127 protein-coding genes, 2 tRNA genes and 1 other annotated feature (2 of these 130 cut by a window edge) are annotated in these 115,343 nt (G+C 31.3%); of the genes, 118 read left to right on the top strand and 11 right to left on the bottom strand.

Features of this window, described 5'->3' with window-relative positions; genetic code table 11:
* The 7 genes from HNR33_RS00950 to HNR33_RS00920 form a co-directional block, all read left to right on the top strand.
* A protein-coding gene (locus tag HNR33_RS00950; protein ID WP_429079197.1) for a DUF4349 domain-containing protein crosses the window boundary here: on the top strand, nt 1-586 show its 3' portion. 512 nt of this gene lie to the left of the window's left edge; only the last 586 of its 1,098 coding nucleotides appear in the window; its start codon lies off the left edge, out of view; the stop codon is at nt 584-586.
* Nucleotides 587-761: 175 nt separating this feature from the next.
* On the top strand, nt 762-3,455 hold the full coding sequence (polA, locus tag HNR33_RS00945) for a DNA polymerase I (RefSeq protein WP_429079196.1): 2,694 nt from the start codon (nt 762-764) through the stop codon (nt 3,453-3,455).
* A complete protein-coding gene (coaE, locus tag HNR33_RS00940; protein WP_429079195.1) occupies nt 3,442-4,056 on the top strand; it encodes a dephospho-CoA kinase in 615 nt (204 codons plus the stop codon). Before polA ends, coaE begins: the two co-directional genes overlap by 14 nt.
* Nucleotides 4,057-4,085: 29 nt before the next feature.
* Complete coding sequence (locus HNR33_RS00935; RefSeq protein ID WP_429079548.1) at nt 4,086-4,658, top strand: lytic transglycosylase domain-containing protein; 573 nt, start codon at nt 4,086-4,088, stop codon at nt 4,656-4,658.
* Between the two features lie 84 nt (nt 4,659-4,742).
* Nucleotides 4,743-5,780: a nicotinate phosphoribosyltransferase gene (locus HNR33_RS00930; protein ID WP_429079194.1), complete on the top strand. Its 1,038-nt coding sequence runs from the start codon at nt 4,743-4,745 to the stop codon at nt 5,778-5,780.
* 22 nt (nt 5,781-5,802) lie between these two features.
* Nucleotides 5,803-7,539: an ABC transporter substrate-binding protein gene (locus HNR33_RS00925; RefSeq protein WP_429079193.1), complete on the top strand. Its 1,737-nt coding sequence runs from the start codon at nt 5,803-5,805 to the stop codon at nt 7,537-7,539.
* Between the two features lie 62 nt (nt 7,540-7,601).
* Nucleotides 7,602-7,686, top strand: a tRNA-Leu gene (locus HNR33_RS00920).
* A 334-nt stretch (nt 7,687-8,020) separates the two neighbouring features.
* On the opposite strand, the gene HNR33_RS00915 is transcribed toward HNR33_RS00920, so the two are convergent.
* The 3 genes from HNR33_RS00915 to HNR33_RS00905 all read right to left on the bottom strand — a co-directional run bounded on the left by HNR33_RS00915 (nt 8,021) and on the right by HNR33_RS00905 (nt 9,710).
* A complete protein-coding gene (locus HNR33_RS00915) occupies nt 8,021-8,869 on the bottom strand; it encodes a helix-turn-helix domain-containing protein (RefSeq protein ID WP_429079192.1) in 849 nt (282 codons plus the stop codon).
* Between the two features lie 330 nt (nt 8,870-9,199).
* Nucleotides 9,200-9,514, bottom strand: coding sequence for a YbjQ family protein (locus HNR33_RS00910; RefSeq protein WP_429079191.1), 315 nt, complete (start codon nt 9,512-9,514; stop codon nt 9,200-9,202).
* Nucleotides 9,495-9,710: a hypothetical protein gene (locus HNR33_RS00905; protein WP_429079190.1), complete on the bottom strand. Its 216-nt coding sequence runs from the start codon at nt 9,708-9,710 to the stop codon at nt 9,495-9,497. The genes HNR33_RS00910 and HNR33_RS00905 overlap by 20 nt, the downstream gene beginning before the upstream one ends.
* 371 nt (nt 9,711-10,081) lie before the next feature.
* Between HNR33_RS00905 and HNR33_RS00900 the strand changes: the two genes are divergently transcribed.
* The 45 genes from HNR33_RS00900 to HNR33_RS00680 all read left to right on the top strand — a co-directional run bounded on the left by HNR33_RS00900 (nt 10,082) and on the right by HNR33_RS00680 (nt 45,949).
* On the top strand, nt 10,082-11,782 hold the full coding sequence (locus HNR33_RS00900; protein ID WP_429079189.1) for a sensor domain-containing diguanylate cyclase: 1,701 nt from the start codon (nt 10,082-10,084) through the stop codon (nt 11,780-11,782).
* 110 nt (nt 11,783-11,892) lie between these two features.
* On the top strand, nt 11,893-12,795 hold the full coding sequence (locus HNR33_RS00895; RefSeq protein ID WP_429079188.1) for an SPOR domain-containing protein: 903 nt from the start codon (nt 11,893-11,895) through the stop codon (nt 12,793-12,795).
* 9 nt (nt 12,796-12,804) lie between these two features.
* On the top strand, nt 12,805-13,167 hold the full coding sequence (locus HNR33_RS00890) for a DRTGG domain-containing protein (RefSeq protein WP_429079187.1): 363 nt from the start codon (nt 12,805-12,807) through the stop codon (nt 13,165-13,167).
* Nucleotides 13,168-13,608, top strand: a complete 441-nt coding sequence (locus tag HNR33_RS00885) for an ATP-binding protein (protein WP_429079186.1) — start codon at nt 13,168-13,170, stop codon at nt 13,606-13,608.
* Between the two features lie 17 nt (nt 13,609-13,625).
* On the top strand, nt 13,626-14,897 hold the full coding sequence (locus tag HNR33_RS00880) for a [Fe-Fe] hydrogenase large subunit C-terminal domain-containing protein (RefSeq protein WP_429079185.1): 1,272 nt from the start codon (nt 13,626-13,628) through the stop codon (nt 14,895-14,897).
* Nucleotides 14,898-14,912: 15 nt separating this feature from the next.
* Complete coding sequence (locus HNR33_RS00875) at nt 14,913-15,245, top strand: DRTGG domain-containing protein (RefSeq protein ID WP_429079184.1); 333 nt, start codon at nt 14,913-14,915, stop codon at nt 15,243-15,245.
* 2 nt (nt 15,246-15,247) lie between these two features.
* Nucleotides 15,248-15,964, top strand: coding sequence for a PHP domain-containing protein (locus HNR33_RS00870; protein WP_429079183.1), 717 nt, complete (start codon nt 15,248-15,250; stop codon nt 15,962-15,964).
* A gap of 3 nt (nt 15,965-15,967) precedes the next feature.
* A complete protein-coding gene (locus HNR33_RS00865; protein WP_429079182.1) occupies nt 15,968-16,525 on the top strand; it encodes an ATP-binding protein in 558 nt (185 codons plus the stop codon).
* Nucleotides 16,526-16,770: 245 nt separating this feature from the next.
* The gene (gene rsxC / locus HNR33_RS00860) at nt 16,771-18,102 is read left to right on the top strand and encodes an electron transport complex subunit RsxC (RefSeq protein ID WP_429079181.1); all 1,332 of its coding nucleotides are present in this window, start codon (nt 16,771-16,773) and stop codon (nt 18,100-18,102) included.
* A 14-nt stretch (nt 18,103-18,116) separates the two neighbouring features.
* Entirely contained in the window at nt 18,117-19,061 is a 945-nt protein-coding gene (locus tag HNR33_RS00855) for an RnfABCDGE type electron transport complex subunit D (RefSeq protein WP_429079180.1), read from the top strand.
* On the top strand, nt 19,054-19,635 hold the full coding sequence (locus HNR33_RS00850; protein ID WP_429079179.1) for an RnfABCDGE type electron transport complex subunit G: 582 nt from the start codon (nt 19,054-19,056) through the stop codon (nt 19,633-19,635). The genes HNR33_RS00855 and HNR33_RS00850 overlap by 8 nt, the downstream gene beginning before the upstream one ends.
* Before the next feature lie 27 nt (nt 19,636-19,662).
* On the top strand, nt 19,663-20,262 hold the full coding sequence (rsxE, locus tag HNR33_RS00845; RefSeq protein ID WP_429079178.1) for an electron transport complex subunit RsxE: 600 nt from the start codon (nt 19,663-19,665) through the stop codon (nt 20,260-20,262).
* Between the two features lie 11 nt (nt 20,263-20,273).
* On the top strand, nt 20,274-20,846 hold the full coding sequence (gene rsxA, locus HNR33_RS00840) for an electron transport complex subunit RsxA (protein WP_429079177.1): 573 nt from the start codon (nt 20,274-20,276) through the stop codon (nt 20,844-20,846).
* Between the two features lie 15 nt (nt 20,847-20,861).
* A complete protein-coding gene (gene rnfB / locus HNR33_RS00835) occupies nt 20,862-21,836 on the top strand; it encodes an RnfABCDGE type electron transport complex subunit B (RefSeq protein ID WP_429079176.1) in 975 nt (324 codons plus the stop codon).
* A gap of 196 nt (nt 21,837-22,032) precedes the next feature.
* Nucleotides 22,033-22,416, top strand: coding sequence for a NusG domain II-containing protein (locus tag HNR33_RS00830; RefSeq protein ID WP_429079175.1), 384 nt, complete (start codon nt 22,033-22,035; stop codon nt 22,414-22,416).
* A gap of 14 nt (nt 22,417-22,430) precedes the next feature.
* Nucleotides 22,431-22,946 carry a Gx transporter family protein gene (locus HNR33_RS00825; RefSeq protein ID WP_429079174.1) on the top strand — a complete coding sequence of 172 codons (516 nt, stop codon included), beginning with the start codon at nt 22,431-22,433 and terminating at the stop codon, nt 22,944-22,946.
* An 18-nt stretch (nt 22,947-22,964) separates the two neighbouring features.
* Entirely contained in the window at nt 22,965-23,216 is a 252-nt protein-coding gene (locus tag HNR33_RS00820; RefSeq protein WP_429079173.1) for a DUF4321 domain-containing protein, read from the top strand.
* Between the two features lie 8 nt (nt 23,217-23,224).
* Nucleotides 23,225-23,803 carry a nucleoside triphosphate pyrophosphatase gene (locus HNR33_RS00815; RefSeq protein ID WP_429079172.1) on the top strand — a complete coding sequence of 193 codons (579 nt, stop codon included), beginning with the start codon at nt 23,225-23,227 and terminating at the stop codon, nt 23,801-23,803.
* Between the two features lie 23 nt (nt 23,804-23,826).
* A complete protein-coding gene (gene radC / locus HNR33_RS00810) occupies nt 23,827-24,522 on the top strand; it encodes a RadC family protein (RefSeq protein ID WP_429079171.1) in 696 nt (231 codons plus the stop codon).
* Nucleotides 24,523-24,549: 27 nt separating this feature from the next.
* Nucleotides 24,550-25,581, top strand: coding sequence for a rod shape-determining protein (locus HNR33_RS00805; protein WP_429079170.1), 1,032 nt, complete (start codon nt 24,550-24,552; stop codon nt 25,579-25,581).
* 13 nt (nt 25,582-25,594) lie between these two features.
* A complete protein-coding gene (mreC, locus tag HNR33_RS00800) occupies nt 25,595-26,434 on the top strand; it encodes a rod shape-determining protein MreC (protein WP_429079169.1) in 840 nt (279 codons plus the stop codon).
* 18 nt (nt 26,435-26,452) lie between these two features.
* Complete coding sequence (gene mreD, locus HNR33_RS00795; protein WP_429079168.1) at nt 26,453-26,962, top strand: rod shape-determining protein MreD; 510 nt, start codon at nt 26,453-26,455, stop codon at nt 26,960-26,962.
* 6 nt (nt 26,963-26,968) lie between these two features.
* Complete coding sequence (locus HNR33_RS00790; RefSeq protein WP_429079167.1) at nt 26,969-30,328, top strand: penicillin-binding transpeptidase domain-containing protein; 3,360 nt, start codon at nt 26,969-26,971, stop codon at nt 30,326-30,328.
* Between the two features lie 97 nt (nt 30,329-30,425).
* Entirely contained in the window at nt 30,426-31,070 is a 645-nt protein-coding gene (gene minC / locus HNR33_RS00785; protein WP_429079166.1) for a septum site-determining protein MinC, read from the top strand.
* Nucleotides 31,071-31,094: 24 nt separating this feature from the next.
* Nucleotides 31,095-31,889: a septum site-determining protein MinD gene (gene minD / locus HNR33_RS00780; protein ID WP_429079165.1), complete on the top strand. Its 795-nt coding sequence runs from the start codon at nt 31,095-31,097 to the stop codon at nt 31,887-31,889.
* Nucleotides 31,890-31,908: 19 nt separating this feature from the next.
* On the top strand, nt 31,909-32,193 hold the full coding sequence (minE, locus tag HNR33_RS00775) for a cell division topological specificity factor MinE (protein ID WP_429079164.1): 285 nt from the start codon (nt 31,909-31,911) through the stop codon (nt 32,191-32,193).
* Nucleotides 32,194-32,332: 139 nt separating this feature from the next.
* Nucleotides 32,333-32,746: a methylglyoxal synthase gene (gene mgsA, locus HNR33_RS00770; protein ID WP_429079163.1), complete on the top strand. Its 414-nt coding sequence runs from the start codon at nt 32,333-32,335 to the stop codon at nt 32,744-32,746.
* A 119-nt stretch (nt 32,747-32,865) separates the two neighbouring features.
* Nucleotides 32,866-33,219: a hypothetical protein gene (locus tag HNR33_RS00765; protein ID WP_429079162.1), complete on the top strand. Its 354-nt coding sequence runs from the start codon at nt 32,866-32,868 to the stop codon at nt 33,217-33,219.
* Between the two features lie 13 nt (nt 33,220-33,232).
* Nucleotides 33,233-34,117, top strand: coding sequence for a M50 family metallopeptidase (locus tag HNR33_RS00760; protein WP_429079161.1), 885 nt, complete (start codon nt 33,233-33,235; stop codon nt 34,115-34,117).
* Nucleotides 34,118-34,185: 68 nt separating this feature from the next.
* Nucleotides 34,186-36,027, top strand: a complete 1,842-nt coding sequence (locus tag HNR33_RS00755; RefSeq protein ID WP_429079160.1) for a TIGR03960 family B12-binding radical SAM protein — start codon at nt 34,186-34,188, stop codon at nt 36,025-36,027.
* Entirely contained in the window at nt 36,027-36,728 is a 702-nt protein-coding gene (locus tag HNR33_RS00750; RefSeq protein WP_429079159.1) for a TIGR03936 family radical SAM-associated protein, read from the top strand. The genes HNR33_RS00755 and HNR33_RS00750 overlap by 1 nt, the downstream gene beginning before the upstream one ends.
* A gap of 28 nt (nt 36,729-36,756) precedes the next feature.
* A complete protein-coding gene (locus tag HNR33_RS00745) occupies nt 36,757-38,253 on the top strand; it encodes an Rne/Rng family ribonuclease (protein ID WP_429079158.1) in 1,497 nt (498 codons plus the stop codon).
* Between the two features lie 135 nt (nt 38,254-38,388).
* Complete coding sequence (gene rplU / locus HNR33_RS00740; RefSeq protein WP_429079157.1) at nt 38,389-38,700, top strand: 50S ribosomal protein L21; 312 nt, start codon at nt 38,389-38,391, stop codon at nt 38,698-38,700.
* An 8-nt stretch (nt 38,701-38,708) separates the two neighbouring features.
* Nucleotides 38,709-39,056, top strand: coding sequence for a ribosomal-processing cysteine protease Prp (locus HNR33_RS00735; protein ID WP_429079156.1), 348 nt, complete (start codon nt 38,709-38,711; stop codon nt 39,054-39,056).
* A 5-nt stretch (nt 39,057-39,061) separates the two neighbouring features.
* A complete protein-coding gene (rpmA, locus tag HNR33_RS00730) occupies nt 39,062-39,358 on the top strand; it encodes a 50S ribosomal protein L27 (protein WP_429079155.1) in 297 nt (98 codons plus the stop codon).
* A 190-nt stretch (nt 39,359-39,548) separates the two neighbouring features.
* A complete protein-coding gene (locus tag HNR33_RS00725) occupies nt 39,549-40,280 on the top strand; it encodes a Spo0B domain-containing protein (protein WP_429079154.1) in 732 nt (243 codons plus the stop codon).
* Nucleotides 40,281-40,381: 101 nt separating this feature from the next.
* Nucleotides 40,382-41,662, top strand: a complete 1,281-nt coding sequence (gene obgE, locus HNR33_RS00720) for a GTPase ObgE (RefSeq protein WP_429079153.1) — start codon at nt 40,382-40,384, stop codon at nt 41,660-41,662.
* A 20-nt stretch (nt 41,663-41,682) separates the two neighbouring features.
* Complete coding sequence (locus tag HNR33_RS00715) at nt 41,683-41,865, top strand: hypothetical protein (RefSeq protein ID WP_429079152.1); 183 nt, start codon at nt 41,683-41,685, stop codon at nt 41,863-41,865.
* An 11-nt stretch (nt 41,866-41,876) separates the two neighbouring features.
* Complete coding sequence (gene yhbY, locus HNR33_RS00710; protein ID WP_429079151.1) at nt 41,877-42,176, top strand: ribosome assembly RNA-binding protein YhbY; 300 nt, start codon at nt 41,877-41,879, stop codon at nt 42,174-42,176.
* Nucleotides 42,177-42,353: 177 nt separating this feature from the next.
* Complete coding sequence (locus HNR33_RS00705; RefSeq protein ID WP_429079150.1) at nt 42,354-42,554, top strand: hypothetical protein; 201 nt, start codon at nt 42,354-42,356, stop codon at nt 42,552-42,554.
* Between the two features lie 129 nt (nt 42,555-42,683).
* Nucleotides 42,684-43,325, top strand: a complete 642-nt coding sequence (gene nadD, locus HNR33_RS00700) for a nicotinate-nucleotide adenylyltransferase (RefSeq protein WP_429079149.1) — start codon at nt 42,684-42,686, stop codon at nt 43,323-43,325.
* 14 nt (nt 43,326-43,339) lie between these two features.
* Nucleotides 43,340-43,909, top strand: coding sequence for a bis(5'-nucleosyl)-tetraphosphatase (symmetrical) YqeK (gene yqeK, locus HNR33_RS00695; RefSeq protein WP_429079148.1), 570 nt, complete (start codon nt 43,340-43,342; stop codon nt 43,907-43,909).
* Between the two features lie 18 nt (nt 43,910-43,927).
* Nucleotides 43,928-44,863, top strand: coding sequence for an LCP family protein (locus tag HNR33_RS00690; protein ID WP_429079147.1), 936 nt, complete (start codon nt 43,928-43,930; stop codon nt 44,861-44,863).
* Between the two features lie 34 nt (nt 44,864-44,897).
* Nucleotides 44,898-45,251 carry a ribosome silencing factor gene (rsfS, locus tag HNR33_RS00685; RefSeq protein WP_429079146.1) on the top strand — a complete coding sequence of 118 codons (354 nt, stop codon included), beginning with the start codon at nt 44,898-44,900 and terminating at the stop codon, nt 45,249-45,251.
* A gap of 59 nt (nt 45,252-45,310) precedes the next feature.
* Complete coding sequence (locus HNR33_RS00680) at nt 45,311-45,949, top strand: helix-turn-helix transcriptional regulator (protein WP_429079145.1); 639 nt, start codon at nt 45,311-45,313, stop codon at nt 45,947-45,949.
* A gap of 35 nt (nt 45,950-45,984) precedes the next feature.
* Here HNR33_RS00680 and HNR33_RS00675 read toward each other — a convergent pair whose 3' ends face one another.
* Nucleotides 45,985-47,268: a D-alanyl-D-alanine carboxypeptidase family protein gene (locus HNR33_RS00675; protein ID WP_429079144.1), complete on the bottom strand. Its 1,284-nt coding sequence runs from the start codon at nt 47,266-47,268 to the stop codon at nt 45,985-45,987.
* A gap of 214 nt (nt 47,269-47,482) precedes the next feature.
* On the opposite strand from HNR33_RS00675, the gene HNR33_RS00670 reads away from it, so the two are divergent.
* The 8 genes from HNR33_RS00670 (at nt 47,483) to HNR33_RS00635 (ending at nt 55,908) form a co-directional block, all read left to right on the top strand.
* Complete coding sequence (locus HNR33_RS00670; RefSeq protein ID WP_429079143.1) at nt 47,483-48,124, top strand: helix-hairpin-helix domain-containing protein; 642 nt, start codon at nt 47,483-47,485, stop codon at nt 48,122-48,124.
* A 16-nt stretch (nt 48,125-48,140) separates the two neighbouring features.
* A complete protein-coding gene (selD, locus tag HNR33_RS00665) occupies nt 48,141-49,181 on the top strand; it encodes a selenide, water dikinase SelD (RefSeq protein WP_429079142.1) in 1,041 nt (346 codons plus the stop codon).
* A 45-nt stretch (nt 49,182-49,226) separates the two neighbouring features.
* Nucleotides 49,227-50,639, top strand: coding sequence for an L-seryl-tRNA(Sec) selenium transferase (gene selA / locus HNR33_RS00660; RefSeq protein ID WP_429079141.1), 1,413 nt, complete (start codon nt 49,227-49,229; stop codon nt 50,637-50,639).
* A 14-nt stretch (nt 50,640-50,653) separates the two neighbouring features.
* On the top strand, nt 50,654-52,561 hold the full coding sequence (selB, locus tag HNR33_RS00655; protein WP_429079140.1) for a selenocysteine-specific translation elongation factor: 1,908 nt from the start codon (nt 50,654-50,656) through the stop codon (nt 52,559-52,561).
* A 126-nt stretch (nt 52,562-52,687) separates the two neighbouring features.
* Complete coding sequence (locus HNR33_RS00650; protein ID WP_429079139.1) at nt 52,688-53,380, top strand: response regulator transcription factor; 693 nt, start codon at nt 52,688-52,690, stop codon at nt 53,378-53,380.
* A gap of 160 nt (nt 53,381-53,540) precedes the next feature.
* Nucleotides 53,541-54,797, top strand: a complete 1,257-nt coding sequence (locus HNR33_RS00645) for a sensor histidine kinase (RefSeq protein WP_429079138.1) — start codon at nt 53,541-53,543, stop codon at nt 54,795-54,797.
* A gap of 28 nt (nt 54,798-54,825) precedes the next feature.
* Nucleotides 54,826-55,695 (top strand): GerMN domain-containing protein, encoded by an 870-nt coding sequence (locus tag HNR33_RS00640; protein ID WP_429079137.1) that lies wholly within the window; start codon nt 54,826-54,828, stop codon nt 55,693-55,695.
* Nucleotides 55,696-55,811: 116 nt separating this feature from the next.
* Nucleotides 55,812-55,908, top strand: a tRNA-Sec gene (locus HNR33_RS00635).
* Between the two features lie 134 nt (nt 55,909-56,042).
* Here HNR33_RS00635 and HNR33_RS00630 read toward each other — a convergent pair.
* Together HNR33_RS00630 and HNR33_RS00625 are read right to left on the bottom strand one after the other, a co-directional pair.
* Nucleotides 56,043-56,489: an ImmA/IrrE family metallo-endopeptidase gene (locus HNR33_RS00630; RefSeq protein ID WP_429079136.1), complete on the bottom strand. Its 447-nt coding sequence runs from the start codon at nt 56,487-56,489 to the stop codon at nt 56,043-56,045.
* 30 nt (nt 56,490-56,519) lie between these two features.
* Complete coding sequence (locus tag HNR33_RS00625) at nt 56,520-56,960, bottom strand: helix-turn-helix domain-containing protein (protein ID WP_429079135.1); 441 nt, start codon at nt 56,958-56,960, stop codon at nt 56,520-56,522.
* 289 nt (nt 56,961-57,249) lie between these two features.
* Here HNR33_RS00625 and HNR33_RS00620 point away from each other — a divergent pair, with 289 nt between their 5' ends.
* The 22 genes from HNR33_RS00620 to HNR33_RS00515 all read left to right on the top strand — a co-directional run bounded on the left by HNR33_RS00620 (nt 57,250) and on the right by HNR33_RS00515 (nt 81,542).
* On the top strand, nt 57,250-57,642 hold the full coding sequence (locus HNR33_RS00620; RefSeq protein ID WP_429079134.1) for a hypothetical protein: 393 nt from the start codon (nt 57,250-57,252) through the stop codon (nt 57,640-57,642).
* Complete coding sequence (locus HNR33_RS00615) at nt 57,575-57,823, top strand: sigma-70 family RNA polymerase sigma factor (protein ID WP_429079133.1); 249 nt, start codon at nt 57,575-57,577, stop codon at nt 57,821-57,823. Before HNR33_RS00620 ends, HNR33_RS00615 begins: the two co-directional genes overlap by 68 nt.
* A 120-nt stretch (nt 57,824-57,943) precedes the next feature.
* The gene (locus HNR33_RS00610) at nt 57,944-58,138 is read left to right on the top strand and encodes a hypothetical protein (protein WP_429079132.1); all 195 of its coding nucleotides are present in this window, start codon (nt 57,944-57,946) and stop codon (nt 58,136-58,138) included.
* A 102-nt stretch (nt 58,139-58,240) separates the two neighbouring features.
* Nucleotides 58,241-58,777, top strand: coding sequence for a hypothetical protein (locus HNR33_RS00605; RefSeq protein ID WP_429079131.1), 537 nt, complete (start codon nt 58,241-58,243; stop codon nt 58,775-58,777).
* A 45-nt stretch (nt 58,778-58,822) separates the two neighbouring features.
* Nucleotides 58,823-59,179 (top strand): hypothetical protein, encoded by a 357-nt coding sequence (locus HNR33_RS00600; RefSeq protein WP_429079130.1) that lies wholly within the window; start codon nt 58,823-58,825, stop codon nt 59,177-59,179.
* 53 nt (nt 59,180-59,232) lie between these two features.
* Nucleotides 59,233-59,481, top strand: a complete 249-nt coding sequence (locus HNR33_RS00595) for a hypothetical protein (RefSeq protein WP_429079129.1) — start codon at nt 59,233-59,235, stop codon at nt 59,479-59,481.
* A gap of 31 nt (nt 59,482-59,512) precedes the next feature.
* Entirely contained in the window at nt 59,513-61,276 is a 1,764-nt protein-coding gene (locus tag HNR33_RS00590) for a phage tail protein (protein WP_429079128.1), read from the top strand.
* 1 nt (nt 61,277) lies between these two features.
* Nucleotides 61,278-62,150, top strand: a complete 873-nt coding sequence (locus HNR33_RS00585; protein WP_429079127.1) for a phage tail family protein — start codon at nt 61,278-61,280, stop codon at nt 62,148-62,150.
* 5 nt (nt 62,151-62,155) lie between these two features.
* Nucleotides 62,156-63,493 carry a tail fiber protein gene (locus HNR33_RS00580; protein WP_429079126.1) on the top strand — a complete coding sequence of 446 codons (1,338 nt, stop codon included), beginning with the start codon at nt 62,156-62,158 and terminating at the stop codon, nt 63,491-63,493.
* 22 nt (nt 63,494-63,515) lie between these two features.
* Entirely contained in the window at nt 63,516-63,863 is a 348-nt protein-coding gene (locus HNR33_RS00575; protein ID WP_429079125.1) for an XkdW family protein, read from the top strand.
* A 1-nt stretch (nt 63,864) separates the two neighbouring features.
* Nucleotides 63,865-64,002 carry an XkdX family protein gene (locus HNR33_RS00570; protein WP_429079124.1) on the top strand — a complete coding sequence of 46 codons (138 nt, stop codon included), beginning with the start codon at nt 63,865-63,867 and terminating at the stop codon, nt 64,000-64,002.
* Nucleotides 64,003-64,090: 88 nt separating this feature from the next.
* Nucleotides 64,091-65,191: a siphovirus ReqiPepy6 Gp37-like family protein gene (locus HNR33_RS00565; protein ID WP_429079123.1), complete on the top strand. Its 1,101-nt coding sequence runs from the start codon at nt 64,091-64,093 to the stop codon at nt 65,189-65,191.
* 195 nt (nt 65,192-65,386) lie between these two features.
* Nucleotides 65,387-65,752 (top strand): hypothetical protein, encoded by a 366-nt coding sequence (locus HNR33_RS00560; protein WP_429079122.1) that lies wholly within the window; start codon nt 65,387-65,389, stop codon nt 65,750-65,752.
* A 244-nt stretch (nt 65,753-65,996) separates the two neighbouring features.
* Complete coding sequence (locus tag HNR33_RS00555) at nt 65,997-66,515, top strand: DL-endopeptidase inhibitor IseA family protein (RefSeq protein ID WP_429079121.1); 519 nt, start codon at nt 65,997-65,999, stop codon at nt 66,513-66,515.
* 284 nt (nt 66,516-66,799) lie between these two features.
* Entirely contained in the window at nt 66,800-67,183 is a 384-nt protein-coding gene (locus tag HNR33_RS00550; RefSeq protein ID WP_429079120.1) for an adenine nucleotide alpha hydrolase family protein, read from the top strand.
* Between the two features lie 88 nt (nt 67,184-67,271).
* Entirely contained in the window at nt 67,272-67,748 is a 477-nt protein-coding gene (locus HNR33_RS00545) for a DsrE/DsrF/DrsH-like family protein (protein ID WP_429079119.1), read from the top strand.
* 118 nt (nt 67,749-67,866) lie between these two features.
* Nucleotides 67,867-69,279, top strand: a complete 1,413-nt coding sequence (locus HNR33_RS00540; protein ID WP_429079118.1) for a hypothetical protein — start codon at nt 67,867-67,869, stop codon at nt 69,277-69,279.
* 122 nt (nt 69,280-69,401) lie between these two features.
* Nucleotides 69,402-72,788: a helicase-exonuclease AddAB subunit AddB gene (gene addB / locus HNR33_RS00535; protein WP_429079117.1), complete on the top strand. Its 3,387-nt coding sequence runs from the start codon at nt 69,402-69,404 to the stop codon at nt 72,786-72,788.
* Nucleotides 72,789-76,379: a helicase-exonuclease AddAB subunit AddA gene (gene addA / locus HNR33_RS00530; RefSeq protein WP_429079116.1), complete on the top strand. Its 3,591-nt coding sequence runs from the start codon at nt 72,789-72,791 to the stop codon at nt 76,377-76,379.
* Complete coding sequence (locus tag HNR33_RS00525; protein WP_429079115.1) at nt 76,376-77,602, top strand: metallophosphoesterase family protein; 1,227 nt, start codon at nt 76,376-76,378, stop codon at nt 77,600-77,602. Before addA ends, HNR33_RS00525 begins: the two co-directional genes overlap by 4 nt.
* A complete protein-coding gene (locus HNR33_RS00520) occupies nt 77,583-81,119 on the top strand; it encodes an AAA family ATPase (protein ID WP_429079114.1) in 3,537 nt (1,178 codons plus the stop codon). The genes HNR33_RS00525 and HNR33_RS00520 overlap by 20 nt, the downstream gene beginning before the upstream one ends.
* Nucleotides 81,120-81,164: 45 nt before the next feature.
* Complete coding sequence (locus HNR33_RS00515) at nt 81,165-81,542, top strand: hypothetical protein (protein WP_429079113.1); 378 nt, start codon at nt 81,165-81,167, stop codon at nt 81,540-81,542.
* Nucleotides 81,543-81,912: 370 nt separating this feature from the next.
* On the opposite strand, the gene argS is transcribed toward HNR33_RS00515, so the two are convergent.
* Complete coding sequence (gene argS / locus HNR33_RS00510; RefSeq protein WP_429079112.1) at nt 81,913-83,676, bottom strand: arginine--tRNA ligase; 1,764 nt, start codon at nt 83,674-83,676, stop codon at nt 81,913-81,915.
* Nucleotides 83,677-83,731: 55 nt separating this feature from the next.
* Nucleotides 83,732-83,941, bottom strand: a binding site (T-box leader).
* Nucleotides 83,942-84,191: 250 nt separating this feature from the next.
* On the opposite strand from argS, the gene HNR33_RS00505 reads away from it, so the two are divergent.
* The 9 genes from HNR33_RS00505 to HNR33_RS00465 all read left to right on the top strand — a co-directional run bounded on the left by HNR33_RS00505 (nt 84,192) and on the right by HNR33_RS00465 (nt 92,106).
* Nucleotides 84,192-85,271, top strand: a complete 1,080-nt coding sequence (locus HNR33_RS00505) for a PRK06851 family protein (RefSeq protein ID WP_429079111.1) — start codon at nt 84,192-84,194, stop codon at nt 85,269-85,271.
* A gap of 526 nt (nt 85,272-85,797) precedes the next feature.
* Nucleotides 85,798-86,409, top strand: a complete 612-nt coding sequence (locus HNR33_RS00500) for a zinc dependent phospholipase C family protein (RefSeq protein ID WP_429079110.1) — start codon at nt 85,798-85,800, stop codon at nt 86,407-86,409.
* 330 nt (nt 86,410-86,739) lie between these two features.
* Entirely contained in the window at nt 86,740-87,315 is a 576-nt protein-coding gene (locus HNR33_RS00495; protein WP_429079109.1) for a hypothetical protein, read from the top strand.
* A 283-nt stretch (nt 87,316-87,598) separates the two neighbouring features.
* A complete protein-coding gene (locus HNR33_RS00490) occupies nt 87,599-88,264 on the top strand; it encodes a hypothetical protein (RefSeq protein ID WP_429079108.1) in 666 nt (221 codons plus the stop codon).
* A gap of 185 nt (nt 88,265-88,449) precedes the next feature.
* On the top strand, nt 88,450-88,968 hold the full coding sequence (locus HNR33_RS00485; protein WP_429079107.1) for a GNAT family N-acetyltransferase: 519 nt from the start codon (nt 88,450-88,452) through the stop codon (nt 88,966-88,968).
* Nucleotides 88,969-89,264: 296 nt separating this feature from the next.
* Nucleotides 89,265-90,215: a radical SAM protein gene (locus HNR33_RS00480; RefSeq protein ID WP_429079106.1), complete on the top strand. Its 951-nt coding sequence runs from the start codon at nt 89,265-89,267 to the stop codon at nt 90,213-90,215.
* 338 nt (nt 90,216-90,553) lie between these two features.
* Nucleotides 90,554-90,778 carry a hypothetical protein gene (locus tag HNR33_RS00475; RefSeq protein ID WP_429079105.1) on the top strand — a complete coding sequence of 75 codons (225 nt, stop codon included), beginning with the start codon at nt 90,554-90,556 and terminating at the stop codon, nt 90,776-90,778.
* A 197-nt stretch (nt 90,779-90,975) separates the two neighbouring features.
* Nucleotides 90,976-91,428: a hypothetical protein gene (locus HNR33_RS00470; protein ID WP_429079104.1), complete on the top strand. Its 453-nt coding sequence runs from the start codon at nt 90,976-90,978 to the stop codon at nt 91,426-91,428.
* A 126-nt stretch (nt 91,429-91,554) separates the two neighbouring features.
* On the top strand, nt 91,555-92,106 hold the full coding sequence (locus HNR33_RS00465) for a GNAT family N-acetyltransferase (protein ID WP_429079103.1): 552 nt from the start codon (nt 91,555-91,557) through the stop codon (nt 92,104-92,106).
* 58 nt (nt 92,107-92,164) lie between these two features.
* On the opposite strand, the gene HNR33_RS00460 is transcribed toward HNR33_RS00465, so the two are convergent.
* The 3 genes from HNR33_RS00460 to HNR33_RS00450 all read right to left on the bottom strand — a co-directional run bounded on the left by HNR33_RS00460 (nt 92,165) and on the right by HNR33_RS00450 (nt 92,671).
* Nucleotides 92,165-92,335, bottom strand: coding sequence for a hypothetical protein (locus tag HNR33_RS00460; protein ID WP_429079102.1), 171 nt, complete (start codon nt 92,333-92,335; stop codon nt 92,165-92,167).
* Entirely contained in the window at nt 92,314-92,448 is a 135-nt protein-coding gene (locus HNR33_RS00455) for a hypothetical protein (protein ID WP_429079101.1), read from the bottom strand. The genes HNR33_RS00460 and HNR33_RS00455 overlap by 22 nt, the downstream gene beginning before the upstream one ends.
* A 94-nt stretch (nt 92,449-92,542) precedes the next feature.
* Nucleotides 92,543-92,671 (bottom strand): hypothetical protein, encoded by a 129-nt coding sequence (locus HNR33_RS00450; protein ID WP_429079100.1) that lies wholly within the window; start codon nt 92,669-92,671, stop codon nt 92,543-92,545.
* An 868-nt stretch (nt 92,672-93,539) separates the two neighbouring features.
* Here HNR33_RS00450 and HNR33_RS00445 point away from each other — a divergent pair.
* The 20 genes from HNR33_RS00445 to HNR33_RS00350 all read left to right on the top strand — a co-directional run bounded on the left by HNR33_RS00445 (nt 93,540) and on the right by HNR33_RS00350 (nt 108,932).
* A complete protein-coding gene (locus HNR33_RS00445) occupies nt 93,540-94,280 on the top strand; it encodes a hypothetical protein (RefSeq protein WP_429079099.1) in 741 nt (246 codons plus the stop codon).
* Nucleotides 94,281-94,411: 131 nt separating this feature from the next.
* The gene (gene rpiA, locus HNR33_RS00440; protein WP_429079098.1) at nt 94,412-95,077 is read left to right on the top strand and encodes a ribose-5-phosphate isomerase RpiA; all 666 of its coding nucleotides are present in this window, start codon (nt 94,412-94,414) and stop codon (nt 95,075-95,077) included.
* Nucleotides 95,078-95,308: 231 nt separating this feature from the next.
* On the top strand, nt 95,309-96,220 hold the full coding sequence (locus HNR33_RS00435) for an alpha/beta fold hydrolase (RefSeq protein ID WP_429079097.1): 912 nt from the start codon (nt 95,309-95,311) through the stop codon (nt 96,218-96,220).
* 211 nt (nt 96,221-96,431) lie between these two features.
* Nucleotides 96,432-96,731, top strand: coding sequence for a polyprenyl diphosphate synthase (gene uppS / locus HNR33_RS00430; RefSeq protein WP_429079096.1), 300 nt, complete (start codon nt 96,432-96,434; stop codon nt 96,729-96,731).
* 340 nt (nt 96,732-97,071) lie between these two features.
* Nucleotides 97,072-97,647 (top strand): DUF4269 domain-containing protein, encoded by a 576-nt coding sequence (locus HNR33_RS00425; protein WP_429079095.1) that lies wholly within the window; start codon nt 97,072-97,074, stop codon nt 97,645-97,647.
* A gap of 224 nt (nt 97,648-97,871) precedes the next feature.
* Nucleotides 97,872-98,282: an NAD-dependent epimerase/dehydratase family protein gene (locus tag HNR33_RS00420; RefSeq protein WP_429079094.1), complete on the top strand. Its 411-nt coding sequence runs from the start codon at nt 97,872-97,874 to the stop codon at nt 98,280-98,282.
* 68 nt (nt 98,283-98,350) lie between these two features.
* Nucleotides 98,351-98,689: a Rossmann-fold NAD(P)-binding domain-containing protein gene (locus HNR33_RS00415; protein WP_429079093.1), complete on the top strand. Its 339-nt coding sequence runs from the start codon at nt 98,351-98,353 to the stop codon at nt 98,687-98,689.
* A 310-nt stretch (nt 98,690-98,999) separates the two neighbouring features.
* Nucleotides 99,000-99,422 carry a VOC family protein gene (locus HNR33_RS00410; RefSeq protein WP_429079092.1) on the top strand — a complete coding sequence of 141 codons (423 nt, stop codon included), beginning with the start codon at nt 99,000-99,002 and terminating at the stop codon, nt 99,420-99,422.
* 281 nt (nt 99,423-99,703) lie between these two features.
* A complete protein-coding gene (locus HNR33_RS00405; protein ID WP_429079091.1) occupies nt 99,704-100,363 on the top strand; it encodes a class I SAM-dependent methyltransferase in 660 nt (219 codons plus the stop codon).
* A 115-nt stretch (nt 100,364-100,478) separates the two neighbouring features.
* Complete coding sequence (locus tag HNR33_RS00400) at nt 100,479-100,916, top strand: GNAT family N-acetyltransferase (protein WP_429079090.1); 438 nt, start codon at nt 100,479-100,481, stop codon at nt 100,914-100,916.
* A gap of 166 nt (nt 100,917-101,082) precedes the next feature.
* Nucleotides 101,083-102,108: a serine hydrolase domain-containing protein gene (locus HNR33_RS00395; protein WP_429079089.1), complete on the top strand. Its 1,026-nt coding sequence runs from the start codon at nt 101,083-101,085 to the stop codon at nt 102,106-102,108.
* A 255-nt stretch (nt 102,109-102,363) separates the two neighbouring features.
* A complete protein-coding gene (locus HNR33_RS00390; protein ID WP_429079088.1) occupies nt 102,364-102,894 on the top strand; it encodes a hypothetical protein in 531 nt (176 codons plus the stop codon).
* A 618-nt stretch (nt 102,895-103,512) separates the two neighbouring features.
* Nucleotides 103,513-104,061 (top strand): GNAT family N-acetyltransferase, encoded by a 549-nt coding sequence (locus HNR33_RS00385; protein ID WP_429079087.1) that lies wholly within the window; start codon nt 103,513-103,515, stop codon nt 104,059-104,061.
* Between the two features lie 15 nt (nt 104,062-104,076).
* On the top strand, nt 104,077-104,727 hold the full coding sequence (locus tag HNR33_RS00380) for a hypothetical protein (RefSeq protein WP_429079086.1): 651 nt from the start codon (nt 104,077-104,079) through the stop codon (nt 104,725-104,727).
* A 24-nt stretch (nt 104,728-104,751) separates the two neighbouring features.
* Nucleotides 104,752-105,294 carry a class I SAM-dependent methyltransferase gene (locus HNR33_RS00375; protein WP_429079085.1) on the top strand — a complete coding sequence of 181 codons (543 nt, stop codon included), beginning with the start codon at nt 104,752-104,754 and terminating at the stop codon, nt 105,292-105,294.
* 35 nt (nt 105,295-105,329) lie between these two features.
* Nucleotides 105,330-105,641: a hypothetical protein gene (locus HNR33_RS00370; protein ID WP_429079084.1), complete on the top strand. Its 312-nt coding sequence runs from the start codon at nt 105,330-105,332 to the stop codon at nt 105,639-105,641.
* 57 nt (nt 105,642-105,698) lie between these two features.
* A complete protein-coding gene (locus tag HNR33_RS00365; protein ID WP_429079083.1) occupies nt 105,699-105,935 on the top strand; it encodes a DUF2164 domain-containing protein in 237 nt (78 codons plus the stop codon).
* A gap of 73 nt (nt 105,936-106,008) precedes the next feature.
* A complete protein-coding gene (locus tag HNR33_RS00360; protein ID WP_429079082.1) occupies nt 106,009-106,449 on the top strand; it encodes a J domain-containing protein in 441 nt (146 codons plus the stop codon).
* Between the two features lie 211 nt (nt 106,450-106,660).
* Nucleotides 106,661-107,128, top strand: a complete 468-nt coding sequence (locus tag HNR33_RS00355) for a metallophosphoesterase family protein (protein WP_429079081.1) — start codon at nt 106,661-106,663, stop codon at nt 107,126-107,128.
* 151 nt (nt 107,129-107,279) lie between these two features.
* Nucleotides 107,280-108,932, top strand: a complete 1,653-nt coding sequence (locus HNR33_RS00350; protein WP_429079080.1) for a glutamine--tRNA ligase/YqeY domain fusion protein — start codon at nt 107,280-107,282, stop codon at nt 108,930-108,932.
* 54 nt (nt 108,933-108,986) lie between these two features.
* Here HNR33_RS00350 and HNR33_RS00345 read toward each other — a convergent pair whose 3' ends face one another.
* Complete coding sequence (locus HNR33_RS00345) at nt 108,987-109,550, bottom strand: superoxide dismutase family protein (RefSeq protein ID WP_429079079.1); 564 nt, start codon at nt 109,548-109,550, stop codon at nt 108,987-108,989.
* Nucleotides 109,551-109,731: 181 nt separating this feature from the next.
* Between HNR33_RS00345 and HNR33_RS00340 the strand changes: the two genes are divergently transcribed.
* The 7 genes from HNR33_RS00340 to HNR33_RS00310 form a co-directional block, all read left to right on the top strand.
* Nucleotides 109,732-109,998, top strand: coding sequence for a hypothetical protein (locus HNR33_RS00340; protein ID WP_429079078.1), 267 nt, complete (start codon nt 109,732-109,734; stop codon nt 109,996-109,998).
* A 192-nt stretch (nt 109,999-110,190) separates the two neighbouring features.
* Entirely contained in the window at nt 110,191-111,849 is a 1,659-nt protein-coding gene (locus HNR33_RS00335) for an ABC transporter substrate-binding protein (protein ID WP_429079077.1), read from the top strand.
* Between the two features lie 2 nt (nt 111,850-111,851).
* Complete coding sequence (locus HNR33_RS00330; RefSeq protein ID WP_429079076.1) at nt 111,852-112,802, top strand: ABC transporter permease; 951 nt, start codon at nt 111,852-111,854, stop codon at nt 112,800-112,802.
* Nucleotide 112,803: 1 nt separating this feature from the next.
* Nucleotides 112,804-113,601, top strand: coding sequence for an ABC transporter permease (locus HNR33_RS00325; protein WP_429079075.1), 798 nt, complete (start codon nt 112,804-112,806; stop codon nt 113,599-113,601).
* A 10-nt stretch (nt 113,602-113,611) separates the two neighbouring features.
* On the top strand, nt 113,612-114,262 hold the full coding sequence (locus HNR33_RS00320) for an ATP-binding cassette domain-containing protein (RefSeq protein WP_429079074.1): 651 nt from the start codon (nt 113,612-113,614) through the stop codon (nt 114,260-114,262).
* Nucleotides 114,255-115,025 (top strand): ABC transporter ATP-binding protein, encoded by a 771-nt coding sequence (locus tag HNR33_RS00315; protein ID WP_429079073.1) that lies wholly within the window; start codon nt 114,255-114,257, stop codon nt 115,023-115,025. The genes HNR33_RS00320 and HNR33_RS00315 overlap by 8 nt, the downstream gene beginning before the upstream one ends.
* Before the next feature lies 1 nt (nt 115,026).
* On the top strand, nt 115,027-115,343 hold the beginning of the coding sequence (locus HNR33_RS00310) for an aldehyde ferredoxin oxidoreductase N-terminal domain-containing protein (RefSeq protein ID WP_429079072.1). 1,255 nt of this gene lie beyond the right edge of the window; only the first 317 of its 1,572 coding nucleotides appear in the window; it begins with the start codon at nt 115,027-115,029; the stop codon falls past the right edge of the window.

The raw sequence follows: 115,343 nt of genomic DNA, 5'->3' as shown, positions 1-115,343 counted from the left end.
TGATAACAATAACAAAGCAGTTGAATTCAAAGGTGGAAATGCTAATATTTATGGAATTCAGGCAACACGAGGTAATATTACAAACAGAAAAACGGTAAAGGAAGCACATATAGATATTGATACCGAAGAATTTGATGATGCTTCAAAGGAAATTATTGACTTTATTAATGCAAATAATGGCTTCATAGAAAGCGTGGAAATAGAAAACAATCAAGAGGATGATAGTGGCGAAGTTTTAACTAAACGCAAAATTATGAAAATTAGAGTTCCTCAAGACAAGTTTGAGCAGACTGTTAGTTTTATTAAGGATATAGGAATTTTAAGAAATGTGCGTTGTTCGATTAGTGATGTGACTGAGAAATATATTAATGTTGAGAGTAATTTAGCTAATCTTTATGATAGGGAGTTTATATTAGAAGAGGTACTTGATAAAGTTGAAGACGCTGAAGATATACAATTAATAGAAGATGAGATAAATAAAGTTAAAGACGAGGTAAATAATTATTCTGGTGTTTTACACAAAATTGATGATTCTGTAATGTTATCCACGATTAATACAACATTAAATGAAAGTGCTGATGAATAGGGGCTCTATATTTTTAGAGCCCCTTTTAAATTTAGGGTTTCCAGCTTTAAAAATCAATATAATAGACTTTTTTTATTTACTCAAAATATCTTTTCATATATACTTAAAGTTGAGGATTTACTTTAGTTATTAAGAGTATAATAGTTTTATAAACTGAATTAAGGAGTTGGTATGATTGCCAAATAAAAAATTAATGGTAATTGATGGCAATAGCTTATTACATAGAGCATTTCACGCATTACCTCCATTGATGAACAAAGAAGGAATATATACAAATGGTGTTTATGGGTTCTTGACCATGCTGTATAAGGTTCTTGACGAATATCAGCCTGATTATATCAGCGTGGTTTTTGATAAAAAAGGGCCAACCTTTAGACATCTTGAATTTGAAGAATATAAAGCAGGAAGAGTAAAAATGCCTAATGAGCTAGGTATGCAATTTCCAATACTAAAAGAAGCTCTTGATAAGCTTAATATAAATAGAGCAGAAATGGATGGATTCGAAGCTGATGATTTAGCAGGGACTATTGCAAAGTTTGGAGAGCAGAATGGCTTAGAAGTAATCGCAGTATCTGGTGACAAAGATTACCTGCAACTAGCTAGTGACAAAACAAAGATATTGCTTACTAGAAAGGGTATTTCTAACCTAGAAATATATGATAAAGATGCAGTTTTAGATCGATATGAACTTACTCCTGAACAATTTATTGATTTAAAAGGGTTGATGGGAGATAAATCAGACAATATACCAGGTGTACCAGGTATAGGTGAAAAGACGGGTATTAAGCTGTTAAAAGAGTATGGATCTATCGAAGGAATCTATCAAAACATTGATAATATATCTGGTGCTAAGTTAAAAGAAAAGCTTATTGAATATAGAACACAGGCTTTTATGAGTAGAAAATTATCTCAGATCATAACCGAGGTACCTATTAGTATTTCTTTAGAAGAGTTGCTACGTAAGGAGCCTGATTTTGATGAACTTTATGATCTCTATCAGAAGCTGGAGTTCCGTAGTCTGATAACCAAAATACAAAAAAATATAACAGAAAAAAATGTGGAGAGTGTAGGAACAAAAAGAGATATTAACTATACTGTAATAAGAAGTATAAATGAACTAAAGAAGCTTGCTAATGATATTTTATCAAATAGAGTTTTATATATTAAAATTGCTATTGACGGAGAACATCCTTTAATAGATGATTTAATTGGAATAGGTATAAAATCAGATGAAGATGAAGTATTTTATATAGATTTTGTTGAGAACAATATTACGGAACCACAATTTTTAGATGTTTTTAAAAAAATATTTGAAGATGAAAGCATAAAGAAAATTGGTCATGATGTTAAAAATGATATTTTAGCTTTAATGAACAAGGGTGTAAATGTAAATGGAATAGTATTTGACAGCATTATTGGACAGTATTTAATAAATCCATCTCAAAATGATTATAATCTTAAGAACTTATCTTCTGAATATCTCAGTTTAGATATAATGAGTGAAGATGAGTTGCTAGGTACTGGCAAAAACAAAAAGAAATTCAGCGATATTTTATTTGAGCAAAGAGCGGCGTTTGTATGTAATCAAGTTGACGTAATTTATAAAATTAGGCCTTATATTGAAGAATTAATTGAAAAACAAGAGATGAAGGATTTATTCTATAATGTGGAAATGCCACTTGTAGGTGTTTTAGCAGACATGGAGTATACAGGATTTTCAGTTGATACTGATAAGCTAAAAGAGTTAGGTGAAGATTTTGACACAAAAATTGAAATCTTAACTAAGGCTATTTATCATGAAGCTGATCAAGAATTTAATATAAATTCACCTAAACAACTGGGTGAGATACTATTTGATAAGCTGGGGCTTCCAGTTATTAAAAAAACAAAAACTGGATACTCAACTAATGCTGAGGTGCTTGAAAAGCTATATGATAAACACCCTATTATTGAGAAAATTTTAGAATACAGACAGATTACTAAGCTTAAATCAACTTATGTTGATGGTTTGATTGCTTTAATAGATAAGAATACTAATAAAGTACACTCTAGTTTTAATCAGACTATAACTACAACAGGTAGAATAAGTAGCACAGAACCAAATCTTCAAAATATACCAATCAAAACCGAAGAAGGGAGACAAATTAGAAAGGTCTTTGTGCCTAGGAGTGAAGAGTATATTTTAGTTGATGCTGACTATTCCCAAATTGAACTAAGAGTACTTGCTCATATATCTGATGATCCTAAACTCAAAGAAGCTTTCTTTACTGGAGAAGATATTCATCGAAAGACAGCCTCTGAAGTATTTGGAGTTTCTATCGAAGAAGTAACGCCGCTAATGAGAAGTAGGGCTAAGGCTGTTAATTTTGGCATAGTATATGGAATTAGTGATTATGGACTATCTAGAGATTTAAACATAACTAGAAAAGAAGCAAAGACATATATTGACAATTATTTATCGAAATATGTTAAAGTGCAAGAATATATGGATTCTATTATTAAGGATGGAAAGAAAAAAGGTTTTGTGTACACAATCTTAAATAGGAGAAGGTATTTACCTGAACTCTCATCTAAAAATTTTAACATAAGGTCATTTGGTGAGAGAATGGCAATGAACACTCCAATACAAGGAAGTGCTGCAGATATTATAAAACTTGCAATGGTAAGTGTGTATAATGAATTAAAAAAACGTGGTCTTAAATCTAAGCTTATATTGCAGGTACATGATGAGCTTATAATTGAAGCACTTAAAGAAGAAGTGGAAAAAATTAAAGAACTATTAAGCAATTTAATGGAAAATGCAATAAAGCTTAGTGTACCTCTAAAGGTTGACATGGAGACAGGTGATAGTTGGTATGATACAAAATAAGCCTAAGATAATTGGATTAACTGGAGGAATAGCAACTGGGAAAAGTACTGCTTCAAAGTTGTTGCAGGAAAAAGGATTACCAGTAATTGATGCTGATGTTTTAGCAAGACAAGTTGTTGAAGTTGGGAAACCTGCTTACAGAGATATTGTAACTAACTTTGGAGAGCACATTTTAAATGATGATGGAAACATTGATAGACAAAAATTAGGTACAATTATATTTGATAGTATGGAGCATAGGATTTTGTTAAACAAAATTGTTCATCCTAGGGTAATGGAAGAAATAAAGAAAAGGATAAAAGAGCTTTCAATAATTAGTAACGTAATTTTCCTAGATGTTCCACTTTTGATTGAAGAAAAGGATAATATTTCTTCTTATGGAATTGAAATTGATGAAATATGGTTAGTTTATACGAGTTATGATATTCAAATAGAAAGACTTATGAAAAGAGAAGGTATTGATTACCATAATGCTTTGAAAAGAATTAAATCTCAAATGTCTATTGATAAGAAAAAAAAATTTGCTGATATTGTAATTAACAATTCAAAGGATATTGAACATCTATCAAAAAGTATAGATTTATTAATTAGTGCCTTTTAATTATTTATGGAGGGATACAATTGCCGATTATGACTTTCAGGTATAGAAGATTTTTAATACTAGTTATTATCATTTTAGCAATATTTGTTGCAGCATCTAATTTTAAGTGGATTGGCAGGATTTTATATCCAGTAAATTATGGAGAATATATTATTGACTTTTCAGAGAAATACGATGTAGACCCTTTCTTAGTATCTGCCATAATTAGAGTTGAAAGCAAATACTATAAAGATGCTATATCTCATAAAGGAGCAAGAGGATTAATGCAAGTTGCTCCCATAACTGGCAAATGGGCGTGTCAAGAAATTGGTATAGACAACTATAGCGACGAGTTACTTTTTGATCCCAAAATAAATATAGAAATTGGATGTTGGTATCTAAGTAAGCTTTTCAAACAGTTCAATGACGATACTGAGTTGGTTATTGCTGCATATAACGGTGGGAGTGGAAATGTATCTAAATGGCTTAAGGACAAAAGATATAGTGTAGATGGAGAAAAGCTTGATAATATTCCATTTAAAGAAACTGAGTTATATGTAAAAAAAGTACTCAAGAGCTATGCTATATATAGTAGACTATATGAAATTGAGGATTTAAAATAATTACTTAATAAACTTAGATAAAACTGCTATAATTAACACTATACAGTCCACACTATTTGACAAAAACAAGAAAGGATGAGGGGAATGGATTACATAAAAAGTATTAGAGATGTGCAAAATTACGACATAAAGAAAGAAGAAAGACTTTTACATTCAGCACAGCATGAAGATATCTTGGCAGGTCTTACAACAGACATCTACTTTTTGACTACGTTAGACATCTTAGACCACATGAAAATTGCAGATAAAGAAGTTGTAGTTGAGATTTTTGCAAGAAAATCCGGAGTTTTTGTTGGTATAGAAGAAGTGAAAAATATACTTAAAGATAAAAATGTAGAGATGTGGGCGCTTGAGGAAGGTACTGAATTTGAACCAAAAGAAACTTTAGTGAGGATAAAGGGTGCATATAAGAACTTTGGTATATTTGAGTCAGTTATTCTAGGGTGCTTAGCGAGTCCAAGCGGATGGGCTACTGCGTCAAAAGAGATAAAAGAAGCTTGTGGCGATAAATCATTTGTATGCTTTGGTACGAGGCATGTTCATCCTTCAGTAGCTCCGGTAATGGAAAGGGCAGCTCGAATTGGGGGCGCAGGCTCAGTGAGTAATATATTAACTGCAAAGCAAATTGGAGAAAACCCTACAGGTACTCTACCGCATGCTGCATTTTTAGTAGCAGGAGACACGTTAGAGGTAGCGCAGGTTTATGATAAAATAATGCCTGAAAACTATAAAAGAATTGTTTTGGTAGATACATTTAAGGATGAGGTTGAAGAAACCCTAAGGTTAGCTAAAGAGATGGGTAAGAGCTTATATGGAATTAGATTGGATACTCCTAGTGAAAGAGGAGGAGTAACACCTGATTTAGTTAAAGAAATAAGAGCTAAACTTGACTTGAATGGCTATAACTGGGTTAAGATTTTTGTTTCTGGTGGTTTGAAGCCTGAAAAAATAAGAATACTATCTGAGGCAGGCGTAGATGCTTTTGGAGTTGGTAGCTATATATCAGGTGCACCTGCAATAGATATGACTATGGATATTAAACAGGTAGAAGGCAAACCAATAGCAAAACGAGGAAGGATACCTGGGCTTATTGAAAATCCTAGATTAGTCAAGATGCTCTAAGTACTAAGGAGGAATTGTTTTGATGTCTAAGAGAATAGTCTGCATATTACTGAGCTTAATAATACTACTATCGGTATCGGGATGCAATATTGAAGAAAAACTTAGAAATCCAAATGAGCTACAAGATAACGGTGAAGACGAAGAATTTGTGGAGACTCAGCCAAATTATGGGGGAGAGATTACAGTTCCTATTTTACACGTAAAGTCTCTTAATCCACTTTTATCTTCAGATAGAAGTCTTTACTATTTCAATAAATTTATATTTGAAGGACTATTCGACATAGATGAACAGATGAACATAAAAAATGTGTTAGCTGAAGAATATAATATTGAAGGTGATGGAAAGACAGTAAATATTAAACTTAGAGAAAATGTAATATGGCATGATGGAGAAAATTTTACATCGGATGATGTAAAATTTACTATAGATGTAATGAAATTTGCATATAATTCGCAATATGCTGGGGAATTATCAGGAGCCTATAAAATATCAGCAAGACTTCTACAGACAGCAGATGTAAAAATAACTGACAGATATAATTTAAAAATAACATCTAATTATGGTTCTAGTGATATTATTGAGAGTCTGATATTTCCAATATTACCCAAACATAAATTCTTAGGTAATAAACCATATGAAAATGCACTGTCTTCAAATGGGAATAATTTAGTAGGAACGGGTCCTTATAAGAAAACTGAATATAACAAATTAAAATCTGTAGTTTTACAGTCTAACGAAGACTACTGGAATGGTAAACCGTATATAGATAAAATCGCAGGTAGAGTCCTCAATGACGATGATCTATCTTTAATATCATTCGAGTCTGGACAAGTCGATGTAACAACTAGTCAGGGAGTGGATTGGGAAAAATATGCACAAAATAAAAATGTAAGAATTTATGAGTATGCTTCTCAGCAATATGAGTTTTTAGGATTCAATTTTAGAAAAGAGCTCTTTATGAGTGAAAGGGGCAGAGCCCTAAGAAAAGCTATTGCTTACGGCATAGATAGACAATCAATTATTCAGAAAGTCTATTTAGGACATGCTACACAAATTGATGTACCGGTCCATCCGGACTCATGGTTAGTATCAGATGATGCTAATTCATACGGATACAATGTTAATAAGGCAAAAGAAACTCTAGAAGCTGCTGGGTGGGCAGATAATAATGGAGATGGTATATACGAGGATGCTGAGGGCAACAAGCTTAGTATAAAGCTAACAACTAATTCATATAATGACTTAAGGCGAAAGACAGCAAATATAATAGCTCAGAACCTTAGAAACATTGGTATTGAGGTTATAAAAGATTACAATGAAAGTGAAACTGAAAATGTTACCGAAGAAATGAGTGATAAGCAGTGGCAAGAAGTGCAAAACAAACTAACATCAGGTAGCTTTGATGTTGTTCTATTAGGATGGGATTTATCATATAGTCCAGATTTATCGTTTGCTCTTCACTCTTCGCAAGTTGCAGGCGGAACAAACTTTATTGCTTACCAGAATCCTGAAATGGATGTATTGTTAAATGAAACCTCAAATACTGTTTCAAGAGAACAGAAAAAACAGGTATATGAAAAAATCCAAAAGAATATTATCGAAGAACTACCATATGTTAGCTTGTTTTTTGTAAACAATTCTATATTAGCTAATAAGAAAATTAAGGGTGAAATAACTCCATCAACTCTAAATATTTATAATAATATTGACAAATGGTATATACCAGAATCATATCAAGATACTAAAGAAAAAGAATGATGAGAAAAAATATATTGACATCACTCGTATTTATTGCTATAATTACTTCGTTAGTCTTAAATGCGGGTGTGCTGGAATCGGCAGACAGGCACGTTTGAGGGGCGTGTGTCAAATGATGTATGGGTTCAAGTCCCATCACCCGCACCAAATTAAAAACCATCTATTGACAAAGATAATTTTATCAATAGATGGTTTTAGTTTGTCTAGAGTTATCATCTAAGCTATTTTGTGACTTTGTATGATAGGCTTGTATTTACTGTGTTTTTGAATTCTGTTTTTTTACTTATACATATGACTTGATGATTAGCTTATTCACATAATCCGAAAATTCTGACTTTTATGCCAAACAAGGTGCTTATAATAATTTTCTTTTTGTAATAATTTTAATTTCTAAGTTTATGCTCATATTTTATACCACTTGAAGGATTACACAAAATCTAGGATATGCTTACTTTCTGCTATACTTGAGCCATATAGAATATTATTTTTTTTCGACAGGAATCCATATCTCTACTATAGAGCCAGTTTCACTACCGTAAAAGCGTTCATCGTAATATTCAACCACATATGGGTTACCATCAAGATATCTTTGTGAATAGCCTGCTCCGTTTGTGCTCAACCATTCTTCCATAGCGTTATTTTCACTCTCATAACCCTTGGATACGTATACATCAAATGATGCGTATTGTGAAGCGGGTAATGTTAAAGTAGTAAGCTTAGTATTTATGTTTTCATCTAAAACAGCGAAGCCCACATGAACTATGCAATCTGTTTCGCTGTAAATTCTAATTTCATAACCATTACTAGACAATTTATTAGGTATTTCAATGTCCATGCAAAGTTTTTCAAATTCTTGCCATATCTCACCTGTTTTATTACCATCTCCAGATATACCAGCTATTATAAGTTTGTTTTTTTTTATGATATTTGGATTCAATAATATACCTCCTTTTAATCTGTTTGTAAATTTTATGATCATTTCATCGACTGTTGTGACCGTCGGAGAAAAGCCTTGTTTACGATATTTACTGGGGGGTAACCCATAAGTATTTTTGAATGCACGTGAAAACGACTGCGCTGAATCATAACCACAATCCAAACAAATATCAAGTATAGGTCTATCTGTTGTTGACAGTTGCATGCAAGCGCGTTCTAATCTTCTGTCTCTGACGTAAACAGCTATGGTTTTGCCGACGATTACGGAAAAAATGCGATGAAAATAGTATGGAGAAAAATGAAACTTATCGGCTAACAGTTCAAAGCTAATAGGTTCTTCTAAGTGGTTGTCAATGTATTCAATAGCTTCTTTTATTTTTTGAAAATTATTCAATATCCTCCCTCCAATCTTACTTGTAGCGGCTACAAAGATATTATATCAAAGCAATCTGAATATCTCTTAACAATTCTTGCTTATTTCAAAGTGTAATTTTAAAGTTAAGTTTATTGCTGGTGTATTAATAGAATTAACTGTTCTCCCAGGAGACAAATCTGATCTTTTACTTTATTGCAAGCTGTTATGAAACAGTATTTACTTATTAGGTAAAAACATAGTAGAATTCTAGTTGCCACATGGTTGTGCTAATAATTACTATGCTCTCTGTATCTAAAATGTGGAATAACTATAAAAAAACCTATTGGATTCCCAATAGGTTTTTACTTTTTATTTTGTTTTAACAGCTGTACCGTATACTAGGATTTCTGCGGCTCCTTGCATTACAGCAGAAGTCGAGAATCTTATATTAATTACTGCGTCAGCACCTAATAACTCAGCTTCTTCAACCATTTTTGCTGTTGCTATTTTTCTAGCTTCTTCGATCATTTCACTATACTCTTTTAGTTCGCCGCCTACTAGTTGTCGAAAACCAGATACAATGTCCTTACCTATGTGCTTTGCTCTTATTGTACTTCCCTTTACAAGACCAAGGGATTGAACAATTTCTTTATCAGCTATGTTGCTAGTATTTACTAAGATCATCCTTTTCTTCCTCCTTATCTTTTATTCTTTCATATATCAATGTACATATTAAGCCTATTGCACTAACTCCTGCAACAGTTATAATAGTGACTATAAAAGCAGGTATCATATCTATTTTTAAAAGTGCTAGCAAAAACACGCCTGCAAAATATAAAGCAATGCACACAACTAAAATCCAGCTAAATATTTTTACCAATGCTATAACCTCCTTATCAATATTTTATTACCAGATAATTGAATTTGCAATAAAAAATTATTTTATATTTCAAAAAATTATTAGAGTCAAATATTTAAATTATACTATGTATTTTTTATAAAAATATTAAGAGAAAACAAATACAAAAATGTAAAAAATTTTTAATTCAAATTGAGAAAATAGAAGGAAAAATCGTTTTTATATCGAATAGACAAATTATAGAGAATCTTATGGTATTTTGTTGAGGCATAGACACTTTATGGGGGAAGGTCTATGCTAGTATAGAGCAAATTTGTACTAATAATCGTAGCTATATTTGAGATAAAGATCTTACTTTAGACTTGCTTTGTATTTTTATGGGGGTTGATGAAATGGCAAGTAGAAGAGAGAATATCTACTTTACTACAGTAGGTACTGTTGGATTATGCACGATATTAATTTTATCATTTGTTTTAAAAGGCGATGATATATCTAACATTTACTTATTTGTTCTTCTTACTATATTAGGGTTTATGCTAGAACGAATACATCTAAGTATAGGTGAATTTAACGTTTCCTTAGATACAGTTGTTTTATTCGGAGCATATCAGATACTCGGAATAAAGTCAGTTCTCTGGATTATAGTAATTACTCAATTGATTCATGAGGTAGCCTTTGAAAAGAAATCATTTTTAAAAATATATTCTAACATAGGTATGGTCATATTGATGTTTGTGATTCCTCATTTTATTTTTCAAGCTGCTGGTCTTAAGATATTTAATTTTATTGGGGCAGCAAATAAAATGACGTTTGTACTGTATGCACTTATTGTATTTCTAACGAACTGGACGTTAATATATGTTCAAATATATTTCACTCAAAGAAAAATCCCAAATAGTTTGAAAGAACCATTTATTTGGGATTTATATAGCAATATCATAGTAATACCGCTTTCGATATTGTTTGCAGAAATATATAATTATTATAGCTACTTAGGAATAATAGTTTTTTCTTTGATAATAATTTCTGCTAATTTACTTTTTAGACTTTTTAGGAATCTTGTATTTATAAATAATGAACTAAGAGTAGTGCAAGAAGTATCTGCGTCAATAAGCTCGAGATTAAATATCGAAGATACTACAGCTAGTATAATAGAAGGAATAAACGAGTTAGTTGATAGTGACTATTGCTCTATTATAAGGCTAGATAAAGGCAATCAGCAGTTTTCTACATTAGATTATATTGCAAATGAATCAATCAAAATTAACAACGACTTAATAGATGATTTTTTGACTCAAAATATGGAGATTATGCTTACTTATTATGATAGCTTCATAATAGATGATTTGAAAAACGATAAGTTATTTTCTAACATTGGATTACCAAAAGAAATAAAATCTCTTATATACGAGCCCATGTTGTTAGAAAATCAGATATCAGGATGTATAATCATAGGTAGCAAAGAACGTAAAAAGTTTTCAAAGCAACAACTTAATATTGTAGACATTCTAGCAAATCAAGCTGTAATAGCAATGGAGAATGCTAGGCTATATAACGAAGCTCAAAATAGAGCAATTAAAGATAGTTTGACAGGACTTTATAATCAAAGGTATTTTTTTGAAGCGTTAGACTTCATTACCAATAAATGTTCTTCTTGTAAAAGAACAAAGTGTATTTCCTGTAATAAAACAAGTCTTATTATATTTGATATAGATTTTTTTAAACAAGTCAATGATAAATATGGACATCAATCAGGTGACAAAATATTAAAAGATGTAGCAAAACATATAAAAGAAAATGTAAGGTGTAATGATATAGTATCTCGATATGGAGGAGAAGAATTTACAGTAATTCTTCCAAATACAGGTCAAGATAAGGCTTATCAAATAGCCGATAGAGTTCGGTTCACTATAGAACAGGCAGTGTTCACTTCATCTTATGGTGAAGAGATCAAGATAACTGTCAGTGGAGGTATCTCTGAATATCCGATTAGCGCAGATTCAGGGTCTACTCTTCTAGCTTATGCAGATAGAGCTATGTATATTGGTTCAAAGCAAAATGGAAGGAACAGAGTTAGTACTTATGCAAGTTAAAAGGGCAGTAGCCCTTTTTCTGCTATCAATAAAAATATTTTAAAAGTATTAATATTTTCGAAATATATTCATACTCTTAGAATAGATAGATTTTTTGGAGGTGAAAAAATATGCGGCAAACAATAAGAAGAAAAAGGCATAAGGTTAAGAAGGACAGGCTTTTTACAATTCTTGCTTTTTTTGTTGTGGCTCCAATAATATCTGTTTTACTTGGATTTGTGTTAGTAAAATATATGATATTGCCTAGGTTTCTGCCAGTTCAGAAAGAACCAACTTCTCAAATAATACAAGATGATATTAGTAATAGCGATGATACAAATTTTCAGCAGAATATGCAGGATGAAGATAATAGTGAACAGAGCACTCAAAATCAGAATATACAATTGAAACAGTCTAAACTCGAAGGAATAACCCTATATAATATACAAGCTGGCAACTTTAGTAGTGTAGAGAATGCAGAAAGTTTAGTTAAAGAGCTGGCAACTAATGGGATTACGGGATATATAGTAAAGCTTGATTCATATAAAGTTTTTACTGGAACTTATTTTAACAGAGAAGAAGCAGATAAATATTTGTCTAAGGTAAAGAATACTTATAGCGATTCATTTGTAAATACTTTTTCTATAATTGAAAGAGTGATATCATATAATGAGGATGAACTAAATTTTGCAAACAACCTTATAGATACAATATATGCCTTTGACGATGTATATAACGAAGAGTTGAGTTTATGGAGAAAAGCTGTTGAGACAAAGGAAACAAAGTTATTGGTGGATTCTGTTGCTAGTAATAGTGATAATCTAGAAAAAATGTTACAGAAAATAGACGTTGAATTAAAAAGTGAGCAGTTAATCCAAACAAGAGAAAAGCTTAAGAACCATATAGCACAAAGAAAAAAAATTATTGAGGATTTAAAGAATAATACTGAAGAATTCATAGATAAAAGCTACACTGATTTTTATAGTAATTATTTTGACTATGTCATCTTTACTAAATCAGAACTGGGGAATTGAGGTGGAATAATGAAGCTAAAGGAAATTAAGGAAACTTTAAATGCAAAAGTATTAGTTGGAGAAGAGTACTTAGACAAAGAAGTAAACTCAGCTTTTGGGTGTGACTTAATGAGCGATGTCTTAGCTTTTGTAAGTGATGGAACCGTTTTGTTGACAGGATTAACCAATTTACAAGTAATTAGAACAGCTGAAATGTTAGATTTATTTGCTATTATCTTTGTAAGAGGGAAAACACCTATACAGGAAATATTAGATATGGCTAATGAAAAAAACATAACAATAATGACAACTGAATATACTCTATATACTGCAAGCGGCAAGCTCTATGGAAAGGGGCTGGGTGGAATAAATATTGAGGGTGAAATGAGATAAATGAATAGGGAAACAAATTCAATAACTTTAGAATACGAGATAATGCAAAATGATTTTACAAGAGCTGGAGAAGCATCGAGCAACGTGAAGAAAGTGTTAACACAGTTAGGCATTGAATCAAAAATAATCAGAAAAGTCGCTATTGTAACATATGAAGCAGAAATGAATATTGTTATACACTCATATGGTGGTAAAATAATAGTTACAATATTTCCAGAAGAAATTGAGATATTAGCACTAGATATTGGACCTGGTATAAAAAATATTGACTTAGCTATGAAAGAAGGCTATTCTACAGCTCCAAATAGAGTTCGTGAGCTTGGATTTGGAGCTGGGATGGGATTGCCGAACATGAAAAAATGTTCTGATGTTTTTAAAATTTCTTCAAATGAAGGAAAACAAACTGAAGTATTTATGAAAATATTTAGTAAACATAATTAGAAGATGATTAGTAGGTGATGAATATGAATGAATATTTCCATTCTGTAGTGCTTGATAGTGATAAGTGCAATGGGTGCACAAACTGCATGAGAAGGTGTCCTACGGAAGCCATAAGAGTTAGAGATAAAAAGGCTGTTATAATAAAAGATAGATGTATAGATTGTGGCGAATGTATTAGGGTATGCCCGTACCATGCTCAAAATGCAATAACAGATGATTTATCTGTACTAAAGAAATTTAAATATAATATAGCAATTGCGCCAATGTCACTATATGGACAATTTAGTGTTGATACTGATATGGATAAGGTTTTCAATGGTATAAGATTATTGGGATTTGATTATGTTATCGATGAAGGTTGTGCGGCTGACGCACTTACTGTAGTAATTAAAGATATATTGGAGAATAAAAAATTAAACAAACCTGTTATTTCTTCTTTATGCCCAGCGATATTAAGGATAATACAGGTTAGATTTCCATCTTTAATAGATAACATTATTAACGTTGAATCACCTATGGAAGTAGCGGCTAGGATGGCAAAGACTAAAATTGAGAAAGAATATGGATTTAAGCCAGAAGAAATTGGTGTGTTCTATTTAACGCAGTGTCCTGCAAAAGTTACTAGCATATACCAGCCTATAGGAATAAAAGAATCTTATTTAAACGGAGCATTCTCAATAAAAAGCATTTACGGAGATATAGTAAAACATGCTAAGGGAACATCCGAGGAAGAAGAACATTTAAAAGCATCTTCATTGGGAATTGGATGGGCAAGGACAGGTGGACAAAGTTATGCAATAGGTGTTGAGAACTATATAGCTGTAGATGGGATAGAAAATGTAATAAATGTTCTCGAAGAGATTGAGCTAGGCAAGCTTAGTAATGTAGAATATTTTGAAGGGCTGGCATGCATTGGGGGATGCGTAGGAGGCCCGTTGAATGTAGAAAATCCTTTTATTGCAAAAAGTAGAATCAGAAGGTTATCAGAGATGAAAAATATTGAAAAGACTGTAGATTCAAAATATGTAAAAGAGTTACAATCTAATGGATTAATAGAATGGACAGAGAAAATATATCCTAAAGGAGTAATGGTACTTGATAAAGATATACAAAAGGCCATGAAGAAGATTGAACTGTTAAAGCAAATTAGTACAGAACTTCCTGGGCTTGATTGTGGTTCGTGTGGAGCGCCTAATTGTAGTGCTTTGGCAGAGGATATTGTCCGGGGAAAAGCTAAAATGGATGATTGCATTTTCAAACTTAAAGAAAAGCTTAAAAATAATGAATGATAGCGGGGGATATTAGTGGATTTAAGTAAAATAATTAGTGAGCTTGAATTAGAAGTTGTCGCAGGATTAAACGAGGACGATGTAGAAGTAAGTGGAGTTTATATAGGTGATTTATTAAGCTTAGTTATGTCAAGAGCAGGAGAAAAAAATATCTGGATAACTATACAGACGCACCTTAATATAGTTGCTGTAGCAACGTTAGTGGGTATGTCAGGCATAATTATAGCTGAAGGTATGGGTATAGATAATGATACTATAAAAAAAGCAAATCAAGTGAATGTGCCACTTTTAAAATCTTCTCTAAGTGCTTATGAACTTGCCTGCAAATTGAATAATCTAGGGATATAAAAATGAAAATAGCGTATGATTTGCATATTCATTCTGCGCTTTCACCCTGTGGAGACAATGATATGACTCCTAACAATATTGTTAACATGTCTTTTATAAAAGGATTGAAGTTGATATCTATTACTGATCATAATAGTATGTTAAATGTACTTCCTGCGATTCAAATAGCTAGAAAGTATGATATTCTTGTTATTCCAGGTATTGAGGTTACAACTAGAGAGGAAATTCACGTTCTTTGCTACTTTTCAAATTTATCTGAAGGTATGAGGTTTCAAGATTTAATTTATGAAAGTCTTCCTGACATAGACAATAGAGAAGATTTATTTGGAAGTCAATTAATATTTAATAATAATGATGAAGTAACAGGAAGGCTAAAAAAGTTGCTATTGAATAGCACTAATTATACAATTGAAGAAATATATGAACTTGTAGAAAGGTATAATGGAGTAATGATACCAGCACATATTGATAAGAGTTCTTACAGTATTATATCGTCGCTTGGATTTATACCTGACTCATTAAAAATACGTTCAATAGAAGTGTATAATAAAAGTAGATTTGAAAAGCTCAATAGTTTTATTAGCACAAATAAATATAAGATAATAAATAATTCTGATGCACATTATCTTACTGATATAAAAGAACCAGTATCATTCTTAAATATTGAGGCACTTACAACAGAAGCAGTAATAAGTTATTTAAATAGCATGGGGGAATAAATTTTGAAAGAATTGTCGCTTCATATATTAGATCTAGCTGAAAACTCAATAAAAGCAAGAGCAACTATTATAAGAATAACTATTATTGAGGATTTCTCCAAAGATATACTATCAATTGTCATTGAAGACAATGGCTCAGGCATGGATGAAGAATTTCTAAAAGTAGTAGCTGATCCTTTTATAACAACTAGAACGACTAGGAATGTTGGCTTAGGGGTGTCTTTGATGAAAGCCGCATCAGAAAGGTGCGATGGAAGCTTTAGCATTGACTCAACTAAAGGAAAAGGTACAAAAGTAACATCTACTTTTAAACATTCTCATATAGATAGAGCACCAATTGGTAATGTGGGACAAACAATTGTAGCTTTAATAAATCACAATGATGCAATTGAATATGTTTATACTCATAATATTGATGACCAAAGATTTATTTTTGATACAAGAGAAATAAAAAAGCTAATAGAAGGTGTGAGTATTAGAAAAAATGAAATATTATTATGGATTAGTGAGTATATAAATGATAACATAAATAATCTTTATGAACATATAAATCATTTATGAACTAAAGGGTGAAAAACTATACAACTTATTTAAAAAGTGCTATAATAATATTAAAATAAATAGGAACCCACTGGTTGTCGGGTTCCTAATTTTATGTATTAGTCTATTCTCACTTGTATACAATAGACAAGCTATACCTTGTTTTATCAGTAACATTATACAAAGGATTTCTTTTACAAGTGTAGAAGTATATAGTTTGTTTATTTTCATGTAAAATTAATTTAAACTGATGAGAGGTGAAATTTATGAAATTGAAAAGTTTTACCTTTAAGGGTGGGGTACATCCGCCACACTTTAAAGAACTCACTGAAAAGTGTAGTATTGAAAGAGCTAAGGAGCCAACTACTGTAGTTATACCGATGCAGCAGCATATTGGTGCTCCATGTGAACCAGTTGTTAATGTTGGAGATAGAGTGAAAGTTGGTCAAAAAATAGGCGAAGCAAAAGCATTTGTGTCTGCTCCAGTTCACTCAAGTATTTCAGGTACTGTTAAAAAGATAGCTCCTATGGACACTCCAACAGGAAGTAATGTAATATGCATTGTAATTGAATCAGATGGTTTAAATGAAGTGCATGAAAACGTTTCATCAAAAGGAGATATTGAAACGTTGTCAAAGGAAGAGCTTCTTAATATCATTAAAGAGGCTGGTATCACAGGTTTAGGTGGTGCAGGGTTTCCTACGCACGTCAAGCTTTCGCCGCCACCAGATAAAAAAATCGATACTATTATTTTAAATGGTGCGGAATGTGAACCTTATTTAACTGCTGATCATAGGCTTATGCTTGAATATCCTGACAAGGTTGTTTATGGTCTAAAAGCAATTATGAAGACTGTTGGAGTTAATAAAGGTTTTATAGGAATTGAAAATAATAAGCCTGATGCAATTGAAATTATGATAAAAGCTGTGGCAAATGAGACAAGCATTGAAGTTGTTTCTCTTGAGACTAAATATCCTCAAGGAGACGAAAAAAGATTAATTAATGCTACAACTGGTAGAGTAGTTCCATCTGGCGGCTTACCAATGGATGTTGGAGTAGTAGTAAATAATGTGGGAACCGCTGCAGCAATAGCAACAGCTATTCAAACTGGAATGCCAATTATTGAGCGAATTGTGACAATAACTGGTGGAGCTGTAAATAATCCTAAGAACCTAATTGTAAAGATAGGAACCCCATTTAATGAAGTGATCGAACAATGTGGAGGATATAAAGAAACTCCAGGTAAGATTGTAATGGGAGGACCAATGATGGGACTTGCCCAATATAAAGATGGGATACCAGTTATAAAAGGTACGTCAGGTATTTTAGTTTTAAATGAAAAAGAAGCAAGGATTCCTGAGCCTCAGCCGTGTATACGATGTGGTAAGTGTGTTGACATATGTCCTATTAATTTACAGCCTCTTTTCATAAGCCAACTTTCGTTAAAGAGAATGTACGATGAAACTCAGAAGTTTCATGTACTTGATTGTATAGAATGTGGATCATGTTCGTTTATTTGTCCTTCTAAAAGACCGCTTCTACACTCTATTAGGGTAGCAAAGAGAGAAGTCATAGCTAAAAGAAAAAAATCTAATTGATTGGAGGGGAAAAAATGGATAATAAATTGATTGCTTCATCTTCTCCACATATTAGGTCAGATGAAACAATTTCTAAAATAATGTTAGATGTTATTATTGCACTTTTACCAGCGACATTAGCCAGTATTTATTTTTTTAGATTTAATGCAATTAAGCTAATAGTTCTTGCTATCGCATCAGCGGTAGTTACAGAGGCAATATTTCAAAAAGCACTTAAGAAGCCAGTAACACTAAATGATTTAAGTGCAGTTGTTACAGGATTATTATTAGCATTTAATATACCTGCTACAGCACCTTGGTGGATACCAGTTATAGGTTCCGCATTTGCAATTGGGATTGTAAAGCAGCTTTTTGGAGGATTAGGACATAATTTTATGAATCCAGCATTGGCAGCTAGAGCAATGCTTTTAGCTTCTTGGCCAGTTATAATGACCAATTGGGTGACTCCTGGTGTTGACGCAGTTGCTACAGCTACACCATTAGCAATACTAAAAGGAGAAGCAACGGAAGCTGTAATGCCTTCTTTATCAAATCTTTTCTTTGGGAATATTGGAGGATGCTTAGGAGAAACATCTGCACTTCTTCTTATCATAGGTGGAATTTATCTGCTATATAGAGGTGTTATAAACTGGAGGATACCTTTCACTTATATAGGAACAGTAGCTATAATGATGCTATTATTTGGTGGTGGTTTCGAAAACATGTTATATCACATTTTGGCAGGAGGACTAATGTTAGGAGCCTTCTATATGGCTACAGATTATTCATCATCGCCAGTAACTGCTAAAGGTCAGATTATATTTGGTATAGGCGCAGGATTATTGACTGCTATTATAAGACTTAAAGGGGGATATCCAGAGGGAGTATCATACTCTATACTTCTTATGAATGTAGCAGCACCACTCATTGATAAATATACGAGCCCAAAGGTTTTTGGGGAGGTGAAGCAAAATGCGTGAGGTTATTAAACTTGGATTAGTTCTGCTTATAATTACTTCAATTGCAGCTGTAGTTCTTGCTTTTTCTAATGATTACACAAAAGATATTATTGCTGATGTTGAGGAAAAAGTAAACAATGATGCAAGAATGGAGGTTCTGCCTCAAGCTAAAGATTTTAAACCTTTAGATGAGCAACAATTCAAGAAACTACAGGATGAGAACAATAAGATCATAGAGATATACGTGGGATACAGTGAAAGTGAAAATATAGCAGGTTATACTATAAAGACTGCTACTCCAGGATATGGAGGCGATGTATTAGTCATCACAGGTATTTCCTCTGAGGGGAAATTAACAGGCATGAAGGTAGTAAGTCACCAAGAAACGCCTGGCCTTGGAGCTAACTCTACAAAGCCTGATTTTCAAGAACAATTCAAAGGTAAACTAGTAGATTCAGAAATTACTGTTGTGAAATCTAGCCCAAGTAGTGAAAATGAGATTCAAGCTATAACTGGGGCAACTATTACATCTAGGGCGGTAACAAGTGGTGTTAATATTGCTAGAGAAATATTTTATAGTGAGTTTTCTAAGTAGTGATATATATAACTTGGAGGTGAGAGAATGAGTTTTAAACATTTAAGAAATGGACTTATTGATGAAAATCCTACATTTGTACAGCTTCTTGGTATGTGTCCAACACTGGCTGTAACTACCACAGCACTAGATGGTATGGCTATGGGCTTAGCTACAACGTCAGTTCTGTTTGGTTCAAACTTTGTTGTATCTTTACTTAGAAAGGTTATACCTGATAAGATTCGTATTCCAGCGTTTGTTGTTATAATTGCTACATTTGTTACTATTATAGGTATGTTTATGCATGCTTTTGCACCAGCTCTTTATGGTTCTCTGGGGTTATTTATACCTCTAATCGTTGTAAATTGTATTATACTAGGTCGAGCAGAAGCATTTGCTTCAAAAAATCGCCCTATGAACTCAATAGCAGATGGTGTGGGTATGGGACTAGGCTTTACATGGGCATTAACTTTACTAGGAACAGTTAGAGAAATCTTAGGAGCAGGTAGTGTTTTTGGTTTCTCAATTTTTGGTGAAGCTTTTAAACCTGCTATAATTATGATATTGCCTCCTGGTGCTTTTCTTGCCTTAGGTATATTGATTGGAATTTACAATTGGCTTAAGAAAAAAAGAACTGCGAATAATTAGGAGGGATATATATGGAATTCATTACTATTTTAGTTAGTGCAATATTAGTTAATAACTTTGTTCTTTCAAAATTCTTAGGTATATGTCCGTTCTTAGGAGTTTCTAAACAAGTGGAAACTGCATTTGGAATGGGTGCTGCAGTAACATTTGTAATGACAATATCGTCTACTATAACATATTTTGTTCAGAAATTAATGCTTGAGAGATATGATTTAGAATATCTCCAGACCATAGCTTTTATTTTAGTAATTGCGGCTTTAGTTCAGTTCGTCGAAATGTTTGTTAAGAAAGCAAGTCCAACATTATATCAGGCACTTGGAGTTTACTTGCCTTTAATTACAACTAACTGTGCGGTTTTAGGACTAGCTATATTAAATATTCAGATGGATTTATCTTTAATGAAAACTATAATACATGCAGTTGGAGCTGCTATAGGTTTTACACTTGCTATAGTTTTATTTGCTGGTATAAGAGAAAGATTGGCTTTAGCCGATGTCCCGGAATCATTGCAAGGCTTTCCTATTGCACTTATTACAGCAGGGCTTATGGCTATAGCTTTTCTAGGCTTCACTGGACTTGTATAGGGGGTGAATGTAGATATGAATAGCATTGTAACTGCAGTAGTCAGTTTAGGAGGATTAGGATTAGTATTCGGAGCAGGGTTAGCGGTGGCATCTAAAGCATTCGCAGTTGAGGTTGATCCAAAAGTTGAACAGGTTAGGGCTGCACTCCCTGGTGCAAATTGCGGTGCATGTGGATTCCCAGGATGTGATGGATTTGCAAATGCTGTTGCTAGTGGAAAAGCTCCTGTAAATGGATGCCCAGTAGGCGGTTCTGCTAGTGCAGCTAAAATTGCTGAAGTAATGGGAGTAGCTGCAGAATCAGCTAACAAAAAAGTTGCTAGAGTAATCTGCCAAGGAACTAAATGCAACGCTAACGAAAAATTTGAATATACAGGAATTCAGGATTGTAAAGCAGCTTCATTAGTTTCAGGTGGGAGTAAATCATGCTCGTTTGGTTGCTTAGGATTAGGTACTTGTGTAAGTGCATGTAAATTTGATGCAATAGAAATTGTTGATGGCATAGCAAGTATTAATCCTGAGAAGTGTACTTCATGCGGAAAATGTATAGAAGTGTGTCCAAAATCCGTCATAAAAATGACGCCTTATGAGCAAAAGGTTGTGGTAGATTGCAACAGTAAAGAGTTTGGCAAAGACGTAAAGGTAAAATGTACGACAGGATGTATTGGTTGCCAAATATGTGTAAAGGCTTGTCCATTTGGAGCGATGGAGTTTGAAAACAATCTAGCTAGAATTAACTATGAAAAATGTACTAATTGTATGATTTGTGCTGAAAAATGTCCTACAAAGGCTATATGGGCTGACTTCGAGAACAGGAAAAAGGCAGAAATCGATGAAGAAAAATGTATTGGATGTACAATATGTAAAAAGCAATGTCCTGTTGATGCTATCGAAGGTGAGGTAAAACAAAAGCATAAAGTATTTGAAGAAAAATGTATAGGTTGTGGTGCATGTGCTGAAAAGTGTCCTAAGGATGCTATTACTTTAAAATAAAACAAAATCCTACTAAAGGAACTTTAGTAGGATTTTGTTTTTTGTAATAATTAAGCAAAAATTACAACTTGTAAATGAAATATGGAAATGGTAAACTTAGATTGTGATAATGTGTGTTTTTTGATATTGCATGGCAAGAATCTTGCTTAGATGATTACATTAAAATGACTAATTATATTTAAAAAGGATGTTTTTAATGACAAAATGGGACAAGTTCCTTATAGTTTTTATCTTAATTGCTAGTCTGTTGGGCTTATACTATGTAAAAGTATACGTCTCAGATAGTGGAAGTAAATATATAAGTATACAAGTTGACGGAGATGAATATAAGAAAATATCCTTTGGTGACAATATGGAAGGTAAAACTATAGACATTAATACAGAATTTGGTTATAACAAATTAGAAATTGGAAAAGATAGAGTTAGAATAATTGAGGCTGATTGTCCTGATAAACTAGATGTTAAACAAGGATGGATATCTAATCCTGGCGAAATAATAGTATGCTTACCCAATAGGCTTATTATAGAAATCAAGTCAGATTTAAAGACTGATGATGACATTGACTATATTAGTTACTAGAAAGAGTGAATACCATGAAAAGATTGAGAAAGCTTGTTTTTTTATCATTATTAGTATCGTTAGGGTTAGCTTTGAGCATTATTGAGTCAATGATTCCATTACCATTTGCTATGCCAGGTATGAAGCTAGGATTAGCAAATATGGTTTGCTTAATAACATTGGTAATATTCGGACCTAAAGAAGCATTTGTAGTTGTTATATTGAGAAGCTTAACATTTGCTTTAGCCACAGGAAGTATTTCTGGATTATTTTATAGTATTTCTGGTGCAATTGTTAGTACAATTATAATGTCAATAGTTTACGAGTACCTTTATAACTATTTTAGTCTTATTGGCGTTAGTGTTTTTGGAGCAATATTCCATAATATAGGTCAAATAACAGTTGCATGTATTATTATGGAAAATATAAGGATTTTTTCTTATTTGCCTGTGATGACGTTAGTTAGTTTATTTACTGGATATTTTGTTGGACTAGGATCAATACTCACCACAAAGAACTTAAAACAAAATATGTCCAGAATAACAGGTTAGTAGCTAAGGAGGATTAGAATGAGAGGAAAAGGAAGAAGTACATCACTCTTACTTCTGTTACTTATACTAGGAGTCGTACTTGGAGGAATAATAGGTGAACTTTTAAGTGATAAGGTACCTTTTTTATCCTATAGTTACCCTATAGGACTGAAAAGCCCTGTACATTTAGATTTAAGCGTAATAGATTTAACATTTGGACTGATTATAGATATTAATGTTGCAAGTGCAGTTGGATTTTTACTGGCATTTTTAATGTATAGGAGATTATAGGTGATTTTATGAAAAAAATTATTTTAGCTTCTACGTCCCCACGTAGAAGAGAGATTCTTTCGAAATATAATATAAACCTTGAAATAATGTCTAGTGATGTGGATGAGAAAGTTTTACCAGATGAAGAACCTATTCAGGTAGCTATGGCCCTTGCTTTTCAAAAAGCACATAGTATTGCATCTAAGCTTGATGATAATTGTATTGTGCTTGCTGCAGATACTATTGTTTTTAAAGAAGAGATTTTAGGAAAGCCAACTGATGACATAGATGCATATGAAATGCTGAATAAACTTAATGGTCACATACATCAGGTTATAACTGGCATTGCAATAATAGATACTGAAACAAATAAAAAGATTGTTGATTATGAGATTACCAATGTAAAGTTAAAAAAATTAACTAAGGATAAAATAAAAAGGTATATTAATACAGGAGAATTCAAAGATAAAGCTGGCAGTTATGGGATACAAGGGTATGGCGAAACTCTAGTTGAATGGATAGAAGGATCATATTCTAATGTTGTTGGACTACCAATTGCAAAAATTGATAGCATTTTTGACAATATGTATAATATTAATTTATTATAATATTTTGCTTTTATGGAGGGTTTATGGGTAAAGAATTTAATTACACAATAAAGGATTTACCAAAAGATGAAAGACCTCGAGAAAAACTTTATAAGTATGGAGCAAATGCCTTATCTAACTCAGAACTATTGGCAATAATTATAAGAACAGGAAATAAAGATAGTACTGCTATTGATATATGCCAAAGACTTCTTGCCTCTGACAAAAATGGGATTTCTTTTTTAGCTGAATCATCAATTGAAGAAATCACTAAAATAAAAGGCATAGGTAAGTGTAAAGCAGCGCAAATACTTGCATCTGTTGAACTTGGAAAGAGAATTTTAACATCAGTTGATAAGGATAGGATAAGAATTACTTCGCCTCAAGATGTAGCTAATGTTTTTATGGATGATATGAAAAATTTAAAGAAGGAATACTTTAAGATTTTAATGCTGGATACTAAAAATCAAATCATTGGAATGGAAAACATTTCAATAGGAAGCTTAAATTCATCTATTGTCCATCCTAGGGAAGTTTTTAAGGAGGCTATTAGGAGAAGTAGTGCTTCAATAATTTTGGCACATAATCATCCAAGTGGAGATCCTAGTCCTAGTAGAGAGGATATAAACATTACAAAGAGATTAATGGAAGGTGGCGAAATCTTAGGAATAAGAGTACTTGATCATATTATTATCGGCAATAACATTTTTGTCAGTTTCAAAGAAAAGAATATAATATAAGATTTGTTTAGGAAGGAGCAAAAGAAGATGGGAGTTTTTAATGCATTTACTAAAGACATGGGTATTGATTTAGGGACTGCAAATACTTTAGTGTTCTTAAGAGGAAAAGGAATAATAATAAGAGAACCTTCAGTTGTAGCAATACAGACAAACAATAAGGAAGTTTTAGCAGTAGGTGAGGAAGCAAAAAAGATGATAGGTAGAACACCAGGGCATATTGTTGCTATAAGACCATTAAGCGACGGAGTTATTGCAGACTTTGATGTAACTCAAAGCATGTTAAAATACTTTATTAGAAAAGCACATCCAAGGCGTTCATTTGTTCAACCGAGAGTGGTAGTTTGTGTTCCTTCAGGCGTTACGGAAGTTGAAAAAAGAGCAGTAGAAGAAGCTGCAATTCAGGCAGGAGCAAGAGATGCTTACTTGATAGAAGAACCTATGGCAGCTGCAATAGGAGCAGGGTTACCTGTTCAAGAACCAACAGGAAGTATGGTTGTTGATATTGGTGGGGGTACTACCGAAGTTGCAATAATCTCTTTAGGAGGTATTGTAACTAGTAGATCAATTAGAGTAGCTGGTGACGAACTCGATGAGTCAATCGTGCATTATATAAAAAAAGAATATAGCTTGATGATAGGTGAAAGAACTGCTGAAGAAGTTAAAATTCAAATAGGGTCAGCAGACCTAAAAAATAAAGAGCAAAAAATGCTTATTAGAGGTAGAGATTTGATATCTGGACTTCCAAAAACTATAGAAGTAAGTTCTTCAGAAATACATGATGCAATGAAAGAACCAATAGCGAATATTATTGATGCCATAAAATATACCTTAGAAAAAACTCCTCCAGAATTAGCCTCTGACATAATGGAGCAGGGAATCATGCTTACTGGTGGTGGTGCTTTACTTGAAGGATTAGATAGAATAGTTAAGAAGGAGACTGGAATGCCAGTTCATATTGCAGAGGATCCATTAGACTGTGTTGCACTAGGTACTGGTAAAGCATTAGAAGACATTGAAACATTAAAAAGAATTGCGAAAAATAGTAGAAAGCTTGGCTAAGTTGGTGATATAAATGACTATTTTAAAGAAAATTAAAGGGAGAATGGTAGTAGCAGTTGTTACTATCATTCTCATTGTAATAATAGGAATTACAGCTAGTGGTAGAGATAATGTAACAGCTGTAGAAAATTTTCTAGGTAAGCTGATAACCCCTGTTCAAAAGTTTTTTTACAATGGGGGAGAATCTGTCGCGACTACATTTAAATCAATTGGAAGTATAACACAGCTTAATGAGGAGAATGCAGAGCTAAAAGAGGAAATATCAAAGCTAAGAAACCAAATTAGAAATTATGAAGATATTATAAGCAAGTCCGATTACCTAAGGAATGAAGCGATACTAAAAGAAAAGACTGAATTAAATCTTGTAGATGCTCAAATAATAGGTAAGGATCCTGGAAATTGGTTTGATAAATTTGTTATCGATAAGGGATCGCAAGATGGAATAAAAAAAGGAGATGCAGTCATTCAAGGTGTTGAAGTTGATGGAGATACTATAGTTGAAGGTTTAGTAGGTAGAGTTATTGAAGTTGGTGATAATTGGGCTAAGGTTATATCCATAATTGATGAAGGAAGCAATGCTAGTATTAAGATAATCAGGACTCAAGATGGTGGGATTATAAAAGGTGACTTTGAAGGAAATCTTTCGGGATATTTATTTGATGCTAAAGCTGATGTTGTTAAAGGAGACAAGCTGTTAACTTCAGGTCTTGGAGGAATATTTGTTAAAGATTTATATATTGGTGAAATAAGTGAAGTTACAAAGAAGAGTGATGACTTGTTAGTAAACATTAAAGTTAATCCTGCAGTTAATTTTAATAAGCTGCATGATGTTTTTGTTATAGTTGGAAATTGATCAAAAGGGGTAAGTGTATTGAGGTACTTCATTATTGTAGTGACAGTAATTTTAAACTTTTTATTTCAATCTACTATATTTCAATATTTTGGAATTTTAGGAGTAGTACCAAATACTTCTCTAATTTTAATAATTTCATTTGCTTTGTTATCAGGAAAGAGAACAGGAGCTACCTTAGGCATATTTATAGGACTCTTACAGGATATATTTTTTTGTGATGTTATAGGTGTAAATACTCTTATATATTTTATTATCGGATACCTTGTTGGGTTAACTGATCAAAAAGTTTTTAAGGAAAATATATTTTTACCTTTTGTATTTACAGGACTTTCCACAGTTTTTTATCACATTATGTATTTTTTCTTTATGTATTTCTTGTCAATAAATGTTCAATTTATGAAACTAATGAACAACATTGTTTTTGTGGAAATAATTTACAATTCTATAATATCTGTTTTTATTTATAAGCAGATTTTGAAAATTTATGCTGAGCCAAGAATGAGTTTTAGAAAGAGGGCAAGGAGGTAAAAAGCTATGAAATTGATAGAAAAACTTAAAGACAGATACAATGTACTTATAATAATCCTTGCTATCGTATTTCTCACATTATCATTCAGGCTTGCATCTCTTACTATCGTTCATGGTGATGAACTTAGAAAAATATCAGACACTAAAAGAGTAAAGCAGATATCTATAACAGCTCCTAGGGGTGAGATAAGAGATAGATATGGAAGACTATTAGCAGGAAATAAACCTAGCTTTACTGTGCAGATAATGAAAGATGAGCTTAATATGAAGGATAAACAAAAAAGAAATGACACTATTACTAAGCTAGTAAAAATTTTAGAAGAAGATGGTGTAAATTTCATTGATGAATTTCCGATTAATCTGAATACGTTTGTTTACAAAGATGAATCTAGCTACTATGAAAGCAGTACCACTCCAGTTGAACAAGTAGTTGATATTATTATTCAAAATAACTTGACTGGAGAACTATTAAATCTAAATAAAGGTTACAGTGATGAACTAAATGCTATCAGATTTTTTGCAGGAAAAAAAGCTGTGAATATATTAGAAAATGAAGGCTTTGAGATGCCTATAATTATAGATTTAGATCAAGAGGGAAGGGTTGCATATTCTTATGATGTAAATATAGATATTGATAAGTGGAAAAAAGAAAATAATATACCTTTATATATGGAGGCAAAGGATTTATTAATTCACTTCATAAATAATGACAAAAAAAACCTAATGAAAATAATTAATGATCCTATGGCTAGTGAACTAGTATACAAAATGCTTAATGATAAGGGATTAATAAGCAATATTAAGCTAGAGGCCTTTTCCTTTAGTTTTGACGAAGAATATAGATCTATTAAAAGGAATCTAATGAAGAGTTTTACTGCAATAACTATGACTAGTCATGCTAAGGACGACTTTATTAATATAGTTTTAGATAGCAGTGCAATATATGAAATACTGAATAATATTTTCGTTAAGACTGATGAGAATGGAAAAATAGTTGAATCAACTATACCAGCTAAAATATTATTGGAAAAGCTTGAAGAGAAACAAACTGACATGCCTATTATTATATCTATGGATGAAGAAAATAATAGAGTTTCTTTTAAGTACAAAGATGATAATAGAAAGGAAAAATTTTATAAAGAAGAAAAAATAAATGGTGAATTAACACCAATTGAAGCATTGATACATTTAGCAAAAAAATATGAGGTTTTGGAAGAATTTATTACAGATGATAATATAAAGACCATAGCTCAAGAAAAGGTTTTGACCATTATAAACCCTAAAATATCTATTGCAAACTGGGAATATGTGCCTGTTAATAATAAAAATAATTGGCTTACTAAGTATAAAATTCCAGAAGAAGTTGACGCAGAGCAAGCTTTTAACTTGTTAAGAGAAAATCTTAAAATAAGCGAAGAGTTAAGCAAATATGAGGCAAGGTCAACCATGCTAATTATTGAGCAATTAAATAAACAAGGATACAGAGCTTATCAGCCTATAAATCTTGCATATGGAATAAGAAACACAACAGTTGCAAAGTTGGAGGAAAATAAACTGGAATTACCTGGTATTCAAGTGTCTATTGAACCAATAAGATATTATCCTATGGGAGAAACTGCAGCACATATTCTTGGATATTTAGGTAAGATATCTCAACCTAAAGAAATAGAAAATTATATTGAAAATCAAGGGTATTCGCCTAATGATATTATAGGTAAAACTGGAGTAGAACAAAGCTTTGAGAAATATCTAAATGGAGAAGATGGTAGTAGACAAGTAGAAGTTGATGTTTTAGGAAATACCATAAGTGTAATTGATGAAAAGAAAGCTGTACCGGGTAGTAATTTATATTTAACAATAGATGCTGAATTACAAAAAATAACACAAGATTCATTAAAGCAAGCATTATATGAAATACAAAGAGGTGGAGAATTTAAGAGTAATTGGGGTAATTATAATTACTCTGAATCTTTTAAAAATGCTACGTCTGGTGCAGCTGTTGCTATTGATGTGAAAACAGGTGAGGTATTAGCATTGGCTAATTATCCTGCATATGATCCAAATTTATTTGCGACTGGAATTTCTGAAGAGGACTGGGAGAGTCTTATGCCAGAAAATGAAGAAGATCCTCTTGCACCTAGACCGTTGTATAATATTGCACTGCAGACAGCTGTTCAGCCTGGGTCTGTATTTAAAATGGTAACAGGATTAGCTGCTTTAGAAAAAGGAATTAAGGCAACTAAGCAAATAAATGACTATGGATACGTTGAGCTGGGTAATAAGAAGTTTGGATGTTGGATATGGAATGATAAAAGGGGTAATCATGGATGGGAAAACCTATATGAGGCAATACGAGATTCCTGCAATTATTATTTTTATAGTGTCACTATGGGTAGGAACCCTAGAAGTGGTGAAAGTATAGGAGGAAAAGTTGATATAGAAGATATATTAAGAATAGCATCAGATTTTGGATTAAATGATAAGACTGGCATAGAAATTATGGGAGAACGTGCAAATGGAGTTCCAGATACTAAGTCAAAAACTAATAATACGAAGGCTGGATTGAGAAGGTTTTTAAATTCAAACATACGAGAATATAGAATTGAAGATGTTGAATTAGAGGAAAAAGATATTAAGAAAGCAATTGACGAGATTGTAAGCTGGGCAGAGCTAGAAGAGCCGTTGAGCAAAAGAGAAGTGATTAGAAGACTAAGCAAGCTTGGGTTCGATGGTGAGAAAAAAATAGAAGGTAACAGAGAAGACTTAGCTGATATAATAAAATACACATATTTGAACCAATCAGGTTGGAAGCAAGCAGATACACTTAATATATCAATAGGACAAGGACAAAATGCTTATACTCCTATTCAGATGGCCAATTATATGGCGACTTTATCTAATGGTGGTTATAGACACAAGGTTAGTGTAATAAGTAAAGTAGACAGCTATGACAACTCAAAGGTAGTTTATGAACCGGAGAGAGAAACAAATAGAGTGCAGCTTAAAGACTACAATTATCTTAATGAGGTTAATAAAGGACTCGGAATGGTTACAAGCGACGGTACAGCTAGAAGCATATTTCAGAGATTTCCTATTAAAGTAGCTGCTAAAACAGGTACGGCTCAAAAAGAAGGCATTAATCCTGTTACAGGAGAGGAATATGATAACTTTGCATGGTTTGTTGCTTATGGACCTTATGAAGAAAATAATCCTAAAGCTACAGAAATTGCAGTTGCAGTAGTAATTTTTCAAGGTGGTCATGGTGGATATGCAGGGCCAGTAGCTAAAGAAATTATTGCTCAATATATGGGTTTAAATGATGAGACTAAAGGTGAATTTACACTAGATAACAAATTGGTAAGGTAGTTCTGCCTTACCAATTTAATTTTTTCAATATTTTAAGAAGGAATTATGAGAATAATGAAGAATTTTATATTAGCTGTATTTCTTTGGAGGGTGACAAATGAGTCAGAACTTAGTGACGTTTAAAGGTAATCAGGAAGGTATATACATATATATCAAGGAAGGAAATTTCCAAATAATAAAAGAACAGCTTGAGCACAAGCTAAAAAAAGCAGGAACATTTTTTAGAGGGGCAAAAGTAATAAATATAAAAGGGAAAAAATTATCAACAGAAGAGACAGAAGAAATTAAAGGAATTATTAAAAATAAATATGGGTTATTTATTGATGAAGTAAAAGAAGATAAGCAGTCTAGACTCTCTGATGATATCAGCTCAATCAATAATACCTTTTTTGATGGCATACAGGAGGGACAAACTAAATTTATAAACACTACCATCAGATCAGGACAAGCAATAGAGTACGATGGCAACGTAGTAATAATAGGAGATATAAACCCTGGTGGAATAGTGACTGCAAAGGGAAATATCATAGTACTTGGAGCTTTAAGAGGAGTTGCACATGCTGGTAGCGATGGAAATAGACAAGCAATTGTTGCTGCTTTTCTTTTACAGCCAACTCAACTAAGAATAGCTGATGTAATTGCAAGAAGACCTGATTACGAAATACAAGCTTCTAGATGGCCAGAAATAGCTAAAATTGAAGAAAATGCTGTTCTAATTGAACCCTATTTACCAAAAAAATAATTAAGTATGGGAGGCTGAATGAATATGGGAGAAGTAATAGTGGTTACTTCAGGAAAAGGTGGAGTAGGGAAAACTACAACCACTGCTAATATCGGTACTGGTCTAGTTATGCTAGGCAAAAAAGTTGCAGTTGTTGATGCCGATATCGGATTAAGAAACCTTGATGTAGTTATGGGTCTTGAGAATAGAATAGTTTACGATATAGTAGATGTAGTAGAAAAGGTGTGTAGACTTAAACAAGGACTTATCAGAGATAAAAGATACGATGGACTTTACCTTTTACCAGCAGCTCAGACAAAGGATAAAACTGCCGTAGCTCCATCTCAAATGGTAGAGTTGTGTAATGAATTAAGGGAAAGCTTTGATTATGTTATTATTGATTGTCCTGCAGGAATAGAGCAAGGGTTCCAAAATGCTATTGCGGGGGCAGATAAAGCAGTTGTTGTTACAACACCTGAGATTTCTGCAGTTAGAGATGCTGATAGAATAATAGGGTTGTTAGAAGCAAAAGGGCTACATAATCCAAAGCTTATCATCAATAGAATCAGACAAGATATGGTTAAAAGAGGCGACATGATGAATATTGATGATATGATAGATATATTAGCAATAGATTTATTAGGAGTTGTGCCAGATGATGAGTCAATTGTAATATCTACTAATAAAGGAGATCCTGTAGTTACAGATGATAAAGCAATGGCAGGTCAAGCTTATAGAAATATTGTGAGACGTATAACTGGAGAGGAAGTTCCTTTACTTAATCTAGATGTTGATGAAAGTATGTTTGGTAGGCTAAAGAAATTATTTTTTGGAAAGTAACTGAAAAGGAGGGGTTGATTTGGACTTTTTGAAAATATTTAGCAAGAATGAAAATAACAGCAAGAATGTTGCGAAAGAAAGACTTAAGCTAGTTCTAATTCACGATAGAGCTAATGTTTCTCCTCACTTTTTAGAGATGCTCAAAGGAGATATAATCAGAGTTATATCCGACTATATGATTATTGATGAAGAAGGGTTAGACATAAAGCTAACAAGGACAAGAAGAGAAAGCGATAATACTCCAATACCAGCTCTAATTGCAAATATTCCTATACTAAAAATGAAAGAGGATTCAATAAAATAGGCTTTTTAGCACAATACTTTTACCTTGTGTCACTGACACAGGGTAAATTAGCTATAAAATATGGTTTGTGTATTATTAAAGTTTTTTTATAAAATGTATAGTATAATAAGTATATTAACAATATACTAGGAGGCTGAATATGAATATTGCACTAATAGCACATGATAAAAAGAAAAGGCTTATAATTAACTTTTCCTTAGCATATAAGCATATTTTAGAGCAGCATACATTATTTGCGACCGGAACCACTGGTAAATTAATATCAGAAGCAACTGGACTAAATATCCATAGGTTTATGTCAGGCCCCTTAGGAGGAGATCAGCAAATCGGTGCCAAAATTGCTAGCAATGAAATGGATTTAGTTATTTTTATGAGAGATCCACTGACAGCTCAACCGCATGAACCGGATATATTGGCTCTTATGAGGCTAAGTGATGTACATTCTATACCTATTGCAACTAATTTAGCAACTGCTGAGTTAATGATTAAATCACTTGAAAGAGGAGACATAGGCTGGAGAGAGGTAGTAAAAAGAATGTCAGAAGAAGACTGATCAATATTAACCTAATATCTCAGTTTTGAAAATGAGATTTTAGGTTTTATTTATGTAATAAAAACACCTACTTTAAAATAATAATATATAGATTGATAACATTAAAAGTAGGTGATAATGTGAATGTAAAATCAGGATTCAACAAGTTGGTTAGAAACCTTAGAGTAAAAACTGGATACAATTATAAGAATAAAGAAAGCTCATTTTATAGAAAACAGTTAAATAAAATATTTATATGCATCTTAATCGTATTAGTAATTCTAGTATTAAAGAAAATTGATGTTAAATTCTCTAATAATGCCATACGTATAGTTCAGGATACTCTAGATTATTCAACTGACATTAAAGAAGATTCTATAAAGGTTTTAAAATTCGTAAAAGAAAAGGTTAAAATTCCTAATGAAATTATTTCAGTATTTAAAAATGAAATAAGTTCAAAAGCATTTATTCACAAATATTGTTTACCAATATGACAGGGTGCCCAAAATGTATATAACCAAGCCATATTATCTAGCAATAAAAATCAATTATTGTATGATAGCATTATTAGTTTTAGCTTTTCTTGATGGTTATTTTCTTGAAGGGTTAATTATCATACTTATTGTACTGCTTCATGAATTTGGACATTTGTTAGTAGCTTCAGTATATGGGATTAAAGCAAGGGAAATAGAGTTGTTTCCTTTTGGAGGAGTAGCAAAGCTAGAAGGAATAATTGGTCCTGATCCGAAAGAAGAAATATATATATGTTTAGCTGGTCCTCTATTAAACCTTATATTATTTCTCTCTTTTTCTTTTTTGATGAAAAACTTTTCAGAAGTTTATTTGATTGATTTGTTATTTAAAATAAATCTCTTAATGTTTTTACTTAATATTTTACCTATATTTCCTTTAGATGGGGGAAAAATATTAAGAGCTATAGTATCATATTTTTTAGGATTTAAGAAAGCTACAATAATAATGACTCGAATTACTTATGTTATTTCATCGATAATAATAATAGTTGGACTAATTACAGCTTTTTATGACTATAATAACTTATATATAGTTGCTTTGGCTATGTTTACAATAATGGCTGCCAGAAATGAAAGAAAGATGGCAGCTTTTGTTTTCATAAGAAATATTACACTTAAAAAAAGAAGCCTTAGTAAAAGAAAAATAATGAAAACACATTTGCTTGTGTGCTTAAAGAATGTAACAGGAAAAGAAATCTTTGATTATTTATTACCAAATAAGTTTCATGTAATTATAGTAATAGATGAGAATGGAAACTGCATAGGGGAAATAATGGAATATGAATTAATAAATGGAATATTAAGTCATGGAATAGACGTGACCTTAGAAAATCTGTTAATTGGCGCTAAAAAGTGGTAGAATAATAGGTAGGAATGAAAGATAATGTCTTAAAAAAGTATATAATACAGAAGTAAAGGATGATATAAGTGATAGATGATAAACAATTAGAAAAAATACTTAGGAGAGTAGAAAAACCTGCTAGATATATAGGAAATGAACATAATAGCATAAAGAAAGAAGTTACAAATGACACTGTTAGATTTGCATTTGCTTTCCCAGATGTATATGATGTAGGAATGTCTCACCTTGGGCTGCACATATTATATAATCTTTTAAATAATGAAAAGGATATATATTGTGAAAGAGTATTTTCTCCATGGGTAGATATGGAGGAACAAATGAGAAATAATGATGTACTTCTATATGGACTTGAAAGTAAAGATCCAATAAATGAATTTGATTTTGTAGGATTTACATTGCAATATGAAATGAGTTATACAAACATTCTTAATATGCTTGATTTAGGAGGAATATCCTTACTATCTAAAGATAGAAAAGATAAGGAACCATTCGTTATAGCAGGTGGACCTTGTGCATTTAACCCGGAACCTCTGGCAGACATTATAGATATTTTTGTGATAGGTGAAGGCGAAGAAGTTACATTAGAGATACTTAATATGTATAAACAATGGAAAAAAGAAGATAAGAGTAGAAAAGACTTTTTATGTATGATTAGTTCTATTGAAGGAGTATATGTACCACAACTTTATAATGTCTTATACAATGAAGATGGAACGATTAGGGACTTTTTTGCTGAAAGTGAGAATGTTTCTACTAGAATAAGGAAAAGAATAATTAGAAATCTAGATGAGACGTTCTTTCCAGAAAAAATAATTGTTCCTTTTATTGAAACAGTACATGACAGAATAATGCTTGAGATATTTAGAGGATGTACGAGAGGGTGCAGATTCTGTCAAGCTGGAATGATATATAGACCGATCCGTGAAAGAAGTGTAGATAGCTTAGTTGAACTAGCTAAAAGACTTGTAGAAGCTACAGGACATGAAGAGATTTCCTTATCATCATTAAGCACTAGTGATTATTCTAGTATTGTGGAATTAGTTAATAGGTTAATAACTGAATTTAAAGATAAAAAGATCGGTCTTTCATTACCATCACTGAGATTAGATTCTTTTTCTCTAGATGTAATAGAAGAAATTCAGAAGGTTAGAAAAACTGGACTTACATTTGCACCAGAGGCAGGAAGTCAAAGGTTAAGAGACGTAATAAATAAGGGTATAACAGAAGAAAATCTAATTAATTCTGTGAGAGATGCATTTGGCTCAGGATGGTCTACGGTTAAATTATATTTCATGCTCGGATTACCTACGGAAAATTCAGACGATATTCTGGGGATTAAAGATCTCGCTTATAAAGTAAAAGATGAGTTTTTTAAACTTCCTCGTGAAGAAAGAAAAGGCAATTTAAAAGTGACTGTTAGTACAGCATGTTTTGTGCCCAAACCGTTTACACCATTCCAATGGCATCCTCAAGATACTATACAGGTATTCAACGAAAAGATTAACTTGTTAAAGAGTAAAATAAAAGACAATAAAATTACCTATAACCATCATGATTCTAGATTAAGTTATCTAGAAGCAGTTTTGGCAAGAGGAGATAGAAAACTTTCTAAAGTACTTATAAAAGCCTGGGAAAAGGGTTGTAAATTTGATGGATGGGCAGATTTATTTGATTTTAGTAAATGGATGTCTGCATTTGAAGACTGTGGTATTGATCCTGATTTCTATGCTACAAGAGAAAGAAACTATGATGAGATACTGCCTTGGGACTTTATTGATGCTGGAGTTTCTAAAGATTATCTAATAAAAGAGAATGAAAAGGCAAAAAAGGGTGAACTTACAAAAGATTGTAGATTGGGTTGTACCGCATGCGGAATAAATACATGTTTTACAGGTGGTGTATGCTAATGATGACAATAAGAGCGAAATTTACGAAAACAAGTGATTTAATATATATATCTCATTTAGATTTAATGAGACTGTTTCAGCGTGCACTTAGACGAGCTGGTATCCCAGTAAAGTATAGTGAGGGTTTTAATCCACATCCAAAATTATCATTTGCAACTGCGCTTACTTTAGGAGTATCGAGTGATGGTGAATATATGGATATCGAGCTTGATAGCCATGTTGCTCCACAAGAGTTTATAGAAAAAATAAATAATGTTTTACCAGAAGGTATTAGAATACTAAAGGCAGAATATATAAAGGATAAAGGTTCAATAATGTCATTGATAAGATGGTCAAGTTATGTAATTGAGATGTCTTTAATCGAACATATTAGCAAGGAAAATGTTGAGCTAGAAATAAGTAGGTTACTTAACATGAACGAGATAATAATGACTAAAGAAAAAAGAAAAGGTAAAAAGATTGTAACAAAGCAAGAAGATATAAAAGATAAGATAAAGGATTTGTTTGTTCTTATGCAAGATGATAAAAGAATAGTTCTAAAAACTACCTTAATGACAGGAAGTATAGGAAACTTAAAACCTGAATTACTTGTTGAAGCACTATTAAAATACACTGATATTAAGGCAGTAAAAGAGGATGTTAATATCCATAGATTAGAGCTATATGTTGAAAGAAATGATCAAATAACAACTCCTATATAAGCATAAAATTAGTTCAGGGAGAGATTTTATGAATCAAATTATTATTGATGTCGGGTTAAATGAGAATAGAGTTGCTATAGTAGAGAATGATGAACTAGTAGAGTTATATATTGAGAGAGATGATAGCAAAAGAATAGTTGGTAATATTTATAAAGGGAGAGTAGTAAATGTCCTACCAGGAATGCAAGCAGCTTTTGTTGATATAGGTCTTGAAAAAAATGCATTTCTCTATGTAAAAGACGCTATACCTAAGGAACTATTATCTAATAAGAATATAAATCTAAAAGATATATCTATAAAAGATGTTGTTAAGGTTGGGCAAGAAATAATAGCACAAGTAATAAAGGAACCTTTCGGTACAAAAGGTGCGCGAGTAACTACACATATTACAATTCCAGGAAGACACATTGTGCTTATGCCATATACTGACTATATAGGAGTATCTAGACGTATTACTGAAGAGGAAGAAAGAGATAGACTCAGGCATATGGCAGAAACTATAAAACCTGAAAACATGGGGATTATACTTAGAACTGCATGCGAAGGAATAGAGCTAGAGGATTTTAAAGATGATGTAAAGTTTTTATTAAAAATACTTCATAAAATTGATGGTGAGAGGAATCTAGGATTTGCACCTAGAGTAATATATAGGGATTTAAATTTAATCCACAGAACAGTAAGGGATTTATTTACTAAAAATATACAAAAACTGATTGTGAATAGTAGAGAAGAATATAAGAGCATAATTGAGTTAGTTGAATTAGTATCACCACAGCTTAAATCACGTGTTGAATATTTCGATTATAGTCATAGTATTTTTGGACACTTTGGTATAGAAACTATGATCAACAAAGCACTTGAGCGAAAAGTATGGTTAAAAAGTGGAGGATATATAATTATTGATGAGACTGAAGCTTTAACTTCGATTGATGTCAATACAGGCAAATATGTAGGTACTATTAATTTGGAGGATACAGTCCTTAAGACTAATATTGAGGCTACTAAAGAGATAGCTAAACAACTAAGACTAAGAAACATTGGTGGCATAATAATTATTGATTTTATTGATATGAACAACGAAAGTCATGATAACGAAGTGCTAAAATGTTTAGAGAATGAATTAAAGAAAGATAGAATTAAATCAACTGTTCTTGGTATGACACAGCTAGGGCTTGTAGAGATGACTAGAAAAAAGGCTAGGAGTAGACTTACTTCTAAGTTGCTAAAAGAATGCCCTTATTGCAAAGGGACGGGGAAGATTCTTTCTGAAAGCACTGTACTAGAAATAATTGAAAAAGAACTCAAAAGAATAAAGCTGCATACAAATTCTGAAGCAGTTATAATGGAAGTTAATCCATCGATTGTAGACTATGTTCATGATAATCAGAATGAATATTTAAAGTTATTTGAAAAAGAATATGGAATAAGAGTTTTTCTTCAGGGATGTGAAACAGTTCATTCTAATGAAGTGAAAGTTAAAGGTATGGGTAAAATTGAATACATAGAACAATTACTCAAAAAGTAAAATTGTACACGTATATAAGTTGACATTTACTGATTTATCTGATAAAATCTTATTCTGTAAGTGAGCCGCACAATGTAGGTTTTAAAACTTCGGTACCTCACATTGGCGAGACTGGTTAGAGGAGGTGTATTGATAATGTACGCAGTAATTGAGACAGGTGGAAAGCAGTATAGAGTTCAAGAAGGAGATACTATTTTCATTGAGAAGGTTGATGGTAACCAAGGTGATGCTGTAAGCTTTGAAAGAGTTCTTTTACTTTCAGATGAAAGTGAAGTAAAGGTTGGAAAGCCTTATGTTGAAGGTGCTACAGTAAATGCTAGTATTTTGGAACAGGGAAAGGCTAAAAAAATCATTGTTTTTAAATTCAAAGCTAAGAAAGATTACAGAAGAAAGCAAGGACATAGACAACCATACACAAAAGTTAAAATCGAAAAAATTAATGGATAGTGTTTTTTATGACTAAAATTAATATTTTCAAAAACAAAGACGGCAGTATTGTTAAATATGTTGTAGATGGACATACAGGATATGATTCTGCTGGAAAAGATATTTTGTGTGCAGCGGTGTCGATTTTAACCCAAACTGCACTAAATGCATTGAATGAAGTCTGTGGTATTGATGAAGAGCTTATTGACTATACAGTAGAAGATGAGCAAGGATACTTAGATGTATGTTTACCAGATGGTTTATCAAATGGCCAAAGGGAAAAGGCTGATATTGTACTACAGACGATGATAGTAGGACTAAAAGGTTTACAAGAGATTTATCCAGAATATATAACTCTCGAATACGGGGAGGTGTGATGAAAATGATAAGAATTAATTTGCAGCTTTTTGCACATAAAAAAGGAGTAGGTAGCTCTAAAAATGGTCGTGATAGTGAATCAAAAAGACTTGGTGTAAAAAGAGCTGATGGACAATTTGTTTTAGCTGGAAATATATTAGTTAGGCAAAGAGGTACAAAAATCCATCCAGGTCTAAATGTAGGCAGAGGTGGAGATGATACTTTATTTGCTAAGGTTGACGGAGTAGTAAAGTTCGAAAGAAAAGGTAAAGACAAAAAGCAAGTTAGTATTTATCCTAAAGAAGCACTAGCTGATGCTTAGGAATTAACCTACCAAGTTTGGTAGGTTTTTTTATTTGTTTACTAAATCAATAAATGTGATAAAATGACTATAGGGGAGAGGTGACTTTTTTTAGGGGGTGACTCATATTAATAGATTGATTAACCAGATTAAACTCAAGAAAGGTATTATACCTGGAATTGCTCAGTTAGTTATCTTGCTTTTATGTATTGTGAAATTAATAATTAATAGCATTTATTTTGAATTATCTTATTTTATGATGACTGCAATATCAGCTTTATTAAGCATTATATCATTATTATTGTGGATTAAGACTCCAATTTGTCAGGCGAATAAAAGCTGTAATAATATTGAAAAAATGAAGGGTAACTTTATAAGAGACTTAAAATGCTTATCAAGAGAGCAGAGACATGATTATATGAATATTTTTCAGATAATATATGGCTATTTACAGCTCAAAAAAGCTGATAAGGCTATTGAACAGATTAAGAAAATAACAAATATGACAACAAGCATAAGTAAAATATACAATATCTCTGTCCTGTCTATCTCACTTCTTTTAGAGAAAAAGATAAAGGAAGCAGACAATCAAGGAGTCGAAATTATCTGCAATGTTACAAACTATATAGAGTATGAGTATAGGTGCATACATAATGAAGTACAGATAGTAGAAGAATTAACAGAGATAATTGACTTATTTGTGAATAATATGCTTAATCAGCCTCATGATGGTAAAATATTTATAGATATATCTGAATACAATGATAGATTAGAACTTATTTTTAAAGGGGACATAGAGTACGCATTGAAGGTTAACATCCAGAGGATACATAATGATACTATAATTACTGATAATGAGACTAAACTGATATTTAAATATAAGCAGATGGAAAATATAATACCAAATGATACTATTTATTTTTCATTATTAAATAATGCTTAAAATATAATATATATGATTTTAATTTGGCATAATAATAGTAGTTGACAGGCATAAAAGAATTGGTATAATGAAATTATTAATAATACGATAGGATGGTTGAAATGTTTATAGATGTAGCAAAGGTTTTCGTGAAAGGTGGCAATGGAGGACATGGAGCTGTGGCCTTCAGAAGAGAAAAATATGAGCCTGCAGGAGGACCTGCAGGAGGAGATGGTGGAGATGGCGGCAGTGTCATATTGCAGGTTGATAAAAATATAAGGACATTGATGGATTTTAGATATAAAAGCCATTATAAGGCTCAAAGTGGTGAAGATGGAAGAAATAAAATGCAGTATGGAAAAAAAGCGTCTGACCTGATACTTAAGGTTCCAGTTGGAACTATAGTAAAAGATGAGGAGACAGGTGCTATTATAGCTGATTTAACTGAAGATAATCAGTCTATTGTTATTGCAAAAGGCGGACGCGGAGGAAAAGGAAACGCGAAATTTACTACATCTACAAGGCAGGCTCCAAGATTTGCTCAAGGTGGAGGGAAAGGTGAAGAAAGATGGATTATACTTGAACTTAAACTCCTAGCAGATGTTGGATTGATAGGGTTTCCAAACGTGGGTAAATCAACACTATTATCTATAATGACTGATGCAAAGCCTAAGATAGCAAACTATCATTTTACAACTATCACTCCTAATCTTGGTGTAGTTGAATTAGAAAAAGGAAAAAGCTTTGTTATGGCTGATATACCTGGTCTAATCGAAGGTGCTCATATAGGCGTAGGCTTAGGGCACGATTTTCTTAGACATATCGAGAGGAATAGAATATTAGTACATGTGGTAGATGTTTCAGCTCAAGAAGGGCGAGATCCAGTTGATGATTTTATGAAAATTAATGATGAATTAAAGAAATATAGCGTTAAATTGGCTGAAAAACCTCAAATAGTGGTTGCTAATAAAATGGATATACCTGAATCCAAAGAAGGGTTTAATAGGTTATCTGAGGAAATAAAAAGGCTTGGATACGATATATATCCAATTTCTGCTGCGACTGGTGAAGGAATAAAATCACTTGAGTATGCTATATGGAATAAACTAGAAGAAGTAGGAGATGCTGAGCCTATAGTTGAGGTAATTGATAAAGAGAAATTGTATGAATTAAACAATAAAAATAATGAGGTTATTGTTAAAAAAGAGGATGGAGCCTATATTGTAGAAGGCTATCCGATAGAAAAGTTACTTAACTCCACTAATTTTGACGACATGGAGTCATTAAGACATTTCCAAAGCGTTATTAGAAAGAGGGGAATAGTTGATGAATTAAAGAAATTAGGTATACAGAATGAAGATATTGTGAGTATTTGTGGTTATGAATTTGAATTTTTTGATTAAATGGAGGTCAAGGTAAGAAAATGAACTGTATAAATTGTGGTAATTGCAAAGAAAACCAAGCTACTTATTACTGTTTGGCAAAAGGAGATTTTGTGATTAATAACAATTATCAACCTAATGAAAAATCTAGAACTGGATGGAAAAAAGGAAGCAGAAATTATGAGGTTCACAGAAGAAAGTCTAAAAAAGAAGTTGAAGTTTAAAGGTTAAAGGAGTGTATTTATTGTTAAACGGTAAACAGAGAAGCTATTTAAAATCAATTGCCAATGGGATAGAGCCTATATTCCAAATAGGAAAAAATGGTATAACAGAGAACTTCATTAAACAAATGGATGAAGCACTTGAAGCGAGAGAGATTGTAAAGGTAAATGTGTTAAATAACAGCTTATTGGAGCCTAAGGAAGTCGCAAATGATATAGCATCAAAGATTGATGCAGAGTTTGTTCAGAGTATTGGCAATAAGTTTGTTTTGTATAGAGAGTCAAAAGATAATAAAACAATACAGCTACCATAACATTAAAATACAAAAATTAAAATTTAAATCTTAATAAAGACTTTATTATTCATTTTGTAATTAAAATGAGTATAAATGGTAAAAATAAAAGAGATTGGTTAATGCCAATCTTTTTTATTTTACTATAGAAAATTGCTCAAATGCAATTTGATGATTTTAGAAAATGGATGGTGGAGAGTGAAAAAATTGACTGATGATAATCTTGAAAGAGTAAAAGAATTGTACCAAAATGGTTTTAGATGTATAAAGTACGAAGATGATGAAGATGGGAGATTAGCAGTGTATTTTAAAAACTTTGAAAATGAGGCAATAGATATGATATTATCAGAAGATAAGTATGAAATAGAGAATATAAAAAGCTATATAAATAATATCTAGCATAGAAATCCCTTGTTCTAAAAATACAAGGGATTTCTTAAAATCATCTTAATTTCTAATTTCCATATTTAAGTTATCATTAAAATAATATATAATAAGATATGATAAAAAATTGGCGGAGGTATTTAGATGGCTAAAGATGTTCAAAAAATTGGCATAATGGGTGGAACGTTTAATCCTATCCATATAGGACACTTGGTAATAGCTGAGGAAGTAAGATGCAGATTTGACCTAGATAAAATTATTTTTATTCCAGCTGGCAATCCTCCACATAAGGACTATAAAAACATTACAGCTGGAAATCATAGATACCAAATGACATTGTTAGCTACAATTGATAATCCGTACTTTGATGTTTCATCAATAGAGCTAGCGAGAGAAGGAATAACATATACGATAGATACAATAACTACATTAAGGGAAAAATGTGATAAGGACGTAGACCTTTATTTTATTACTGGTGCTGATTCTATAATAGAATTATCAACTTGGAAACAAGTAGACAAGCTTTTAAATTTGTGTAAATTTATTGCAGCTACTAGACCAGGTTTTGATATAGCTAAAATAGAAGCTAAGGTTAGAGAACTTGAGGCCAGATATAATAAGAGCATATATTCGCTATCAGTGCCTGCATTACAGATATCTTCTACAGATATAAGAAACAGAATAAATCAAGGGATGACTGTAAAATACCTATTGCCAGAATCAGTAGAACATTATATAAATAAACATAATTTATATAGAGAAAAAGATAATGAGAATTGCTGGTAAAATGGAGGACTAAAATGATAGACGAAAAAAAAATTAAGGATTACCTTATAGAAAATATCGGGGAAAGTAGATACCTTCATTCTATAAGAGTCAGAGAGACGGCAGAAAAGCTAGCTGCAATATTTAACTATGATCACAAGAAAGCTTCCATCGCTGGACTTTTGCATGATTGTGGCAAATTGAGGGATGAAGCACATTTATTGAAAATGAGTTTTGAATTTGATATAATTTTAAATAGTGTGTTTGAAAAAAATACTAGCTTATTACATGGACCATTAGGTTCTGAGATTGCAAAAAGAATTTTTGGAATTGAAGATGAAGATATACTTAACTCGATAAAATACCACACAACAGGAAGACCAAATATGACGATACTAGAAAAAATAATATATATTGCTGACTATACAGAGCCTAATAGAGCATTTCCTGGTGTAGAGGATATAAGAAACCTAGCTTTAAAGGATTTAGATGCTGCATTATTGAAAACTATGGATAATACAATTAAATATATTATCGATAAAGGCTGGATTATACATTATGATACAATTAATGCAAGAAATTATTTGGTTTCAACGATAAAATAGAATATGGAGTGAATAAACTTGAAGAGATTTTTCAAAACATTTATTATAGCTTTTTTGTGTTTTTCTGTTTTTTTTAGTGGAATTCTTTTTTTTGCGCTTAAGAGTAATGGTAGCGATTTTGTATCTAGTGACTTAAGTGGAGATTCAAAAAAGAATGAAAGCGATGATAAAGAGATAACATTTTTGTTAATGGGGATAGATACAAAGGACTTATCAACGAACGAACATCAAAGAACAGATACAATGATGTTATGTAGATATGATGATACTACAGGAAAATTATCAGTACTTTCAATTCCTAGAGATACAAGAGCTAACATCAGAGGTAGAAAGAATAAAGAAAAAATAAACCATGCTCATGCTTATGGTGGACCTGAGCTAGCTGTAAAAACAGTGAGAGATTTGTTAGGCATAGATCTAGAATATTATGTTAGAGTCGACTACAAAATTGTTGAGGAGTTTGTAGACATTATTGGTGGAGTAGAAGTAGATGTACCTATGAACATGGTGTATAGTGACCCTACGGCAGATCCTCCACTATATATAAATCTTAAAAAAGGCCAACAAGTATTAACAGGTGAACAATCACTTCAATTTTTAAGATACAGAAAAGGATATGCCGATCAAGATTTGGGTAGGATAAATGCACAGCAGCAATTTGTTAAGAGTGCTATTAAACAGACGATGAAACCATCTAATATACTTAAGATACCTAAGCTAATAAATACCTACTTTGAAAATGTTGATACAAATATCCCTAAGAGCATAGTTAGTAAGTATGCATTAAAGGCAGCAAAGTTTGATACAGAAAATATTGAGATGGCAACTTTACCAGGACAAGCAAAGCAGATAAATGGCCTTTGGTACTTCATACCTGATAGTGAACAGTCTCAACAATTAGTTGATAATATGTTTATAGAACATAATGTTGTTAAAAATAATGAAAATCAATAATAAAAGTGTAAATTATATTTCAGGAGGTACAATAGTGACAGATTTAGATAATAGAATTTCTATCATAGTTAAATCCGCAGAAGATAAAAAAGCATTTGATATAAAAGTATTAAAAATATCACATCTCACAAGTATAGCAGATTATTTTGTTATTGCAAGTGGCAATTCACAAAGACAGGTAATGTCAGTATGCGATGATATAGAAGAAAAAATGAAGAATAGTGGGTATGAACTTTTTCATAAAGATGGATATAACACTGGTAAATGGGTTTTATTGGATTATGGTGATATAATAGTACATGTATTTTATAAAGAAGATAGAGATTTTTATAACTTAGAGAGACTATGGGTTGATGGTGTAGATATTAGTATAGAGAATATTTTATAGATTAATTAAACTCAAAGAATGTAATCTTATAGAATATTTATCAAAGAGGAGGTAGCTAAATGCATAGTAAAATGCACCCCTTATTTGTTGATATAATGACTTTAGCAGAGTTAATTTCAGAAACCTTTGGAAAGAACTGTGAGACAGTTTTGTTTGATATGACCAATGGTAAAAACTCAATCATTTATATAGCAAATGGACATATAACTGACAGAAAGATAGGTGATAGTATGTCTCAGCATGAGTTATCTTCTCTTGCTTGTATAGATGAGTATAACAGAGTAATAAATCATAGCTCTATCACTAAAGATGGTCGTATCATAAAGTCTTCACTATACTTCATAAAAGATGAAAACGAGAAAGCTATCGGTTGTTTTTGCATTAATTTTGATATATCTGATTTAATGCTAGCAAGCAATGTTTTAGAAAGCTTTTTGACAGTTGAGAAATATAAAGACAATAGTAGTAAGGATAATATAGATGATATACTTGTTGATATAGTTAATAGAACGTTAGAGCAAACTGGTGCACCAATAAGCTATCTAAATAAAGAAGATAAAGTTAATATAGTCAAAATTCTTAATGATAAAGGTGTATTTCTTGTTAAAGGTTCTGTTGATTATGTAGCTGAGAGATTATGTGTATCTAGATACACAATATATAATTATCTAGAACAAATTAAATTAGAAAATGAATAACTGAAAATAATAACAAGGTGGCAGTGGCCACCTTGTTATTTACTATATAGATATTTTTGTCTTCTTTTATTTCTGCGTTTACGTCTTTTAAATTCAATATAAATACGCCAGCTGATAAGTATTACTATAATCCAGAACCACCATTTTTTAAATAAAGAGTTACTGCTTTTAGGATTTACAACATCATATACTGCTCTTTGATTGACTTCCATTGCAGATACTATGTTAGCAGTTCCTATTGCTTTATTATCTAGCGTATATTCAATTTTTCCTAGTACTTGGCCTTTTGTAACTGGAGCCTTTATCTTGTCAGGTAGAATAATTTTTTTCTTGATATCATTTTCTCTTCCTTTAGGGACTATGGCATACAAGTTTTGTCCAACTATTCCTGTAGCAATTGGAATATCACCGTTTTCTACAACTACATTTCTTATAAACTCATTTCCAAACGCTATATTCATATTTGTAAAATTATCAAAGCCGTAATTTAGAAGCTTGTGAGTATCAATATAAACATTAGTCCCAACAGCATGGAGTACTACACTAATATAGCTTTGGCCATTGCGAGTTGCTGATGAAACCAGGCATTGCTGTGCAGCAACAGTGTATCCTGTTTTAATTCCATTTGCTCCCTCATATTTTATTTTGACGTTTTCACCATTGACATTAATTGTTTCACTGCTATATAATAATCTGTTTGCAGATTTTAAGGGTCTTGATTCAGTTTTTATATTTGTAGGTGGAATCGTATATGTATATGAGGAAACGATTTCTCTAAATTTTGGATTTTTCATTGCATATCGAGCAATAGCAGCTAAATCATAAGCGGTGGTTGTATGATTTTCATTTGGCAATCCATTTGGATTAACAAAATTAGAATTTTTAGCACCAATTTCTTTAGCTTTATTATTCATGAGCTTTGCAAATTCTTCAACAGAACCAGATATGTGTTTTGCAATAACTATTGCAGCATCGTTGGCGGACTCTATAAGGAGTGCATGGATTAATTGATCCATAGTTAGAATTTCACCTGGTTCAAGTGCTATATGACTACCATCAATTCCATAAGGTGTTTTATCATCAACAATTACTTTTTGATCCAAATTTCCATTTTCAATTGCTATAATAGCAGTTAATATTTTAGTAGTACTAGCTGGGAACATTTTTTGGTTAGCATTCTTTTCAAATAAGACTACACCTGTTTTTGCATCAATCAGAATTGCTGAATCAGCGGAAATCTCAGGAGTGTCAGCATATGAAATAGTCGATATACTAATTATGAAAATTAGTAGAGAGAATACTATTGCATTTTTTTTCAAATTACCACCTCCGCTTATATTTACTTATATAGTATACCAAAATTATTGTAACTTTTTAAGAAAAAATGGCGAATTTTTAATAATTATAATAATTTAATTCAAAGAATAAAAGTAGTATCATTTATTTAACATAAATACATTTATTAAAGAAGGATAATCATGTATTAGATAGAATAAGTTGGTAAGAATAAAAATGTGCTAAGGGGTGATAAAGTTGCGTCACTTTACAAAAAGTGAACAAATAGTTATACTAATATTTGTTATACTAATAGTTCTAGCTATAGGATATAATTTTTATGAAAAGAGAGATTTACAATTAATCCAAGCAGATGAAACTAATATTGACTTAGATGAAGAGGAGACAATTGACCAAGATTTTGAAGACTTTAATGATGAGGCAGAAGATAAAAAAATGATAATGATACATATAAGCGGTCAAGTGAAAAATCCTGGACTAGTTGAGCTATTTGAAGGTGATAGAGTGATAGACGCTGTAAATAAAGCAGGTGGCTTAACATCTGAGAGTGATAATGATAGAATTAATTTAGCAAGAAAAGTATCAGATGAAGAAAAAATTTATATACCAAAGATTGGTGAAGTAGTAGAACAGGATATTCAGAACATAGTTACATTTAATGACAGCAACAATATAAATGAGAAATCTGATAAAATTAATATAAATGATGCTCCAAAGGAAATTCTTATAACTCTACCTGGTGTAGGGGAAGTTTTAGCAGATAGAATCATTGAATATAGAAAAAATAATAAATTTGCAGACATAGAAGATATAATGAAAGTTTCAGGTATAGGAAGTAAAAAGTATGAAGGCATAAAAGATTTAATTACTGTTAATTAAAGAAAGGGTGGGAATAATGAGCGAAAAAGAAAAAAGATTGACTGAGCTCTCTAGAAGCTCTGGTTGAGCTGCTAAAATAGGTCCTGATACCTTGGCACAGGTTCTGTGTCAATTACCAAAATCGTATGATGAAAACTTATTAGTTGGAATAGAAACTTCTGATGATGCAGCAGTTTATAAAATAAATGATGATACTGCACTAGTTCAGACAGTTGATTTTTTTACACCTGTTGTTGATGACCCATATACTTATGGACAAATAGCTGCGACAAACTCATTAAGTGATGTGTATGCAATGGGTGCGGATCCAAAGCTTGCAATGAATATAATCTGTTTTCCAACCTGCTTATCTCCGGATATAATGGCTCAGATATTAAAAGGAGGATTTGATAAAGTTGCAGAGGCAAATGCTATACTCATAGGGGGACACACAGTAGAAGATAATGAGCCTAAGTATGGTCTGTGTGTAAGTGGATTTATTCACCCAAATGATGTTTTGACAAATAGCAATGCAAAAGTAGGTGATATGCTTGTATTGACTAAACCACTAGGTATAGGTATATTAAATACAGCAATCAAGGCACAAATGGTAGAAGAACAGGCTTATAACAAAGCAGTACATGTGATGACAACATTGAATAAGCATGCAAAAGATGCAATGATTAAAGTTGGAGCTAATAGCTGCACTGATATTACTGGCTTTGGGCTTTTAGGACATACACTAGAGATGGCTGAAGGCAGTGGAGTCAGTATAAAACTTAGAAGTGAGAATATCCCTGTAATAAAAGAAGCTGTCGAATTTGCAAAGATGGGTTTAGTGCCTTCAGGTGCTTATTCTAATATGAGTTTTATCGGAGATAAAGTTAGATTTTCTGATAATGTTTCACAGGCTATGCAGGATATATTATTTGATCCTCAAACTTCTGGAGGATTACTTATTTCAGTTGAAAAGGATAAGCTAGATTTATTACTGGATGAACTTAAGGATAGTCCTACAGAATATAGCTGTATTGGTGAAGTGACAGAGAAAGAAGCTGCATATATAATTGTAGAATAAAAAAGCTATGATTAAATTAACAAAGATAGGATGGATGAATAGACTATGAAAAATAGTATTAATCTTTTTAGCAGATTACCAAAAGTAGATCAACTTCTTTCAGAGCAAAAAATAAGTCATTTATTAGAAACGATGCCTAGAGAAATTGTGCTTGAATCAATAAGAGAAGAAATAGAAAGATTAAGAAATTTAATATCGCAGGGAAGTATTACCTTAGACGAAATAGATAATGAAATACAAACCATATCAGAATTAATTGAAATAAGAGTTCAAGGTAAATTAAAACCAAGATTAAGAAAAGTTATTAATGGTACTGGAGTGGTTATTCATACTAACCTTGGACGTTCATTAATAAGCAATAAAATAATTAACAATGTAGTGGAAATAGCTTCAAGTTATAATAATCTAGAATTTGATCTAGAAAAAGGTTCTAGAGGGTCAAGATACAGTCATCTTGAAGATATAATTAAGAGAATTACAGGAGCAGAAGCTGCTTTGGTTGTAAATAACAATGCGGCAGCTGTTATGCTAGTTCTAAGCAGCCTTGCCGAGAATAAAGAAGTTATAGTTTCAAGAGGCGAGTTAGTGGAAATAGGAGGATCTTTTAGAGTCCCTGATGTAATGGAGCAGAGTGGCGCAAAACTCGTTGATGTGGGAACTACAAATAAAACTCATTACTGGGATTATGAAAAAGCCATAGGAGAAGATACATCAGCGTTACTGAAAGTTCACACGAGTAACTATAGAATCCTTGGGTTTACTTCAAATGTATCATTAGAAGAAATGGTAGAACTAGGAGCAAAGTATAATGTGCCTGTAGTGGAGGACTTGGGAAGTGGTGTCCTGATAGATTTAAGTAAATATGGACTTGAGTATGAACCTACTGTTCAAGAATCAATTAAAGCTGGAGTAGACGTAGTAACATTTAGTGGAGATAAGCTTTTAGGAGGACCTCAGGCAGGTATAATTATAGGTAAAAAGAAATATATAGATATTATGAAAAAACACCCTTTAAATAGAGCATTAAGGATTGACAAATTTACTATATCAGCGTTAGAGGCAACTTTGAAGCTATATTTAGATGAGAAGGAAGCTTTAGAGGATATCCCGACTCTTAAAATGCTTACTACACCAATAGAAGAACTAAATCAAAAGGCACTTCTTTTACAAAATAGATTATTTGATAGCATAAATGATGTGCTAAAAATCGAGGTAGTTGATGATTTCTCACAAGTTGGTGGAGGTTCAATGCCTTTAGAACAAATTCCAACAAAATGTGTGATGATCTACTCAAATGAAGCTAGTGTTTCCATGGTAGAAAGAAAGTTAAGACAACTTCCTACTCCAATAATTACTAGGCTATATAAAGACAGGATATTTATTGACATGAGAACTGTTGATATAGCGGAAATTGACACTATCGTATCTGGATTTAAACATTTGGTAGATAATATCTAAAGGAGTGTTTTTAGTTGAAAAACGTAATAATTGGAACAGCTGGACATATAGATCATGGCAAAACTACTTTAATAAGAGCAATAACAGGTAGAGATACTGACAGATTAAAAGAAGAAAAAGAAAGAGGAATTTCTATTGAACTAGGTTTTACCTACTTTGATTTACCTAGCGGAAGAAGAGCAGGAATTATTGATGTTCCTGGGCATGAAAAATTTATTAAAAACATGCTTGCTGGCGTAATGGGCATAGATATAGTTGTACTTGTTGTAGCAGCAGACGAAGGAATAATGCCTCAAACAAAAGAGCATCTAGATATTCTAGACCTACTTGGTATAGAAAAGGGTGTAGTTGTTTTAACAAAGGCTGAACTTGTGGACGACGAGTGGCTAGAATTGGTTCAAGAAGATATTAGAGAATATGTTAAAGGTACTTTTTTAGAAAATAGTCCAATCTTGCCGGTATCTTCAATTACAAAGATGGGAATAGATAAAGTAATACAAACTATAGATATACTTACAGAAGAAATTCAGGAAAGAGATGATGCTGAAACTCCAAGATTACCAGTTGACAGAGTTTTTTCCATAACTGGATTTGGTACTATAGTAACAGGTACACTAATCGCGGGGAAGCTAAATGTAGGGGATGAAATACAGGTTTTCCCAGGAAATAAAAAGGGAAGAATAAGATCTATACAAGTACATGGACATGACAGTCAGGTCGGATATGGAGGGCAAAGAGTTGCGGTAAATATTGCTGGCCTAAAGAAGTCAGAGATTAACAGGGGAGATGTAATAGCACCTATAGCCTCAATGGAATCAACTATGATGGTTGATGTTAAGCTTAAGCTATTAGAAGACTCACAGAGAATTATAGATAATAGGACTAGATTAAGGCTATATATTGGGTCTAGTGAAGTGCTGTGTAGAGTTGTATTTTTAGATAGAGAACAATTAACACCAGGAGAAAGCTGTTATGCCCAGCTCAGACTAGAGGAGCACATTGTTGCAAAACGTGGTGATAGATTTATTATTAGATTTTATTCACCTATGATGACTATTGGGGGTGGGGAAATATTAGAGTCAAATCCTCCAAAGAGAAAAAGATTTGATAATGAAGTTATAAAAGAGCTTGAATTGAAAGAGAAAGGCGACATAAATGAAGTAGTTGAAAAAATTATTCTTGACAAGAGCAAGATTTTCCCAAGTTTAAAAGATCTTTCGGTGTTTACCGTACTTCCGGAGGATAAGGTTGAAATAACAGTGAAGAAGTTACTAGCAGAACGAAAGGTCATATCCTTTAGCTTATTAAAGGATGTACATGTTATTCATGTAACGTATTTAAATAGTTTGACAGGAAAGATTACTGAAGAACTAAATAAATTCCATCATAAGTATCCGTTAAAACCAGGGATGCCGAAAGAAGAGGTTAGAAGCAAATACTTGAGTACTATTAAACCTAAGCTAGGTGATAGCTTTATTAACAAACTGATTGAAGATGGAATTATTAAACAAGTAAATGAAAGTATTGCACTGAAAGAATTCGAAATTGTGTTTAATGATACACAGATTGAAATAAAAAATGGTATTGAAAAAGTATATCGTGATAACAAATTTACTCCACCAAAGAAGGATGAGCTTTTTGATTTGTTGAACTATAATAAAAATGACATACAGCAGGTTTATGATGTACTATTAGAATCAGGAATACTAGTCAGATTGAAAGAGGATAATATTATCCATAAGGATGCATACATTGAAGGCATTGAAGCATTAAAGCAATATATAAAAGATAATGGTTCAATAAACGTTGCTCAGCTTAGAGATTTGTTGAATACTAATAGAAAGCTTGCAATTTCAATATTAGAATATTTGGATGAAATAAAAATAACTAAGCGTGTTGGCGATAACAGAGTATTATACTAATAAAATTTAGTAGAATTAATAAATCTTTATCGAAAAAAGAGGATTAATAGAAATAATATAGAAGATATATAGTAAGAAATATAATGATTTTAGTCCATTATGTAAAATAATATTTGGGGTGATATTGTGGACACCAAGATTTTGGTTGTAGATGATGAGGCTTTGCTGGTAAAGGGGTTAAAGTATAGCTTAGAACAAGATGGATATAATATAGATGTATCTTATGATGGATTGGATGCTCTAGAAAAGGTAAAGAAAGGTGACTATAACCTGATAGTTTTAGACCTAATGCTACCTGGGATTGATGGCCTTGAGGTGTGTCAAAAGATCAGAGAAAAGTCACAAGTTCCAATCATAATGTTAACTGCTAAAGGGGAGGACATAAATAAAATACTTGGATTAGAATATGGAGCAGATGATTATTTAACCAAGCCATTTAATATACTTGAACTAAAGGCTCGAATTAAAGCTATTCTAAGAAGAGCAAATAGCAAGGAAACAAAAATAGGAGAACAAGTAATTCAGGTAGAGAATTTTACTATTAATACTCTTGGAAGAAAAGTTACTGTAAGGGGACAGGATATTAATCTAACTGCAAAGGAATTTGATTTATTGCTCCTATTAGCCTCAAACCCTGGGAAAGTATTTACTCGAGAAGAACTATTAGAAATAATTTGGGGATATGAATATTTTGGTGATTTAAGAACGGTAGATGTTCATATTAGACGTCTGAGAGAAAAAATAGAGCAAAACTCTAGTCAGGCAGAGTATATACTAACAAAGTGGGGAGTTGGTTACTATTTTAGGAGTAAGTCTTAAGAAACATAATAGATTTTTTAGTGTAAGGTGGAAACTTGTTTCCACCTATTTATTATTGGTAATTATTTCTTTATTGCTTATAAATACTTTTATTAGTCAAACAATCCTTAATGTATATATTGAACAGCGGAAATCAAATATTCTTATTAGAGCTAATATTTTGTCTAATAACATAAAGTATCATTTAGAACCAAATCAGATAATTGAGCCTCTTGGATATATGAATCTAATTGTAGAAAATTATAGTAAAGAGATAAATTCTAGAATAATAGTTGTAAATGATAATGGTATTGTAAAAGGTGACTCTAATAAAGAATTTATTGGAGAAAGCTTCAAGCATGATGAAATAAAAGATGCTCTAAGAGGAATAACTGCTTCAAATGTGTATTTTTTCAAGGAATACGGACACGTGCTATATATTTCAGTTCCTGTTATGATCCAGAATGATGTTATTGGAGCTATATTGATTTCAGTTCCAATAGATGATATTTATGAGACTGTAAGACATATAAACAAGCAGCTTATAATAATTTCATTAGCTAGTATTTTGATTATTGCAATATTTAGCTTTATATTTTCTGGAGTTGTTTTTCGACCTATAGATAGATTTACTAAAGCTATTATTAAAATGTCTCAAGGAGATTTAAAGCAGAAGATAAACATTAACACAAATGATGAATTTAAAAAAATGGGTGATGCATTTAACACAATGATATTAAAACTTGACCAAGTTGATAATCAAAGAAAAGATTTTGTTGCCAATGTTTCACACGAATTAAGGACTCCACTTAGTTCGATAAAATTATTATCTGAATCATTAATTCATCAAAATGAAAGCAACATACTTATATACAAAGAATTTTTAAATGATATATCTGCGGAAGTAGATAGACTTAATAATATAATCGAAGAGCTACTAATATTAGTAGATTTAGATAAAGAGAAGCTACATGTAAACTATAAAATAACTTATATTAATTTTTTATTAGAAAAAATTATAAATAGGATGAAACCATTAGCTCAGCAGAAAAAAATAGATTTGATACTAGATTTAAATGAAAAGATACAAATAAAAGTTGATACTGAAAAGATACAACAAGCTGTAATAAATATTATTCATAATGCCATAAAGTATACTCCAGAGAATGGAGAAGTAAATGTATCTCTATATCATAAAGGAAGATACGTTGTTATTGAAGTTAGGGATAATGGTATAGGGATACCAAAAGAGTCCATCTCTCATATATTTGATAGATTTTATAGAGTTGATAAAGCACGAACTAGAAATACAGGAGGAACAGGATTGGGGCTATCAATAGCTCATCAGATTATATCCTTACATCAAGGAGTAATTGAAGTTGAGAGTGAACTTGGAAAAGGTAGCATTTTCTATATAAAAATACCTTATGACATCTAACATATAATATTTTATTTGGAGGATTATAATGAAACGTAAACTTGTGTTATTACTTATATTTGTTGTCGCTACACTTACTGGATGCCAAAATTATAATATTATTGAAAAAGACAATAATAGCTATCCGCCAATTAGCCCACTTCCTAGGGCTTCGCAAGTTAAGATAGATCTTTATTTTCCAGAAGCTAGGGAAAGGTATTTAAGTAGAGAAGTGAGAACAGTGAATATTGAAAATGAAAAAATTGAAAATGTTGTAGTTAGAGAACTGCTTAAGGGCACTGAAGTTCAAAGTCTAAAGAACCTAATACCGCATGAAACTGAATTATTATCTATTGCAACAAAAAATAATGTAGCATATATTAGCTTCACAAAAAACTTAATAGATGAAAGTTACGATGAAAAGGAAGAAGCCTTATTATTATATTCTATAGTAAACAGCTTGACTGCTTTAGAAGGAATTGAAAAAGTACAAATTTTAATAGAAGGCGAAAGAAAAGAAATTTTCGGCAAGCATTATAGTATTGGAGAACCTTTAGCATTTAGCCAATTAATTGTTAACAATAACTACAGTAGTCCTACTGAAATTGTTGAAGACTATTATGAAAGTATTTTAAAGAAGAATTATAATAGACTGAGTAATATTGTATATTATCAGAAGCAAAGAAGTGTAAATTTTAGTACTCTTAAGTCATATTATGAAGCAACATATAAAGATTTAGTAGATTACAAAATTAATAAGTATATTATTAATAATTATGACAAAAATACTAAGATAGTTCTTGATATAACGCTTTATTACCATGATCAGCAGTCAAACAGAGAAAAAGAGAAAGGAATCTATCTAATATACGATAAAGATAGATTTAAAATACAAAGCAACCTGGGAGAAATTGGATAAAAATTCGACTAATAAACATTGCTTATGACCTTTTTATAAAGACTTCATTATTTTACAAAATTTGACCTTGCAAAAACTATGATTATATCTTATAATACTATTTGTGTCGAATTAATGGGAGTAGATGGGTGCTGGTGTGCCCTCTGGTCTTCAAAACCAGCGCGGGGCGTTAGGAGCGTCCTGGGTGGGTTCGATTCCCACATATTCCCGCCATATAGATTTTTATATTAAAGCCACTTTGAAAATAAATCAAAGTGGCTTTAATTTTTTATAATGACTTGTCTGTTTTAGTCAGCTTACAGCTGTTTTAAAAGATTATCTTTACTTTTTAATGTACCCTATTGTTTTTATACACTATAAACTAAACACTCTTCAGATACATATAAGGCCTTTGCGATTTGTTCTGAAGTAAAGCCTTCAAATTCGTTCTTATCTATTTTTATGTCCAGCAGCTTAAAAGCAAAATAGTTAGATTGCATCTCAAATTTTCCTTTATTCAATAACGATTTATTGAAAGCAGCACTATAGATTTCTGTATGCAATATAGCATGTCCTAGTTCGTGTGCTAAAACAAACTTCTCATATTTATAGTCAAGATCATCCCTAATAAAAACAATTTCTTCATCTAGATAATTTCTCTGATAAAATGCATCATTGCCTTGAAGCAGAATATTGTCTTTATGTAATTTTTTTATTTTTATTTCTAAGCAGTTATAGAGCTCATAAACATCGTAACTATTATATATATCAAATAGTCCAAGGATACAGTTATCAATCCATTCATAACGCTGCACAATATCCCTCCTAATGCAGTAAATAGTATGTTATTTTTTATATTTGTAGCTTAATAATTTTAACTGTCTTAAAAGCTCATTAGCAAATTCTACAACCTCTTCATCCGACATTTTGTTGATGTCAAATCCACCGAATCCCATGATCACATTTTGTTCTAATATAAATTTCATTGCTTGCTCAGGTGTTGTAAACTCTATATTTTCAGCTTCCTTAGCTAAGTTGGTATCACTATTTTTTTTGTTATCCCATTTTTTTGTATTTTCTTCATTTTTTTGTTCTGATTTAAAGAAGTCTTCAACGTCAACTTCTAAAGCATTTGCAATCTTTTGAAGAGTTTCTACTGTTGGGCTGCTCTTATCATTTTCTAAATCACTAATAGTTGATTTAGAAAGTCCAGTAAGCTCTCTTAGCTTTAAAATAGATATATTTCGATCATTCCTTATTCTTCTGACATTAGCGCCTATAGCCATTTATATCCCTTCCTTCAAGATAATTACTGTCTACCTTATCAATATTATATCATAAAGTTCGGTAAAATAAACAAGATTTACTAAGAAAGGCCAAGAAAAAGCAAAATAGTTCGGTAAAATGGTAAAATATGACCGGAAAACAAGGAAATGTTGATTTTGAATTAGTTCGGTAAAGTGGTAATATAAATTTATTAAGAGATGATACTAAATATAACATAAAGAAGTTATCCATATTAAACGGCTGAAAATATCTTTTAATTTCAAAATTACGATAGATTGGGGGGATTAAATGAGGTCAGAAGTTGAATTTCAAGAATTAGGAAAAGATTATATAAGATCATTAGAAATACTTAATGATAGAATCAAAGGATTAAATTTAGAGATAAAAAGTTTAGAGATAAGTATTACAAATAAAGAAGACCGCATGAAAAATTATGAGATAGAGCTAAGAATAGATGACATAAAGGATAGGCTTAAACCTTTATTAGAAATGCAAAGAGATGTGAGGGAAGCCGGAAAAGAAGTTCTTAACTACTATAATAAGAGTTGGTGGAGAAGTGAAAAATACACAATTAACACAAGAAAATCAAGATTTTCTCCTGTTTCATTCAGAAATGTATTTGAATGTCGCATCATCGACAAACTTTGCTCAGATACAGAAAATGAAAAAAACAATGTATAAAGTAATCGGAGAAGATCTAACAGAAAGACAGAGAGAATTTATTGTTATGTATTATTTGGAGGATAAAACAATGCAACAAATAGCAGACGAGTTAAGGGTAACTAAGGAAAATGTGTCTATTACAATTAAACGAGGTTTAAATAGAATAAAAAAGTCAAAAAAAATAAAAAAATTTTTATAATATTGCTTAAAAGCGTTTAACTTTTTATTAATTGTGGACTATTAGTGAAGGGAATAAGGTATAAAATGAAATAACTTGAAAAAGTTAGGCTTCAAAAATAATGAATAGGAGGAAATGAAAATGCAGCTGATAATTGAACTCATCAATGGATATAGCTATACATTGCAGGAAAGGCATGTATCAGCAGAGGAAATGATGAGAATATCAAACTGGTTTGAGAATGAAACTTCGCAAGTAATAAAGCTTAGCTATGATACTACTAATACAAAGCATCAAATTGCTAGACAAGCTATTTCGAGAATGGTGTTTGGTTAGTATGTTTAGTAATTGGCAATTGTGGGAGGTGAGTTTTATGTAAGAATAATTGAATTTAAACAAGCATGCTGCAAAAATATCAAAAATTGAGGAGGAATTATAATGAATTTAACAACACAACAAATCCAGAACATTGTAATTGATACAGGAGTAGTGTATGTAAACTATGGAGAAGCAGATGGAAGTGAAAGATTATTAGGACCATGCAAGGGTGGCAACTCATTTTTAGTAGAGCAAGAGTTTAAAGAGATAGAGTATGATGGTATAAGAGGTAAGACAAAAGGAATGAGAAGAATAATAAGAGAGAATGCTTCACTTACTGTTCGACTAATGGACTTATCTCAAGAAAACTTAAAGCTGGCATTAGCAGGTACTAATATTGATGAAGCAACAGGGGCTATTACTAATGGTAAGGGTAGCTTGTCAGATAGTCATTATCTAAAGAATATTGCATTAGTAGGAACGACTGTAGGGGGAGAAAATAAGATAATAACCTTGTATAATCCATTAAGTGATAATGGACTTACTATGGAAATGGTAGACAAGGATGAGTTAGCAATTGAGATTATATTTGCAGCTCATTATGATCCCGTTAATCTAGAATCTCCAATATATAAAATTGAGCAAATAACAGCATAAGCACTCTTTAATAGAGTGCTTTACCTTATCCAAAGGAGTGATATCATGCAAATAAAAATGAGAAATCTACAATTTCAAGATGTATTTACTATGTCAAAAATAATTAAGAAAACTGGAATAAAAAATGAAGTAAAAGACATTTTCATCGACACTGAAAATGGAACAGGAAAACATAATAATGAAATAACTCAAGAGCAAGGACTGCAATTGTCTTTACTGCTATTTGAAAATTTACATTATGCTGAAGATGAGATATTTGAATTCTTGACAGATCTATCTGGAATAGAAAGCGAGAAGCTTAAAAAGTTAAGCATAGGTGAGACCATAGAACTGTTTAAAGCTTTTGGTAAGCTAGAGGGTTTAGAAAATTTTTTTGCATCAGCAGCGAAATTGATGAAGTAGATGTTATTGACTTTTTACTATGTAGATATGGAAACATAGATTATATTCTTAGGATGAATTTTGAACAAGGATTGAACCATATTGAAAGGATCATGAAAAGAGCAAAAGAAGATGAAATGGTTAAATCTGCTTGGGATATGTGGTTAGGGCACTATAATAATCCCTTTATAAAGAAAAAAATACCATGGAATAAGTTTGTAAGTCAGATCAAAAAGCCAATGTCTGAAGAAAGTAAACTTTCAAAAGAAGACATAATAGCTAAAGCAGAAGAAATTAAAAAAATTCACTTAAAAAGAAGATAAAAAACTGTCTTCTAATAAAGGTGGTGAGATAGTGGCAAAAAATAAAAAAAGAAGTAATAAGAAAAAACAACAGCCTGAAAAGATAACACAGATAACACAAATAACGCAGATAGAACAAATAAAGCAAGTAGAGCAGATTGTACAAGTAGTGCAACAGCCTGATAAGGGTGGACAAGAATCAAAAAATAAAGCTGAAGGTGGTATTTTAAAAGATATAGGAAAAGTAGCTCAGACTGCTTCTAATTTTGGGAAAATGGTAGCAGATGTTGTAGTAAGTGTAGGAAGTTCTGTGCTAGATTTAGCTAATAAAGCTTCGGCAATGAGCTTGGAATTAGAAAAAATAAGTAATATGACCGGATTATCTACCACTCAACTTCAAGAGTTACAATTTACAGCTAGTCAAACCGGCGTTGAATTTTCAACTATTCAATCAGCAGCAATTGCTATGAATGAATCAATGAATAATACAGAAGCTTTTGAAACTCTTGGTATTAACTTGAAAAATGCAGAGGGTAATTTAAAAACAACTGATGAGGTTTTCAATGAAGCAATCATGAAGCTTGCTAATATGGCAGATGAAACTGAAAGAAATGCTTTAGCTACAGAGCTTTTTGGTAGTAATGCAACCCAGTTAACTCCTTTGTTAGAGCAAGGAAGTGAAGGAATACAACAATATAAGGATCAAGCACGTGAGTTAGGAATAGTTATGTCAGAAGAAGCTATAAATAGCAACGTAGAGTTTTCTAAAACAATGGATGCAATTAAACAAGCAGGAAATGCAATACTTACACAGATAGGAACAGCATTGATTCCAATACTTCAGGAATTCTTTGACTGGGTACTAGAGAACATGCCGTTTATTCAGGAAGTGCTTAAAATAGCATTCGAATTTATGAGCGAAAGTGTTGGATTCTTTATTGGATTAATACAGGAATTGATAGCATGGGTTCAGGTTTGGGCTGTAAGCAATGAAGAAACATTGAATAATATAAAAGAGTTGTTTGCGTCATGGTTTGAAGCTATAAAGTCAGGCGTAGAGCTATTTATAGAAACTGTAAAAGCTCTGTGGCAAAAATATGGAGATGATATAACTGCTATATTTCGAGCAGCATGGGATTTAATTAATTCAATATTGGATACTTCTATAAAAATATTTAAGGATATATTTAATATCTTCGCATCACTGTTTAAAGGCGACTGGGAAGGATTATGGAATGGTATAAAACAGTTGTTTTCAGATATATGGCAAGGAATAAATGATATTTTAGATAAATATGTAGAATATTTAAAAACAACTATAAAGCTGGGATTGACAGTAGTAAATGATATATTTGAATCAATATGGAACGGTATAAAGAAATTTGTAGAAGGAATATGGGATAGTATAGTCGGCAATATTAAAGATTCAATTAACTTTATACTAAAAAGTATTAATAAGTTTATAGGTGGATTAAACAATATTAAAATTAAAGTTCCAACCATCGAAATTCCTTTTGTAGGCACAGTAGGCGGATTTACAATAGGATTACCCAAAATACCTAGTATACCATTGCTTGCTGATGGAGGAATGATAATTAGTTCTGGTATGGCAATAGTGGGAGAAAAAGGACCTGAGCTTATTGAATTGCCTACAGGAGCTAGAGTATACAGTAATGAAGAAACAAGAAGTATGCTAGGTAGAGGTGGTATAACTCAAAATATAACTATAAACAGTCCTACGCCATTAAGTCCAAGTATTATAAAAAGAAAAACTTTAGAAGCGTCAAGGCTGCTAGCTTTAGAATGGGGTGTATAGGTTGGAAAGATTTATCTTTATTAACTCTCAAGGAGAGATTATTACTTTAGGACAAAGTAAACCATATTTACTACAAAGTTACGAGGGTTCAGGAGGAAGTGAAGCAAATGTTCAGATGCAGAAAGCTCCTTCCCAAGACGGGCAAACGTATATAGGGACAGTACTAGAACCTAGAACCATATCTTTTCAAATAGTTATTTTAACTGATACAGAAGAAGAAATGTATCAAAGAAGAGCTGAGCTGCTGAAAGTGCTAAACCCTAAATTAGATAGGGGAGTTTTAAGGTATGAAAACGACTATTTTACAAAGGAAATTGAGACAGTAGTGGATATGGCTCCAGTATTTCCTGCTGGCAGTGATAATAAAGGATTTGGATTTCAAGTAGCTACTTTTACACTCATCTGTCCTTCTCCTTTTTGGACAGATAGTTATATAGAAAGTGAGGAGATGGCTGACTGGGTAGGAGGGTTAGCTTTCCCTTTAGAACTGCCGATGAAGTTTGCAGGCAGAAGCTCAAGAGTAAATAAAGTTATCGAAAATAAAGGGAATGTTTATACCCCTATATTTTTAGAATTTACAGGACCAGCAGTAAATCCAAAGGTAGTTAATGTAGATACAGGAGAATTTATAAAAGTTATTAAAGCCATATCAGAGAACGAATCTTTAATTATTTCAACAGCTTTTGGAAATAAAGAAGTAATTTTGAAAAACAATGCTACAGGAATTGAATCAGATGCTTTTGGCTATATCGATCTTAACTCTTCATTTTTTCAACTAAAACCTGGATTTAATCAGTTGAATTATGATGCAGATTATGGAAAGGAAAATGCCAAGGTAAAAATTAAATGGAAGAATAGGTATATAGGAGTGTGATGTTAATGCCTGAAAAATCAAGCTTCTTTAATCATATTGAAGGAGATAGAGTATATAACGCAGATGATTTTGCAGATTATTTTAATAGTGTTTTGACAGATGGAATTTTCAACGGCGGAGAAAATCTCAGTGTGTATTACGGTGGTACAGATAGAAAAGCTAGAATTAAATCAGGTAAGGCCTGGATAAAAGGCTATTTCTATCATAATACAGATGATTCATTAATCTTAGAACATGACGAAGCAGATGGAACATACGATAGGATAGACAGAATAGTTTTAAGACTAGATAAAAATCCTGAGAGCAGACACATTAAAGCTTTCATAAAAAAAGGAGTACCATCTGTAAATCCAGTTGCTCAAGAACTAACTAGAGATGATATGACATACGAAATTAGCTTGGCGCAGGTACTTGTAGTTCATAATATTACCACTATTGCTCCAAGCAATGTAACAGACGAAAGATACGATGCAAATGTTTGCGGGCTTGTTAACAGCTTAATACAGGTTGATACCGCAGCAATGCAACAGCAATTTGAAGATTTTATCTCGAGTTTAGATGAGCAAATGTTTGAAACAAAAGATGGAGCGCAGAATAAAGCAGATACTGCTGAAGCTAATGCAAAAAAATACACTGATAGTGAAATAAGTGGTATTTCTACGTTAATGGCTGAGTTAGAGCAGAATAAAGTAGATAAAACAGCAATAAGCGATAGTGTTACATCTACAAACTCTACAACTGTAGCATCAAGTAAAGCAGTAAAAACAGCATATGATAAAGGAAATCATGCACATCCTTATGCACCTTCTAGCCATGTTGGAGCTGGTGGGACTGCTCATACAGTTGTAACTACTTCAGCAAATGGATTTATGAGTGCAGCTGATAAGTCCAAACTTAATGGAATTGAAGCTGGAGCAAAGGGTGACCAAACAGCAGGTGAAATATTAACGTTGTTGAAAACTGTTGATGGAAGCGGAAGCGGTTTAGATGCAGATTTGTTAGATGGGAAACATGCAAGTGATTTTGTATTAAACAGTAATGTAGGATATGTTACAGGAATTTATACAGGTGATGGTCAAGCAACAAGAATAATTAATTTAGGCTTTACTCCTTCTGCTGTATTGCTCTTTAACGCAAATGGTAAGACTACTTATTATAACAGTGATTATAATGGTGGGCTTGTTATTAATGGGTATCCTGTCGTAAAGGATGGCGCACAGCCAACGGTTGTTTTTGAAATTGTAACAGGTGGATTTAAAATATACTTTGACTCTAGTCTTAGTATTTTTACAAATAATAATAAAACTTCAAGTAATCCTTATAGATATATAGCTTTTAAGTAGGAGTAAGTAGGAGGTGAAAGTTTTGCTCAATATAAGAATTAAAAGTGATAGGTTAATAACAACTGCTGAATATCCTTCTGTTCCAAGCAAGATAAACGAAACGGATATTATATTATTAGAAGTAGAAAGTATAGAACTTGAAAACGCAATACTTGATAGTAGCATAGATGTAAAGATTCTGAATGTAGATACACTAGAATTTGAAACTATGGCAAGAACGGTTGATCCTGTAGAACCTAGTGAATTAGAATTATTAGGGCAAGAAGTAACAATGTTAAAACTATCAAACATACAGAAAGACAACACTATTAATGTGTTAGGGAAAGAGTTAGCAAATATTAAACTACAACTATTACAAGGAGGAATGTAAAGTGGTATTTTGGAAACTAGCATTCAATATGAAGTGGGTAAGTGTAGAACAATTAAGACTTGCAGTAAAAACAGAGACTAATCCGTTTGGAGAAATTACACCAGAACAGTACAAAGAAATTACAAGTATTGATTTCTAGATTAACCAAGGCTTTAACGCATATAAAACACAAAACTAGGCAGAATAAAAATTTTTGCTGCCTAGTTTTCTTATAAAGGTGGTGAAGTATGAAACCAATAAGAATATTATCTCAACAATTACAGCTTATTGGAGAGATAGATGATTATGAAAGCTTAATATTTACTAGGAGCTATCATGATATAGGAGAATTTCAAATTACAATAAACAAGAAAAAGCAAAATGTTGATAAATTACAAAAGAATAACTTCATTATAATTGACAATGATACTTGTAAAGCTGGAATAATCAAATATCGTCAAATAAGTGAAGATGAAAATGGTATTGAAACTGTTACAATAAAAGGATACCAACTTAAATATATAACTACCCAAAGAACAGTAGTTCCTCCAGCAGGATTTACAAATGACGAGATCAGAGGAAATGCTGAAACTGTTATGAAGCATTACGTTGATAATCATATAATTAATCCGTTTGATATTAACAGAAAAATAGATATAGTTCAGATAAATCCCAATCAAAACAGAGGCATAACACTGGAATGGAAAAGCAGGTTTAAGAATCTGGCAGCAGAATTAACTGATATTTCTAATATCACTGGCATTGGCTGGGATATGTTTATAGATTATGAATCTAAGAAAATCTTGTTTGATGTGCTAAATGGTAGGGACTTAACAATTAATCAAAGCATTAATTCACCTGTCATTTTCAGTAAAAGCTTTGATAATTTAAACAATCAAAACTATATCTATAATGATACTAACCGTAAAAATGTTATCTATGTTGCTGGAAAAGGTGAAGGTGTTGACAGGAATATAGAAGTAGTTGGAAGTGCAGTTGGACTGGAAAGAATTGAAGAATTTACAGATGCAAGAGATAAAGAAACTACCTCAGAATTAATCGTCTATGGAGAAAGAATGTTAAAAGAGCTAGGTTCAGAACAAACATTAGAAGCTCAAATATTGACTTATTCCAACTTAGAATATGGAAAAGATTATAACTTAGGAGATATTGTTACGATAAAATATGATACAGAAAATCTGATACTAGATACTAGAATTATTGAAGTCCAAGAAGTATATGAACCTGGGGGATATAAGATAAATGTAGTATTTGGTAATAAAATTCCGACACTAATAAATAAGTTAAAAAATGCTTTGAAACAAATTCAGCCAGAAATTACAAAATAGATGATTATTGTTCTCAAAGGAAGTGAGAATATATAGAGTCTACTGATGGCTTGTGTAAAGAGCGGCATAAAAGAATTGCTGAAGGTCTAGATGTTCATGATAAACAGCTGATCCCAAAATGAATTGTTTAGATAATATGAGGAGTATATATAAAAACATTTGATAAATATAAAAAGTGATATGGAGGAAGTCAAAATGAATGATTTTTTTAAAACATATTGGTTAGATTTATTGCTAGTAGTGATATTTATATGCTTACTAGCTTTTTCTTATAAGAGAGGCAAGAAAAAGTTCGTTAAGCAGGTGGTTTTAAGCCTAGTTATTCAGGCAGAGAAAGCATTAGGAAGTGGAACAGGAGATTTAAAATATAATTTGGTAGTAACCAATATATATAAGGTGTTGCCATTTATCTTGAGACTGCTTATAACTGAAAAAGAATTGGACAAACTGATTCAAGATGCAGTTGACTATTTGAAAGAATATTTGCAGAGAGACAAAAATCTTTTAGGGTATGAAGATGAATATTTAAAAATGAAATCTGCTATTGAGTGGCAGAATTAATTTAGAGAGGCTGAGGAATAATCCTCAGCTTTTTCTTTTTTGATACAATATATTGTGATTTTGGTAATCATGTAATTTTTCAAAATCATGGTTATGTAAAGGAATTGATATTGCCACTAAAAAATGTAACTATATATACATTTTTACAATTATGATATAATTATTTATGAATAAAGAAAAAACATATCATTCTCTCGAGGATATATTTAATGACTATATATTATTATAATATGAGGAGAAAAATATGAGAAGCAGAATAAATTATATAGTATTGGCTATCACGTTTGTCTTAATTATATTAGTAATATTTTCTAAATTAAATAAAGATAAATTTTTATCTGATAGTGAGGCACTACTATTACTCGTTAGAGCTGCAGACACAACTAGATATGTTAGTGAAGGTGGTAATAATCCTATAATTAATCAGAATGATTTATCTGCAATGAAAATTGAAGATGTAGACATTAATACAAAGCAGAAAGTAATGACCTATTTACAAAAAATCTATACAAAAGATGTAGCTGAGCAGATATATAATATGTGTGGATACAACGAGATAAATGGCATCTTATATAAAGATATTTCAGATTTAGTTTATACAAAGGAATGGAATGATGCAGTTGTAAAAGACATTAAATATACTGGTAATAGAGCTTTAGTCACATTTCAAGTACCTTCAGACTTTGATAATACTAGTACAATTAATATAGAGTTTATTAAAAATGACGTAAATGAAATTAGAGTAAACAACATGGTGTATTAATTAAGTCAAATTGTGCATTGATTATTATAAAAAAACTCTTCAAAACAATACTATTTCTTGAAATGTTTTTTGCAATAAAAAATACATATCTTCTAACGAGATATGTATTTTTTACTGCGAGAATGATAGATTTAATGATTTAAATTCATATTCAGGGCTTGTATACTTCTTTATTTTTATATAATACATTGATATAATATAATAGGTCGGCAATATATTTAGTAATATTTCGGATAATAAACTTGAAAGGACTGCTATTACTTTCTTTTGAAAGGAGTGTTCTTATGAAAAGCATTAAAAATGTAATGGTTTGTGTTACACAACAAAAGACTTGTGAACGACTTATTATGAATGGACATCATGAAGTAAATAATGAAGAAGATAATCTATTTGTCATACATGTAGTTAACGAAAAAGATAAATTTTTAAATAACTGTAGTGATGGAGAAGCACTAGAATATTTGTTTGGTGTCTCAAAAAAGGTTGGAGCTGACCTTACTGTTATTAGATCAAAGGACGTAATAAAGGCTATAGCTGATTTTGCAGTGAAAAATAACATAACACATATAGTTATGGGAGCATCACCTGACGGAGAGGATATGGAAAGTCATAGTATAGCGCTTAAACTTAAGAAAACACTAGCAGATGCTGAATTTATAATAGTATAGCTGCAGTATAATATTTAAACCTTGATATTTGAATTAAATACACTCATATAGGAGAAAATATGTTTACTATTGTTAGGGAGTGTATTTAATGGAAAAAAGATTAAATCTTTTAGTATTTAGTGGTGATTATGATAAAGCTTTAGCAGCACTTATACTTGCAAATGGAGCAAGAGAGCTACATATGGAAGTAACTATGTTTTTTGCATTTTGGGGATTGCTAGTTTTAAGAGATCCAGATAAAAACATTATGAGCAACAAGTCAATATTTGAAAAGATGTTTAGTATCTTTACTCCTAAAGGAACAGAAAAACTTACTCTTAGCAGAATGAACATGGGCGGAATGGGTCAAAGAATGTTGAAGAAAATGATGCAAGATAAAAATAAGCCTATGCTAGAAGACTTTCTGAATGGAGCAAGAAAAAAAGGAGTAAAATTCTATGGTTGTAAGCTTTCTCAGGAAGTTATGGGTTTTAAACAAGAAGAGCTAATACCAGAGCTAGAAATAATAGAAGTATATGAATACCTCAAGGATGCAGTAAATTCTGAAATACAACTATTTATATAAACCTAAAAAGGTATGTGGATTGTTAATCTGCATATCTTTTTTCTTTTTGTCGAAACAATATGACAATTGTAATAGAAAATGGTAGAATATTAATATATTGCATCGAGAGGAAGATTATATGGATAGTGCATATTTAGAAAATTTTGAGATTATAGATACATATGTACAAAATGATTATCAAAAGATTTTTATATGTAAGCATAAAGAAAACAATAATCTATATTTGCTAAACTCTATAACAGAGAAAACAGTAGTATCTGATGTGGATTTTGATAATCTTAAAAATAATGTAAATGCAATTGAAGAGATATATGAGACTGACGAATCCATAGATATTATAACAGAGTATAATCGAAATAATTCTCTAGAAGAATACATTTCTTCAAACAAGATGACTCTCGCAAGCCAAATCAATTATACTTCATTTATAATGAATAAAATAATTAGACTTAAAAACCAGCCGAACAGGATTTTTTTATCGATGTTTAATCATAACAGCTTACAAATATATGAGAATGGAAGTATGGGGAGTGCAGGGATATTATTGTTACGACCTAATTACATAAATGTTGGAACAGAAGAAGTGTTAAGAGCTATAGCAAATGTTTTACATATAATTTTTTCTGGAAAAGAGATTGAGGATAATAAAGTTTTAAAACACATACCTCCAGACATATCTAGGTTAATAACGAATTGTTTAGAAGATAAATATATTAGACTGATTGACCTGGTCAGTGATTATAAATCTTCAAATCTATATAAGCTGATAAACCCTGAAAGACAAGAGAGTAAAAGAGTACATACAATGAGAAAAAATTTATCAAGAAAACGATTCAAATATAAAATAAAAAGCAAAGCAATTGTTATTTTAATAATACTCATACCAGTCATCGCTTTTGCTGTAGATAAAATAATTGATACAATTAAGCTGCGCAATGATACAACTATTGAAGCAAATGCAGATGAGATTAATAAAAACAAAGAAAATGACACATCGACAATTACTGATACAGAAAACCAACAGAACAGTCAAGACAATACTGAAGACCACACTGAAGAAATCAATGACATATTGATAAAAGATAATAGCACTGAAACCATATCTGATTTTTTCAGTGAAGACATGAATTTGGATGATGAAACAAATATAGGGGTCATAGATTCAGAGAAATTTCATAAAGGCACAAGCTCTATCAAGGCCTCTAATGATACCCAAGAAAAGCAAAGCTTTTTGATAGGATATATAGATTTTAATGATGAAAAATTTAGTTATTTAAAAGATAGGGTAGTTAATGCTTCATTGTGGTTAAACTCAAATGGAAATACAGAATGCAGTGTTGTTTTAAAATTAGGAAATGAAGATAAAATATTAACTTATACATCTAGAAAAGCAGATCTTGTTCAAAATAATTGGATACTTCAAAACTTAGAGGTCAATACAAAAAATGGTGATTATATAAAAATATATATAACAGTGGATCCAAATGAAGAAATATGGATTGATACAATTGATATCGATGTACTTAAATAGGGTGGCTAGCAGTCATCCTTTTTAATTTGTGAACTTATATACATTAATTCCATATATTCTTAAGAGGGTATAGCACAGAAAAGTAGAATATATTCATATAAGGTTTTTGATGAGGTGATAACGTGAAATTAAGATACATTTTAGGAAGAGCTGGTGTGGGAAAAACTAGTTTAGTACTTCATGAAATTGACTATAGACTTAAGGAAAATAGCGAACATCGTTTAGTTCTTTTGGTTCCAGAGCAATTTACTTTGCAAGCAGAAGCAGATTTGATAAACAAAAAAGGTCTAGATGGGATCATGAGAGTAGAAGTATTAAGCTTTGAAAGACTTGCTTACAAAGTTTTAAGTGAAGTAGGCGGAATAAAAAAAGCTACAATAAATGAATTAGGAAAGATAATGGTGTTGAGAAAATTATTTGATGAAAATTCTCAAGACTTATCTGTCTTCAAAAAAGGTTCTAAACAGGAAGGTTTTTTATCTAATTTTTGTAGCCTTGTTTCAGAATTTAAGAGAAATGACATTTCTTATGAACTATTAGAATCAAAAATTAATTCTATTGAAGATGACAATATGCTTAAAAGAAAGCTGCAAGATATCTCTTTAATATATAAGAATTTTAATGATTATCTAGATGGAAAATATACAGATGAAGAAGACAAGATGAATTTGCTTATACAGAAAATAGAAGACTCCGATTATTTTTATGACTGTGAAATATGGATTGATGGATTTAATAGCTTTTCTTCACAGGAATATAAGATTTTAGAGAAACTAGCTTTAAAGTCAAGAAAATTGAGCATTTCTTTGACCTTAGATGAAACTAGAAATAGAGATTACGATATGTTTAAGCCAGTATTAGATACATATCAAAGACTAAGAAAGATAGCCGAAGCTAATGGGGTAAAAGAGTCAAGGACTGTTGTTGAAAATGAAGTTTTACATAGACATGAGCAGCTCAAATATCTAGAGAAAGAGTTATATTCGTATCCATACAATAAATATAAAGAACAAGTCGATAGAGTTCAGGTCTTTTCAGGTATGAATCAATATACTGAAATCGAAAATATAGCATGCCAGATAATTAGCTTAGTGCGTGATAAAGATTATAGATGGAGAGATATAGCAGTAGTGTGTAATCATATGGACATTTATGCTCCAACTATAAAGAAAGTGTTTAGTGAGTATGGGGTTCCGTATTTTATAGATGAAAAAAGAAGTATAATGAATAACCCTATTATAAAGTTCATTTTATCTGGACTGGAGATTATATCGAGGGGATTTAAGTACGAAGATGTATTTAGACTAATAAAGACAGGCTTTAGTGAATTAAATAAAACAGAGTATGAAAAGCTGGAAAACTATGTACTTAAGTACGGAATAGCGGGAGATAAATGGCTAAGTGATTTTGTATTTGAAGATGATGATCTTGAAGAAATTAATTTAATCAGAAATAGGTTTATAGCTTCGATAGTTAATCTTAAGAATAAAATCAGAAACAAAAATTTGGTTTCTGATTTGACTAAATATCTTTTTGATTTTTTAAATGAAATGAATATTGAAGAGAAGTTGAACTATTTAATTGATACACAAAAGAATAAAGGAAATCTAGAGTACGTAAATGAAAATACTCAAATATGGAATATAGTTATGGAGGTATTTGATCAACTAGTAGAGATATTAGGAGATACAAGAGTTAACTTAAAAGAATATATAAAAATATTAGAATCAGGACTTTCTGAATATGAAGTAGGAATAATACCGCCTACAATGGATCAGGTACTAATAGGTAATTTAGATAGATCAAAAAGCCATAATATAAAAGCTTTATTTGTTGTAGGAGTCAATGATGGCATTCTTCCATCAAGCTTTGAAGACGGTGGTCTTCTTCTTGATGAAGAAAAGGTTGCTATGAAGGAAATAGGGATGGAAATCTATTCTGATAACGAAACAAGAGTATCTGAAGAAAAATTTGCTATTTATACTTCATTTGCAAAGCCTAGTGAATATTTATTTATTAGTTACGCTCTTAGTGATAATGAAGGAAAAGCGCTTAGACCTTCGATTCTGATAGACAGGCTTAAAAAGCTCTATACTAATATTGTTCCTCAAAGCGATATTAGTAAGAATAGAGAAAAAGAGCTAAAACTCATTGCAACTCCTATTTCAACCTTTAAATATCTGACTGAAAACCTTAGATCATATGTTGATGGAAATAATATTGATGAAATATGGTGGGATGTATATAACTGGTATTATAGCAATGAAGTATGGAAAAAAAGGATAAATCTTGTTATAGATGGATTGTTCCATACTAATCAGCAGGAATATATTGATGAAGGATACTCAAGAGCACTATATGACATGCCATTTAAATCAAGTATATCTAGATTAGAGAATTTTGTGAATTGTCCTTTTTCACATTTTATTAATTATGGACTTAAGCCAAAGGAAAGAAAAATCCATGTATTGAAAAGTCCAGATGTAGGATTGCTGTTTCATAATTCAATCGAAGAGTTCTCAAAGGAGCTTTCTATAGAAAATTTGAATTGGAAGGATATTCAAAGAGACAAGTCTGATGAAATAGTAGATAGAGTGTTAGATAGGATGATTGAAGATTTTCAGCATGGTGTATTATTAAGTACCCATAGATATAAATATCTTGTAAATAAGCTAAAAAGAATAAGTAAAAGAGCGTTATGGACACTTACTGAGCACGTAAGACATGGTGATTTTGTACCGTTTCAATATGAATTAAGCTTCGGAGACGGGCCAGAGAAAAAGATACCACCTATAGTTATAAAGCTGGCTAACGGTGAAGAGATAAAGCTGGAGGGTAGGATTGATAGAGTAGATATATTGAAAGACGAAAATGGCAGCTATGTTAAGGTAATAGACTATAAATCAGGGAATAAGAGCTTTAGCCTTTCAGATGCCTACTACGGCCTTCAAATCCAATTGATAGTGTATCTAGATGCAGTAGTATCAAATAAGGATAAATTAATAAAGGATGAGCTATATCCTGCAGGCGTATTCTATTTTAGGATAGACGACCCTATGATAAAGACTGATGAAGATGATATTGAAATAATAGAGGCAGAAATATCTAAACAGCTAAAGATGGACGGCATAATATTAAAGGATATAAAGGTTATTAGAGCAATGGACAAAAGCATCGAAGAAACTGGAAGCTCTAATATAATTCCCGTTTCACTTAAAAAGGATGGTGACTTTACAAAAAGTTCATCTGTATTTGAAAAAGAAGATTTAGAAGGATTAGTTAAGCATGTAAAAAACTTGATTGGTGAAATAGCAGTAGAAATTCTCAAAGGGAAGATAAGAATAGAACCATGTAAATTAGATGACAAGGTTTCATGTGATTATTGTCAGCTTGCTTCAATATGTCAATTTGACACTAGCTTTGATGATAATAAATATAAAGCACTTAAGAAGTTAAAGGACGACGAAGTACTAAGAAGGGTAAAAGGAAACATTGGAGGTGAGGAATAGATGCCTAAATGGACAGAAGCACAGAATGATGCAATAGTCAGTAGAGACTGTAATCTCTTAGTATCTGCAGCGGCAGGATCAGGCAAGACCGCTGTTTTAGTTGAAAGAATAATCAGATTGATTATAGAAGACAAGGTAGATATAGATAGAATGCTAATTGTAACATTTACAAATGCTGCTGCAGGTGAAATGAGAGAAAGGATATTGCAAGCACTAGCTGAAGAAATAGAAAAAGGAAATTCAAATGAACAGCACCTTAGAAGACAGATAACTTTACTCAATAGAGCATCTATTACTACTGTACACTCTTTCTGTATAAGTGTTGTTAGAAGAAATTTTCACTTAATAGGTATTGACCCTACTTTTAGGATAGGCGATTCAACAGAATTAAAAGTTATCATACAGGAAGTATTGGAAGAAGTTTTAGAGAGTGAATATGAAAAAGGAAATGAGAACTTTATATCCTTGGTTGAAAGCTTTGGTGGAAATAAAAATGACTTAAAATTAGAAGAGTTGATATTGAAGATATATTTCTTCATACAAAGTAAACCTAAGCCATATGAATGGCTTAGAGAAAGTGTTTATAAATTTAGTATGTCAAAGGAAGAGCTAGAAGATAGTGATTGGATTAAGACAATAAAAGATAATATTAAGATTGAGTTAAGCGGAGCTAAAGACTTGATAAATGAAGCATTAAGAGTAGCTAATGGAATCAATGGACCAATTGAATATGCTGAGTCTTTAAATAGTGATTTAAATAATGTATACGATTTAGAGAATACTTTATACAAGTATGACATCGAAGAATTTGGGAAAAAATTAAGTAGCATTACACATGAAAGACTAAAAAGAGTTTCAAAAGATGTAGATGAAGCTTTAAAAAAAGAAGCTCAGAAGTTAAGAGACAAGTACAAGGAAGTTATAGAAAAATCCCTGAAAGCTGGTATCTTTAGTAAAGGTGTAGATAAATATCTTGCAGAAATAAATTACCTATTTCCAGCAATGGATTATCTTTATGAGCTGATTCAATCATTTTCAAAGCTATATTCTGAAAAAAAGCTAGAAAAGGGTATACTTGATTTCAATGACCTTGAGCACTACACATTGAAGATACTTGAAAACGAAGAAATAAGAGAAGAGTTTAGAAAAAAATTTGATCATATATTTGTTGACGAATATCAGGATAGCAATATTGTACAGGAAACTATTTTAAATCAGATTAAGCGTGATAATAATATGTTTTTTGTTGGAGATGTAAAGCAGAGCATATATAGATTTAGACTTGCAGACCCTTCACTGTTTCTTGATAAATATAATAGTTATTTTAGAAACGAAAACAGTTTAGATAAGAGAATAGACTTGTCACAGAACTTTAGAAGTAGAGAAGAAATACTTCAAGGTATAAACTATATTTTTAAGAACATAATGTCAACTGATCTTGGAGAGGTGGAATATGATGAAAATGCATCATTGTATAAGGGTGCTGATTATGAACCTGCCGTAGATTCTCCAATAGAGCTTAATATCATAGAAAAAGAAGTAGAAGAACTAGAAAATGTTGATGAAGAGCTTCAAGAAATGGGAGATATAGAAGTCGAAGCGAGGATTATTGCTAGTAAGATCAAGGAGTTCATTAAACAGCAGACATATGATGCTAAAGAGAAGCGTTATAAAGATATAATTTATAGGGATATAGTAATACTGCTAAGGGCTACTAAAAACTGGGGCTCTGTGTTTAATGAGATATTGTTAATGGAAGGTATCCCTGTATATATTGATGATAGTAACGGTTATTTTGATGTACTGGAAATAAAAGTTTTCTTGAATCTATTAAACATAATAGATAATAAAAGACAAGATCTGCCTTTACTGAGTGTTATGAGGTCTTCTATTGGTGGATTTACAACCGACGAATTAATAAAAATTAGAATATCATATAAAAATGGAAGCTATTATGATGCAGTAGAACATTATATTAATAGTAATAATGATAATTTAAGCGATAAGCTTTCTAAATTTGCCAATACTATAGACTATTGGGCTGAGGAGGCTAGGTATCTAAAACTTGATGAATTCATATGGAAGCTGATGATAGAAACAGGGTATTATTATTATGTAGGAGCAATGCCTGGAGGAATACAAAGGCAGGCTAATTTACGAATATTAGTTGATAGAGCATGTCAATTTGACAAAACATCAATCAATGGATTATTTAACTTTATTAGATTTGTTGACAAGCTTAAAAGCAGCAGTGGTGATATGGGAACTGCGAAGATAATAGCAGAAAATGAAAATGTAGTGAGAATAATGAGTATCCATAAAAGCAAGGGACTTGAATTTCCAGTGGTTATTTGTGCTGGACTTGGTAAAGGTTTTAATATGATGGATACAAGAGATGATATATTGCTGCACAAAGACCTGGGGTTAGGACCTAAGTTTGTTGACATAGAGAAACGAAAATATACCGAAACTCTTCCTCAGATAGCGATAAAGAAAAAGATGAAAATAGAGAGTCTTTCAGAAGAGATGAGGGTTTTATACGTTGCATTAACTAGGGCGAAAGATAGATTATTACTTTATGGGACGGTTAGAAATATTTCTCGCGAATCAAAAAAGTGGTGTAAAGATTCATCACTATATTATTTATCTAATAGTAAAAATTATTTAGATTGGATATGTAATTGTTTGGCTAAGCATAATGATGGAGATTTAATAAGAAAAATGGCGGGCTTTGAAGAAATAAAGTCAAGTGTAGTAAGTGATGATAAGTCTCATTGGAATATTAAAATTCTTAACAGAATGGATATAATCAAACAGGAAGCTGATAATATTTCTGCTGAACAGGCTAATAGGGAAAGATTAAAAAACTTTATTTATATTAACCCAACAGACTTAAAAGGAGAGATTGATAGAAGATTTGAATGGAAGTATAAGCATCCAAGCTCAATTGAAATTCCTTCAAAGATGTCTGTTTCTGAGATAAAGAAAGCTTCATTCAATCAGATTGAGGATATAACATATAGGATACCATCTTTAGTGAAGATGCCGAAATTTCTTGAAGGGAAAAAACCTTTTACTCAAGCAGAAAAAGGTACTATTATTCATTTTATAATGCAGCACCTACGTCTTGGTGATAATATGGATAGAAATTTTATAGAACAGCAAATAGATGATATGATTATTCACGAGTTATTGACTGAAGAAGAAGCAAAGGTTATTGATATAGATAAACTAGTTACATTCTACCAAAGTGATATAGGTATGAGAATATTAGCCTCGTCAAATGTAAATAGAGAAAAACCTTTTGTATTGAGAAAAAAGGCAGTTGATGTAATACAAGGAATTGATGAATGTGATGAAGATGTTTTGATACAAGGTATAATAGATTGTTATTTTACTGAAGACGATGGTCATATCCTTGTAGACTACAAGACTGACTATGTAGTAGATGGTGATGAGAAAAGCATAGTTGATAAATACAAAGTACAAATGCTTTTATATAAAGAGGCGCTAGAACGAATAACAAATAAACAGGTAAAAGAAATGTTTATTTATTCGTTTGAGCTGGGCAGAGAGGTGAGAGTAGATTGAGAATACTTCATACTTCAGATTGGCATTTAGGTAAATACTTAGAAGATCACAGTAGACTAGAGGAACAAGAAGATTTCATAGATGAGTTGATCGAAATAGTGAATGAAAAAGAGATAGATTTGATCATCATTGCAGGTGATATATATGACAATAGTAATCCGCCTGCGAAAGCGGAGAGATTATTTTACAGAGCTATAAAGAGATTATCCAACTATGGAGAACGTGTTGTACTTATAATAGCAGGAAATCATGATAATCCAGATAGGTTAGTATCATCTAGGCCTTTAGCTTATGAGCATGGCATTGTTTTACTAGGAACTCCAAAAAGTTCAGTAGAAGTTGGTGACATAGGAAAACATAGAATAATTGCAGCAGATGAAGGATATGTTGAGATCGATATCAGAGGTGAACAGGCAGTAATATTGACACTACCTTATCCAAGTGAACAAAGACTTAATGAGGTATTTACTGAATCAATAGATGAAGAAGGAATGCAAAAAAGTTATTCTGAACGAGTTGGAAAGATATTTGATGAACTATCAAATAGATTTAGAGAAGATACAGTTAATCTTTGTGTAAGTCATATTTTTGTCTTGGGTGGAGAAGTCACAGATTCAGAAAGGCCTATACAGATTGGAGGAGGACTTACAGTAGAGGCTGATAAGCTTCCTAAAAATGCACATTATATAGCACTTGGACATCTACATAAGTGTCAGAAAGTAAAAGGAGAAGCATTAAATGCATTCTATTCTGGTTCTCCAATACAGTATAGTAAGAGTGAGAAGGGACATAAGAAAAGTGTATATGTAATTGATGCTAAGGTTGGATATGAACCAGATATTGAAAAAGTTGAGTTGACTATTACGAAACCAATAGAGGTATGGAAATGTAATGGAGTACAGGAGGCTATAGATAAGTGTATTCAAAATGAGGACAGAAGTGTATGGGTTTACCTGGAGATAAAAACAGACTCTATTATTACACAGTCAGAAATCAAGGAGATAAAGAAGATAAAGCCTGATATCTTAACTATCACCCCAATAATTGAGGATATAGAGATAGAAGAAAAAGAAATGGAAGAATATAAGGATAAAAGTATTGCAGAGTTATTCAAAGAATTTTATTTTAGTGAAAGAAAATTAGAGCCTAGTGAAGAATTAATGGCCATATTCTCTGAAATCATTTCAGAAGAAGGTGATGAAGATGAAACCGAATCAGCTTAAAATAATTGGATTAAATAGTTTTCTAGAAGAGCAGGTTGTTAATTTTTCTAAGCTAACTGAAAAAGGTCTTTTTGGAATATTCGGACCTACAGGGAGCGGCAAATCAACAATACTAGATGCTATGACTTTAGCACTTTACGGACAAGTAGCAAGAAAATCAAGTATGTATATAAACACAGAAACAGACAAGCTATATGTATGTTTTGAGTTTGAAGCAGGGCATGGAAATGAAAGAAAAAACTATAGGATTGAAAGAAGCTTAAAGAAGACAAATTCAGGTGGGACTAAAACAGTTTCAGCAAAGCTGATAACTTTGGATAAAGATGGAGGTATTGACAGCGTTATAGAAGGGCGTACCTCAGTTGAAAGAGAAATACAAGATAATGTCGTTGGTTTAAACTTTGAAGATTTTATAAGAACCGTAGTTCTTCCTCAGGGTAAATTTAGTGAGTTTTTAACACTTACAGGAGCAGATAGAAATAAGATGCTTGAGAGAATTCTTGGGCTAGAAGACTATGGTGATAGACTAAACATAAAGGTGAAAATGAAGCGAGATATAATCAATAATGAGTTGAACAGGCTTGCTGGTGAATTTAATAGATATGATGGAGTGTCTGATGAACTTTTAAAGCAGCTTAAATTGGAGTATGAAGCTTTAATTGAAAAAGAAAAAGAAGTAAAGAAGAAAAAATTGCAGCTTGAAGATAAATATGAAAATAGTAAAAAAATCTGGGAATTACAGAAAGAGGTTAATGAATGCAAAAATAAGGAGACTGATCTAAAGAAACTTGAAGACTATATGAAAGAAAAGAAAATAAGGCTAGTAAAAGGGAAAAATGCTTTTAATGTAATTCCTTATGTAAACGGCCTTAAAAAAACTCAAGATGATATAAAAGCAAATAAAGAGCTGATTGTAAAGCATCAATGTGAAATAGAACTCTTAATGAATAAGATGCAAAACACTGAGAAAGAATATTCTACTGCATTAGATAGAAAAGAAAAGGAGATACCTTTACTTATCGAAAAAAAATTAGAGCTTAATCATGCTATTGATTTGGTAAAAGAAAAAGAGTCATTAGAGAATGAAAGGAATATTCTTCTATCAAAATATAAGGAATATGAGAAAAAGTTAAAAACAGATGAAGAAAATCTTAAAATAGTAATCGAAAGAAAAACAACACTTGAGAAAGAAATAGAAGAAAAAGAAGAATTAATAAAGAATAATACAGTAACATCTGAATATAGAAAAAAAGTTAATGAAGCTTCAGATTTAGAAAAACAATATGTGTCAGTACTTAAGAATAAACAAGAATATGAAAATACTATTAATAGATTAAAAAACAATGTAGGAATATATAACAAAGAAATAAGTGAGATACAAAAAAGAAAAGAAGAAAAAACTATAGAAATAGAGAAAGTAAGCACTGCAATAATTGAGTTAGAGAAGAATAAGCCAGATGATAATAAAGATATGTCCAAGCTTCAGATGAGAGTTTTTGAACTTTCAAATATGATTCAAGAATATAAGGAAAGCGAGAAAAAACTAATCGCTTTGAACAATCAAAAGAGTAGCTTATGTGATGAAATAAAAAAAAGTGAATCTTTTTTAAATGAGTTAAATAATGGATTAGCGAGTAAAATACATACTCAAGAGAATGTCAAAAAAGATATTAAAGAATTAGAATATAAAAATATAGCAAGTATTTTAAGTATACAATTAGTCGATGATGAGCCTTGTCCAGTATGCGGATCGCTTCATCATCCCAATATTGCTGAAAAGCTTAAAAACAATGAACTAGATAGTAAACAAAATATGCTTTTACAGATAGATAAAGAGATTATCGAGCTGCAAAAGAAGACTAGCGTAAAAGAATCAGATCATAAAATGTTGGTCAATGAACTTCAAAGATTAGAGACAGATATAGAGGATAAAATAAAGATTATAAACGGTTTGGATTTTGAAGAATTAGTTAAAGAAAAAGAAAATTTAGAGTATAGAATAAATATGTTTCAAAAATATAGAGAGAAGTGGAGCAAAGACTATAAAGAGACATACGATAGGCTTTTGAAATCAAAAGAGGAAAGAAACCAGATCGATAATACGAATATTGAATATCTGACAAATTTGAAAAAAGACAAAGAGTTATTAGAGGAAACAGAAGAAAAGCTTTCAATATTATTACAAGAGATAAATACTATATCTAAGAATTATGAATTAGTTAAGAAGGAATTAAAGCTTGAGAGTGTAGCTGAGGAATTAGCAAGGATTAATAAAGCTGATAGAGAAATTGAAAAGCTAAATCTTCAAGTAAAACAGCTAAGAGAAGAAAACAAAAAATGCGAGCTTGAAAAGAGTCAATTCGAAAATATGATAAATAAGAATAATGAAGAAATGAAAATAATAATAAACTCTGGGAAAGAAAAAAGAAGGATTATTGACACTTATCAGAGTAGTATTGAAAAGATTGCTGGTCAAAATAATCCTATGGAACTAAAACAAGAAACTGAGAAATTAATAAATGAAATTAATGATAGTGAACTAGCTTTAAGGACAGCTCTAGAAAAAGAAAAGAGTATAATAAGCAAGTTACAAGAAGAAAAGATAGGCATTGAAAAGATAATAACATCTTTAGAAGTATCTATAGCTGATACTCAAAGTAGGTTAACGGTATCTTTGGAAGAGAATGATTTTAATAACATTGACGAGGTACTTCAATATTCTGAGAGTAGGGAAAAACTCAATATCATTGAAGTGGAAATAAAAAAATATGAAGACGAGCTAAATAGTGTAGTTTCAAACATAGCTAGGATAAATAATGAGCTTGAAGGAATTTCCCTAAAGGAAGAAGAATGGTATCTTCTTTTGAGTGAAAGAGAAGAAGTTCAAAAATCTCATTCGTATATATTAAAGGAAGTAGGACAGAAGAAAGAACGAATGGATGAAATGCAAAAAAATTTAGCAGAAGTTAAAAGATTAAGCGTTGAAATAAAAAAATTAGAGCAAAAGAAAGACATGCTAACAGAGATATTGGATTTGACAAAAGCTAAGAGATTTGTAGAGTTTGTGTCAAAGAGTCATCTTCGATATATAGCTAAAGCTGCAACAGAAAAGCTAAAAGAAATTACTAGAGAAAGATATGGACTAGAGATTGATTCAAACAATAATTTTATGATAGTTGATAACTATAATGGTGGTGTTAAGAGAGAATGCAATTCATTATCTGGAGGGGAAACATTTTTAACATCATTATCTTTAGCACTAGCATTATCATCTAAAATACAGCTAAAAGGGAATACATCCATAGAATTTTTCTTTCTTGATGAAGGATTCGGAACGCTAGATACGAGTTTATTAGATGTGGTAATGTCATCCCTAGAAAGACTTTATAAAGAGGAACTAAGTGTAGGTATAATAAGTCATGTTGAAGAGCTTAAGAATAGAGTACCAGTAAAGCTTATTGTTGCTCCACCAATAGCTGGGGTTCGTGGAACAACAGTTAAGATAGAGTATAGCTAATGGGAAAGAGATGTTTTGCAATATAAAGTTAAAGGGGGATTCTGCATGACTAATAGTTTTTTATGGATTTTGATGGGAGTTATGAGCTGGTTACGTCTAATTATCTTACCCATTGTAGATATTCTAGGTATAATTGTATGCTCAAAAAAATCTAGAGATAATATTTTGTTTAAAAAGGGAATATGGTTTTTTATTTTAAATTTGATTGCAACAGTTTACGGATACATAAATAACTTTGCTATAACACCGTATATTATTAATAATAGAAATGCATTAGGGTTTCTTTCGTCTGGAAATAATTTTCCGCCTATAATTTCTATATTATCTTTCCCGACATTTGTAATTAATGTAATAGCTTATATTATATTAATTAGAGGGTTTTATATTAGACATAAGCAAATTGAATCAAAGGACAATAATTAAGAAAGTGGAAGAGAGTTTTTCTCTTTCACTTTCTTTGTATTTGAGGTTTTTATTTAGACAGGTCTGAGAAATTTCTTGATAAAGTAAAAAAATCTTTAGCTCTAATGTTTTCTATGGGATGATAATTTTATAATCTATGAGAAATTCGAACGTTATAAGCAAAGTATAGATGATGTGTATGAGTTGATAAAGAATGATTAGATTTGAAACAGCTCATTTCCTTTTGATATATAGTACCAACAAATGTAATAAAATATAAGCTAAAAGGGAAGTCAGGCTTGACTTCCCTTGAAAATTGACTTATTAAAACGTTTTAAACCCTGAAAACAACTAAAATTTGAGTAATATATTCTATGTGGTTTAGCATGTGCTACATTTTTTCAGGAGTTTCAATACCAAGCAGATCTAGACCTGTTTCTAATACATTCATTGTCAAAGTAATAAGATTAATCCATGATGACTTTTTATCGATATTTTCCTCTGAAATTATCTTATTATCATGATAGAATTTATTAAAAATATTAGATAAATCATAAATATAGTCACATATTTTGTTAGGTGCCTTATCTGTAAAGCTTAACTCTACAATTTCATTAAATTTTGAGAGCTTTAAGAATAGGTTTCTTTCTACTTCACTGGATGGAGTATCTATTTTATTGTCATATTGGAAATCTTCATTAGCAATTTTCCTAAGAATAGACTTGATTCTAACAACTGTATATAAAATATATGGACCAGTGTTTCCTTCAAATGAGGAAAATCTATCAATATCAAATACATAATCTTTTGTGATTTGGTTAGATAAATCACCATATTTTAAAGCAGATAGTCCTACTTTTCTTGCAATTTCATCTACTTCGCTAGGGTCAATATTTTTATTTTCCTTAAGCTTATCGTGAACAGCATCCTTAATTATTTTAATCAAATCTTGGAGTCTCATTACTCCACCTTCTCTTGTTTTAAAAGGCTTACCATCCTTACCATTCATGGTACCAAAACCGATAAAATCTAGTTTTAAATCTTCGCCTGCAATCTTAGTTTTCTTAGCACATCTAAACACTTGCTCAAAGTGTAGCTCTTGTCTTTTGTCAACCACATATATGATTTGGTCAGGGTTATATTCCTTAACTCTTTCCCAAATTGTTGCAAGGTCAGTTGTACTGTATAAAGAAGCACCATCAGATTTTAGAACGATAAAAGGAGGAATGGTATGGGTATCTGTTTCTTTAGAAACATCAACTACTAACAATCCTTGACTTTCAGAAGTATAGTGGTTATCTTTCAGATAGTCTACCATTATATTTATATACTGTTGACAGTCACTTTCACCTTTCCAAAGATCAAAGTTTACATTTAAATTACCGTAACCCTTTTTTAAATCAGCTACAGAAACATTTAATATATGTTTCCATAATTCAACATAGCCTTTTCGTCCTTTTTGAAGCTCAGAAGTTGCTCGCTTGGATTCTTCCATAGCCGTGTTATCAGATTTTGCTAGTTTACTGGCAGCAGGGTATATATCTTCAAGCTCATCTATGGTAAAAGGTGCTTCTTGTGGATACTCTCCTTGAAAATTTTCATCAAAATATGGAAGATTTGGGTTTCGTCTTTTAAGCTCAGAGATTACCATACCTATTTGTAGGCCCCAATCACCTAAATGAACATCTCCTATTACATTATGTCCTACATATTTAGAAATTCTCTTGAGACTTTCACCAATTATCGCTGCTCGTAGATGACCGACATGAAGGGGTTTTGCAACATTTGCCCCACCATAATCGATAATAATGGTTTTAGGATTAGGTTCTTCATCATAACCCAATTTTTTACGGGTATACATTTCGTTTATACACTCAGCAAGGAAACTATCCTTAATATTGATGTTGATAAAGCCAGGGCCTGCAATTGAAACATCTTCAAATATTTCAAATTTTTTCAGTTCATTTAATATCTCATTGGCTATTTGAATAGGTGCTTTTTTATATTGTTTAGCAGCAGGAAGGGCACCATTGCACTGAAATTGGCATAAATCCGGTCTATTTGATACAGTGACTAAACCATATTTTCTATCATACCCCTTTTGTTCAAAAGTATCTTCAACTATAGTACTTATTCTTTTAATAAGCGTTTGCATATACATACCTCCCAGTTTGATTATTTAAAAAACAAAATAAAAACCCGTCTCTAATAATAGAGACGGGTATAAATCCGCGGTACCACTCAAATTGACTAACATAGTCCACTCAAAACTTTAACGCAGTTAACGGCTAACCCTTACAAACTGTTCAGGCAGCTCCTCAAAGGCCCTTTTCTCCATTTGATTTCTTGCAGAACTTCCACCAAATTTCTGCTCGCTATTAGAAAATATAAATGGGTACTCTTCTCTTCATCGAATTTTCAAGATATATTTATTGATTATTTTATATTATGGTGTATTTACTGTCAATGTATTCTTATAAAATTATACAGTGCAAGTATATATGATATCCATCGAAGGCTTTAATAGAAAGTAAGAGAAAGATTCTTAAGCAGTAATAAAAATAATGCTATATAATTAATTTTTTATGCACAATATCATAACAATAATAATAGAATATAAATTAGAAGAAACAAAAACGATAATGAATATCAATTGAAAGGAGAATGTATATGGCAGGCAGAATAAGGAGGTTAATTCCAGGAGGGAACACTTCAAAAGGTTTTTATTCATACTATGACAATATAATTGAAAAGGATGCAAACAGAATTTTTATATTAAAAGGTGGTCCAGGAACAGGAAAATCGTCGTTAATGAAAAAAGTAGCTAAAGAAATGTTAGAAAGAGGTTATGATGTTGAGTATCATCACTGCTCGTCAGATAATAATTCTATAGATGGTATAGTAATACCAAAGCTAAAAGTTGCAATGATAGATGGTACAGCGCCACATGTAGTTGATCCTAAAAACCCAGGAGCAGTGGATGAAATAGTGCATCTAGGAGATTTTTGGAACACAGAAGGCATGGAAAAAAATAAAGAAAAAATTCTATATTATATAGAGAACAATAGCAAATTTTATAAAAGAGCATACAAATACTTCCCAGCTGCAAGACTTATTCAAGAAGATATCATATTGATGAACGGTGAAACTCAAGATTTTGCAAAAGTTAATATAGAAACATATAAATTAATCAAAGATATTTTTGGTGAATTAGAGACAAGTGAAAAATTAGGTAAAGAAAGACATTTATTTGGTAGTGCATACACACCTAATGGGTGGATAGAGTATACAGATACATTACTAGAGGGTTTAGAGATAGTTTATTATATTAAAGGGGATTATGGTACTGGTAAATCGACTTTACTTGAAAAGGTATATAAAGAAGCTATTGTTAGAGGATTAGATGTGGAAGTGCATCATACACCATTGATTCCAGAAAAGATAGAAACAGTTATTATAAAAGAGCTAAGCGTAGCACTAACCATTAGTAAAGTAGCAGAAGAAGAAAACTACAATACCATAGACCTTGATCAATACCTAAGTACAGATATACTAGAAAAGTATAAGGAAAATATTGAACAAGATAAACAGGTATATCAACAGCTAATAGATATAGCTTTATCTAATATAGCTGCTGCAAAGAAAAATCATGATATAATAGAAACCTTCTATGTACCAAATATGAACTTCTCAGAAGTAGAGAAGGTGAGAAATAAGCTTATTACAAGAATTCTTCAATATGATAAATAATAAGAGCATAAGCTGAGAGAATATTCTCGGCTTTTTGCAGTTCTAATTGAAATAATAGTTAAATTTCTACTTATAGAAAGACAACAAAAAAACTAGAAAATAAAAGGGAATGCTTGGTATGTGTAGAATAAAGATAGTAATTTCTAATATTTAGTACTTTAGGAATATCTTTTTTTTGAAAGAAGAGATAATATGAGGTAAACGTAGAAAGAATTGACGAAAAAGAAATAAGAGTCACTTTTCTATAACATCAATTAGCAAAATAGAAAGTCCATTAGGCAAGATAATGAAGGAATAGAAAAACATATAGTAAGAAGATATTTGCCACACTATTGTCGTGTAATATACTATAATGATAGAATTACCGACATAGTCTGTCGGAAGTGAAACGTTATCGAACAGATGAGACAAAGTTTCGTGCTTTCTTGTGTGAAATGTATAGGTTACAGTATTAAAGCGCTTATTAAATACATATCAGATTTATATTATGAAATAAAAATTATATATATTTTATAAGGAGAATATTATGGCTTCTCGTATAATTCATTATATTATTAGTAAAAAAATATTGGAAATTTGCAATTTCGATAAAAACGATTTTATTTTAGGCAATTTACTACCTGATGCACATAATGGTACTCTATACGGAAATTCTCATTCTCATTTTAGATACATTATTAATGGTGAATATACTAAGTTACCAAACATAGAATATGTAAGATTTAAACAAAAATATTTTAATTATTTTTATAAAAGCTTGTTTTTAGGTTATTATTGCCATTTGCTATCCGATTATAAATGGGTTCAACTAAAAATTCCAGGCTTTCCAAATAACTTAGATAATGATACTAAGGAATTTTTAGCTTTTCGTAAAATACTGCATGATGATTACGGAAAGTTGAACATGATTTTAAAAGATTATTTCAAACTAAGTCTCCAGGATAATTTTGTAATTCCAGATGACATTATAATAACAGAAATTGATAGAAGCAATATACCAAAAGTGCTTAATGGATTAGAACAGGATTTCAAAAGCAGGACAGAAGGCAGATTGAGTATGCTGACAATGGAATTTATATTAGACTATATTGATAATACAGTAAAGTTTTGTTTAGAAAATATTGAGAGAAAGCTTTGATAACTAGTATAGTCTGTAAACAGAATAGTAACTCTCATACCTTATATATTGCGTAAATAAGTGTTTTTGGAAGTAAGTTTAAGAGGGGCACTCGTGGTTACAACGGTATCACGAGTCCTTTCCATCCGATAATAAGGCATTCACGCAAGGGTGCACGGAGCACAATCTTATGGAGTTGTGCACCACATCCCTTCACCGGGAGCAAAGCTCCATCAGGGGGTAATGCTTTAGGGGCAGGTTCAGGGACGTCGCTAATCCAAGATGTTATATAAAATTTTTCCCTTGTTTGCTAGGAGATACGTATGGGGAGTTTTATAGGAGGATAGTAGAATGAAAAAAGTTAAATTTGTTAGATTATTAATATTGACAGTAATAATACTAAATCTATGTGTATCATGCAAAAATAAAAATACAGAGAGTGATTTATTATGTAGAGAGATGTATTTTCAACAAATTAATGATGATATTACCTCAGAAAATTATAAAAAAGGTTTTAATTATAGTTATTATTATAACTTGGATGCAAAATATGAAATAAGATTTGAACTAGTTCTACTTAAAGGTGGAATAGAAATTGATAAGGTTGAATTAATGGACATAAAAGAAGATATAGGATATATTGATGGCACTTTTGGTATTTTGGTAGAAAGAGATAAGGAAAACAATAAAATAACTTGGACAATAAGACATGATGAAAAGACAAAACAGCTTGTAAGTGAAGATTTTTTCAAGAATATAGTTGGCCAACATGGTTCTTTCTCATCTAGTGGTCTTATATATAAGGAGGGTGTTCCTGTATTAATGAATGAATATGATATAGGTACTAGTGAAAATGGTGATAAACAGTATGAGTGGAGTGTCGTTTTTAGAGTTTTTGGAGATAAGGTAAATGTGGATAATCCTTAATAAAACAAGATACGGTATTCCTTAAGAGATACGGAGAAAACTTCATCTAAACACATTTTCGTAAAGGTTCGCAAGGTATTCTTCTTGGATTTGAAGAAGAAGTATTACTAATGAGTCAAGCTCACCACATCGTTTCATCGGGTGTAAGTACCGTCAGGGAATATTCTTTAAGAGCTCGGTTCAAGGACATCGCAATTACGGGAAAGGTAAATGCAATTTGGCTGAATGGCCGCCCATGCTCGCATTCGCTCGAGTAGTATGTCTATTATACTAGGGGGATAATATGATAAAAAAATGTTCAGTTAATGATATAAAGCAAATTGTAGATATGGTATACAGAAAAAACAATGAGCCAGAGCACAACTCTGCGTTCTGTTTTCGTCAGCATGACTCTATACAACAAGATTTTATGAGTAGTTTAGCATCAGATAATGATGCTGTTATAGGCTACTACAAAGGTAATACCTTAATAGATGTTATTTCTTTCTATGTTGATGAAGAAAAGCAAACTGCAGATTGTGGAGGACCTTTTGTTGAAGGTGATTTTTGCAGAATAGCTAAAGAGATGTTCGATTATGCCAAGAAATTATATAAAAAACAATTGTGTTTTAATTTCTTTTTCGATAAGAGAAATATAGAATGTATGTCGTTTATGAACTTGATTGGTGCAGAAAATCAAGGTAATGAAAGTGTATTCATTCTAAATCGTAGTGACTACAAAAAACAGGAATTTGATGTTTCTGTTGAAAAATTATCGCCGGAGTATGCAACTCAACTTATTGAGTTGCACGATTCAATATTTCCTGGTATGTATGTTTCAGGAAAGGATATAGTTCAATCCAATGGAATTAATAGGAAAGTATTTTGCATTATTAATTATGGGTGTTTAATCGGCTATAGTGTGTTTAAAACTCCCCCTATGGTGGGACAACAGCTACGGCAGAAATAATTGCTGTTGACGAGAAATATAGGGGGAAAGGCTATGGAGCAAAAATGTACCACACCTGCGACCCTAAGAGACGTTGCGCTAAGGGTTTCAGTGTTAGAGATATTAAGACGTTATTTACAATTTCTAAGCGAGTTTTGTCATTGTAGTGAAATTTTGTAAAGTGTATATAAAGTGGAGGATAATTTATGAAAAATTTATTTTTAGTTGAACCTAATAAAGAATATCAAAAGAGTTTTAAAAATTATGCTCTAGCATACAGAAAAATAAATGATGAACATTATTTTAATAAATATAAAAAAGCATTAGAAAATTTCCAAGATTATTTAAATGACATACACAATTATTCCCAGGGAAAAAACTTACCTCATGGAGAGGTTATAACTTCAACATTCTGGTTAATTGATAAAAAAGAAGTTGTAGGAGTAGTGAGGATTAGACACCAAGAGGTAGAATGTGCTGGCCATATAGGCTATGATATATCACCAAATTGTAGAAATAGAGGCTTTGGGTTTCAGATTTTAAAACTGGCATTGGAAGAGGCAATAAAGATAGGAATAGAAGAAGTAATTTTAACTTGTAATATAGACAATATAGCATCAAAGAAAGTTATAGAAAAGAGCGACGGTAAATTATTAGGAACTGTTTTTGATGAAGAGGAAAATGAATATCTGTATAAATATAGCATTACATTAACAGCTAACTAACTCTCTCTCACTTTATTCTTAAAATGTGTAATTGATAGAGAAAATTACTATTCGTAGTGGAATGGGCTAACTTGGATAAATGAAAATAGGGTGGAGACGGAGCTGCAACTAACAAAGCATTCAAGTTCGATTTGGCTTCTTCGTTGATTTTAGTGGAAATCCCTAAGCAACTTTTCTCTGGGATGGAAATATAGACGAAGAGCTTAATGTATATCAGTAGAATTATGTAAATTACACTAAAAATCAATCTAGAGGGAATGCTTTAAACATTACTCAATAATAATGGGGAGGTATTAATGTTAAATAAATACATGAACATAGAACGCATAGAGTTTGTAATAACAAATGCTTGTACAAGCAGGTGCAGGCATTGTTCTGTAGGTAATAAATTAAATATCAATAAGTCAAGTATAGATAAAGAAAAAGCTATTTCAATAGTTACCGAACTTTCAAAGCACTATTCTATTGAATCTGTGATGACTTTTGGCGGAGAACCACTTGTATATGCAGATACTGTCTGTGCAATCCATAGGACTGCAAAAGCTTGTGGAATCCCTAAAAAACAAATCATCACTAATGGATATTTTTCAAAAGATGATAGCAAAATTATTGCTGTGGCAAAAGCGTTGAAAAATAGTGGTGTGAATTCGATTTTACTTTCCGTTGATGCTTTTCATAAAGAGTATATACCGCAGGAACAGGTATATAAATTTGCTAAGGCATTGTGTGCTGAAGGGATTGATGGATTTAAACTACATCCAGCTTGGGTGGTAGACCGTCAACACGATAATAATTATAATAAAGAAACAGAAGCTTGTTTGGACAATTTCACAAAACTAGGCATTCCCATATCAAGTGGTAATAACATATTACCAACAGGAAATGCTGCTATATATTTGTCGGATTTTTATGAGAAAAAACCAATTGACATTGGAATGAAATGCGGTGAAGCACCTTATACAACCAAGCTTGATGATATTCAGGCAATTTCAGTAAATCCAAATGGTGATATAGTAGTTTGTTGTTTTGTTATAGGCAATATATATTGTGAAAGCATAACACAGATTATTAATCGCTATAACCCATATGAAAATCCACTAATGTCTGCACTTATAAATGGTGGAATAAGCGCTTTAATGAAATTAGCGGAAGTCAATGATGTAACAATTGATGTGTCACAATATTATTCTGCTTGCAGTGTGTGTAATGATATTGTGAAAAAGCTAAACAGAGTAAACTGTGTATAATCCGTAGTCAAACTAATTCACATTCTTTAGAAAAAACATATGTTTTCAAAGGGGAAGGCGATGTAAGAACGGATGGCCGCAATTATTTATTCGAAGATATTCCTGAAAACATTGCGGAAGAAACTGTTATAAAAGATTTTTTATATACGATTACTGCTGATTTTGACGCTAAATCAGATATTTTATCTAACATAGAACCGCACAAAATTTCAATAGAAAGTGAAAAGAAGAAATTTGAAGACAATATTTATACACAATCATATATTATACATGAAATTTCTACATTAACAGAAAAAGAGTACAATGAGCAAAAATTAGATAATGATAAGCAAAATCCTTTGTACTACTATGGTTGGGAAGAATGTATTGAGGAATACAAGCTAACTGAATATGAAATTATCAATGTGAAATTTACACAAACTTTTTCAGAAAAAGCAAATGAGCTAGGACCACAGTGGGGTGATGGAACATATAATAGGAGTTATATTGTTGGAAAAACCGCAGATAATAACTCTTATAAGATTTTTGATTTTGGAGAAATGAGTTGTTTAAAACAGAGATAAGAGGATTATCGACATCGGGAAGAAATAACAGAGGGAAAGACCGACACTGATAAGCCTCGGAATGTTATAGGACATGGCGATATAGGGGTTTTATTTGGGGGTTGGTTCGATAAAAATTGAGATGCTGCAATTACAGAAAAAATGAAAAAAGCTATTTATATAATATAAAGGACAATAGAAATGAATGGAGAGATTGAATGAAAAAGATTATCTTTAAAAAATTTTTATATTATATTATTCCGATGACAGTATCAGGGATTATTATCACTATTGGGTATTTTTTTATGAGTGGTATTCCTTTGCATGGTGTTCCCAAAATAGAAGATGTTTCTTATGTTGAAATTTCTGATACTAGATTAGATATTAATGAACGAAAATTTACAGAAATCGAGGACATAGAAAAGGCAATAAATCTGACTAACTTTTTATCATACAAGCTCGGAACACCAGAACAAAAAGAGCCTTTAATTGAATTCGTATTCCATTTAAAAAATGGAGAATCTTTTACTATCAGTTCAAATGAAAAAACTGTATATTGCAATGGAAAATTATACAGCCTTAAAGGCGATAATGGAATAACTTTTATAAAAATTACTGAAGGAATATTCTTCTTCGATGATCTGGTTGAAAAAGAAGATGAATCTAAATAAATTCAAGTTTAACTGTATGAACAAAATGATCATAATCTGCATTTGCGGCTAAGACGCATTATTAATATTATGTCTCAGTTGTATAATTTTTAAGAAATATCTATAGTAATTTCAGGAGGTTATTTAATGCAAAAAGTTTATGAAACAGAAAGACTTATATTAAAGGTGGTAGACAAATCCTATGCAGAATTAGTTGTAGACTATTATTTAAGGAACAAGTCTTTTTTAGAAGAGTGGGAGCCCATAAAGGATGAGGATTTTTATACGAAGCAGTATCAGGAAGAACAGTTAGATAAAGAGTCATCTACTATTGAAAATAATAGTTCGTTAAGACTATGGGTTTTTAAAAATGAAAATGAAAATAAAGTAATCGGTTCTATTGGCTTTAATAATATCGTAAGAGGCGTATTTTTATCATGTCATCTTGGTTACAAATTAGATAAAGATGAAATTAATAAAGGTTATATAACTGAGGCAATTCGAAAAGGAATTGAAATTATGTTTATTGAATTTGGATTGCATAGAATTGAAGCTAATATCATGCCTAGAAATAAACGTTCTTTAAGGGTAGTCGAAAAGTTAGGATTTTATAACGAAGGGTTGGCATATAAATATTTAAAAATAAATGGAAAATGGGAAGACCATATACATATGGTTCTATTAAATGATAAGGTATAATAATGTTTTTTCTGCACCATTCTGAACGAATTTCATGATATTAAGCATAAACTAGTAGCTATATAGTTGCTAATTTAGTCTTTAACTCCTTAGTAAGTACATAGTAAGCATCTAATCTCCTTTTTACTATCTCCAAGGGATGTTCTGATAGCCATTGCCTTTTTCTATATTTGTCCCAGTTTCCTTTTGTATCAATGTCTATTTTATCTAATTCTCTTGGGGTTCCCATCTGTCTATAACTCTTCCTTTAGCTTTTGAACTTGTACATATATTTCTAAAATCACAAGCTTTACAGGCTTCATTATTATAAGTATCTATTAAATCTTTTATCATCTTTTTCATAAGAGCTTTTTATTCTAGTACATCTCTTCTGCTAAGTTCCTCAATTTGCTTATTTATCTCACTAATAGGTATCTTTTTTTCTAAAGCTTTGCTTTTATCGTTTTCTTCCATTTCCTGTAGATTTGGTAAATTCAAGTTCTTCAAAATCCAAAGAGCCTACTAAGGCGTCAATAACTCTTACAGGATTATCTTCGTCTATATATTCATCTAAACATTCTGGCATGGAGGTGTATTGGCGTCTATCTTTTCCTTGGATATAGTTAATTTAATTATTTCTCCTTTTAAGTTATGTGTTTAGTTCTATATGGAATTATAGTATAATTGTACCATAGATGTGGACATTAATTTCAACGAAATCATAGAAGGTTACAACGCTAACCAAGATTTGCAGGTTCCAACTAAAGTTTTAATAGATAATATGTAGGGATATTTACATTAGTATACTTTACGTAGCTAATGACACCATATAACATCACATGGGATAGGGTCAACCTTAGAGGCAGATCAGTGCATATTTCAAAGGCTAAGCAAGTCTGGCTAAGTCTTTGAAACGCCTCCAATGTAGAATGTTATAGAAAATGGGGAGACTCTACTGCAGAAACATTTTAGCAAAGTTAAAACGAAAGTGCTACAAGGAAAAATTGTAGTACCCTACGCCGAACCAATTATCACATATAAGGCCTCAACGGTATAGGGAAGTTCAATTCTAGTAGGAGAAAAGAAGTAAGCATTCACCGAATACATAGAAAATATTTTAAAAGATAAAGGTGATATTTCGATAACTACAAAAGCATGTTTATTTGAAACTAGAAAATAAAGATCAAGTGCACATTGGAGTCAAAGATGAAGCTTTAATTGGAGAGAGTTCAATAAGAAACAAGAAGAAAGATATTCAATACAAAATCCATTCATAGAAAGCTTGAACGAACAAATGGTATTAATTATATAAACTGGAAAGCGGAAGTAGAGAGATACAACTGAGGAGCCTAATGTGGGAAATCCGCCAGGGGCGATGGGTGATTGTCAGCTCTATGGTAACGCTGATATACTGGTATATTATAAAAGTATATATTATTAGAAAGAGGTTAGGTATGAAAAAGAAAACAAAAGTATTTATTATTACGATATTTGTAGTAGTTATTTTAGTTAGTATTATTCATGTATTTCTAAATATGAATAATAAATCATTTTTAGAAAACGTTGAAGGTAAAATATATTACTTAAAACGAGACGAAGGCATATTAAAATTATATAAATCAGATGCCAACCTTAAGAACGAAGAATTAATTTATTCGCACTACAAAAAAAGGAAAACAAATTATGGTACATATAATGATAATATATCTGATTTTAGATATTATTCAGATAGCGGAGTTATTGAATTCGAAGCAATGCACGATGGTGAGTGGTCTATATTTAGGATTAAAGATGGAGAGAAAGAACCACAGTATATTAAAACCGCACCTGAGGAGTATAAAACTATAGATAACTATAGGGTAGTGAGTGTTGATGTTAATTATATTGATTTAGAAACTGATGAATTTAAGATATATGAAAAAGATGATTCTATTTATTTAGAAAGAGATGGTACTGAAAAGTGTATTAAAAAGTATCGGGGAGGAGCAAAAAGTGATATAAGTGGATTGGTTGGTTATGTTCCTGAAGGGTTATCTCCAGACTCAAAGTATTTAATTTATGGTACCACTGGTAGCTTTACAGGAATAGGAGCACTATTAGGTATTAGTAAATATAAAAGATATATAATGGATTTAGATACTTTAGAAAGTGTAGAATATATTAATAGCGAAAGCATACAGTGGATAAATGAGTGATTATTGTAATCTTTGGCACATCAGCTAATATACTATTTACATACATTCCGCGAAAAACATGTGAAACGTCGCAATATGGCAAGAACGTTAGAGGACATATTAAATGTAGTATATTTATGTGAGGTGAGATAATGGACAACAAAAGGATTGCAGGAGAAAAAGCAGCGGAATTAGTAAAGGATGGAATGATTGTTGGCTTAGGAACAGGTTCAACGGTATATTATACAATAAAAAAATTAGGTAAGATGGTGGCAAATGGATTAAAAATAAAAGCAGTTTCGACATCAAGTTCAACTACAACAATAGCAGAAAAACTCGGGATATCATTAGTGTCTTTAAATGAAATAGAGAGCATTGATATTACTATTGATGGAGCAGATGAAGTAGATAATTCTTTAAATGGGATTAAAGGTGGAGGAGGAGCTTTATTATATGAAAAACTTGTAGCTGTTTCTTCAGAAAAAGTTATTTGGGTTGTAGATTCAAGTAAAATGATTAACAAATTAGGAAAATTTCCATTACCAGTAGAAGTGATACCATTTGCATACAATTATGTTTTTACTAAATTTAAAAGTATGAATTATAATCCTCGAATAAGAATGAATAATACTAGTTTTTTTGTGACTGATGCACAACATTATATTATAGATCTATATTTAAATGAAATTGAAAATCCATATGAACTGGAAAATACTTTGAATTCAATGCCTGGTGTTGTTGAACATGGGTTGTTCCTTAATGCTGTAGATACTGTTGTTGTAGGTAAGGAAAATTCAGTAGAAATTATTAATAGGTGATATGAGTTAAAAGATAGTTCTGTGTTATCATATATCCGCTAACACTGCACCCCGTTAGTTGTGGCAGCAAGATGGTCAAGCCTACGAAGAAGTCACAACACAACTTTTAGCCACATGAATGAACTAAAAGGCGATGGGGATACGACACCGTTATATGAAATTTATAAGCTAGTCTACTGGGATACTTCAAAATTAGATAGTATAATATTGAATAGAGAAAGGGGGCTTTAAATGAATGAAACACAATTACTTAATAGAACACTTGAATTAATAAACGAAGATGGAACATCAGATGCATATGATTTCTTAGTGACAAATATATGTACACTGGATTCCATGTCAAGTCAAGTCTATAATTTTTTATACTGCTTAGCTGCTACATCGAATAAAAAAGAGGAAGCTCTAGGATGGTTAGAAGAGGCAATTCTCTCAAAGAAATTATGGTATAGACCAGAAGTTTTTGAAGATGCGGATTTAGATGGTATACGAGATGATATAAGATTTAAAACTTGTTGCAAAGTATCAGAAGAAAGATGCCTTGAAGCCTATAAGATATCCAAGTCCAAGTGCACTTGGATAAATAAAAGGAGTAATAGATTGATACTTACTCTACATGGGAATCAGCAGAACAATGAGATTAGTAAGGTGAGTTGGCATTTTCTTGATGGTGATAAATATCAAGTTGAATATTTACAATCAGAGGAAATAGATTCATGCAACCTATTTAGATGGGAAGATGATGGAACTGGACCAATCCAACTTAAAGAAGCTATTGAGTTGATTGAATGGAATAGCTACGAGCAAAAGATTTTGTGTGGGTTTTCAGCAGGATGTAATGTGATTTTGCGAGCAATTAGAGACCAAGATATTAGCTGTAATAAGATAATACTGCAATCTCCTTGGATTCCAACTGTTGAAGATAATTTAAATAGTTTGATTGAAGTATTAAAGAAGAATGATGTTGAAGTACTTATAATATGTGGAAATGACGATGAAGATTGTTTGCCGCAATGCAAAACATTTGAAGTAAAGGCAATTGATGAAGGGTTAGATGTTAATGCCTTATACATCGAAGGTCTTGGGCATGATTATCCAGAGAATTTCAATGAGATAATTTTAGGTTTTGTTAATAAAGATAATTAAAGTCACTATTAAAGTTGTTGTTTGGAATATTCGTGTATGGACTTCATATAAACCAGCTAATGGTTGTCAAACTATTTACAGACAGTCTACGAAAAGCATGTGAACCATCGCAACGATAGTAAGAACGCTAAGTGCAATTTTACCCTCAGTTTTTTTGGGGTTATCACTTTGGGCCTTTACTGTTATTTAAGCATTCTGATGGAGGGCTACTATGAAAATAACTAAAACTCATATTGATTTTAAACAATTTAAAAACATACCAAAACACGTCGCAATAATAACAGATGGCAATGGAAGATGGGCTACAAAAAGAGACTTACCTAGAAGTTTTGGACATAAAGCAGGGGTAAAACCAATTAAAGATATTACTGAATTATGCGCTGAAGTAGGAGTGAACTATTTAACTTGGTATATTTTTTCAACAGAAAATTGGAAAAGGAATAGAGAAGAAGTAGATTTTTTAATGAACTTATTTATTGAACTTCTCAGAAGTAGAAAAGTTAAGGGATAAACTTATAAAAAGAGTACTTCAATATGATAAGTAATAAGAACATAAGCCGGGAGAATATTCTCGGCTTTTTGCAGTTCTAATTGAAAAATTAATTGGATTTCTACTTATAGAAAAACAATAAATAAAACTAGAAAATAAAAGGGGATGCTTCGTACATGTAGAATAAAGATAATAATTACTCATATTTAATGTTTCAGTAATATGTTTTTCTGGAAAGTAGATAAAGTAGATATTGATAACATAAGAATGATGGTGCGCATTTAACAAGGCTAAGGATTTCAGACGCCATGAATGCATAGACAATAGATATCAACATAAAAGAACAAAGGAGTTATTTAAAATGAAAGAGTTTACAAATATCGAATACCTAAGTCAAGGCAGTGAAAAGCAGAAAAAAGCGTTTAGAGCTATAAATAATCTTAAAATCATGGAAATTCTTAAGGAGTATAACCCTATATTGACAGGGACTATCCCAATTGATATAGACATTGAAAATAGTGATCTTGATATTATTTGTGAAGCTTACAACCCTCAAAAATTTGAACAAATCCTAATAAAAGAGTTTGGAAAATTTTCTGAATTTACAGTAGTAACAAGATTAGTTGATGGAATTGCTAGCACAGTATGTAGTTTTGAATATGATGGGTTTATCTTTGAAGTATTTGCTCAACCTATTAAAAGTACTCATCAAAATGCATACAAACATATGGTAGTTGAAAGTAGAATAATGAAAATTATAGGTCAAAGATCAAAACAAGAAATTAGAGCTTTGAAAAGAAACGGATACAAAACTGAACCAGCGTTTGGGGTTTATCTGAGGATATCTGAGAATCCATATGATTTTTTAAAGGCAATATATGAATGGAATGATAATGAACTGAAAGAGTACCTAAAAAGCGTGAACGTCATCGTTTAGCATGAATATTCTCCCAAGGATGAAATTGGAGAAGCTTAGGGAATCCCATGTGCTCCCTGCTATAAGACTAGCTATTATCAGATTTATTATAAGGATAAGAAAGTTTTGTCAATCCTTATGGTACTGATATGCTGGAAACTGCAAGATCATCAGTTGCAATTCCTAAGCAAAATTTATCAAAGTAGCGCGAAAATTAGAAATAATCTAGGGGAGGTATAATTTCTATGCATAATGTTTTAGTCCTGGGTGGAAGTGGACTTGTAGGAAAAGCAATAATTAGTGAAATAAATAAAAATAAAGAGTTCCAGATTTATGCTACATACTTTGAAAGGCAGTTACAAATAAATCAGGACAGAAATTTTAAGCTGAACATTGAAGATTCAGCTAACATAAGTAATATATTGAATACTATAAAGCCTCAAAGTGTCGTGTCATGCTTAAGGGGGGATTATAATGAACAGTTGATTCTACATACAAAAATTGCTGAATATTTAAATAAAATTGGTGGTAGATTATACTTTTTCTCTACAACAAATGTTTTCGATAATGACTTAAGTAGGCCACATTATGAAGATGATTTACCGTATTCTTGTACTGAATATGGACAATATAAAATAGCTTGTGAAAAAAAATAATAGAAATATTGCATGATAATGCTTGTATATTAAGACTTCCTCAAGTTTGGGGAAAAGATTCTCCAAGAATGAATAATTTAATAAAATTGCTACAAAACAATGAAAAAGTTGTTGTATATTCAAAACTGTTTTGTAATACAAATATTGATATATTTATAGCCAAGCAATTATGCTACATTATAGAGCATGAGTTAAAAGGAATTTTTCATCTAGCAGCAGAGGATGTAATCAATCACAAAGACTTTTATAATGAGTTAACAATGGGTTTGGGTTTTAATAATGCTAGGATTGAAGAAAACTTTGGGGAAGAAGGGTATTTTGCACTCTTATCAAAGAGATACAATGAATTTCCAGAAGGCCTAAGATTAATGAATAAATCGGTAATAAATCATTTGATTAGAAGATAGATAATATAATACATGTATTGATTTGCTTTCTATTTTAAATGTGCAATAAATATAGAAAATTAATTTTAATTGTGAGCAGGGATTTATTTAAAATAAATCAAAATAGAGTGTAAACATAACATTTTAATTAACAAATTAGTGCCGATATTTTACTTAAAACCATGATAAACATAAGCACTAATTAAAAAGATATCTGAATTGTTTTGTATAAAAAGATATTTTTATATCATTAGTATATTGAATAACAAGCTTTTTATAGAATATTGGATTGGAAAAGAAACTGCAGACTATGATAGGAGGTCATATAAGAATGAAACAATCAATTGTGCATATAGCTCTAGTTGTTAGAGACTATGATGAAGCTATAGAGTTTTATACGAAGAAGTTAAACTTTACATTGATAGAGGATACTTATCAGCCTGAGCAAAATAAGCGTTGGGTTGTAGTATCTCCCCCTGGGTCAATTGGTACCACTTTATTATTAGCTAGAGCTTCAAAACCTGAGCAAGAATGTTTTATTGGAAATCAGACTGGTGGAAGAGTATTTCTTTTTCTCAATTCTGATGACTTTTGGAGAGATTATAATGATATGATTTCAAAAGGAATAGAATTTGTAAGAGACCCTAAAAAAGAGCCGTATGGTATGGTAGCTGTTTTTAAAGATTTGTATGGAAATCTATGGGATTTACTTGAATTGAATAAAGATCACCCTATTTCCAAGCGAATTATATAATTAAATAGCAAAGTATCTATCAAGTGAAGACTAGGAAGTATTAAATTCAAATATAAAGCTAATTTCATTGTCAGAGTAGAAGTATAAGCAGGTTAATCATGTAGAAAAAAAGTGAGAGGACTAGAACATCACATAACAATGCACCCAAGTTCATTTTAGGTAAATAGAGTCAAGCTTTGTACCAGTTAAAGCACATTCCATAACCATGCCAAGCCTAGCTAGGTTAAAAAGCACCTTAAGTACAAGATAATATCAGTTATTTATCATTGAGGAGGTAAAAAGTGGAGAATTATACAAAAACAATGAGCAGCTATTGGAATAAAAGGTATTTAGCAGAAGAAAAAGTTTGGGGAGAAACGCCAAGCAAAACGGCAAAGCATTGCCTGAACTTGTTTAGTAAGTACAATATTGAGAAGCTTTTGATACCAGGTACTGGATATGGTAGAAATTCGAAGCTATTTTCAGATAAAGGATATAAAGTTACCGGCGTTGAAATTTCTGAAAAAGCATGTGAGATAGCATCTAAATATGATCCTAGTACAAAAATATATAATGGCTCTGTTTTGGATATGCCTTATGATGATGAAATCTATGACGGGATTTATTGTTTTAATGTATTGCATCTGTTCAGGCTTAAGGAAAGATATGAGTTTATTCAAAAATGCAAAAAAAGTATAAAAGGTAGTGGGTTAATGTTCTTTACTGTTTTTTCTGACCAAGAGAAAAGTTATGGAAAAGGTATGGAAGTTGAAAAAGACACTTTTGAAAGTAAACCAAGTAGACCAGTACATTATTTTACAGAAGATGATCTAATAGGCCATTTTAAAGGAATGAGTATAATAGATACATTCTTGATAGAAGATTCCGAAGAACACGGAGAAGAAGGGGTACATATTCATAAGTTGAGGTGTATTTGTGTTCAAAAAGATATTTACGACTGATAACACAATAGCAGCACTTGTTCAGGCAGCTTATTCCTCTAGGGTTAGCCTTAGAAAGAGCATCTGCGAAATGTTATGGATACCAAAATGATTATAAATTTAAAGGAGAATAGAAATGAATCTTATTTTTAAGGAAATCACGAAAGAAAATTGGGAAGAGTGCATCGAATTAAAGGTTTCTAAAGAACAAGAGAACTTTGTGGCTTCAAATACATATTCACTACTAGAAGCAAGTTTTAGTGATAGTCTGTATCCCCTTGCTATATATAATGTCGAAACGATGGTTGGATTTCTTATGTATGAAAAAGATGATGTAGCTAAAGACATGGGAATGTGTAGACTTATGATTGATACGAAATATCAGAATAAAGGATATGGAAAAGCTGCAATTATAAAGTTATTAGATTTTATTAGAGAAAAATACGGAAGTACGCCATTTTATACAAGCTTTGAACCTGAGAACATTGTGGCTGAAAAACTTTATGAAAGCATTGGATTTATTAAGACTGGGAAGATGTTAGGAGAAGAAATCCTTCTTAAGATTGATCTTTAGATTTTAATATGAATATATACCAATATTAAAGTTTCTTTTCTTTTTTTACTGAAGATTACCGAAAATTGAAGATATATATTAAAAAAATTAGTAAACGCTGACACGCTGCTGTCAGCGTTTATTTTATATTATAAAATTAAGAATAAGAAAAAAGGGGAGAGATTTTATGAATAAGAAAATAAGCATAAAAATAGATGAGTATTTTAAAGAACTTGAAAGGAAAAAAGAATTTAGTGGAACAATTTTAGTAGCTATGGAAGACCATGTAATTATTAAAGAAAGTTATGGAATATCAAACCATGATTTTGATTTGCCAAACACATTGAATACTAAATTTTGTGTAGCATCAATAACCAAATCAATAACTGCTATGGCCATCATGATATTAGCTCAACAAAATAAATTAGACTTGAATGATACCTTAGATATGTATATTCCAGATTATTCAAATGGTAATAAGATTATGATACATCACTTATTAACCCACACATCAGGTTTATCTTCTTTATACAATAATACAGAATATCAAATGTATATAAGAGAGAATCATACATTTGATGAGTATATAGACAAGTTTAAGCATAATCCTTCAGCTAATGAGCCAGGAGAAAAGTTTGAATACTCTAATATGGGATATAGTTTATTAAGCTATATAATAGAGAATGTCTCTGCCAAAACATATAATGATTTTATTATTGAGAATATTTTTGATAAGCTTTGTATGAAGAATACAGGATGCTTTAGAAATGAGCGCATTCTAAAAAACAGGGCTAGTGGTTATTCAATGATTGATGGGAAATTAGTTAATTGCAGCATGAAAAATATTTCTGCATTTTATGGGGCAGGTGATCTATATTCTACTATAGAGGACATGTATGCATGGACGAAGGCACTGCTAAAGAGAGAACTTTTAAACGAAGTCTATAGTGAAAAACTGCTAAGGGACTACGGTCAAGTATATGACGATTTCTATTATGGATATGGGAAAATTATGTTTAAGAAAAATAACAAGATAAAGTATTTTTATCAAGATGGAGGGTTACCAGGGTTTAAATCAATATATCTAATTTATCCAGAAAAGCATGTTACTGTAATACTGTTGAGCAACTATGATTTTATCAATATGATGAGTATCATAAATAAGATAGAGGAGATTGTATTTCAGCATCCATCAACATTTAAAATAGATTAAAAATGAAATAGAGCATTCTCGGATTTTAGAATATTTTATTGTAAAATTAGCTAAATTTCTAATTATAGAAAAACAATAAATAGAACCAGAGAATAGAAGGAAATGTTTGGTATGTATAGAATAAAAATAATAATTTCTAAATTTTTAATGTTTTAAGAATACATTTTTTTGAAAGAAGAGATAGATGACTAAATAGTGAAACGCATTTAATTAAAATCAGATGTTGTCAAATACGGATAATAGGAGAGATGAAAAATGAATGTTAGAGCTTTTATAATTACAACTGTTCTACTAGCTTTAATGTTAACGGGTTGCTCTGAAGAAATTTCATATGATAGTAATAACACTTATAGCGTTATAAATGAAATAAAAGAAGATGCTATAGTAGATGGTAAACCGCAGTATAAAGAAGTGTATATATTTAAAGACTTTGAGAGCTACAAGAAATACTATCAAGATTATTATAATATACACTCAGAAATAGTAGTTCCAGATGAAATTGATTTTAATAACGAAAACTTATTAGTATATAATACTGTATTGAATAAAAGCAATAAAGGAGTTGGTTATGGCATTGATAAAATTATTAAACGTGGAAATAAGATCAAGATATATTTAAATGCGGATTCATATATTAAAGTAAACAGTGAGAAAAATGATAAGTACTACAATAATGGAAGGTTAGTTATAGTAGATAAAAACACTTTATCAGATGACAATGAAATTATTGTTATAAGAGAAGAAAAAAATAATATTGGCGTAACTGTTAATTATGAAGTAAATTAACTGTCGTTACCTATATGGTATCTGTAGCGGTAATTATATGTACATACGAAAAAAAGATGGAACAAATGATTGTAATAGCATGTAATCATTTGGTAAAGATTATAGAATTGGTAGATGAAGTTAAAAATTACGTTGTTTATATAAAATACCCAAGTATAGCTAATGACATATAAGGGAGGTAAAGACGATTAAGAAAGGATCAAGATTATACTTAATGCATTTGCTCCAGTTGAAGTATATAGAAATAATGATACACTTGATAATAAGGAGGTGTCCTATAAATTCATAGGATATCTAAATGATGTTAAGGAAGAGCAAAAATTCACAAAGGGCGGATCATTAAGGTAAGAATTTTGAGGGAATAAGAATGAGAACACACGAATTAATAGATATGAGTTAGGTGTGCCTAATGAAGATAATTTAAATAAAGAAATGAAAGCATAAGCTGGGAGAATATTCTCAGCTTTTTGCAGTTCAAATCTTGATTTTCTATAACTCCTATACATAAAAAGTCGTAAATTAGTACTGAAATAAAAGGAAATGTTTAGTGTATATAGAATAGAAATAATAAAGGTACTGACTAGTTTATTGAATAACAAGTAAAGAGGAGATTATGTAATGATGAATAGGTTAGAAATACAAGTGAGAGAGCTTAATATTGACGATATCACTGAATGTATGCTAGATCATTTTAATAGGTATCAAGAAGTAAGCAAAGTATGGCGTGTTGAGAATAATAAGAAAGTTATTAAAAGTATAACGTTTAAAGAAGATTGGGATTATGATGAAAAACAGACTATTATTAAAGATTTAAAGAAAACCTTGTTAAACAATGGGGCAGTTTTTGGAGCTTTTGAAGAAACTAGGTTGATAGGTTTTGCATCACTAGATGGAAAACTGATAGGAGAAAACAAAGAATATTTGCAATTATTAGAATTGCATGTTTCCTATGATTCTAGGGGTAATGGTGTGGGGAAAATGCTACTCAATCGTTGCATAGAAAAGGCCGAGAGATTTGGAGCACAAAAATTATATATATCAGGACATTCTTCTATAGAAACTATTGGCTTTTATTCAAGGATGGGATGCATGGATGCTAAATGGTTGTACAAGCATCAAGTTGAGTTAGAACCTTATGATTGTCAGTTAGAATTGGATATTAAATAACAGGGGGAATATATCATGGCTACGTGGGGAGTTCATATAAGAGTTGCAGAAAAACTATTGAAAATGAATTTTGATTTTGATAAAGAGGCATTTACAGTAGGAAACTTAGGACCTGATTGTAATAAAGCTAATGAAGATTGGACTGAATTTGATCCACCTCAAAAGGTAACACATTGGGTAACTGAAGACAAAAAGATCGATGCAGATAGATTTTTTGATACATATCTTAGAACGAACTATCAGGATAAGAAGAAAGAATCTTTTCTAATAGGCTATTATGCACATTTATTATCAGATATAGAATGGTCAAAGCTTGTAGAGCACAAGAAAAGAACAAGTTGTTTGTATGACCAACTCAATATAGATAAAGATTTTATCTGGGAAATAAAAAAAGATTGGTATGACCTAGATCACCTTTATTTCAGAAAAAATAGTGATTCATTTTTCCATACATCTTTAAAGTATTTAAAGGAATTTCCTGAGTATATAGAATACTTTCCTAAAAATTCAGTTATTAATAAATTAGAATACATAATCAATTTTTATGTAAGTTTTGAAGGAAATTTAGATCGTGAATACAAATATTTGACAGAAGATGAAATGAATTTATTTGTGAATAGAACCGCAGATCTCATCTCTAATATATTTATCAAAAAAGGATTTTAAATGAAGAGATAGGGGGATATTATGATGAATACAAATTGGTCAGAGAAAGTTCAAAGTATATATTGTTTAGATTCAAGCAGAGAATTAAGATTTACGGAAGATAAGCTCAATGAGATAATTAAAGCTACTAGAATTGAAGCAAGTACAAATGTATTGGAAATTGGTTGTGGGACAGGCGTTTTTACTAGAAAGCTGGCAAAGTTTCTTTCAGAAGCAACAAGTATTACTGGACTGGATATGGATAATAAGTTTATTGAATATTGCAAAGAGATAGCTATGAAGGAAGGCTTATACAATATTAAATATGTTGAAGGTAACGCATTATCTTTACCTTTTGCAGACAACACTTTTGATGCATGTACGTCACATACTGTAATAGAACATGTTCCAAATAAAGAGTTTCTTGAAGAGCAGTATAGAGTATGTAAGAAAGGTGGATGTGTTTCAGTAATGAATGTTCGTCCAGAACTAGCGATGGCAAGCCAAAACAACATAGCTCAGAGTGAGAGAGAAAGTGAATTACTTGCAAAAATAAGCTCAGTAACAAAAAAACAAAAAATGAACTGAATGTAGGTAAATTCTTTGATAATCCTCAGAATATTATGAGACTATTTGATGATATAGGATTTAAGGAAATTCAGATTGATGCTATAAATTATGTAAGCTGTATTGATGATTACCGTAACTCATATGAACGCAAAAAGTTGATGATTGAATCCGAACATAAGAATTTATTGGAATTCGTGAATATGGGATCATCAATGGAACAAGAATTATTAACTACTGATGAAAAAAATGAATTAATTGAGCTGATTAATAATAGATATATGAAAAGAATTAAAATGATTGCGACAAATTTCATGCTTTGGGATTTTGATATTTCGCCTATGATTATAATTAGCGGACGTAAGTAGTTTAAGATTGTAATAGTGTAATATATGGAAATATATTACAAGAAAGGATGACAATACATGGATAACAGATTAAAAATAAGTAAAGAAAAAAAGCAAAAAATGATTAAATCAATACAAAATTACTTTTTAAATGAAAGAAATGAGGATTTAGGCGACTTAGCTTCTTCTTTGATTTTTGATTTTTTTGTTGAAGAGCTTGCACCTGAGTTTTACAATCAGGGCGTATATGACTCTTATAAGTTTCTTGAAAATAAAATGGAAGATCTATTTTCAATTCAAATATATAAGCGTTAGTAACTTGAGTACTATTTATATATATTGCATGATAATTTTATAATACTAATTCCAAAGTTTAGGAAGTGTGGATATGGATACTGACCAATTAAAGAAAAAATTAAGAGCACTAAAAAAAGTTGAAAAAAAGATTCGCTATGAATATAATACAGCTGGAATGAATATGGACTATGTATGGAATAGATTTTTTTCAACTAAGTCAATAAATGATCTCACAGTAAAGTATCCACTATGGAAATTAGTACAGCTTGATAAGTATGAATTAAAGAAAGTTTTTGAAGATTACTTTTATTGTGTTTATTACGAGAAATTTAGAGAGAATGGATTGAAATTTGATGATATGTATGATCCAAATCTTTTATCTTTTTTGGGGCTGCCTCAAGATGCTTCATTTGACGAAATAAAGGCAAAATTTAGAGAATTGGCGAAGAAATACCACCCAGACCATGGTGGAGATAAGGATAAGATGATAGAATTATTAGATGTTTATAAAAAGTTAATGAGTGATGATTAGTTGACTTTGTCAATAAAAGATTACAAGTAAAATTAAGAACATATTATGTTCAAATCTGTAAAAAACTTAATATAGTAAACGACTTAAATTGATAACAGAGCGAAAATTTGGAATAATAATATCAATACTTTGTTTGGTTAATGAAATATGTAAGAGGATTATATTGTTATAAAAAAATGAAACACTATATTAATTAAGGATGAGATAATACATGAGTAAAAAAATTATTTGTGTTATATCTGATACACATGGATTGTTAAGAAAAGAGGCTTTAGAAGAACTAAGTGGTGCAGACATAATTATTCATGCAGGCGACATTGGAAATAAGCAAATTCTTGATGATTTAGAGAAAATAGCTCCTGTGATAGCTGTTATGGGTAATTGTGATGAGGGTGAGTGGACTAAAGAACTTGTAGAAGAAAGATGGCTTGAAATTGAAGGAATAAAGATTTATGTATTGCATGATATCAGCAAAGCTAATATTAACATAGACAACAGTGACATAAACGTTGTAATATATGGGCATTCTCATAAACCTATAAGCATAAATAAAGATGGTATACTTTATGTAAATCCGGGAAGTGCTGGGCCTAGAAGATTTGATTTGCCTACTACAATAGCAAAGCTAGAGATTAATAATGGACTTGAGAAAGTAGAAATAGTTAATTTGCTGATTTAATTAAATTAAATCAGCAATTAACTTATTAAAATCAATTGATTAAAGCTGACAAAACTATTAAAATGGTATATTATATAATAATATAAAATGACTGATTTTTAAATAAAGCAAGCATATACATAATGTGATAAGGAAGAAAGGTTGTGTTAAGATGAGCGAAAGACAGACAACATCAAATTTTATAAGAAACATTGTTATAGATGATCTTCAATCAGGTAAACACAAGGAAATAGTCACTAGGTTTCCGCCTGAACCAAATGGATATTTGCATATAGGCCATGCTAAGTCTATAACTTTAAATTTTGAGTTAGCTGATGAATTTAAAGGAAAGACAAACTTACGTTTTGATGATACTAATCCAACGAAGGAAGATACGGAATATGTTGATTCTATAATGGAGGACGTAAGATGGCTGGGCTTTGAGTGGGAAAGATTACTCTTTGCTTCTGATTACTTTGATGAAATGTATAATAGAGCAATATTATTGATAAAAAAAGGAAAAGCATATGTATGCGACTTATCTGCTGAAGAGATAAGGCAATATAGAGGAACATTAACGGAACCAGGTAAAGAAAGTCCATATAGAAATAGAACTGTTGAAGAAAATCTTGACTTACTTGAAAGAATGAAAAATGGAGAATTTAAGGACGGAGAAAAGGTTCTTAGGGCTAAAATTGATATGACTTCTCCCAATATAAACATGAGAGATCCCATAATATATCGTATAGCTCATGCATCTCATCACAATACAGGAGATAAATGGTGTATATATCCTATGTATGATTATGCCCATCCTTTAGAGGATGCGATTGAAGGGATTACGCATTCAATATGTACACTAGAATTTGAAGACCATCGACCACTGTATGATTGGGTAGTTAGAGAATGTGAGATGGAAAGTCAGCCTCAACAGATTGAGTTTGCAAGACTTAATTTAACTAATACAGTTATGAGTAAAAGAAAATTAAAGCAGCTTGTTGATGAGAAAATCGCTGATGGATGGGACGATCCAAGAATGCCAACCATATCAGGACTAAGAAGAAGAGGGTATACACCTGAAGCTATACGCAATTTCTGTAGAGAGATAGGTGTTGCAAAAAGCAATAGTATTGTAGATGCTCAAATGTTAGAGCACTTTATAAGAGAAGATTTAAAGCTTAAAGCTCCAAGGGTTATGGGAGTATTAAAACCGCTTAAGGTTGTTATTACAAATTATCCTGAAGGTCAAATTGAATGGCTTGATGCTGAAAACAATTCTGACAACCCGGATTTAGGAAATAGAAAAATACCATTTTCAAGAGAAATTTACATCGAACAAGATGACTTTATGGAAAATCCACCTAAGAAATATTTTAGATTATTTCCTGGCAATGAAGTTAGATTAAAGCACGCATATTTCATTAAGTGCAATGATATAATTAAAGATGAAAATGGGGATGTTGTTGAAATTCATTGCACATATGATCCAGAGACTAAAAGCGGTACAGGGTTTACTGGAAGAAAGGTAAAAGGTACTATCCATTGGGTAGACGCAAAACATGCAATACCTGCAGAAATTAGATTGTATGAACCATTAATATTAGATAATGAGCAGGAGGAAGGTAGCTCGTTCTTAGATAATATTAACCCTAGTTCTTTAGAAATTCTACAAGGATACGTTGAACCAAATATGAATGAAGCTAAAAAGCAAGATAAATTCCAGTTCTTTAGACATGGATATTTTAATGTAGATTCAAAATACACTACTGATGACAAGCTTGTATTAAATAGAATCGTATCCTTAAAAAGTTCATTTAAAATTTAGGATTGACAATGATGCAGTAAAGTAATAGACCAAGGCGAGATACCTTGGTCTTTATTATGTTAATTTAAATGTTGTAGATCTTATAATTCCACATGCTAGTCTTTTACCTGCATTACCCGCTGGCTGAGAACGATAGTCATCTGGATTCTGATGTATAATAATCGATTTACCAATTACGTCAGTAGGTTTAAATCTATTTGTAAAAAAGCACATTTTAGCATAGCCACTATTCGAAAATAGGACAGGGAAATCACCTGCATGATTACCATGTGGTTGGTTATCTGGATTCCAATGTCCTCCTGCAGCTTGAAATGGATTATTAATATCTCCTACTTCACAGCTTCCATTTTCGTGAACATGAAATCCATGAGGGCCAATAGGTGAAGTATTTCCTACTCCAGGTTGATAGTCTGGAAGCCCCCAAAATTCTGCAGTTACTTTTGTACCGCCTTGCACACTGTCAAATTTCACAGTACCACTTAAATTAGGTGCCAAAGGGCCACCTTTCACATATGCAATGGCTTCAGATTTTCGATCATTTGGAGTATAACTATAATAATTAGGATAGTTGTATTGATAGTCCCAATAACAAGGATAGTGGGTTAAATAGTTACTCATTTATTTCACCCCTTTCACAGAAATAGTCTAGGTATATAATATATACTTTGTTAGTACTTATTGTATTGTTTAATTAAAGATGTTGTTACTAGATATTATTAAATATAAAGGTAAAAATCTATTTTTGTGGAATATATTACATATGCATATACCCTACATATTTAGTGAAGGAGAAATATCTATGAGATTAATTAAAATAATCAACTATATTATAATATTTCTATATATAACACTAATTCTTAATACCTTTTTTCCGATTCTAAAATTCAAAGCATCCTTAGAAAAAAAGATCATGAAAATAACAACGAATATATTCCTAATTTTATTTATTTGGTCTATATATAGATTTGTTAATAGAATAGCAGTTGTTAATATTTACGATTATCTGATTATAATTTTAAATGGAGGGTTGCTAGTAGTAGCATTTTTAAATTTAAGACATGTATAAGAATAAAGCATAAGTAAATTTTTACGGGAGCTAGATTAAAAAGCTCTCCTTTTTTTGTTAAGAGAATATTACTACTATAGATAGAAGGAATGGGCAATACAAAGTCAATAGAAATTATCAATTAAACTTCTGTAATCATACATGTTAAAATTAACTAGAATATATTGTATAGACAACTAGGAGGGGGATTAATTGAAAAGAGTTTTAGCGTTGGTAATGATTTTTGTATTATTGTTTTCCATTGTAGGGTGTACTTCAACAAGTAAAGATGTTAAAAAGGATTCGTCACAAAGCAGTGTAGAAACTCAGCAAAATGAAATACAAGAAAAAATCATAAGGATGGACGGAGATAATTTGGGATATCCATCAGTTTATACTGTCTCATCGAGAGGAAGAGGATATCTTCTTATGAGTTTTATATTTGACACTTTAACATGGAAAGACGATAAAGGTGTAGTCCCACTATTAGCTAAAGAGTGGAAGGTATCAGATGATAACAAGGTCTGGACGTTCTATTTACATGAAAATGCAGAATTTACTGATGGAAAATCAGTTACAGCAGAGGATGTTAAATTTTCATATGAGTACTTAATAGATCACCCTCATCAATGGGTTTATCTAAATATGATAGATAAAGTAGATGCAGTAGATGAGCATACAGTAAAAATCTATCTAAAAGATGTCTATGCTCCTTTTATAACAGATGTAGCTGGTAATGTTCCAATAATGCCAAAACATATATGGGAGAACATAGAAGAACCAGAGAAATTTAATACGCCTGAAGCCGTGATAGGCTCAGGACCATTGATGCTTGAAAGCTATGATAAGAATACGGGAAGTTACATATATAAAGCAAACGATAAATATTTCTTAGGAAAACCAGCTATTGATAAACTTATACTAACAGCTAATTCAAACGCTAAAGAATCATTAGTTAATGGAGAAATTGATGCAGCTCAGCAAATCAAGTATGGTGAAGCAATGGAATTACAGAAAGAAGGTAAATTTAAAGTAGTAGAAGGCCCAGGTTTTTGGGTTTTAAGACTTTACTTTAATTTTGACAAGCCTATTTTTAACAATAAAGATTTTAGGCAAGCATTATATTATGCTATTAATAGACCAGAAATTGTAGAAAAAGCAACTAGAAATAGCACTTTGGCAGGAAATCCTGGTCATATTCATCCCGACTCCGAATGGTACTACAGTGGAGTTAAACAGTATGAATTTAATCCTGAAAAAGCTAAGCAGATATTAGATGATATTGATATAAAAGATAATAATGAAAATAGCATTAGAGAGTATAATGGAGAAGATATTAAGCTTGAAATGCTAGTACCAGAAGATAAAGTTAGAGAAGCCGAAATGATGAAAAAATACTTAGAAGACATAGGGATAGGGTTGGAAGTAAAAGCAATGGATGTTAAGAGTGTCGATCCTATGATTAAGGATGGCAAGTTTGACATTGCTTTAAATGGACATGGTTCATTTGGTGGAGATCCTGTTTTGTTAGCTAGATTTGCTTCAAATGATGTTACTATGGGTTCTACTCCGACAATTACTACTCAGGGTGGCAAGAGTTGGTCAAATGAAGAATTTGATACTTATTTTGCAATGCAGCTTAAAGAGTTAGATAATAAAAAAAGATATGAGCAGGTAGCCGAAATGCAAAAAATTATTGCAGAAGAACTTCCGACTTTAACAATATACTATAAGAAAATAACTTTTGCATATAATCAACAAAAGTTTGATGGATGGTTTTTTACCAAGGATGGAGTTGCTATAGCTGTGCCTACTATACAAAATAAGCTTATTTTTGTAAATGGAGAATGGAAAGAGGGACAGGAGAATTAGTAATGAGGATCGCAAAAAGTTCATTTTTCTTGTGTTTGATCATATTAATGAGTTTTATACTTCCCAGGTTAATCCCGGGAAGTCCTCTTTTTTTATATGATTCAGATGTACATGCACTAAATTCTGTAATGTCTGAAGAAACTTTTGTAATTTTTAGTGATTACTATAATGTTGACAAAGGAATATTTGATCAATTCTTTACATATTTAGGTCAGTTAATGCGGCTAGATTTTGGGTATTCTTTTTACTTCAGAGCGCCAGTTAGTGATATTATCTTAGGGCGCGCTAAGTGGACACTATTATTATCTGGTATATCTCTTTGTATATCTTCAATCATAGGAATCTGTTTTGGACTTAATATATCAATTAAACAAAACATGAAGAGAGAGAAAAAATGGATGCAATTTTTTACTATAACACAGGCATTTCCAGTATTTATTATTGCTATAATTGCTCAAATCTTATTTTGTTTTAAGTTAAATATTTTTCCTTCAAGTGGAGCTTACACAGTAGGAGGGCTAAGCAAATTAAATTATGCTGCAGATATTATGAAACATCTTACTTTGCCTGTGATTGTGCTAGTTATATCATCAACTCCATCTATATTTATTCTGACATATAATTTATGTTCAAATATAAAAAATGAAGGATACATTAAGCTTGCATACTATAATAATGTTGATATTAAGCTAATTAAATACAAATACATTTTAAGAAATGCATTACCCGAGATATTAAGTAAATTGAATATACATTTCATTTATTTGCTGTCAGGGACTATGTTTGTAGAAGCGATTTTTTCTTATCCTGGTATGGGGACATTATTAAGGCTCTCTGCTTTGAATAATGACTATCCTTTATTGCAAGGAATTCTTATAGTTGTAGGAGTTTACAGCATAGTAATTAATATTATATTTGAAATTGTCATAAAAAGAATTAGTCCGAGGTATTAATATGAGTGTAATTAAAAGAAAAAACAGTGTTAAATTTATAATAGTAACAATGATATTGATAGCTGTTATTGGCCCTTATTTAGCTCCGTATTCTCCGGACAATTTTAGCTTTGATGTACTTTTAAAACCATCACTATACCATTTATTGGGTACTGATGAGATGGGGCATGATATTTTTTCGATTCTATTAGTAAGTTTTAGAGTGACTATCGGCATATCAATAGCTGCATCGATACTTTCTACTCTTATTGGAACTTTTTTAGCCGTAATAGGAGCTTATTACGGTGGAGTTATAGATGACTTTATAAAGAAGATTACTGACTTTTTTATAATTATACCTGAAATAATAATACTTCTATTTTTTGCAACTTATTCACGACCAACTCTCTTGAATACTGTAATTGCAATATCTTTTACATCATGGACAAAAGTAACTAAAATAATAAGGCCTAAGGCTAAGTTAGCAATAGAGAAAGAAAAAATAAAGTATACATTACTTCTCAAGGGCAGATTGACTGATGTTTTTAAGAAGCTATGGAAAGAAATATATCCTTCTGTTTCTACTATGTTCATTTTACAATGTAGCAAAGCAGCTGTGTACGAGGCTACATTGTCATATTTCGGTATAGGGAATCCTATGATAAAGTCATGGGGTAAGATGATAAAAATGGCTTTAGATTATGAAGGTATATTTAGTGATAGTACATTCATATGGTACCTGTTGCCACCTGTCGTTTGTATATGTACCTTAGTTGCTTCTATATCTATGCTAACATTTGATATTTATAAGGAAAGCTAGGAGAATGGAAATGGTATTGAGTCTTGTAGATTATATGGTAAGTTATAGAGAACAAAGCAAATGGATAACTTATCCTGATATATTCATTAGTAAGAATGAATGTGTTTGTTTGATGGGTGAAAGTGGTTGTGGTAAGACTACTCTTTTAAATTCAATGTTTGACCCGTTTTTTAATGGAGCTGTAAGATATAAAACAGCTCAAATAGCTGGTAAAGGTATTAAAGAATGGGGAGAGGAGCTTTTTAAACATATAAGTTATATGCCACAATATTCGCAAAGTGGATTAAATCCGATTCTCTCTTTAAAAGAACATATTGACATGATAAAGGCATCAACTGAAATTGTAGACTATGAAACAATACATAAGTATTACAAACAGCTTGGATTAAATGAGGACATTGAAAAAATGTATCCATATGAACTGAGTGGAGGAACGAAGCAGAGATTTGTAATGCTAATGGGGTTCATAAAAAAACCTAAGTTTTTTGTTTTAGACGAGCCATCTTCAGCTATAGACTACATAACACTTGAAAAGATGATTGATTTTCTCAATCATCGAAGATCAGAAGGATGTGCAATATTAGTAGTGTCTCATCATAAAGGCTTTTCACAAATGATTGCGGATAAGGTCATAGAAATAGGTGGTGATGCTTATGAGTGACTTACTGAGAATTGTTAATGTAAGTAAAAGCTATACGAATAGTAGCGTTAAGAAAAAAGTACTGTCAAGTATTAATATATCAATAAAAAGTGGTTGTATAGCGGCATTAATAGGTGATAGCGGTTCGGGAAAAACAACCATAGCAAGGTTAATTATTGGGCTAGAACACACAGATACAGGCGATATCTTTTTGGGTAGTAAAAAATTAGATACATTGAAGAAAAGAGATTTTGATGATTGTGCTTCTATACAGTATATTTTTCAGGACCCCTATGCTGCTATGGAAGAAAACAGTAGTGTTCTTGAAGTAATTAATGAACCTAAGATTATCTGTAAAAGAAGAAGAAGGAATACTTTTGATATTTCTGATGCTTTGAAGCTAGTAGGACTTGACATAAATGAATTTGGAAAAAGAAAAATAAATTCTTTAAGTGGTGGACAAAGACAAAAATTGTGTATAGCTAGAGCATTGATTACTCGCCCTAAAATTATTATTGCAGATGAATGTACTTCTATGCTAGATGAAAAATCCAAAAAAGAGATAAATTCAATATTTAGATATGTTAATAAACGTTTTGGGATAACATTTCTAGTTATTACTCACGATATCTATGTAATTAATAATTTGTGTGATGAGATATTTGTGATAAACGAGGGAAAACTTGTTGAGTTTGGAGAAAAAAACGAAATTATTCAGTTTCCTAAGCATGACTATACTATAGCTTATATGAATAGTATGAAAAGAATTGAAGGGGGATTTTAATTTGGGAAAAATAATTTATATAGACTTAGCATCAAAAACTTCTTATGAAGAAAAATATGAATTAGAAAATGCAATGCATTATGGAAGAGGTTTAGCAGCATATTTAGTTCTTAAAAACACTGAGTATAATACAGATAGATATGATGAAAAAAACTGTATTGTTATGGTACCCGGGTTGTTATCTGGTACATTAGTGCCTAGTACGGGTAGATTAATTGTTGCGTCAAAAAAATCTAGTGAAAATGGTATTCAGTATGTCAATATTGCAGGCCCTTTTTCTCAAAAAATGGCATCAATTAATATAGATGCTATAGTTAT

This window comes from Brassicibacter mesophilus (assembly GCF_050433385.1).
GTDB classification, from domain to species: Bacteria; Bacillota; Clostridia; order Tissierellales; family Proteiniboraceae; genus Brassicibacter; species Brassicibacter mesophilus.
This window is presented reverse-complemented; position numbering and strand designations above follow the sequence as displayed.

Coding starts and splice junctions, on each gene's coding strand:
- HNR33_RS00680 (WP_429079145.1), top strand. CDS start 45,311: ATGCATAGTAAAATGCACCCCTTATTTGTTGATATAATGACTTTAGCA.
- HNR33_RS00805 (WP_429079170.1), top strand. CDS start 24,550: ATGGGAGTTTTTAATGCATTTACTAAAGACATGGGTATTGATTTAGGG.
- HNR33_RS00395 (WP_429079089.1), top strand. CDS start 101,083: ATGAATAAGAAAATAAGCATAAAAATAGATGAGTATTTTAAAGAACTT.
- HNR33_RS00330 (WP_429079076.1), top strand. CDS start 111,852: ATGAGGATCGCAAAAAGTTCATTTTTCTTGTGTTTGATCATATTAATG.
- HNR33_RS00445 (WP_429079099.1), top strand. CDS start 93,540: ATGAAAAAGAAAACAAAAGTATTTATTATTACGATATTTGTAGTAGTT.
- HNR33_RS00825 (WP_429079174.1), top strand. CDS start 22,431: ATGAAAAGATTGAGAAAGCTTGTTTTTTTATCATTATTAGTATCGTTA.
- HNR33_RS00360 (WP_429079082.1), top strand. CDS start 106,009: ATGGATACTGACCAATTAAAGAAAAAATTAAGAGCACTAAAAAAAGTT.
- selA (WP_429079141.1), top strand. CDS start 49,227: ATGAAAAATAGTATTAATCTTTTTAGCAGATTACCAAAAGTAGATCAA.
- argS (WP_429079112.1), bottom strand. CDS start 83,676: ATGCAAACGCTTATTAAAAGAATAAGTACTATAGTTGAAGATACTTTT.
- HNR33_RS00595 (WP_429079129.1), top strand. CDS start 59,233: ATGAATTTTGAACAAGGATTGAACCATATTGAAAGGATCATGAAAAGA.
- HNR33_RS00925 (WP_429079193.1), top strand. CDS start 5,803: ATGTCTAAGAGAATAGTCTGCATATTACTGAGCTTAATAATACTACTA.
- HNR33_RS00640 (WP_429079137.1), top strand. CDS start 54,826: ATGAAACGTAAACTTGTGTTATTACTTATATTTGTTGTCGCTACACTT.
- HNR33_RS00470 (WP_429079104.1), top strand. CDS start 90,976: ATGAAAAAGATTATCTTTAAAAAATTTTTATATTATATTATTCCGATG.
- HNR33_RS00315 (WP_429079073.1), top strand. CDS start 114,255: ATGAGTGACTTACTGAGAATTGTTAATGTAAGTAAAAGCTATACGAAT.
- HNR33_RS00935 (WP_429079548.1), top strand. CDS start 4,086: ATGACTTTCAGGTATAGAAGATTTTTAATACTAGTTATTATCATTTTA.
- obgE (WP_429079153.1), top strand. CDS start 40,382: ATGTTTATAGATGTAGCAAAGGTTTTCGTGAAAGGTGGCAATGGAGGA.
- HNR33_RS00520 (WP_429079114.1), top strand. CDS start 77,583: ATGAAACCGAATCAGCTTAAAATAATTGGATTAAATAGTTTTCTAGAA.
- HNR33_RS00815 (WP_429079172.1), top strand. CDS start 23,225: ATGAAAAAAATTATTTTAGCTTCTACGTCCCCACGTAGAAGAGAGATT.
- HNR33_RS00365 (WP_429079083.1), top strand. CDS start 105,699: ATGGATAACAGATTAAAAATAAGTAAAGAAAAAAAGCAAAAAATGATT.
- HNR33_RS00555 (WP_429079121.1), top strand. CDS start 65,997: ATGAGAAGCAGAATAAATTATATAGTATTGGCTATCACGTTTGTCTTA.
- HNR33_RS00345 (WP_429079079.1), bottom strand. CDS start 109,550: ATGAGTAACTATTTAACCCACTATCCTTGTTATTGGGACTATCAATAC.
- yqeK (WP_429079148.1), top strand. CDS start 43,340: ATGATAGACGAAAAAAAAATTAAGGATTACCTTATAGAAAATATCGGG.
- HNR33_RS00580 (WP_429079126.1), top strand. CDS start 62,156: ATGCCTGAAAAATCAAGCTTCTTTAATCATATTGAAGGAGATAGAGTA.
- HNR33_RS00760 (WP_429079161.1), top strand. CDS start 33,233: ATGTATATAACCAAGCCATATTATCTAGCAATAAAAATCAATTATTGT.
- HNR33_RS00885 (WP_429079186.1), top strand. CDS start 13,168: ATGAATAGGGAAACAAATTCAATAACTTTAGAATACGAGATAATGCAA.
- HNR33_RS00540 (WP_429079118.1), top strand. CDS start 67,867: ATGGATAGTGCATATTTAGAAAATTTTGAGATTATAGATACATATGTA.
- rpiA (WP_429079098.1), top strand. CDS start 94,412: ATGGACAACAAAAGGATTGCAGGAGAAAAAGCAGCGGAATTAGTAAAG.
- HNR33_RS00375 (WP_429079085.1), top strand. CDS start 104,752: ATGAATACAAATTGGTCAGAGAAAGTTCAAAGTATATATTGTTTAGAT.
- HNR33_RS00830 (WP_429079175.1), top strand. CDS start 22,033: ATGACAAAATGGGACAAGTTCCTTATAGTTTTTATCTTAATTGCTAGT.
- HNR33_RS00735 (WP_429079156.1), top strand. CDS start 38,709: ATGACTAAAATTAATATTTTCAAAAACAAAGACGGCAGTATTGTTAAA.
- HNR33_RS00450 (WP_429079100.1), bottom strand. CDS start 92,671: ATGCCAGAATGTTTAGATGAATATATAGACGAAGATAATCCTGTAAGA.
- HNR33_RS00620 (WP_429079134.1), top strand. CDS start 57,250: ATGAGGTCAGAAGTTGAATTTCAAGAATTAGGAAAAGATTATATAAGA.
- HNR33_RS00455 (WP_429079101.1), bottom strand. CDS start 92,448: ATGAAAAAGATGATAAAAGATTTAATAGATACTTATAATAATGAAGCC.
- HNR33_RS00370 (WP_429079084.1), top strand. CDS start 105,330: ATGAGACTATTTGATGATATAGGATTTAAGGAAATTCAGATTGATGCT.
- HNR33_RS00490 (WP_429079108.1), top strand. CDS start 87,599: ATGATAAAAAAATGTTCAGTTAATGATATAAAGCAAATTGTAGATATG.
- radC (WP_429079171.1), top strand. CDS start 23,827: ATGGGTAAAGAATTTAATTACACAATAAAGGATTTACCAAAAGATGAA.
- HNR33_RS00745 (WP_429079158.1), top strand. CDS start 36,757: ATGAATCAAATTATTATTGATGTCGGGTTAAATGAGAATAGAGTTGCT.
- HNR33_RS00565 (WP_429079123.1), top strand. CDS start 64,091: ATGAAACCAATAAGAATATTATCTCAACAATTACAGCTTATTGGAGAG.
- mgsA (WP_429079163.1), top strand. CDS start 32,333: ATGAATATTGCACTAATAGCACATGATAAAAAGAAAAGGCTTATAATT.
- HNR33_RS00750 (WP_429079159.1), top strand. CDS start 36,027: ATGATGACAATAAGAGCGAAATTTACGAAAACAAGTGATTTAATATAT.
- HNR33_RS00900 (WP_429079189.1), top strand. CDS start 10,082: ATGGCAAGTAGAAGAGAGAATATCTACTTTACTACAGTAGGTACTGTT.
- nadD (WP_429079149.1), top strand. CDS start 42,684: ATGGCTAAAGATGTTCAAAAAATTGGCATAATGGGTGGAACGTTTAAT.
- HNR33_RS00340 (WP_429079078.1), top strand. CDS start 109,732: ATGAGATTAATTAAAATAATCAACTATATTATAATATTTCTATATATA.
- HNR33_RS00855 (WP_429079180.1), top strand. CDS start 18,117: ATGGATAATAAATTGATTGCTTCATCTTCTCCACATATTAGGTCAGAT.
- HNR33_RS00550 (WP_429079120.1), top strand. CDS start 66,800: ATGAAAAGCATTAAAAATGTAATGGTTTGTGTTACACAACAAAAGACT.
- HNR33_RS00600 (WP_429079130.1), top strand. CDS start 58,823: ATGCAAATAAAAATGAGAAATCTACAATTTCAAGATGTATTTACTATG.
- uppS (WP_429079096.1), top strand. CDS start 96,432: ATGAAAATAACTAAAACTCATATTGATTTTAAACAATTTAAAAACATA.
- HNR33_RS00415 (WP_429079093.1), top strand. CDS start 98,351: ATGAATAATTTAATAAAATTGCTACAAAACAATGAAAAAGTTGTTGTA.
- addA (WP_429079116.1), top strand. CDS start 72,789: ATGCCTAAATGGACAGAAGCACAGAATGATGCAATAGTCAGTAGAGAC.
- HNR33_RS00500 (WP_429079110.1), top strand. CDS start 85,798: ATGGCTTCTCGTATAATTCATTATATTATTAGTAAAAAAATATTGGAA.
- HNR33_RS00320 (WP_429079074.1), top strand. CDS start 113,612: ATGGTATTGAGTCTTGTAGATTATATGGTAAGTTATAGAGAACAAAGC.
- coaE (WP_429079195.1), top strand. CDS start 3,442: ATGATACAAAATAAGCCTAAGATAATTGGATTAACTGGAGGAATAGCA.
- HNR33_RS00485 (WP_429079107.1), top strand. CDS start 88,450: ATGAAAAATTTATTTTTAGTTGAACCTAATAAAGAATATCAAAAGAGT.
- HNR33_RS00820 (WP_429079173.1), top strand. CDS start 22,965: ATGAGAGGAAAAGGAAGAAGTACATCACTCTTACTTCTGTTACTTATA.
- HNR33_RS00390 (WP_429079088.1), top strand. CDS start 102,364: ATGAATGTTAGAGCTTTTATAATTACAACTGTTCTACTAGCTTTAATG.
- HNR33_RS00715 (WP_429079152.1), top strand. CDS start 41,683: ATGAACTGTATAAATTGTGGTAATTGCAAAGAAAACCAAGCTACTTAT.
- HNR33_RS00870 (WP_429079183.1), top strand. CDS start 15,248: ATGAAAATAGCGTATGATTTGCATATTCATTCTGCGCTTTCACCCTGT.
- HNR33_RS00425 (WP_429079095.1), top strand. CDS start 97,072: ATGAAAGAGTTTACAAATATCGAATACCTAAGTCAAGGCAGTGAAAAG.
- rsxE (WP_429079178.1), top strand. CDS start 19,663: ATGAGTTTTAAACATTTAAGAAATGGACTTATTGATGAAAATCCTACA.
- HNR33_RS00385 (WP_429079087.1), top strand. CDS start 103,513: ATGATGAATAGGTTAGAAATACAAGTGAGAGAGCTTAATATTGACGAT.
- HNR33_RS00495 (WP_429079109.1), top strand. CDS start 86,740: ATGAAAAAAGTTAAATTTGTTAGATTATTAATATTGACAGTAATAATA.
- HNR33_RS00880 (WP_429079185.1), top strand. CDS start 13,626: ATGAATATGAATGAATATTTCCATTCTGTAGTGCTTGATAGTGATAAG.
- HNR33_RS00610 (WP_429079132.1), top strand. CDS start 57,944: ATGCAGCTGATAATTGAACTCATCAATGGATATAGCTATACATTGCAG.
- minC (WP_429079166.1), top strand. CDS start 30,426: ATGAGTCAGAACTTAGTGACGTTTAAAGGTAATCAGGAAGGTATATAC.
- rsxA (WP_429079177.1), top strand. CDS start 20,274: ATGGAATTCATTACTATTTTAGTTAGTGCAATATTAGTTAATAACTTT.
- HNR33_RS00605 (WP_429079131.1), top strand. CDS start 58,241: ATGAATTTAACAACACAACAAATCCAGAACATTGTAATTGATACAGGA.
- HNR33_RS00790 (WP_429079167.1), top strand. CDS start 26,969: ATGAAATTGATAGAAAAACTTAAAGACAGATACAATGTACTTATAATA.
- rnfB (WP_429079176.1), top strand. CDS start 20,862: ATGAATAGCATTGTAACTGCAGTAGTCAGTTTAGGAGGATTAGGATTA.
- HNR33_RS00480 (WP_429079106.1), top strand. CDS start 89,265: ATGTTAAATAAATACATGAACATAGAACGCATAGAGTTTGTAATAACA.
- HNR33_RS00910 (WP_429079191.1), bottom strand. CDS start 9,514: ATGATCTTAGTAAATACTAGCAACATAGCTGATAAAGAAATTGTTCAA.
- rsxC (WP_429079181.1), top strand. CDS start 16,771: ATGAAATTGAAAAGTTTTACCTTTAAGGGTGGGGTACATCCGCCACAC.
- HNR33_RS00615 (WP_429079133.1), top strand. CDS start 57,575: ATGTATTTGAATGTCGCATCATCGACAAACTTTGCTCAGATACAGAAA.
- HNR33_RS00460 (WP_429079102.1), bottom strand. CDS start 92,335: ATGGGAACCCCAAGAGAATTAGATAAAATAGACATTGATACAAAAGGA.
- HNR33_RS00850 (WP_429079179.1), top strand. CDS start 19,054: ATGCGTGAGGTTATTAAACTTGGATTAGTTCTGCTTATAATTACTTCA.
- mreC (WP_429079169.1), top strand. CDS start 25,595: ATGACTATTTTAAAGAAAATTAAAGGGAGAATGGTAGTAGCAGTTGTT.
- minD (WP_429079165.1), top strand. CDS start 31,095: ATGGGAGAAGTAATAGTGGTTACTTCAGGAAAAGGTGGAGTAGGGAAA.
- HNR33_RS00930 (WP_429079194.1), top strand. CDS start 4,743: ATGGATTACATAAAAAGTATTAGAGATGTGCAAAATTACGACATAAAG.
- HNR33_RS00545 (WP_429079119.1), top strand. CDS start 67,272: ATGGAAAAAAGATTAAATCTTTTAGTATTTAGTGGTGATTATGATAAA.
- HNR33_RS00350 (WP_429079080.1), top strand. CDS start 107,280: ATGAGCGAAAGACAGACAACATCAAATTTTATAAGAAACATTGTTATA.
- HNR33_RS00420 (WP_429079094.1), top strand. CDS start 97,872: ATGCATAATGTTTTAGTCCTGGGTGGAAGTGGACTTGTAGGAAAAGCA.
- HNR33_RS00515 (WP_429079113.1), top strand. CDS start 81,165: ATGACTAATAGTTTTTTATGGATTTTGATGGGAGTTATGAGCTGGTTA.
- rpmA (WP_429079155.1), top strand. CDS start 39,062: ATGATAAGAATTAATTTGCAGCTTTTTGCACATAAAAAAGGAGTAGGT.
- HNR33_RS00560 (WP_429079122.1), top strand. CDS start 65,387: ATGAATGATTTTTTTAAAACATATTGGTTAGATTTATTGCTAGTAGTG.
- HNR33_RS00400 (WP_429079090.1), top strand. CDS start 100,479: ATGAATCTTATTTTTAAGGAAATCACGAAAGAAAATTGGGAAGAGTGC.
- HNR33_RS00895 (WP_429079188.1), top strand. CDS start 11,893: ATGCGGCAAACAATAAGAAGAAAAAGGCATAAGGTTAAGAAGGACAGG.
- HNR33_RS00625 (WP_429079135.1), bottom strand. CDS start 56,960: ATGGCTATAGGCGCTAATGTCAGAAGAATAAGGAATGATCGAAATATA.
- HNR33_RS00325 (WP_429079075.1), top strand. CDS start 112,804: ATGAGTGTAATTAAAAGAAAAAACAGTGTTAAATTTATAATAGTAACA.
- HNR33_RS00465 (WP_429079103.1), top strand. CDS start 91,555: ATGCAAAAAGTTTATGAAACAGAAAGACTTATATTAAAGGTGGTAGAC.
- HNR33_RS00380 (WP_429079086.1), top strand. CDS start 104,077: ATGGCTACGTGGGGAGTTCATATAAGAGTTGCAGAAAAACTATTGAAA.
- rplU (WP_429079157.1), top strand. CDS start 38,389: ATGTACGCAGTAATTGAGACAGGTGGAAAGCAGTATAGAGTTCAAGAA.
- HNR33_RS00435 (WP_429079097.1), top strand. CDS start 95,309: ATGAATGAAACACAATTACTTAATAGAACACTTGAATTAATAAACGAA.
- HNR33_RS00890 (WP_429079187.1), top strand. CDS start 12,805: ATGAAGCTAAAGGAAATTAAGGAAACTTTAAATGCAAAAGTATTAGTT.
- HNR33_RS00355 (WP_429079081.1), top strand. CDS start 106,661: ATGAGTAAAAAAATTATTTGTGTTATATCTGATACACATGGATTGTTA.
- HNR33_RS00410 (WP_429079092.1), top strand. CDS start 99,000: ATGAAACAATCAATTGTGCATATAGCTCTAGTTGTTAGAGACTATGAT.
- HNR33_RS00505 (WP_429079111.1), top strand. CDS start 84,192: ATGGCAGGCAGAATAAGGAGGTTAATTCCAGGAGGGAACACTTCAAAA.